The 115,343-nt window shown below is 72.6% G+C and carries 101 protein-coding genes and 5 pseudogenes (2 of these 106 cut by a window edge); 46 read left to right on the top strand and 60 right to left on the bottom strand.

What is annotated here, in order from left to right; all coding sequences use genetic code 11:
- The 3 genes and pseudogenes from CLV40_RS22725 to CLV40_RS40860 form a co-directional block, all read right to left on the bottom strand.
- Positions 1–1,138, bottom strand: partial view of a M48 family metalloprotease gene (locus CLV40_RS22725; RefSeq protein WP_104481004.1) — the 5' portion only. The gene continues 497 nt to the left of window position 1, outside the view; only the first 1,138 of its 1,635 coding nucleotides appear in the window; it begins with the start codon at positions 1,136–1,138; its stop codon lies off the left edge, out of view.
- Positions 1,125–1,469, bottom strand: a complete 345-nt coding sequence (locus CLV40_RS22730) for a hypothetical protein (RefSeq protein ID WP_104481005.1) — start codon at positions 1,467–1,469, stop codon at positions 1,125–1,127. The genes CLV40_RS22725 and CLV40_RS22730 overlap by 14 nt, the downstream gene beginning before the upstream one ends.
- A gap of 503 nt (positions 1,470–1,972) precedes the next feature.
- Positions 1,973–2,230 (bottom strand): annotated as a pseudogene (locus CLV40_RS40860) (winged helix-turn-helix domain-containing protein); the annotation flags it as partial.
- A gap of 20 nt (positions 2,231–2,250) precedes the next feature.
- On the opposite strand from CLV40_RS40860, the gene CLV40_RS22745 reads away from it, so the two are divergent.
- Positions 2,251–3,075, top strand: a complete 825-nt coding sequence (locus tag CLV40_RS22745) for a DUF72 domain-containing protein (protein WP_104481006.1) — start codon at positions 2,251–2,253, stop codon at positions 3,073–3,075.
- Between the two features lie 7 nt (positions 3,076–3,082).
- Here CLV40_RS22745 and CLV40_RS22750 read toward each other — a convergent pair whose 3' ends face one another.
- Entirely contained in the window at positions 3,083–3,670 is a 588-nt protein-coding gene (locus tag CLV40_RS22750) for a TetR/AcrR family transcriptional regulator (protein ID WP_219824069.1), read from the bottom strand.
- A gap of 68 nt (positions 3,671–3,738) precedes the next feature.
- Between CLV40_RS22750 and CLV40_RS22755 the strand changes: the two genes are divergently transcribed.
- The 3 genes from CLV40_RS22755 to CLV40_RS22765 all read left to right on the top strand — a co-directional run bounded on the left by CLV40_RS22755 (position 3,739) and on the right by CLV40_RS22765 (position 7,271).
- Complete coding sequence (locus tag CLV40_RS22755) at positions 3,739–4,314, top strand: DUF2867 domain-containing protein (RefSeq protein WP_104481113.1); 576 nt, start codon at positions 3,739–3,741, stop codon at positions 4,312–4,314.
- Entirely contained in the window at positions 4,299–4,721 is a 423-nt protein-coding gene (locus CLV40_RS22760; protein ID WP_219824070.1) for a DUF6463 family protein, read from the top strand. The genes CLV40_RS22755 and CLV40_RS22760 overlap by 16 nt, the downstream gene beginning before the upstream one ends.
- 486 nt (positions 4,722–5,207) lie before the next feature.
- Positions 5,208–7,271, top strand: coding sequence for an acyltransferase family protein (locus CLV40_RS22765; RefSeq protein ID WP_245931484.1), 2,064 nt, complete (start codon positions 5,208–5,210; stop codon positions 7,269–7,271).
- Positions 7,272–7,341: 70 nt separating this feature from the next.
- Here CLV40_RS22765 and CLV40_RS22770 read toward each other — a convergent pair whose 3' ends face one another.
- Entirely contained in the window at positions 7,342–9,426 is a 2,085-nt protein-coding gene (locus CLV40_RS22770; RefSeq protein ID WP_104481010.1) for an ATP-binding protein, read from the bottom strand.
- A gap of 235 nt (positions 9,427–9,661) precedes the next feature.
- On the opposite strand from CLV40_RS22770, the gene CLV40_RS22775 reads away from it, so the two are divergent.
- On the top strand, positions 9,662–10,315 hold the full coding sequence (locus CLV40_RS22775) for a hypothetical protein (protein ID WP_104481011.1): 654 nt from the start codon (positions 9,662–9,664) through the stop codon (positions 10,313–10,315).
- Here CLV40_RS22775 and CLV40_RS22780 read toward each other — a convergent pair whose 3' ends face one another.
- Positions 10,316–11,503: an SLC13 family permease gene (locus tag CLV40_RS22780; RefSeq protein WP_245931485.1), complete on the bottom strand. Its 1,188-nt coding sequence runs from the start codon at positions 11,501–11,503 to the stop codon at positions 10,316–10,318. It abuts the gene before it with no gap.
- A 173-nt stretch (positions 11,504–11,676) separates the two neighbouring features.
- On the opposite strand from CLV40_RS22780, the gene CLV40_RS22785 reads away from it, so the two are divergent.
- Together CLV40_RS22785 and CLV40_RS22790 are read left to right on the top strand one after the other, a co-directional pair.
- Positions 11,677–12,447: a hypothetical protein gene (locus tag CLV40_RS22785; RefSeq protein ID WP_104481013.1), complete on the top strand. Its 771-nt coding sequence runs from the start codon at positions 11,677–11,679 to the stop codon at positions 12,445–12,447.
- A gap of 56 nt (positions 12,448–12,503) precedes the next feature.
- Complete coding sequence (locus CLV40_RS22790) at positions 12,504–18,383, top strand: WD40 domain-containing protein (RefSeq protein ID WP_146108185.1); 5,880 nt, start codon at positions 12,504–12,506, stop codon at positions 18,381–18,383.
- A 14-nt stretch (positions 18,384–18,397) separates the two neighbouring features.
- Here the strand turns inward: CLV40_RS22790 and CLV40_RS22795 are convergent, their stop codons facing one another.
- Positions 18,398–19,096, bottom strand: coding sequence for a class I SAM-dependent methyltransferase (locus CLV40_RS22795; RefSeq protein ID WP_104481014.1), 699 nt, complete (start codon positions 19,094–19,096; stop codon positions 18,398–18,400).
- A 33-nt stretch (positions 19,097–19,129) separates the two neighbouring features.
- On the opposite strand from CLV40_RS22795, the gene CLV40_RS22800 reads away from it, so the two are divergent.
- Positions 19,130–19,783, top strand: a complete 654-nt coding sequence (locus tag CLV40_RS22800) for an HAD family hydrolase (protein ID WP_104481015.1) — start codon at positions 19,130–19,132, stop codon at positions 19,781–19,783.
- Positions 19,780–20,832: a hypothetical protein gene (locus CLV40_RS22805; RefSeq protein ID WP_104481016.1), complete on the top strand. Its 1,053-nt coding sequence runs from the start codon at positions 19,780–19,782 to the stop codon at positions 20,830–20,832. Before CLV40_RS22800 ends, CLV40_RS22805 begins: the two co-directional genes overlap by 4 nt.
- A gap of 111 nt (positions 20,833–20,943) precedes the next feature.
- Here the strand turns inward: CLV40_RS22805 and CLV40_RS22810 are convergent.
- Positions 20,944–21,458 (bottom strand): annotated as a pseudogene (locus CLV40_RS22810) (transposase); the annotation flags it as partial.
- Positions 21,459–21,510: 52 nt separating this feature from the next.
- Entirely contained in the window at positions 21,511–22,041 is a 531-nt protein-coding gene (locus CLV40_RS39015; protein ID WP_219824071.1) for a hypothetical protein, read from the bottom strand.
- 129 nt (positions 22,042–22,170) lie between these two features.
- On the opposite strand from CLV40_RS39015, the gene CLV40_RS39020 reads away from it, so the two are divergent.
- Complete coding sequence (locus CLV40_RS39020; RefSeq protein ID WP_219824072.1) at positions 22,171–22,986, top strand: class I SAM-dependent methyltransferase; 816 nt, start codon at positions 22,171–22,173, stop codon at positions 22,984–22,986.
- A 46-nt stretch (positions 22,987–23,032) separates the two neighbouring features.
- Here the strand turns inward: CLV40_RS39020 and CLV40_RS22820 are convergent, their stop codons facing one another.
- Positions 23,033–23,755 carry a helix-turn-helix domain-containing protein gene (locus CLV40_RS22820; RefSeq protein ID WP_104481018.1) on the bottom strand — a complete coding sequence of 241 codons (723 nt, stop codon included), beginning with the start codon at positions 23,753–23,755 and terminating at the stop codon, positions 23,033–23,035.
- A 559-nt stretch (positions 23,756–24,314) separates the two neighbouring features.
- Here CLV40_RS22820 and CLV40_RS22825 point away from each other — a divergent pair.
- Positions 24,315–26,234 carry an ABC transporter ATP-binding protein gene (locus CLV40_RS22825; RefSeq protein WP_104481019.1) on the top strand — a complete coding sequence of 640 codons (1,920 nt, stop codon included), beginning with the start codon at positions 24,315–24,317 and terminating at the stop codon, positions 26,232–26,234.
- Here the strand turns inward: CLV40_RS22825 and CLV40_RS22830 are convergent.
- The 5 genes and pseudogenes from CLV40_RS22830 to CLV40_RS40865 form a co-directional block, all read right to left on the bottom strand.
- Complete coding sequence (locus CLV40_RS22830; protein ID WP_104481020.1) at positions 26,213–27,469, bottom strand: MFS transporter; 1,257 nt, start codon at positions 27,467–27,469, stop codon at positions 26,213–26,215. The two genes, CLV40_RS22825 and CLV40_RS22830, sit on opposite strands and share 22 nt — an antisense overlap.
- Positions 27,462–27,923, bottom strand: a complete 462-nt coding sequence (locus tag CLV40_RS22835; RefSeq protein ID WP_104481021.1) for a (2Fe-2S)-binding protein — start codon at positions 27,921–27,923, stop codon at positions 27,462–27,464. Before CLV40_RS22835 ends, CLV40_RS22830 begins: the two co-directional genes overlap by 8 nt.
- Positions 27,920–28,711 (bottom strand): FAD binding domain-containing protein, encoded by a 792-nt coding sequence (locus tag CLV40_RS22840; protein ID WP_181043669.1) that lies wholly within the window; start codon positions 28,709–28,711, stop codon positions 27,920–27,922. Before CLV40_RS22840 ends, CLV40_RS22835 begins: the two co-directional genes overlap by 4 nt.
- Positions 28,705–29,763, bottom strand: a complete 1,059-nt coding sequence (locus tag CLV40_RS22845) for a xanthine dehydrogenase family protein molybdopterin-binding subunit (protein ID WP_374066551.1) — start codon at positions 29,761–29,763, stop codon at positions 28,705–28,707. Before CLV40_RS22845 ends, CLV40_RS22840 begins: the two co-directional genes overlap by 7 nt.
- An 85-nt stretch (positions 29,764–29,848) precedes the next feature.
- Positions 29,849–30,247 (bottom strand): annotated as a pseudogene (locus tag CLV40_RS40865) (molybdopterin cofactor-binding domain-containing protein); the annotation flags it as partial.
- Between the two features lie 35 nt (positions 30,248–30,282).
- On the opposite strand from CLV40_RS40865, the gene CLV40_RS22855 reads away from it, so the two are divergent.
- Positions 30,283–30,690, top strand: a complete 408-nt coding sequence (locus CLV40_RS22855; protein WP_104481024.1) for a hypothetical protein — start codon at positions 30,283–30,285, stop codon at positions 30,688–30,690.
- 652 nt (positions 30,691–31,342) lie between these two features.
- On the opposite strand, the gene CLV40_RS22860 is transcribed toward CLV40_RS22855, so the two are convergent.
- The 4 genes and pseudogenes from CLV40_RS22860 to CLV40_RS22875 form a co-directional block, all read right to left on the bottom strand.
- Positions 31,343–33,322: a methyl-accepting chemotaxis protein gene (locus CLV40_RS22860; RefSeq protein WP_104481025.1), complete on the bottom strand. Its 1,980-nt coding sequence runs from the start codon at positions 33,320–33,322 to the stop codon at positions 31,343–31,345.
- Positions 33,323–34,100: 778 nt separating this feature from the next.
- Positions 34,101–35,570, bottom strand: a complete 1,470-nt coding sequence (locus CLV40_RS22870) for an NACHT domain-containing protein (RefSeq protein WP_181043670.1) — start codon at positions 35,568–35,570, stop codon at positions 34,101–34,103.
- Positions 35,571–35,699: 129 nt separating this feature from the next.
- Positions 35,700–36,032, bottom strand: a pseudogene (locus CLV40_RS40870) (NACHT N-terminal Helical domain 1-containing protein); the annotation flags it as partial.
- A 13-nt stretch (positions 36,033–36,045) separates the two neighbouring features.
- A complete protein-coding gene (locus CLV40_RS22875) occupies positions 36,046–37,236 on the bottom strand; it encodes a cytochrome P450 (RefSeq protein ID WP_104481028.1) in 1,191 nt (396 codons plus the stop codon).
- A gap of 344 nt (positions 37,237–37,580) precedes the next feature.
- On the opposite strand from CLV40_RS22875, the gene CLV40_RS22885 reads away from it, so the two are divergent.
- Positions 37,581–38,318 carry a class I SAM-dependent methyltransferase gene (locus tag CLV40_RS22885; protein WP_104481030.1) on the top strand — a complete coding sequence of 246 codons (738 nt, stop codon included), beginning with the start codon at positions 37,581–37,583 and terminating at the stop codon, positions 38,316–38,318.
- Here CLV40_RS22885 and CLV40_RS22890 read toward each other — a convergent pair.
- The 3 genes from CLV40_RS22890 to CLV40_RS22900 are packed head-to-tail and all read right to left on the bottom strand — an operon-like array spanning position 38,315 to position 41,642.
- On the bottom strand, positions 38,315–39,523 hold the full coding sequence (locus CLV40_RS22890) for an ABC transporter substrate-binding protein (protein ID WP_104481031.1): 1,209 nt from the start codon (positions 39,521–39,523) through the stop codon (positions 38,315–38,317). The genes CLV40_RS22885 and CLV40_RS22890 overlap by 4 nt on opposite strands.
- Positions 39,520–40,572: an ABC transporter ATP-binding protein gene (locus CLV40_RS22895; protein ID WP_245931486.1), complete on the bottom strand. Its 1,053-nt coding sequence runs from the start codon at positions 40,570–40,572 to the stop codon at positions 39,520–39,522. Before CLV40_RS22895 ends, CLV40_RS22890 begins: the two co-directional genes overlap by 4 nt.
- On the bottom strand, positions 40,569–41,642 hold the full coding sequence (locus CLV40_RS22900) for a FecCD family ABC transporter permease (RefSeq protein WP_245931488.1): 1,074 nt from the start codon (positions 41,640–41,642) through the stop codon (positions 40,569–40,571). Before CLV40_RS22900 ends, CLV40_RS22895 begins: the two co-directional genes overlap by 4 nt.
- A 200-nt stretch (positions 41,643–41,842) precedes the next feature.
- Here CLV40_RS22900 and CLV40_RS22905 point away from each other — a divergent pair, with 200 nt between their 5' ends.
- Positions 41,843–42,595 (top strand): class I SAM-dependent DNA methyltransferase, encoded by a 753-nt coding sequence (locus CLV40_RS22905; protein WP_104481034.1) that lies wholly within the window; start codon positions 41,843–41,845, stop codon positions 42,593–42,595.
- Here CLV40_RS22905 and CLV40_RS22910 read toward each other — a convergent pair.
- A complete protein-coding gene (locus CLV40_RS22910) occupies positions 42,568–43,710 on the bottom strand; it encodes an MFS transporter (protein WP_104481035.1) in 1,143 nt (380 codons plus the stop codon). The two genes, CLV40_RS22905 and CLV40_RS22910, sit on opposite strands and share 28 nt — an antisense overlap.
- A gap of 153 nt (positions 43,711–43,863) precedes the next feature.
- On the opposite strand from CLV40_RS22910, the gene CLV40_RS22915 reads away from it, so the two are divergent.
- Together CLV40_RS22915 and CLV40_RS22920 are read left to right on the top strand one after the other, a co-directional pair.
- Positions 43,864–44,925: a pyridoxal-phosphate dependent enzyme gene (locus CLV40_RS22915; protein WP_374065078.1), complete on the top strand. Its 1,062-nt coding sequence runs from the start codon at positions 43,864–43,866 to the stop codon at positions 44,923–44,925.
- The gene (locus CLV40_RS22920) at positions 44,922–46,127 is read left to right on the top strand and encodes an ATP-grasp domain-containing protein (protein WP_104481036.1); all 1,206 of its coding nucleotides are present in this window, start codon (positions 44,922–44,924) and stop codon (positions 46,125–46,127) included. The genes CLV40_RS22915 and CLV40_RS22920 overlap by 4 nt, the downstream gene beginning before the upstream one ends.
- Before the next feature lie 7 nt (positions 46,128–46,134).
- Here the strand turns inward: CLV40_RS22920 and CLV40_RS22925 are convergent, their stop codons facing one another.
- Entirely contained in the window at positions 46,135–46,692 is a 558-nt protein-coding gene (locus tag CLV40_RS22925) for a sigma-70 family RNA polymerase sigma factor (protein ID WP_181043671.1), read from the bottom strand.
- Between the two features lie 64 nt (positions 46,693–46,756).
- Here CLV40_RS22925 and CLV40_RS22930 point away from each other — a divergent pair, with 64 nt between their 5' ends.
- Positions 46,757–47,473, top strand: coding sequence for a zf-HC2 domain-containing protein (locus CLV40_RS22930; protein WP_104481038.1), 717 nt, complete (start codon positions 46,757–46,759; stop codon positions 47,471–47,473).
- Between the two features lie 190 nt (positions 47,474–47,663).
- Positions 47,664–48,077 carry a hypothetical protein gene (locus tag CLV40_RS22935; protein WP_104481039.1) on the top strand — a complete coding sequence of 138 codons (414 nt, stop codon included), beginning with the start codon at positions 47,664–47,666 and terminating at the stop codon, positions 48,075–48,077.
- A 94-nt stretch (positions 48,078–48,171) separates the two neighbouring features.
- On the opposite strand, the gene CLV40_RS22940 is transcribed toward CLV40_RS22935, so the two are convergent.
- Positions 48,172–49,191 carry an AfsR/SARP family transcriptional regulator gene (locus tag CLV40_RS22940; RefSeq protein ID WP_181043672.1) on the bottom strand — a complete coding sequence of 340 codons (1,020 nt, stop codon included), beginning with the start codon at positions 49,189–49,191 and terminating at the stop codon, positions 48,172–48,174.
- A 517-nt stretch (positions 49,192–49,708) separates the two neighbouring features.
- On the opposite strand from CLV40_RS22940, the gene CLV40_RS22945 reads away from it, so the two are divergent.
- A complete protein-coding gene (locus tag CLV40_RS22945; protein WP_104481041.1) occupies positions 49,709–50,173 on the top strand; it encodes a hypothetical protein in 465 nt (154 codons plus the stop codon).
- 138 nt (positions 50,174–50,311) lie between these two features.
- Here CLV40_RS22945 and CLV40_RS22950 read toward each other — a convergent pair whose 3' ends face one another.
- Positions 50,312–50,758, bottom strand: coding sequence for an SMI1/KNR4 family protein (locus tag CLV40_RS22950; protein ID WP_104481042.1), 447 nt, complete (start codon positions 50,756–50,758; stop codon positions 50,312–50,314).
- Between the two features lie 197 nt (positions 50,759–50,955).
- Here CLV40_RS22950 and CLV40_RS22955 point away from each other — a divergent pair, with 197 nt between their 5' ends.
- Complete coding sequence (locus tag CLV40_RS22955) at positions 50,956–51,753, top strand: antibiotic biosynthesis monooxygenase (RefSeq protein ID WP_245931490.1); 798 nt, start codon at positions 50,956–50,958, stop codon at positions 51,751–51,753.
- Here CLV40_RS22955 and tyrS read toward each other — a convergent pair.
- Together tyrS and CLV40_RS22965 are read right to left on the bottom strand one after the other, a co-directional pair.
- A complete protein-coding gene (gene tyrS, locus CLV40_RS22960) occupies positions 51,713–53,107 on the bottom strand; it encodes a tyrosine--tRNA ligase (RefSeq protein ID WP_104481043.1) in 1,395 nt (464 codons plus the stop codon). The genes CLV40_RS22955 and tyrS overlap by 41 nt on opposite strands.
- Positions 53,108–53,185: 78 nt before the next feature.
- The gene (locus tag CLV40_RS22965; protein ID WP_104481044.1) at positions 53,186–53,764 is read right to left on the bottom strand and encodes a TetR/AcrR family transcriptional regulator; all 579 of its coding nucleotides are present in this window, start codon (positions 53,762–53,764) and stop codon (positions 53,186–53,188) included.
- 70 nt (positions 53,765–53,834) lie between these two features.
- On the opposite strand from CLV40_RS22965, the gene CLV40_RS22970 reads away from it, so the two are divergent.
- Positions 53,835–54,743: an NADP-dependent oxidoreductase gene (locus CLV40_RS22970; protein ID WP_104481045.1), complete on the top strand. Its 909-nt coding sequence runs from the start codon at positions 53,835–53,837 to the stop codon at positions 54,741–54,743.
- A 261-nt stretch (positions 54,744–55,004) separates the two neighbouring features.
- Here CLV40_RS22970 and CLV40_RS22975 read toward each other — a convergent pair whose 3' ends face one another.
- The 8 genes from CLV40_RS22975 to CLV40_RS23010 all read right to left on the bottom strand — a co-directional run bounded on the left by CLV40_RS22975 (position 55,005) and on the right by CLV40_RS23010 (position 60,160).
- On the bottom strand, positions 55,005–55,616 hold the full coding sequence (locus CLV40_RS22975; RefSeq protein ID WP_104481046.1) for a hypothetical protein: 612 nt from the start codon (positions 55,614–55,616) through the stop codon (positions 55,005–55,007).
- A gap of 240 nt (positions 55,617–55,856) precedes the next feature.
- Positions 55,857–56,231 carry a hypothetical protein gene (locus CLV40_RS22980; RefSeq protein WP_104481047.1) on the bottom strand — a complete coding sequence of 125 codons (375 nt, stop codon included), beginning with the start codon at positions 56,229–56,231 and terminating at the stop codon, positions 55,857–55,859.
- Positions 56,228–57,157 carry a metallophosphoesterase family protein gene (locus CLV40_RS22985; protein WP_245931492.1) on the bottom strand — a complete coding sequence of 310 codons (930 nt, stop codon included), beginning with the start codon at positions 57,155–57,157 and terminating at the stop codon, positions 56,228–56,230. Before CLV40_RS22985 ends, CLV40_RS22980 begins: the two co-directional genes overlap by 4 nt.
- Entirely contained in the window at positions 57,154–57,543 is a 390-nt protein-coding gene (locus tag CLV40_RS22990; protein ID WP_104481048.1) for a cupredoxin domain-containing protein, read from the bottom strand. The genes CLV40_RS22985 and CLV40_RS22990 overlap by 4 nt, the downstream gene beginning before the upstream one ends.
- A gap of 30 nt (positions 57,544–57,573) precedes the next feature.
- Positions 57,574–58,206 (bottom strand): QcrA and Rieske domain-containing protein, encoded by a 633-nt coding sequence (locus CLV40_RS22995; RefSeq protein WP_104481049.1) that lies wholly within the window; start codon positions 58,204–58,206, stop codon positions 57,574–57,576.
- On the bottom strand, positions 58,206–58,775 hold the full coding sequence (locus tag CLV40_RS23000; RefSeq protein ID WP_245931493.1) for an RNA polymerase sigma factor: 570 nt from the start codon (positions 58,773–58,775) through the stop codon (positions 58,206–58,208). Before CLV40_RS23000 ends, CLV40_RS22995 begins: the two co-directional genes overlap by 1 nt.
- A 106-nt stretch (positions 58,776–58,881) precedes the next feature.
- The gene (locus tag CLV40_RS23005; RefSeq protein WP_146108187.1) at positions 58,882–59,148 is read right to left on the bottom strand and encodes a DUF2283 domain-containing protein; all 267 of its coding nucleotides are present in this window, start codon (positions 59,146–59,148) and stop codon (positions 58,882–58,884) included.
- 82 nt (positions 59,149–59,230) lie between these two features.
- Complete coding sequence (locus CLV40_RS23010; RefSeq protein ID WP_245931503.1) at positions 59,231–60,160, bottom strand: NAD-dependent epimerase/dehydratase family protein; 930 nt, start codon at positions 60,158–60,160, stop codon at positions 59,231–59,233.
- Positions 60,161–60,493: 333 nt separating this feature from the next.
- Here CLV40_RS23010 and CLV40_RS23015 point away from each other — a divergent pair, with 333 nt between their 5' ends.
- The 3 genes from CLV40_RS23015 to CLV40_RS23025 are packed head-to-tail and all read left to right on the top strand — an operon-like array spanning position 60,494 to position 61,973.
- Positions 60,494–61,036 carry a sigma-70 family RNA polymerase sigma factor gene (locus CLV40_RS23015; protein WP_104481052.1) on the top strand — a complete coding sequence of 181 codons (543 nt, stop codon included), beginning with the start codon at positions 60,494–60,496 and terminating at the stop codon, positions 61,034–61,036.
- On the top strand, positions 61,033–61,587 hold the full coding sequence (locus tag CLV40_RS23020) for a hypothetical protein (RefSeq protein WP_146108189.1): 555 nt from the start codon (positions 61,033–61,035) through the stop codon (positions 61,585–61,587). The genes CLV40_RS23015 and CLV40_RS23020 overlap by 4 nt, the downstream gene beginning before the upstream one ends.
- Positions 61,588–61,616: 29 nt before the next feature.
- Entirely contained in the window at positions 61,617–61,973 is a 357-nt protein-coding gene (locus tag CLV40_RS23025; protein ID WP_104481054.1) for a hypothetical protein, read from the top strand.
- 175 nt (positions 61,974–62,148) lie between these two features.
- Here CLV40_RS23025 and CLV40_RS23030 read toward each other — a convergent pair whose 3' ends face one another.
- The 7 genes and pseudogenes from CLV40_RS23030 to CLV40_RS40875 form a co-directional block, all read right to left on the bottom strand.
- Positions 62,149–62,532 carry an Imm32 family immunity protein gene (locus tag CLV40_RS23030; RefSeq protein ID WP_104481055.1) on the bottom strand — a complete coding sequence of 128 codons (384 nt, stop codon included), beginning with the start codon at positions 62,530–62,532 and terminating at the stop codon, positions 62,149–62,151.
- Positions 62,533–62,599: 67 nt separating this feature from the next.
- Positions 62,600–63,730, bottom strand: a complete 1,131-nt coding sequence (locus CLV40_RS23035; protein WP_104481056.1) for an FAD-dependent oxidoreductase — start codon at positions 63,728–63,730, stop codon at positions 62,600–62,602.
- A 265-nt stretch (positions 63,731–63,995) separates the two neighbouring features.
- Positions 63,996–65,147: a glycosyltransferase 87 family protein gene (locus CLV40_RS23040; RefSeq protein ID WP_104481057.1), complete on the bottom strand. Its 1,152-nt coding sequence runs from the start codon at positions 65,145–65,147 to the stop codon at positions 63,996–63,998.
- A 92-nt stretch (positions 65,148–65,239) separates the two neighbouring features.
- A complete protein-coding gene (locus CLV40_RS23045) occupies positions 65,240–65,890 on the bottom strand; it encodes a response regulator (RefSeq protein ID WP_104481058.1) in 651 nt (216 codons plus the stop codon).
- On the bottom strand, positions 65,887–67,095 hold the full coding sequence (locus CLV40_RS23050; RefSeq protein ID WP_104481059.1) for a sensor histidine kinase: 1,209 nt from the start codon (positions 67,093–67,095) through the stop codon (positions 65,887–65,889). The genes CLV40_RS23045 and CLV40_RS23050 overlap by 4 nt, the downstream gene beginning before the upstream one ends.
- Before the next feature lie 155 nt (positions 67,096–67,250).
- The gene (locus CLV40_RS23055; protein ID WP_104481060.1) at positions 67,251–67,892 is read right to left on the bottom strand and encodes a response regulator; all 642 of its coding nucleotides are present in this window, start codon (positions 67,890–67,892) and stop codon (positions 67,251–67,253) included.
- A gap of 31 nt (positions 67,893–67,923) precedes the next feature.
- Positions 67,924–68,571 (bottom strand): annotated as a pseudogene (locus CLV40_RS40875) (sensor histidine kinase); the annotation flags it as partial.
- On the opposite strand from CLV40_RS40875, the gene CLV40_RS39030 reads away from it, so the two are divergent.
- Complete coding sequence (locus CLV40_RS39030) at positions 68,498–68,671, top strand: hypothetical protein (protein WP_219824073.1); 174 nt, start codon at positions 68,498–68,500, stop codon at positions 68,669–68,671. The pseudogene CLV40_RS40875 and the gene CLV40_RS39030 overlap by 74 nt on opposite strands.
- A gap of 289 nt (positions 68,672–68,960) precedes the next feature.
- Here CLV40_RS39030 and CLV40_RS39035 read toward each other — a convergent pair whose 3' ends face one another.
- The 8 genes from CLV40_RS39035 to CLV40_RS23100 form a co-directional block, all read right to left on the bottom strand.
- Positions 68,961–69,272, bottom strand: a complete 312-nt coding sequence (locus tag CLV40_RS39035; RefSeq protein ID WP_219824074.1) for a hypothetical protein — start codon at positions 69,270–69,272, stop codon at positions 68,961–68,963.
- 78 nt (positions 69,273–69,350) lie between these two features.
- A complete protein-coding gene (locus tag CLV40_RS39040) occupies positions 69,351–69,941 on the bottom strand; it encodes a hypothetical protein (RefSeq protein ID WP_219824075.1) in 591 nt (196 codons plus the stop codon).
- 37 nt (positions 69,942–69,978) lie between these two features.
- Positions 69,979–70,614 (bottom strand): response regulator, encoded by a 636-nt coding sequence (locus CLV40_RS23075; protein WP_104481061.1) that lies wholly within the window; start codon positions 70,612–70,614, stop codon positions 69,979–69,981.
- On the bottom strand, positions 70,611–71,885 hold the full coding sequence (locus tag CLV40_RS23080; RefSeq protein ID WP_104481119.1) for a sensor histidine kinase: 1,275 nt from the start codon (positions 71,883–71,885) through the stop codon (positions 70,611–70,613). Before CLV40_RS23080 ends, CLV40_RS23075 begins: the two co-directional genes overlap by 4 nt.
- A 31-nt stretch (positions 71,886–71,916) precedes the next feature.
- Positions 71,917–72,657 carry an ABC transporter permease gene (locus CLV40_RS23085; RefSeq protein WP_104481120.1) on the bottom strand — a complete coding sequence of 247 codons (741 nt, stop codon included), beginning with the start codon at positions 72,655–72,657 and terminating at the stop codon, positions 71,917–71,919.
- Between the two features lie 127 nt (positions 72,658–72,784).
- Complete coding sequence (locus tag CLV40_RS23090) at positions 72,785–73,693, bottom strand: ABC transporter ATP-binding protein (protein WP_104481062.1); 909 nt, start codon at positions 73,691–73,693, stop codon at positions 72,785–72,787.
- A gap of 176 nt (positions 73,694–73,869) precedes the next feature.
- The gene (locus CLV40_RS23095) at positions 73,870–74,484 is read right to left on the bottom strand and encodes a hypothetical protein (RefSeq protein WP_374065081.1); all 615 of its coding nucleotides are present in this window, start codon (positions 74,482–74,484) and stop codon (positions 73,870–73,872) included.
- Positions 74,485–74,751: 267 nt separating this feature from the next.
- On the bottom strand, positions 74,752–75,366 hold the full coding sequence (locus CLV40_RS23100; protein ID WP_104481063.1) for a VOC family protein: 615 nt from the start codon (positions 75,364–75,366) through the stop codon (positions 74,752–74,754).
- A gap of 110 nt (positions 75,367–75,476) precedes the next feature.
- On the opposite strand from CLV40_RS23100, the gene CLV40_RS23105 reads away from it, so the two are divergent.
- The 4 genes from CLV40_RS23105 to CLV40_RS23115 all read left to right on the top strand — a co-directional run bounded on the left by CLV40_RS23105 (position 75,477) and on the right by CLV40_RS23115 (position 80,946).
- Positions 75,477–76,313: an alpha/beta fold hydrolase gene (locus tag CLV40_RS23105; RefSeq protein ID WP_104481064.1), complete on the top strand. Its 837-nt coding sequence runs from the start codon at positions 75,477–75,479 to the stop codon at positions 76,311–76,313.
- Positions 76,314–76,799: 486 nt separating this feature from the next.
- On the top strand, positions 76,800–79,682 hold the full coding sequence (locus CLV40_RS23110; protein WP_146108190.1) for an alpha/beta fold hydrolase: 2,883 nt from the start codon (positions 76,800–76,802) through the stop codon (positions 79,680–79,682).
- A gap of 122 nt (positions 79,683–79,804) precedes the next feature.
- Positions 79,805–79,972 carry a hypothetical protein gene (locus tag CLV40_RS38230; RefSeq protein WP_181043675.1) on the top strand — a complete coding sequence of 56 codons (168 nt, stop codon included), beginning with the start codon at positions 79,805–79,807 and terminating at the stop codon, positions 79,970–79,972.
- Between the two features lie 167 nt (positions 79,973–80,139).
- Positions 80,140–80,946, top strand: a complete 807-nt coding sequence (locus CLV40_RS23115; protein WP_104481066.1) for a 2OG-Fe(II)-dependent halogenase WelO5 family protein — start codon at positions 80,140–80,142, stop codon at positions 80,944–80,946.
- A gap of 147 nt (positions 80,947–81,093) precedes the next feature.
- Here the strand turns inward: CLV40_RS23115 and pptA are convergent, their stop codons facing one another.
- The 8 genes from pptA to CLV40_RS23155 form a co-directional block, all read right to left on the bottom strand.
- Positions 81,094–81,318 (bottom strand): tautomerase PptA, encoded by a 225-nt coding sequence (gene pptA, locus CLV40_RS39045; protein WP_104481067.1) that lies wholly within the window; start codon positions 81,316–81,318, stop codon positions 81,094–81,096.
- A gap of 28 nt (positions 81,319–81,346) precedes the next feature.
- On the bottom strand, positions 81,347–85,210 hold the full coding sequence (locus CLV40_RS23125; RefSeq protein WP_219824076.1) for an amino acid adenylation domain-containing protein: 3,864 nt from the start codon (positions 85,208–85,210) through the stop codon (positions 81,347–81,349).
- Between the two features lie 173 nt (positions 85,211–85,383).
- Positions 85,384–86,697 carry an MFS transporter gene (locus CLV40_RS23130; RefSeq protein WP_104481069.1) on the bottom strand — a complete coding sequence of 438 codons (1,314 nt, stop codon included), beginning with the start codon at positions 86,695–86,697 and terminating at the stop codon, positions 85,384–85,386.
- Positions 86,694–87,962, bottom strand: a complete 1,269-nt coding sequence (locus CLV40_RS23135) for an ATP-grasp domain-containing protein (RefSeq protein ID WP_104481070.1) — start codon at positions 87,960–87,962, stop codon at positions 86,694–86,696. Before CLV40_RS23135 ends, CLV40_RS23130 begins: the two co-directional genes overlap by 4 nt.
- Complete coding sequence (locus CLV40_RS23140; protein ID WP_104481071.1) at positions 87,959–89,239, bottom strand: ATP-grasp domain-containing protein; 1,281 nt, start codon at positions 89,237–89,239, stop codon at positions 87,959–87,961. The genes CLV40_RS23135 and CLV40_RS23140 overlap by 4 nt, the downstream gene beginning before the upstream one ends.
- Positions 89,236–90,192: a PLP-dependent cysteine synthase family protein gene (locus tag CLV40_RS23145; RefSeq protein ID WP_104481072.1), complete on the bottom strand. Its 957-nt coding sequence runs from the start codon at positions 90,190–90,192 to the stop codon at positions 89,236–89,238. The genes CLV40_RS23140 and CLV40_RS23145 overlap by 4 nt, the downstream gene beginning before the upstream one ends.
- Positions 90,189–90,812, bottom strand: coding sequence for a serine O-acetyltransferase EpsC (gene epsC, locus CLV40_RS23150; RefSeq protein ID WP_104481073.1), 624 nt, complete (start codon positions 90,810–90,812; stop codon positions 90,189–90,191). The genes CLV40_RS23145 and epsC overlap by 4 nt, the downstream gene beginning before the upstream one ends.
- A gap of 208 nt (positions 90,813–91,020) precedes the next feature.
- Positions 91,021–92,235 (bottom strand): MFS transporter, encoded by a 1,215-nt coding sequence (locus CLV40_RS23155; RefSeq protein WP_104481074.1) that lies wholly within the window; start codon positions 92,233–92,235, stop codon positions 91,021–91,023.
- Positions 92,236–92,459: 224 nt separating this feature from the next.
- Here CLV40_RS23155 and CLV40_RS23160 point away from each other — a divergent pair, with 224 nt between their 5' ends.
- The gene (locus CLV40_RS23160; RefSeq protein ID WP_146108191.1) at positions 92,460–95,606 is read left to right on the top strand and encodes an AfsR/SARP family transcriptional regulator; all 3,147 of its coding nucleotides are present in this window, start codon (positions 92,460–92,462) and stop codon (positions 95,604–95,606) included.
- Positions 95,607–95,820: 214 nt separating this feature from the next.
- Here CLV40_RS23160 and CLV40_RS23165 read toward each other — a convergent pair whose 3' ends face one another.
- Entirely contained in the window at positions 95,821–96,024 is a 204-nt protein-coding gene (locus tag CLV40_RS23165; protein WP_104481076.1) for a hypothetical protein, read from the bottom strand.
- Positions 96,025–96,221: 197 nt separating this feature from the next.
- Here CLV40_RS23165 and CLV40_RS23170 point away from each other — a divergent pair, with 197 nt between their 5' ends.
- The 16 genes from CLV40_RS23170 to CLV40_RS37395 all read left to right on the top strand — a co-directional run.
- Positions 96,222–97,115: a hypothetical protein gene (locus CLV40_RS23170; RefSeq protein WP_104481077.1), complete on the top strand. Its 894-nt coding sequence runs from the start codon at positions 96,222–96,224 to the stop codon at positions 97,113–97,115.
- 83 nt (positions 97,116–97,198) lie between these two features.
- Positions 97,199–97,831 carry a hypothetical protein gene (locus CLV40_RS23175; RefSeq protein ID WP_104481078.1) on the top strand — a complete coding sequence of 211 codons (633 nt, stop codon included), beginning with the start codon at positions 97,199–97,201 and terminating at the stop codon, positions 97,829–97,831.
- On the top strand, positions 97,828–98,022 hold the full coding sequence (locus CLV40_RS23180; RefSeq protein ID WP_104481079.1) for a hypothetical protein: 195 nt from the start codon (positions 97,828–97,830) through the stop codon (positions 98,020–98,022). The genes CLV40_RS23175 and CLV40_RS23180 overlap by 4 nt, the downstream gene beginning before the upstream one ends.
- A gap of 270 nt (positions 98,023–98,292) precedes the next feature.
- A complete protein-coding gene (locus tag CLV40_RS23185; RefSeq protein WP_104481080.1) occupies positions 98,293–99,600 on the top strand; it encodes an ATP-grasp domain-containing protein in 1,308 nt (435 codons plus the stop codon).
- A 3-nt stretch (positions 99,601–99,603) separates the two neighbouring features.
- On the top strand, positions 99,604–100,863 hold the full coding sequence (locus CLV40_RS23190; RefSeq protein ID WP_245931494.1) for an ATP-grasp domain-containing protein: 1,260 nt from the start codon (positions 99,604–99,606) through the stop codon (positions 100,861–100,863).
- Positions 100,860–102,134, top strand: coding sequence for an MFS transporter (locus CLV40_RS23195; protein WP_245931495.1), 1,275 nt, complete (start codon positions 100,860–100,862; stop codon positions 102,132–102,134). The genes CLV40_RS23190 and CLV40_RS23195 overlap by 4 nt, the downstream gene beginning before the upstream one ends.
- 15 nt (positions 102,135–102,149) lie before the next feature.
- Positions 102,150–103,220, top strand: coding sequence for a histidinol-phosphate transaminase (locus tag CLV40_RS23200; RefSeq protein WP_104481081.1), 1,071 nt, complete (start codon positions 102,150–102,152; stop codon positions 103,218–103,220).
- Between the two features lie 18 nt (positions 103,221–103,238).
- Complete coding sequence (locus CLV40_RS23205; protein WP_104481082.1) at positions 103,239–104,480, top strand: aminotransferase-like domain-containing protein; 1,242 nt, start codon at positions 103,239–103,241, stop codon at positions 104,478–104,480.
- Positions 104,481–104,645: 165 nt separating this feature from the next.
- Entirely contained in the window at positions 104,646–105,269 is a 624-nt protein-coding gene (locus CLV40_RS23210; protein WP_104481083.1) for a DsbA family protein, read from the top strand.
- A 131-nt stretch (positions 105,270–105,400) separates the two neighbouring features.
- Positions 105,401–105,709 (top strand): chorismate mutase family protein, encoded by a 309-nt coding sequence (locus CLV40_RS23215; RefSeq protein ID WP_219824077.1) that lies wholly within the window; start codon positions 105,401–105,403, stop codon positions 105,707–105,709.
- A gap of 80 nt (positions 105,710–105,789) precedes the next feature.
- Complete coding sequence (gene pabB, locus CLV40_RS23220) at positions 105,790–107,856, top strand: aminodeoxychorismate synthase component I (protein WP_104481084.1); 2,067 nt, start codon at positions 105,790–105,792, stop codon at positions 107,854–107,856.
- Complete coding sequence (locus tag CLV40_RS23225; protein ID WP_219824078.1) at positions 107,853–108,755, top strand: prephenate dehydrogenase dimerization domain-containing protein; 903 nt, start codon at positions 107,853–107,855, stop codon at positions 108,753–108,755. Before pabB ends, CLV40_RS23225 begins: the two co-directional genes overlap by 4 nt.
- Positions 108,756–108,810: 55 nt before the next feature.
- Positions 108,811–110,487, top strand: coding sequence for a class I adenylate-forming enzyme family protein (locus tag CLV40_RS23230; RefSeq protein WP_104481085.1), 1,677 nt, complete (start codon positions 108,811–108,813; stop codon positions 110,485–110,487).
- A gap of 271 nt (positions 110,488–110,758) precedes the next feature.
- Positions 110,759–111,817, top strand: coding sequence for a 3-deoxy-7-phosphoheptulonate synthase (aroF, locus tag CLV40_RS23235; protein ID WP_104481086.1), 1,059 nt, complete (start codon positions 110,759–110,761; stop codon positions 111,815–111,817).
- 74 nt (positions 111,818–111,891) lie between these two features.
- A complete protein-coding gene (locus CLV40_RS23240; RefSeq protein WP_245931496.1) occupies positions 111,892–113,856 on the top strand; it encodes an FAD/NAD(P)-binding protein in 1,965 nt (654 codons plus the stop codon).
- Positions 113,857–115,188: 1,332 nt separating this feature from the next.
- Positions 115,189–115,343, top strand: partial view of a hypothetical protein gene (locus tag CLV40_RS37395; RefSeq protein ID WP_146108192.1) — the 5' end (the start) only. It continues 370 nt past the right edge of the window; only the first 155 of its 525 coding nucleotides appear in the window; it begins with the start codon at positions 115,189–115,191; its stop codon lies beyond the right edge, outside the window.

Raw genomic sequence — 115,343 nt, forward strand, 5'->3', positions numbered from 1 at the left:
CGTCCCGACTGGCGTACTGCGGGGTGAGGGTGAAGTACGGCGCCGCCAGCACATCCGCCATGAACACCTCGAACGGGTCGTCCGCACCGGACCGGGCGTCCCGGCACTCGGCCGCCGCGATGACCGGGATGACGAAGTTCGCCCGCCGAGGGTCGAAGTCCTGCGGATCGATCCCCAGGGTCCAGGCCGGGAGGTGGTCACCGAGGTGGGCCAGGCGTTCGACGGGCGTCGGGTGGCTGGCCGCCGGGACCACGAAAAAGGCGTCCTGGTAGAGGTCCAGCAGGAGCAGCTGGCAGTAGAGCACCTCGCCGAGCGCGTCGTCGACCGCCCGCCCGGTGCCCGCGAACCGGTCGGCCACCAGTCTCGCCAGCACCGTCACCCCGTAGACGTCGGCGGCGTATTCGAGGGTGTGGTCCAGGTCCACCAACGGCGCCTCGTGCCCGCCGACGTGGAGGCCGCGGGTGCTCGTCCGCAGGTGGCCCAGCGCGATGTGCCCGGCCTCGTGCGCCAGGACGGACGCCTGGATGAACTCGGTCAGCTGAGCCGCCGCCCTCGTCAGGTCCAGCGGGCAGCTCACGCGGACGGCGAGGGTGAACTCGCCGTTCCAGCGCAGGAGGCCGAGCATGAGCCGCAGGAGCCTGCCGATGACGTCGTACCGGGCGCCGGACGGCCCCCGCCGCCACGTGGGGTCGGCCACGCCGTCGGCGGGCCGCGGGTCGGAGCCGATCGCGGCGAGCTTCGCGAAGTTGTAGACGACGTCGTGGAACGTGCTGTTGACCACGATCAGGTGCTCGTCCCCGGCCGAGGTCGCGAACGCGTCGGCGGAGCGCAGGTCCAGCGTGCGGACGATGGTCCGCTCGGTGAGCGGCTCGACATCGGCCGCCTCGATGAACTCGAGGACACTGTCCCAGAGGCCCTGTTGCATCGACTGCGCGACCGGCTCCTCGAACGTGAAGGTGATGTCCCGCGCGCCCTCGGGCAGGCCCCACTCGGCCGACGACCAGACCTTGGACAGCAGATTCGCCTCGACCCGCCTGCCGAGTTCGCGCGCGGCCACCTCGTCGCCGCCGACGGTGCCCGGGGGTTCCAGACCCTCCTTGAGAGCCGAGTAGAGCTCCTCGGCCTCACTCATCGCCACCCGCGCACAGTCGGGTCAGCCCCACGCGCACCGACAGGGCGGCGATGGTGAAGACGACCGGACCGGAGAAGTGCGCGGCCAACAGGTCGGCGACCGCCCCGACCAACGCCGACTTGTCCCCGGCGTCGTCCAGCCCGGCGAGTTTGCTCTTGCCGTCCGCGCAGAGGACACCGCGGATCTGACGTTTGCGGTTCTCGAACCACACCTCGGCGAACTTGCGACGCCGTTCCGGCTCACCGGGGGTGACCTGCGGACTGACCTGGCTCGCCAACAGCTCCAAGAGACCGTCCGTGTCCATCTGGGCCAGGCGGCTGAGGTGCGAACTCTCCATGGCACCATCCTGCCAGAGCCGAGAACGTGCTTATGGCGTCGGTTTTCCGCGTCACGGCGACACCGCGGGCGGACGCGGCGCGTTCCGGTCGGGTCGATCGAGACCCGGCGGCGGTCGGGAGGCGGCACACCGGGCGGTCGCGGCGAAAGCGACCGCGCGGTCCGGCGAGCCGGGCGTACGTCATCCCTCGGGCAGCGTTCGCATGGTGCGAACGGGAGAAAGACGACCCAAGGGGCGCCGAGGGTGGCGATCCAGAGCGCGGGGCGGACGCCGGTGGCGGCGCCCGGGGTTCCGCCGATGAGGGCGCCGATTGGTCGGATGCCGTAGTTGACGGTGCGGGCGAGTGCGGTGGTTGCGGCGAGCATTGTCGTTGGGGTTGCGGCGATGTGGACTGAGCCCGCGGGGCCACGTCGTCGGAGTCGTCGTCCCAGGACGTGCTCCGCGCGGTGGCCCGCCAGGGCCGTTCCCGGGCGTCGGCCCCGGGGGCACGGTTCGGCGAAGCCGTACTTGGCGAGCTGCCGGAGGTGGAACGAGCAGTTGGGCACGGTGTCGCCGAGCCGGGCCGCGGCCTGGGTGGCGGTCATCGGCCCGTCGCCGCGCAGCGGCCCGATGAGCCGCGTGCGCAGCGGGTGCGCGTACGCCCGCGGGGTGCGCGGGTCGGTGAGCTTGATCGAACGCCCGGGTACCGGCCGGCGCGGGCGCGATGGGTTGATCAGGTTATCGTCACCCGCGATCGAGGGGAGTTGAGGACGGAGTGGCACGTCTGCACGTCGGGTGCGCGATGTGGACCCACAAGACGTGGCCGGGCCGGTTCCTGCCGCCGTCGTTGCCCGCCAAGGAGCGGCTGCGCGCCTATGCCGGTTGGTGCAACGCGGTCGAGGGCAACACGACCTTCTACGCGACGCCCGCGCGGGAGACCGTCGTGGCTTGGGCGCGGCAGACCGATCCCGGGTTTCGGTTCGTGGTCAAGCTGCCCAAGGTCGTCACGCACGAGCGCCGGTTGGTCGGGGTCGAGGTCGAGATGCGGGCGTTCCTGGACGCGATCGAACCCCTGGGCGAGCGGGCGGTGCTGTGGACCCAGTTGCCCGGGTCGTTCGGGCCCTCGGACGTCGACACCCTCGGCCGCTTCCTGCGCAGGCTCCCCGCCGCCCGCCGGCGGGCCGTGGAGGTCCGCCATCCCGGGTTCTTCACCGACGCGGGTTCGACGTCGACGCTGGAGGCCGCGCTCGCCCACGCGGACGCCGAGTGGGTTCCCTTCGACACCACGGTCTTCTTCCAACGGCCGCCGACCAGCGCGGCCGAAGAGGACGCCTGGGCCAAGAAACCCCGACTGCCGCGGCGGACGCGGGCGCTGACCGACCGGCCGGTCGTCCGGTACCTGGGCCGGGACTCGGTCGAGGAGACCGTCGAGGGGTGGCGGCCGTGGACCGAGGTGGTCGCCGAGTGGCTGCGCGAGGGCCGGTCGCCGACCGTCTTCCTGCACACCCCCGACAACGACGAGGCACCCGCCCTCGCCCGCCGGTTCCACGACGACGTGCGCGCGCTCGTGCCCGACCTCGACCCGTTGCCCGAGCCCGAGCCGCTGGAACCCGCGACCCTGTTCTGAGCGGTGTCTAGTCCGCGGGCGCGGTGATGCCCGCGGACCGCAGCAAAGCCGCGAACGTCGCGTAGGTGCGGTCGAGGTCCACGGCCCCGGGGGCGACGCGCCACTGCTGGTGGATGCCGATCACGGCACCCAGGAGCACGGTGCCCAGTTCCTCGGCGGCGACGCCTTCGGGGAGCGGGAGGCGGGCGACCCACGCGCGGACCTGGACGCGGAGCGCGTCGTGCAGGCCGGCGTACGTCTCGCGCAAGGGCGACTCCGGGTCGTCCGCCTCGACCATGAGCTTGGCGAACAGGCCGGTCGACGGTGCCCGGGTGAACGCCGTGAGGGTGTCCAGCACCTGGTCGACCGTGCCGGGGTCGAGGGATCCCGCCACGGCCGCGAGGTGCACGACGATGTCGTCCACCACCGCCGCCAAGAGGCCCTCCTTGCTGCCGAAGTGCCACGGGATCGACCCCCGGCTGACACCGGACCGCGCGGCGATGTCCTCGAAGGTCGTCCGCCGGTAGCCGCGCTCGGCGAACAGCGCGGTGGCGGCTTCGAGCAGCAGCCTGCGGCTCTCCCTGGTCGTCTCGGCGCGTCGGGTGCTTCGGGTCACAACGGCCATCCTACCGTTCGTCTGCTGGATAGCATCTTCTGTGTTGGTCAACATAGAAAGTGGGGGCGATGACCCGACTCGACACAGCCGACCACGTGGCGCAGCCGTGGCGGATCCACGAGATGACCGCCGACTTCCGCGTCGAGGACACCTGGGCGTTCCGCACGCCCGGCGCCGGTCCCGACGACTTCCCGACGATGCTGGCGGCGTTGCGCGCTCTGGATTTCGACGGACCGCCGCTGGTGCGGCTGCTGTTCAAGGCGCGCTGGAAGCTCGGGGCGGTGTTCGGCTGGGACCGGGAGTCGCACGGCGTCGGCGGCCGGGTCACCTCGCTGCGGGACCGGATGCCCGGCGACCTGCGGGACGCCCCGCGCGGGCAGGACCGCGCGTCGATGCCGCTGAAGGCGGTGTACGAGCTCGACAACGAGTGCGCGCGGGAACTGGCGAACAAGACCGTGCACACGGTGATGCACCTCGGCTGGGTCCGGCGGCCGGACGGCGAGTACGAGCTGCGGATGGCGGTGCTGGTCAAGCCCAACGGGTGGTGGGGCCGCGCCTACATGACCGCCATCGCGCCGTTCCGGTACCTCGTGGTGTACCCGGCGATGACCCGGCAGTGGGAGCGCGCGTGGCTGAGCAGGTGAAGGCGGGCCGGACCGCGGCCGGTCGGTACGCGGTCGCGGGCGGGATCCTCGTGGCGCTCGGGATCGGGCACGCGGCGCTGGTGCCGGTCCTGGCGTGGCCCAGCGTGCGCGGGTGGGTGCGGGACGGGCTGTGGTCGGTGGTGCCGTTCCCGGGCGGGGGCGGGGGCGGGGCGGAGACGGCGACCTTCTGGTCCGGACCGGGCGGGTTCGCGGTGCCGCTGGTCTTGCTCGGCGGACTGATCTGGCACCTGGGGCGGATCGGCGCGCGGGTGCCCGCGGTGGTCGGGTGGGTGTTGACCGGGTGGGGTCTGGTCGCGGGGATTCTGCTGGGACCGTCACCGTTCTTCGTCATCTCGGTGGCGGGTTTCCTGGTGACCCCCAAAGGTGGGCGGCCGCGTTCCCGGTGATCCCCAAAGGTCCGTGGTGCCGAGAATTGGGGCGTCGCCAGCGAAAATCGATGTGGCCGGTCGACCTCCCGATGACGGCGGTCGGGTGTTTGCGGGTGTGCCGATTCCGGTGCTCGACCGGTGTGGTCGGTCAATGATGTGACCTATCGGCGGCGCTGGGGTTCCGGCTCGACGTAACGGCTGGTCCGGGGCCGATGATGGGACGGCGAACTCTCACGATCGGGGCGCCGCAGCAGGCTTTCGTCACTTTGGGTGCCAGTCGATACACCCAACGCCAGGCGCCATTACTCTTCCGCGTGGTTGCGCTCCGTCATATGGGTGACCGATGATGGGTGGCTCGTCCTGTGATCATTTTGTTGGGCGGGTCGGAATTCCGTTCGCCGCGCGTTCCCTTAGGCTGTGCCCCCCACCGGCAAGACTTGACATGGGGAACCAATGGGAGCGGAGACACACCAGGGCCCGGAAGCCGCGGTCAGGTCCGCTGCGGTGGGTGTACCGAGGGAACGCGGTTTTCGGACCGACATCCAGGCGCTGCGGGCGGTCGCGGTCATGGTGGTGGTCGTCAACCACCTGCGGCCCTCTGCGTTGACCGGTGGGTACGTCGGCGTCGACGTGTTCTTCGTGATCTCCGGGTTCCTGATCACCTCCCACCTCGACCGGGAGATCCTGCGCACCGGGCGGGTTCGGCTGGGGCGCTTCTACGCCCGGCGCGTGCGTCGACTGCTGCCCGCCGCGCTCCTGGTGCTCGTGGTCAGCCTCATCGCGGCGTACTTCCTCCTGCCCTACCTGCGGTGGAAGACCAACGCGCACGAGGCGCTGGCCAGCGCCCTGTACGTGGAGAACTGGCTGCTGGCGGTCAACTCGGTCGACTACTCCGCGTTCACCGCCGTGGCCAGCCTGGCGCAGCACTACTGGTCGCTGTCGGTCGAGGAGCAGTTCTACCTGTGCTGGCCGCTGCTGCTCCTGCTGCTGTTCAAGGTCCGGCGGCGCCGGGCCCAGGTCGTCGGGATCACCGCGATCGGGTTGGCGTCGCTGGCCTTCTGCGTGTTCTTCACGGAGGTGTCGAAGAGCCAGGCGTACTTCGTCACGCCGACCCGGGTGTGGGAGTTCGCCCTCGGCGCGCTCATCGCGCTCGGCGGCACCCGGCTCGTCCTCCCCCGGGTCACGGCGGGCCTCGCCGCGTTCGCCGGACTGGCGATGATCTGCGGGGCGGCGGCGCTGTTCGACCACTCGACGCCGTTCCCCGGGTACGCGGCCCTGCTGCCGACCGTCGGGACGGGGCTGGTGATCCTCGCGGGCAACGGCGGCGAACGCCAGTGGCACACCGCGTTGAGCGCGTCCGCGCCGGTCCAGTTCCTCGGCGGCATCAGCTACTCGCTGTACCTGTGGCACTGGCCGCTCGTCGTCCTCGCGCCCTTCGCCCTGGCGGACACGCTGGACAAGGGCGCGCTGCGCGGCTTCCACCAGGTGGGGATCCTGGTGGTCGCGATCGTGCTGGCCTGGCTGTCCAAGGTCCTCGTCGAGGACCGGGGCATCGCGCTGGGCGCGAAACTGCGGACGGGGGCCAACTTCGCCGCCATGGTCGCCGGGATGGCCGCGGTCGCCCTGGTGGCTGGCCTGCTGGTGTGGACGTACGACCGGCACGTCACGCAGGCGTCCGAGGAGCGGCGGGTGGAGCCGACGCACTGCGCGGGCGCGGCGGCGATGGCGGCGGGGTGCGAGAACCCGTACGGCCCGGCCCGGCTGCCGATCGGTGTGGACGACGCCCCGTGGCGCGCGGGGCTGGGTGTCTGCGACTACAAGAGGATCCTCCCGACCGACGGGGAGACCGCGACCACCGCCGTGTGCGACTTCAGCGGCCCCACACCGGATCCGACCGTCGTGTGGCTGGTCGGCGACTCGCACGCCGAGCAGTGGCTGGGCGCCCTGCTGCCCATCGCCCGCGCGCAGAAGTGGAAGCTCATGCTGGGGCGGTTGGGCGGCTGCCCGTTCGCCAAGATCCCGTACGTCGGCTTCGAGGGCGGCGACGACCGTCGGTTCGCCGAGGGCTGCATGCAGTGGGTCGACGACATCAACGGGCTGATCCGCGCGGACCGGCCCGAGCGGGTGTTCGTGTCGTTCTACGCCCGCAGGCAACTGGCCCACGACAAGCGGAACCTCTCCCAGGTGGACTACTACCGCGAGGGCACGGCCCCCTTCTGGCGCGAGTGGACCGGCTTCGGCGCGAAGGTCCACGTGCTGGCGGACCCCCCGCTCAACGGCGCGGTCCGCGCGCCGGACTGCGTCGCCCTCAACCCGCGCGACCCGCTCACCTGCGCGGTCGACCGCGCCGACGCCCAACCCGCCGACCCCCTCACCGAGGTAGCCCGAACAACCCCCGACCCGGACGTCTCGCTCATCGACACGACCGACAGCTTCTGCGACCCCACCAAGTGCTACGCGGTCATCGGCGGCGTCCCCGTGTACTACGACGCGAACCACATCAGCCTGCCGTTCGGGCGGTCGCTCAGCCCGGTGGTCGCGGCGAGACTGGGCCTCTCGACCGACTAGCGCGTCGAGCTCGCACTCCCCCGCGTCCTGGACCACCGCCCGCGGGGTTCGCTGGGAGTGGGGCTCGGGCTCAGTCGTCGGGTTCGCGGGGTGGTGGCTCGTCGGGTGGCTGGTTCGTGATGGTGATGGACGCGATGGGGTGGCGGGCCACCAGTTCGGCGGCGATCGCCAGCCAGCGTTCGTTGTGCATGGCTTTGGCGACCGTTTCGAGTTGGCGGGTGGTGTCGGCCAGTTCCGGCCAGTGTCGGCGGCGGGCGTGGAACTCGCCGAGGTGGTGCAGGACCCAGGCTTGGCGGTTCAGGTCGCCCAGGGTTCGACCCAGCTCCAGCGAGCGGCGCAGCGCCGCCTCCGCTTCCGCCCAGCGTTCCACGTCGGCGAGGGCGTCGGCCAGGTAGACCAGGATCCAGCCGATCTCGCGGTCGCCGTGGTCGGCGCGGTCGTGGTCGAGGGCGCCTTGGAGCAGGGCCACCGCCTCGGTGGGGCGGCCCGCCGCGCGGTAGGCGTTGCCGAGGTGGGTCGAGGCCCAGGCCTCACCCGTCCCGTCCGCGCGGGATGTGGTGGCGGCCAACGCTTCCGAGATTCTGGTGATCGCCTCGTCCGGGTGGCCCATGCGGGTCAGGGCGATGCCGTAGTGGGTGAGGGTCCAGCACCGTTCGACGTCACTGCCGGGCAGGGCCAGGGCGCGTTCGTACAGGGCCGGGGTCTCCGCCGTCCGGCCGTCCTCGACCAGCACCATACCGAGGTATACCAGCGCGAAGCGCTCGTCATCGGGTTCGCCCGCTCCGCGTGCCGCGTCCGCCGCGCGGCCGAGCACGTGGGCGGCCTCCCGCAGGAGACCCCGGTAGCGGAGGAAGTCCTGCACCGCCATGGCGAGTCGGAACGCGGGAGTCCAGGCCTGGAGCCGGAAGGCCGATTCCAGGGCTTCCAGGACGTTCGCCGACTCGACGTCGAACCACCTCAGTCCCGCGGCGGTGGGGCACTCCTCGTTCAGCGCGTTGTCGCGGTGTTCTTGCGCGCGGGCCCGGCACCACTCGACGTGCCGGAGCGCTACCTCGTCCCATACCTCCGGGGGCTCGGACCGCTCGGCCTCCTCGCGCGCGTAGAGGCGGAGCAGGTCGTGGAACCGCAGTCGGTCGGGTGTCGTCCACTCCAGCAGTTGCTGTTCGGCCAGTTCCCGCACGGCCTCGGTCAACTCGGGGCCCGCCATGCCGAGCGCGGCCGCCGCCGCGTCCTCGGCGAAGTCGGCTCCCGGGATCAGGCTCAGCAGGCGGAAGCAGCGCTTCAGCGGTTCCGGCAGCGGGCCGTGGCTCACGGCTATGCTCGCTCTCACGCTCAGGTCACCCGCGCGCAGGACAGCGAGTCGTCTGCTCGCGTCGGCGAGGTCGCGGCGGACCGCGGTGGTCGATCCGAGCCTAAGCTTCACGCCGACGATCCGCAGGGCGAGCGGGAGGTGGCCGCACAGCCCGGCGAGGTCGTCGAGGGCGTCGGCGGTTCTGCTGGTGCGCCGCAACAGTTCCGTGGCGGAGGCCGGGTCGAACTCCTTGAGTTCCACGAACTCCGTGCCCGCGAGGCCCTGCATCGGTTGCCTGCTGGTGACCAGCACGCGTGCTGTGCCGGTTCCGGGCAGCAGTGGGCGGACCTGCCGCTCGGAATGCGCGTTGTCCAGGACTACGAGCGCCGGTTTGTCCCAGAGTGCCGCTCGGTACAGGTCTTCCCGCGCGCCGAGGTCGGACGGGATGTCGCGGGCCGAGACACCGAGCACCAGCAGGAACCGGCCTAGTACGGCCGCGGGGTCGACCGGGTGCGCGTCGGCGCCGCGGAGGTCGACGTAGAGCTGGGCGTACGGGAACCGCTCGCGCACCAGGTGCCCGATGCGCACGGCGAGGGTCGACTTCCCCGTTCCGCCGGTCCCCCACACGCAGACGACGTTGCTTCCGTTGTCCAGCAAGGCGGTCAACTCGGCGACTTCGCGCGTGCGGTCGGTGAAGTCGGGGATGTCGGAGCGCAGCTGGGAGCGGCTCGCCCGGACGTAGCCGTCCATGGCGTGGATGTGCACGTCGCCGTAGATGTCCCGGGCCTGGAAGACGACGTCGGCGGTACCGACGAAGCTGTTGGCCAAGCGCCCTGGTTCCTCGGCTCCCGGCTCGACGCTCATGCCTGGTGATCGCCCCGGCGGCTGATCGCGCTACACCCGTCCGTCGGGTAGGTGGTTTCGCGGTCGAGCCCGGTGTAGGCGGCGATGGTGAGGGCGGCGAGGGCCCGGACGAGGGCTTGGAGGGTCCAGAGGAGGTGCGGGACAGAAGGTGGACAACCCGGTCGGAACCTTTCCGACACCGGTGTGCCCATTGCTAGACTTCTTCGGCACTTGAGCCTAACTCCGGGGCGTGCCCATGGCGCTGTACAGCGAGTTGTCCGGGGCGATCGAGCGCGGTGAGGCCGAGCGGGTTGTCGGCTGGGCGCGTTCGGCGCTGGGTGGGGTCATCGCGGGTGATCTGGCGGTCGACGCGGTTCGGCACCCACTGGGGTTTCTGTGCTTGCCCGTCTACCGGCACGGGGACGCGGGGGTGTGCGTGCACCTCTGGCAGCCGGGGCGGGGGCACGAGCGGCCCACGACCTCCCCGACCCACTGCCACAGCTGGGAGTTGTCCAGCTGGGTGCTGGTCGGCGGCTTGCGCAACCAGACCCTGGTCCTCGACGACGCCGGGCCCGTCACGCACCGGGTGTTCCGGGTGCTCAGCGGCCGCGACGGCGACTCGATCGAGGCCACGGACCGGTTGGTGCGGGCCGAAGTCGTCACGGACACGACGCACCGGGCGGGTGAGCGGTACTCGTTGGCCGCCGGGGTGTTCCACGAGACCGTGGTCCCCGACTCCGCGAGCCTGGTGGCCACGGTGGCCCTCGGCCGGACCGCGCCCGGTGCCGCCGACCTCTCCCTCGGCGGGCTGCGGACCACCAGCCACCGGGTGCGCAGGCAGCTCTGCGGGCGCGCGGAGACCGTTTCGGCCGCCACCGCCGTGGTCACCTCGCTGGCGCACCGGGTGTGACTAGGTCACCAGGAGGGTGGCGACGGTCGCGGCCAGGGCGACGACGGCGAGGCACGCGCTCGTCCACACGAACCGGCCCATGGGGACCCGCACGCCCGCGGCGGTGCAGCGCTCGTACCACAGCAGCGTCGCGAGCGAGGCCCACGGCGTGATGATCGGCCCCACGTTGGTGCCGACCAGCAGGGCCAGCAGCTGGTTGTGGTTGTCCACCGGCACAACCGATTCCCCGGCGACGTACGCGGGCAGGTTGTTCACCAGGTTCGACAGCGCCGCCCCCGTCCCGGCGGCCCTCGCCGCGCCCTCCGCGCCGTCGGACGACCCGATGAGCGAGTGCACGATGTCGGACAGGCCGTGCCGGTTGACGGTCTCCACCACCAGGAACAGCCCGATCACGAACACCAGCAGCCGCCACGGCAGCAGGGCAGGCCGCAGCGCGGAGCGGCGGCGCGCGGCGAACGCGACCACCAGGATGCCCGCCGCCACCGACGACGCGATCCCGATCGGCACGCCGACCAGGATCCCGGCCACGAACAGCAGCACCGCGGCCCCGGCCACCCGGAACAGCACCGGGTCGGCGGGCACGTGCCGCGCGGGCACCCGGTAGCCGGGTTCGGCGCGCCGCCAGTAGCAGATCCAGAGGAACGCGGCCGTCACGACGATCGACGCCAGCTGCGGCAACCACATGCGGGCCGCGAACTCGGCGGGCGCGAGCGCGACCCGGTTGGCGGCCAGCAGGTTGGTCAGGTTCGACACCGGCAGCAGCAGGCTCGCCGTGTTCGCCAGCCACACCGTCGTCATGGCCAGCGGCAGCGGCGCCACCGCCAGCTTCCCGGCCAGCGCCAGCAGCACCGGGGTCAGCAGCACCGCCGTGGTGTCCAGGTTGAGGCCCATGGTGGTGCCCGCCGCGAGCGCGACGCACAGCAGGAACAGCAGCGGGTAGTGGCCCCGGGCGAGGATGGACAACCGGGTCGCGACGACGTCGAACACCTCGGCGGTCGCGGTCAGCTCGGCGAGGATGATCACGCTGCCGAGGAACAGCAGCAGCGGCACCAACCTGGTGACCGTGGCCGTCGCGTCGTCGTACGGCAGTGCCCCGGTGAGCACGCAGACCACACCCACCAGCAGCAACCCCAGTGCGATCCAGTCCAACACGTGGAGTCTGCGCAAACCGTTGGACATGCGCGTCATGCTGCCACACGGTGCGCGGTGTCACCGGAAAGGGCTATCCCTTTCCACGGATGTACCAATTTGTATCCCGCGTTAACACGAATGTGGCAACACGACCTCCCGGGAAGCGGTGCCCACCGGAGTTCCGGCCCACTACCCTGACCCGCGTTTCCCCTCCGGCGGAGAGAGAGCCCATGGAGACAGTGGATATCGTCGCGGTCCTGCCCCCCGAGCTCAACCGCGCCGCCATAGACCTCAGCGGCATGCTGACCGCGCGGATGCGCGAGCAGGGCCACCCGTCGTGGTTCCGGCTCGGCGACCCGCTCGACACCGGTGGTCCGTGCGAGCCGCACGTGTCGCTGTTCATGCTCGCCGTTGACCGCGCCGAGATCCCCGAGGTGGTGGCCGCCACGCAGTGCCTCGCGGCCGAGCTGCCGCTGCTCGCGGCCCAAGGCGAGTACTACCGGCACAACCCCGTGGGCGCGCCGGAGCTGTACTTCCGCAAGAGCCGCGAGTGGATCGACCTGCAGCGCGCGGTGGTCGCGCGCGTGGAGCCGTTGCGGCGCGGCAGGCTCCGGGAGACCGACCCGGCGGGCGAGCGGATCACCGGGTTGATCGCCGACCCCGGGCAGGACCGGGTGCGCCGCGACCAGCTCACCCGCTACGGCTACGACGAGATCACCGACGTGTGGGACGGCGGCGCGGCCGACCGGTTCAACCCGCACGTCACCCTCGCCTGGCCGATCGATCCCGATTTCCGCGTCGATCTCGCCGAACTCCCGCCGGCAGCGGAGTTCGCCGGTGTGTTGCCCGGTTTGGCGGTATACGGGATGAGTCCGCACGGGACGTGCACCGCTTTGTTCGGCACCGCCCCTTTCGGTGTTTCCCCGATCGGGGGATCTAGCGGCGGGAATACGACAGGTAGGCTCAACAGCCATTCTTCGCGCGCGAGCGGCGGAGAATAACCGGGCAGGGGCGGCGCGGCACCCCTGCCGCTGTCCGCCGACCTGTGGGAGGCCCGGTGCGCGAGGTCGAGTCGGAACCGGCGGCGCGGATCGGGCGGGCCCGCGAGCGTCGCGGGTGGACGGTCGCCGAGCTGGCCGCGGCGTGCGCGGGCCTCGGCTCCCCGCTGGACGCCGAAGCGCTGGCGGACCTGGAGTCGGGTGCCCGGGCGGCCACGCCGGACGACCTCACCGCGCTCGCCGCGGCGCTGGGTGTCCCGGTCGCGGAGCTGACCGGCACCGCCGTGCCCGCGCAGCGCGCGCCGGTGCGGGGGCCGCGCCCGCCGCGGTCGGGGCCGGTCGACTTCTTCATCAGCTACTCGCTGCTGGACGAGGAGTGGGCCACCTGGATCGCGCACGAGCTGGAGGCCGCCGGGTACGCCGTGATGATCCAGACCTGGGACTTCGTCCCGGGCACGCACTTCCTGGACTTCATCGACCGGGGCATCCGCGAGTCGTCCGCGGTGCTCGCCGTGCTGTCCCGCAACTACCTGGAGTCCCGCTACGGCCGGTTGGAGTGGATGGCGGCGCTGCAGGCCATGCACGACCGGCCGGAGACCAAGCTGCTGGTGCCCGTGCGGGTGGAGAACGTGTTCCCGCAGGGCCTGCTCGCCCCGATCACCTTCGTCGACCTGGTCGGCATCGACGACCCGGCGGCGGCCCGGGCCCGGCTGCTGCACCGGCTGGAGAACGCGCTCACCGGCCGCGCCAAGGCGGGCAGCCCGCGGTTCCCCGGCGCGCCGCCGTCGTCGGAGCGGATCCCCGAACCCCGTCGGGGGACCACGTTCCCGCCCGCCGCCGCGCAGGCCACGCGCCACGAGCTGTCGGTGTTGCAGGTGGCGGCGCCGAGGTTCGGGCTGGACGGCGGTGCCGACCCGGTGGCGCGCCTCGCCGCGCTCGACGCCGGTCTGGCCCGGCTCGGCGCGGCGGACCTGCCCGCGCCGGACCTGGTCGTGGTCAGCGGCAGCCTCACCGAGTCCGGGACGCGGGAGCAGTTCGAGCAGGCGTTGAGCTTCCTCACCGGGCTGCGGTCGCTGGTCGGCGTCGAGGCGAACCGGCTGGTCATCGTGCCCGGCGCGGGCGACATCACGGTGCCCGCGTGCGAGGCGTACTTCGCCGACTGCCGGGCCGACGGCCTGACCCCGGAACCGCCGTACTTCCGCAAGTGGCGGCACTACCAGCGGCTGCACGGCGAGCTGTACGCGGGCGTGGACGCCCCGGTGTTCGACGCGAGCCAGCCGTGGTCGCTGGTCGAACTGCCCGACCTGCGGGTCGTCGTCGCCGCGCTCACCTCGACCATCACCCACACCCACCTGACCCCGGGCGCGCCCGGTGAGGTCGGCGCCGAGCAGCTGGACTGGTTCGCGGGCGCGCTCGCCCCCTTCGTGGAATCCGGGTACCTGCGGATCGGGGTCGTCGCGCACGCGCCCGCCACCGAGCCCGCCGGGTGGGCGCTCGCCGACACCGCGGCGCTCGACTCGACCATCGGCGGACAGCTCAACCTGCTGCTGTCCGGCCGGGGCCCCACGAACCACGACAGCGCCCCGCTGCCGTCCGGTCTCACGGTCGTGTCCCCGGCGGAGGGCGCCTGCCTGGCGCGCCTGACCCGTACCGGCCTCGACAACTGGACCCTGCCCCGCGACGGCGGCCCCGAGCGCGTCGAGCGGATCGAGCGGACCTGGCACGCGGCGGACCGGACCTTCGCCGCCGACCAGGACTCGGGCCCGCGGCTGGGGCGCGAGCTCGTCGTGGAGGAACCGGCGGAGAGCCCGGCCGACCGGTTGTTGCGCCGCGTCGCCGAGGTCGTCGAGGTGCGCTACCCCGGCGCGCGCACCCGGCGGCTCCCCGGTCGACCGCCGGTGCTGCGCGTCAGCTACCGCGACGGCGACCTGGTGCCGCAGTTCCTGGTCGCCGTGCTGGTGGGGCAACCGACCGCCGACGACGTGGCCGAACTCGTGCGCGTCCGGCAGCGCAACAACGAGGAACTGACCTCCGAACTGGTCTACCAGGGCAGGCACCCCGGCGTGACGCTGCGCGCGGAGGCGGCGCGCGACGGCGTCCGGGTCCGCAGCTTCACCGAGTTCCAGGGCCTGCTCGACCTGCGCGACTACGTGGCCGCGCAGACCGAGCGCCTCCGGCAGGACCGGGTGTACCCGCCCGACCTGTACGTCCAGCAACGGTTCCGCGAGACCGCGGGCACCGCGGCCTCGGACGCCGCCGTGCGCGACAACGTGGTGGCCGAGCTGGTGGACCTGCTGGCGGGCGACGAGGGCCGGTTCGTGCTGCTGATGGGCGACTTCGGCCGGGGCAAGACGTTCGCCATGCGCAGGCTCGCGATGACGCTGCCCACCGCGCTGCCCGGCGTCACCCCGATCCTCATCGAGCTGCACGCGCTGGACAAGGCGCACAGCGTCGACGGGCTGGTGGCCGCGCACCTGGCCAACCACGGCGAGTCCCGGATCGACCTGCGCGCGTTCCGCTACCTGCTGCGCCAAGGCCGGATCGTGCTGCTGTTCGACGGGTTCGACGAGCTGGCCAGCCGGGTCAGCTACGACCGCGCCGCCGACCACCTGACCACGCTGCTCGCCGCCGCCGAGGACCGCGCCAAGATCGTGGTCACCAGCCGCACCCAGCACTTCCAGAACGACGCGCAGGTCCGGACCGCGCTGGGCGAGCGGGTCGGGGTGCTGGCCCAGCGGCGGATCCTGCTGCTGGAGGAGTTCACCCAGCGGCAGATCGGCGACTTCCTGCTCAACCGGTTCGACGGCGACGCCGACCGGGCGCGCGAGCGGGTCGACCTGATCGGCCGCGTCGACGACCTCGGTGGCCTGTCCCGCAACCCGCGGATGCTCAGCTTCGTCGCCGGGTTGGCGCCCGAGCGGTTGGCCGCCGTCGCCGCGCGCGACTCGATCAGCGCCGCCGGGCTCTACCAGGAGATCCTGACCTCGTGGCTGCGCTTCGAGCACGACCGCGCGCACGCGGAGGGCGCCCCGCCCTCGCTGTCGGTCGACGAGCTGTGGTCGGCGGTGACCACGCTGGCGCTGCGCGTCTGGGAGTCCCACGACGTGCTGCTGCGCCTCGACGACGTGGCCGAGGTCGCCGAGGCGCTGAGCGGGTTGGCCGACGCGCCGCTGACGCCACCGCAGGCCGCGCACGCCCTCGGCGCCGGGAGCCTGCTGGTCCGCACCGACGACGACATGTTCGGCTTCATCCACAGCTCGGTGATGGAGTGGCTGGTCGCCAAGGAGATCGCCCGCGTGCTGGCCGAGACCGGCCGCTGCGCGCTGCTGGGCAGGCGCAAGCTCTCCCAGCTGGTCGTCGACTTCCTCTGCGACCTCGGCGACGCCCGGTCGCTGGGCGCGTGGGCCGCGCGACCGGCGGGCGACCCGGTGTCGGAGGCCAACGCCCTGCGGATCGGCAACCGGCTGCGCATCCCGGCGAAGTCCGACATGCGCGGCGCCCCGCTGCGCGGCGAGGACCTGTCCCACCGCGACTTCAGCGGCGTCGACCTCACCGACGCCGACCTCACCGACGCGCTGCTGATCGGCACCAAGCTCAGCCGGGCCACGCTGCGCGGCGCCCGGCTGCGCGGCGCCCGGCTCGACCGGGCGGTGCTGCGGGACGCGGACCTGACCGGCGCCGACCTCACCGGCGCCCGGCTGCTGGAGACCGACCTGCGCGGCGTGGTGGTCACCGGTGGCCGGTGGGCCCGGGCCGCGCTGATCAACGTGGCCGCCGACCCGGGGCTGTTCGCCGCGCCGGAGCTGCGCGGGGCCGCGGCGGCGCCCGGTCGACCGGTGCTGACCGGGCTGCGGCCCGCGGGCGTCGGCGTGCAGTTCGGCTTCGAGGACGGCCGGTTGCCGCGCCCGCTGGCCTACCACCCGGACGGCTCGCTGCTCGCCGTGGGCAGCGGCGACGGCGGCGTGCTGGTGTGCGACCCGGAGAAGGGGCTGCCGCTGCGCACCCTGAAGGGGCACCTGGACCGGGTGTACGCGGTCGACTTCGGGGTGGCCGCGCTGGTCACCGGTTCCGCGGACGGGTCGGTCCGGTACTGGGACCCGGCCTCCGGCGCGCCCGGCGCGGTGCTCACCGACCACGCGGCGCCGGTCTGGCCGCTGCGGCTCTCGCCGGACGGCGCGCTGGTCGCGTACGGGGACGGCGCGGGCGTGGTCCACGTGCGGGACGTGCCCTCCGGGGAACCCCGCCACCGGCTCGCCGGGCACGGCGAGCGGGTCTGGACGCTCGCCTTCCACCCCGACGGCGGGCTGCTGGCGACCGGCGACGAGCACGGCGTCGTGCGCGTCTGGGACCTCGCCTCGGGTGCGCAGCGGTACCGGCTGGAGACGCCCGGCTCCGTCTACACGGTCGCGTTCAGCCCGGACGGTCGCCTGCTCGCCGCGGGCGGTCGCCCCACCGGGGTGTTGCTGTGGGACGTCGAGACCGGTGAGCGGGCGCACCGCCTCGAGGGTCACTCCGGGTCCGTCTACTCCGTCGCGTTCCACCCCGATGGCGAACTCCTCGCCAGCGGCGACACGGTCGGCTCCGTGCGGCTGTGGCGGCTGACCGGCGCGGGCGCCCCCACCTCCGAGGCGCTGCGGTACCGGCACGGGCCCGCCGTGTACCACCTGGCGTTCAGCCCGGACGGTCGGCTGGTGGCGGGTGGCGACAGCGACGGGACGCTGCGGGTCTGGGACACCGGGACCCGGCAGGAGCTGCACGAGGCGCACGCGCACCGCGGCGCCGTGTGGCCGTTGGCGTTCCGGGCGGACTCGACGCAGCTGGCGACCACGGGCCGCGACAGCGCCGTGCGCGTCTGGGACCCGGTGAGCGGCAGGCAGCGGTACGAGATCCACGGCCACGGTCGCCGGGTGACCCGGGTCGACTTCAACCCGGCGGGCGACCTGCTCGCCGCCGCGGGCAACGACGGCGTGGTCCGGCTGTGGGACCCGCGCACCGGCAGGCAGGTCAAGACGCTCACCGGTCTCGACGACCAGCTCACCGGTGCCGTGTTCAACCCCGTCAAACCGCTGCTGGCCACGGCGAGCAACGACGGCGGCGTGCACGTGTGGCAGCTGAACAGCTGGCGCGCCGACCAGGAGCTGGAGGTCGAGACCGACTACGTGTGGGCCAGCGCGTTCGCCCCCGACGGCGACGTCCTGGCCACCGCGAACGACGACGACACCGTGCGGCTGTGGTGGCAGGCCACCGGCCGCGAGGTGCTGTCGCTGGGGGAACACCGGGGCCGCGTGCGGGCCATCGCGTTCAGCCCGGACGGCACGAGGGTCGCCACCGGCTGCGACGACAGCAAGGTCCGCCTGTTCGAGCGCGCCACCGGCAGGCTCCGCACCGTCTTCGACGGCCACCACGACCGCGTCTACGACGTGCGGTTCAGCCCCGACGGCGAGATCCTCGCCAGCGTCAGCAACGACGGCAAAGCGGTGCTGTGGCGGGTGTCCGACGGCGCGCGGCTGCGCGGGTTCGCCGCGCAGCGCGGGCGGCTGTGGGCGGGCGCGTTCAGCCCGGACGGGCGGGTCCTCGCCGCCGCGGGCGACGACGCCGTCATCTACCTGTGGAGCGTCACCGGTGAGTCGCTGGGCACCCTGGCGGGCCACACCCGCCGGGTGCTGTCGCTGGCGTTCAGCCCCGACGGCGCGACCCTGGCCAGCGGCGCCGCCGACGGCACCACCCGGCTGTGGGACGTGCCCGCCGGAGCGCTGCGGCTGACCATGATCGGCCTGCCGGAGGCGTGGGCGGCGGTCACCCCGGACGGCCGGTACAAGGTCGAGGGCACCACCGGCGGCGAGTTCTGGCACGCCGTCGGCCTGTGCCGGTTCGAGGTCGGCGAACTCGACGCGGTGCTGCGCGACGTGCGGTCCGTACCGCTCGAGGAGCCGTTCTGAGCGGGCGGGACCGGTCAGGACGGCCGGACCGCCGCGACCACGAGGGACCCGCCCAGGGTTGGCAGCACCCGCGCCAGCCACGTCGACCGCGCCTCGCCGAACCGCGTCCGCCACACGACCTGGTTCGACCGCGGCGGGCCGGGGACCAGGCCGACCGACCGCATCCCGGTCGCCAGCAGCGGGTAGGTGAACGGGCGGATGTGCAGGCGCAGGTACTCGTGGAACGGGTCGACCTGGCGGGGCGCACGGCCGAGCAGGAACCGCAGCCGGTCCTGGGCGGGCGCCAGGTTCGGCGTCGTCACCACGAGCACGCCGCCGGGCCGCAGCACCCGGTGGCACTCCCCCAGCAGCAGCGCCGGGTCGTAGACGTGCTCGATGATCTCCCCGGCGAAGATCCCGGCCACGGCGCGGTCGCGGAACGGCAGCACCTCGCCGACGTCGAGGCGGACCGCCGGGAATCCACTGTGGAGCGCGGCGGGCACGGCGTCGCAGGCGACCGGTCGCAACCCGCGCCCGGCGAGCAGCGCGCAGACCTCGCCGCCGCCCGCGCCGAGGTCGAGCACGGTGGCGGCCGCGGGCAGGTGCTCGGTGAGCAGGTCGAGCGCGAGGGTGACGCGCAACCGGTGGTAGCGGTCGCGGAGGTAGCCCGCCACCTCGTCGCCCGCGTACCCGCGGGTGTTCGCGGCGGTCGCCCTGGCCTGGGGTCGGCGCACCCGGCCATGATCGCAGAAGGCTGAGGGGGACGGATGCGCGTCGACCACATCGTGTGGGACTGGAACGGGACGCTGCTCGACGACGGCGACGCCATGGTCCGCGCGACCATCGCCGCGTTCGCCCGCGCGGGGCTGCCCGCGATCACCCTGGCCGGGTACCAGGAGCACTTCACCCGGCCGATCCCGGACTTCTATGATCGACTGGCGGGGAAGGTGCTCACCGCACGGGAACAAGGAGACGTCGCCGCGCACTTCCACCACGCCTACGCCGACCTGCTCGACCGCGCCGCGCTGCACTCGCTGGCGGTGGCGGCGCTGACGGCGTGGCGGGACGCGGGGCGCACCCAGTCGCTGCTGTCGATGTTCCCGCACGACCGGCTGGTGGCCCTGCCGCAGTTCGCCGCGGTCGCCGGGTTCTTCGACAGAGTGGACGGTATGCGGTCGGACGAGTCGCCACGCAAGGAACCCCACCTGCGCGGGCACCTGCGGGAGCTGGGTGAGCGCTCGGTGCTCGTCGTCGGCGACAGCGTCGACGACGTGGCCGCCGCCGAGGCCTGCGGCGTGCCCGCGCTGCTCTACCACCCGGTCGACCAGCCGCTGGTGAGCCCGGCCCGGCTCGCCGACCTCGGCGCGCCCGTGGTGAACTCGCTGCCCGCCGCCGTCGACTGGGCGCTGGGGGCGCGGTGACCCACGACCGCCGGTCCGCGCGATCCCTGCGCCGCACCCTGGTGCGCTACTCGTTCATCACGGCGTGCCTGGTGGGCCTGCTGATCAGCGTCATACTCACCATGCAGGACAAGGGGCTCACCGCGGCCCAGATCTACTCGGCGGTCGGCCTCAACCTGTTCGCCAGCGTGGTGTTCGCGCTGATGTTCGCGGCGCTGACCAGCTGGACCCAGGACCGCAACACCCAGGAGACCATCGCGGAGGGCTTCGAGGAGCTCGGCCAGCGGGTCACCCAGAGCATGGTCCGCTCCAACCACCTCTTCCTGCCCAACCGCCAGTACGACGCCCTCAACCCCACCAACACCTTCGGCGACTCGTACAACGGGGACATGACGGTCGACCTGGAGGCGACCGGGTTCTTCGCCTTCTACGGCCCCAGCGCCCGCTACGTCGCCGCCCGGCTGCTCGCCGCCCGCCACCACCCCCAGCAGATCCGCGTCGCCATGATCAACCCGGCGAACCACCGCGCGATCAGCCGCCGCGCCGCCGACCGCGCCTCCTGGCTCAAACCCCAGGGCCAGCCCATCGACCGGATCGAACGGGACCTCGAGGAAGAGCTCCTGATGAACCTCGTGTCCCTGTTCGACTGCCGCAAGATCTGCCCCATCGAGATCCTCTACAACGACGACACAGCCGTGTACCGGTACGTCATGTTCGACCAGTCCGTGTACGTGTCCTGGTACCACAGCCCCCGCTCGGCCCAGATGGAACTCCCCGAGTCCTACCGGTTCGGCAAGGAGTCCTTCATCTACTCCACCCTGCGCATGGACCTCATGCGGAAGTTCGAGATCTCCGAGCACAAAACCGTGTTCGACGCCGCCCACACCGACGCCCACCTCATCGCCCACCTGACCGAACTCACCGGCCGCGCCACCACCCCCGCCGACCTCGCGCGCTGGCGCACCGCGCAGATCCACGACAGCGCCGAGTTCCGCGCCTACCTCACGTCCCTCCGCCGGGAACTCGACTACCGGCAGCCGCAACCGAAGTCGGACGACAACTCCGGTTGACATCGCCGCGACGGCCCGGAACCCGTGGGCTCGCGTCGCGATCTCCGCGACGGCGGTCTAAGGGATGTCTCCTAACTGATCTTGTGGGTTGTGCCCCTGGTTGGGCTTTGGTCAGTTGGTGATGGTGGGGTTGTGGAGGAAGGCGGTGCCTGCCGCGGTGGTGACCAGGGTGTGTCCGGCGCGGCGGTAGTCGCGGGGGATTTCCGGTTCTTCAGGCGGGCGAGAGTGTGTTCGACCCGGGCGCGGACGCCGCGGTGGATGGTGTCGAGGTCGTCCTTCCACCGCGGCAGCGCGGTGCCGTCGCGGGGCGCGCGGTAGGGCGTGATTACGCCCTTGTTGCCCTGGTAGCCGCCGTCGGCCATGACCGGTCCGCCGGCAAGGGTGTCGGCGATGCCGGACTCGCGGTAGACGGTGCAGTCGTTGCGGTTGCCCGGTTGCGGGTCGCCGGTGGCGATCACCAGACGCGTGTCGGCGTCGATGGCCACCCGCGGGTTCGTCGAGTAGCGGTAGTTCTTCGACCGCTCGGCGATCCGGTGGTCGCGGGTGGGCACCAGGGTGCCGTCGACGATGGCGACTTGGTCGACGCGGCGTTCGCGCACCGGTGCCAACGCCAACAACGGTACGAGACGACCCTTAGTGGCTGTGGTCGGCTTTTCAGAAGGGCGAAGGCGGGAGCGGTTACCGGGGTCGGTAGCCGATGCCGAGGTTGGTGACGCGCTCGTCCTGGGTGACGTTGGTGCGGGCGTGCACGACCGCGGCTGCCCAGAACAAGACCAGTTCGCCGGGGCGCTGGTGGATCCGCAGGGGGTCGTCCGGGCCGTGCGGGAACAGGACCAAAGTGGAGCGTTGCCACCGGGTGTGCCGGTGTTCCAGTGTCATGAGGACGTTGATCTGGAAGTCGTGGTCGTCGGTGTGGGGGTCGATACCCTGGCCTTCCGCCTCGTAGTACAGGTAGTTCGCGCGTCGCGCGGGGGTGACGGGGCAGGCGTCGCTCTCGATGAGGGCGTGGAGCTCAGGGGAGTCGGCGAGAGCCGAGGCGATCGGGCCGGTCGGGGTGTGGAACTGCCTGCGCAGCAGGACCGCTTTCGCGCGTTCGGCCGCGGCTTCGGCGCACAGGGCGGCGAGCAGGTCGTCGGTCAGCCACTGCGGCCTCCCGTAGTAGAAGTAGCCCGTCTCCGGGACGGCGACCGGATCCCCAGCGACAACCACGACATCACCTCGTCCTCGAACCGCGTGCGTTTCCCACACTGTCCCCGCGGTCGGATACCCGCGGCAACCGCCTGGCGACCACTCGCCAGACGGGGTCGACGGCGCTCTCGGCTCCCTAGCATCGGTGGGGTGACAACCGATACCGGCGAGATCGTGTCGTTCTACGAGCAGAACGCGGACGCGCAGTGGTCGCGGTTCGACCAGACGGCGCGGGTGGAGGAGTACGTGCTGCACCGGGTGCTGGACGACCACTTCCCGGCCGAGCCCGCGGTGGTCGCGGACATCGGTGGCGGGAACGGCAGGCAGGCGTTCCGGTTGGCCGAGTACGGGTACGAGGTGCACCTGTGCGACCTGACGCCCGCGCTGGTCGCCGACGCGCGCACGCGCGGGGCGCGGCGCCAGGTCGAGCTCGCCTCGGCGGTCGTCGCGGACGCCAGGAGCCTGCCGTGGCCCGATTCCCTCGCCGACGCCGCGCTGCTGCTCGGCCCGCTGTACTGCCTGACCGACGCGGCGGACCGCCTCGCGGTCCTGCGCGAGGCCCTGCGCGTGGTGCGACCGGGCGGTGTGGTCGTGTGCCAGTTCTTCACCCGGGTGGGCGGGTTGCGGTGGATCCTCGAGGCCGCGCCCGCGGTGGCGCGGAACTTCGACTGGCGGGGCTTCCTGCGCACCGGGGTCTTCGGCGACGCGCACATCCCCGACGGCATCCGCGCCCACTACTACTCGACCCCCGACGAGGCGGTGGCGCAGACGCGCGAAGCGGGGTGGGAAGTCGTGCGCCTGCAGGGCATGGACGCCCCCGCCCCCGGTACGGGGCAGTCGAACCTGGCGCGGGCGCCGCGGCGGATCGTCGCGCAGTGGGGCGAGGTCGCGCTCTGCCTCGGCGCGCTGCCCGCCAACCTCAGCGCGGGCACGCACCTGTTGCTGGTCGCCCGCAGGCCCGGGTAAGCCCGCGACCGGCGGCCGGTGGGGCCGCGCCCGCGGCCCCACCGGGTCAGACCCAGCGGCGGCGGGCGGCCTCCACACCCGCTTGGAACCTGCTGCGCGCGTCCAACATCGCCAGCAGCTCCGACGTGCGCCGGTTGAACGTCCGCGACGACATCGCCAGCTGCCGTTGCGCGGCCTGGTCCGTGGCCCCGTCGGCCAGCGACTCCAGCACCGGTCGCAGGTGCCGCGGCGGAACCCGCGTGTCCGCGTCGAATGCCACCCGCGGCAGCGCGGCCCAGAGGGCGTCGTGCAGCAGCGTCACCGTGTTGGTCAGTTCGCGGGCCCCGGTGACGACCCGGAACAGGCCCGCCGCCTCGTCGCGGACCACCATCAGGGAGTCCCGGACGGCCAACACCGACCAGGGGAACGCGTGGCCCACGACCCGTGTGGCATCCGGGAGGGCCGGGTCGACGCCGCTCGCAACGACCCCCGGGTTGCCGGTGAACACGATCCGCCGCCGCTGCACCCCGGCACCACGCGGCAGGTCGAGACCCCGGTCCCCGGCCCGCCGGGTGGGGACCAGCTCCCACGTCCGGGCCGGGTCACCGCCGGTTCCGAGGTGCCTGCCCACCACCTCGGCCACCTCGGCCCACCCGGCGCAGGTGTCCGGGACCGTCGTGGGCGGTCCACTGCGCGCGGTCGTGATCACCACGTTGCGCAGCGCCTCGATGACCGCCACCACCTGCGCACCACTGTCCCCCGCCGTGCCGCCCAGCCCCAACCCGAACAAGTCGTACCTCCATTCCGCTGGTGTCCGGGCGCGCCGAATCGGTCGCGCGGACCCGGATGCCGTCCAGCGAATCGGTCCTCCCGCGCGAGTGGATCGCGAGAAGCGCTATTTCCCCAGTTGTGAACACCTCGGCCCGCCGCGCGGTTCGCCAAGCGCATTCCGAGTTCAAGCTAGCTCATCAAACTCGTCGGTGACCACTACCAAATGCTCGCTTACCGACCGGCCGCGCCCCCGCGGCCCGCAACCCGGGTGCCAGTGGCACCCGCGGCTAGGGCGATGACCACCGGCCGACCCCCCGAAAGCGATTTCACCGCAGGTGGAGCGCCATGACCGGGGACTCGGGCCGACCACGCGCACCACGACCGGCCCCCAAGCCGCCCAGCCCACAAATCCGGACAAGCACCGGCCTCCCCCCGCGTTGATTAATAATTAATCGCCACGGCCATGACCAGCGCGGACACGAAGAACTGCGACGCGGATTTATTACATTCGACCCTTTCGCATTAGACTCGGGAACGGCCAGGGGGAACGTTCACTGACGCGGGGGCAACTGGTGGGAATGCCGGATGGCGAAGGGGGCAGCGAGCCCCTGCTCGCGGTGGAGCGCCTCAGCGTCCCGGAGTGGGCGCGGCTGGGCGAGGAGGTCGCCGCGACCGGGTTCTGGCGCTCGACGCGCGCCGTCCCCGCCGTGGTGGCCCGCGTCGCGGTGCTCGCCTGGCGCGCGTCTCGCGCCCTCACCGCCGCGGCGTTCGCGGCCCACGTGCTGGTGGGTTTCCTGGCCGCGTTCGGTCTCCTGGCGACCGCGGAGCTGTTCACCGCGCTGCTGGCGGCGGGCTCCACCGAGCACCGCCTGGCGGCGGCGTCGCCCGCGGTGGCCGCCGTCGTGGCGTGCTACGCGGGCAAGGCGCTGCTGGGCGCGGCGGCCTCGGCCGTCGAGGGGTCGCTCCGCCCGCTGGTCACCCGGGCGGCGGAGCGGGCGGTGGCGGAGAGCGCGGTCCACGCGCCGCTGGTCGCCGCGGAGGACGCCGACTTCCAGGAGTTGGCCCGGCGCGCGGGGACCGACGGCGTGGAGTCGGTGGACAACGGCGTCCGCCAGGTCACCGGCCTCGCCACCGGGCTGGTCTCGCTGGTCGCCGCCCTGGTCAGCACGGCGGTGCTGCACCCCCTGCTCGCCGCGGCGCTGCTGCTCGCGGCGGGCGCGGACGGCTGGGCCGCGCACCGGGTGGCCCGGCTCAACCGGCGGCACTTCCTCGACACCGTGACCCGGCAGCTGGTGAAGGGTGTGGTCCGGGAGGCGGCGACCGCCCGCCCGTTCGCCTTGGAGCGGCACGCGCTGGTGCTGCAGGACCGGCTCATGGCCGAGTACGACCGGGTCACCGGCGAACTCGTGGTGCTGGAGACCCGGCTCGCCCGCCGCAGCGCGCTCGTGCGCCTGGTCGGCAGGTGCGTCGCGGGCCTGGGCACGGCGGCGTCCTTCGGTGTGCTGGCGCTGCTGCTGTGGACCGGTGTGCTGCCGCTGGCCGTGGCGGGCACCGCGGTGATCGCCATGCGCTCGGCGTCGGCGGCACTCGCCGAGTCGCTGCGCGCGGTGAACCTGCTCCACGAGGACTCCCACCACCTGGACCTGTACCGGGGGTTCCTCGCCGAGGCCGCGGCGCGCCGGACGCGGGTGCGCCCGGCGCCCGCCCCGGCGGATCCCGGGGTCATCCGGCTCGCGGGCGTCTCGTTCACCTACCCCGGCCAGGACCGGCCCGCGGTGGCCGAGGTGGACCTGACCATCCGGCGCGGCGAGGTCGTGGCCCTGGTCGGCGAGAACGGCTCGGGCAAGACCACCCTGGGCAAGCTCATCACGGGCCTGTACCCGGTATCGGCGGGCTCGGTGACCTGGGACGGCGTCGACCTGGCGACGGCGGACCCGCGCAGCGTGCACGAGCGGGTCGCGGTGATCGCGCAGACGCCCGCGGAGTGGCCGGTCACCGCGGCGCTCGCCGTGCGCATGGGCCGGTTGGACCACGTGGACCGGGACGGCGCGCGGTGGCGGCGCGCGCTGCTGCTGTCCGGCGCCGACGAGGTGGTCGACGCCTTGCCGCACGGGGCGCGGACGCTGCTCTCCCGGCGGTTCCGCGAGGGCCGGGACCTCTCGGGTGGGCAGTGGCAGCGGCTGGGCATCGCCCGCGGCATCTACCGCGACGCGCCGGTGCTCGTGGCCGACGAGCCGACGGCCGCGTTGGACGCCAAGGCCGAGGCGCGGGTGTTCGAGGCGTTGCGCAACGCCTGCGCGGACGGAGCCGGGACGACCCGGACCACGATCCTGGTGACCCACCGGTTGGCCAACGTGCGCACCGCCGACCGCGTCGTGGTGCTCGCGGGCGGGCGGATCGTGGCGCAGGGCACCCACGACGAGCTGATCACGGCGGGCGGTCTGTACCGGGAGATGTACGAGACGCAGGCGTCTGCCTACCGGGACTCGGGCACCTGAGCGGGCGGCGCGGACGGGGCGGTGTCGCGCAGCGACCGCGACAGCAGGGGGAGCAGTCCCAGCGCGGCGTAGCCACCCGCCATGGCCAGGATGACCGGTCCGACGTCGGCGTGGGCGAACAGCCAGCCCGCGGTCAGGCTGCCGAGCGGGAACCCCACCGAGGTGACGGCCGTGCGGGCGCCCATGACCCGGCCCCGCACGCCGTCCGGGGTCAGCCGCTGGGCCAGCGACCGCTCGAAGACGTAGTACGGTCCCCAGAGGAAAGTCGCGAGTCCTATGAGGACAACCCCGGCCACCAGGCTGTCCACGAGGGCGAGGGCGGCGAACAGCGGCGCGCCAACGACCAGGACGGCGGACATCCGCAGGTGCGGGCGCAACTTCCCGTACACCGACGGTCCGAACAGCACCCCCAGCAGGGCGCCCGCGCCCGCCGCGCCGACCAGCACGCCGTAGCCCCCCGGCCCGGCGGTCAGGCCCGTGCGGCTGTAGACCGGGAAGAACACCTCCGACATGCCCTGCAGGAACAGGAACCCCACGGTCGACGCGGTCAGCACGAGCACGGCGGGGAGGCGGACCAGCGCGCCGACGCCGAGCCACTTGCCGAGCAGCCCCCGCGAGTCGCCGTCCGCCGCGTCCGCGCCCCGCGCGTTCTCCGGGAGACCGAAGCAGAGCGCGCTCATCAGGCCGAAGGACAACGCGTCGACGACCAGCGCGGTGGGCGCCCCGATCCAGGCCACCAGCAGCCCGGACAGCGGCGGACCGGCGATGTAGGCGATCTCCCAGTTCATCCCCAGCAGCGAGTTGGCCGCCTCCAGTTCGCCGTCGGCGACCAGCCTGGGCACCAACGCGCCCTCGGCCACCTCGGTCAACGCGGACAGCACCGCGGCGCAGGCCGCGATCACGCAGATGAACGGGACGCGCAGGACCCCCGTGGCGTGCAGCAACGGGACAAGTCCTATGAGGACACCGCGGAGCGCGTTGTCCCACCCCAGCAGCACCCGGGGTTGGGCGCGGTCGAGGAGCCTGCCCGCGATCGGGGCGCTGAGCACCCTCGGCAGGCCGAAGCAGAGCAGCACGACACCGAGGTCGGCCGGGCTCGCCACGGTGAGCACGAGCCAGGACAGGGCGACCGTGGTGAACGCGTCCCCGGTGCGGGAGATGAGCATGCCCAACCAGAACCGGCGGAACACCCGGTCCCGGCGGACGAGACCGAGGTTGTGCAGGGTTTCACGCACCGGAGCACTCCCTTCCCGCGGCGAGCACGGCCGCCACGATCGCGGTGTACCCGGTGCACCGGCAGACGTTCCCGGACAGCGCGCGGCGCGCGCCCGCCTCGTCCGGCGCGGCGCCGCCGCACTCGTCGAGGTATGCGCGCGCGGCGACGAGCATTCCCGCCGTGCAGTAACCGCATTGCGCGGCACCGTGTTCGACGAAGCTCCGCAACAACGGGTCCTGCCGTGCCGCCAGTCCCTCCACCGTGGTGATCCGACCGTCCTCGTGCACGACGGCCGGGGTACTGCACGACAGCACCGGTCGCCCGTCGAGCAGCACCGAGCAACCACCGCAATGCCCGCTGCCGCAGGGGATCTTGGTCCCGGTCAGGCCGAGGTCGTCGCGGATCCAGTCGGCCAGGCAGCGCCCGTCCTCCGGTAGGTCCCGTGGTCTGCCGTTGACCTCGGCCGTGGTCATCCGCCCTCCTCGATCGTGGTGATCAGCCGTCGCACCAGCGTTTCCACCGCGGCGCGCCGGTACCGCGCGGTCGCCGTCACGTCGTCGGCCACCAAGGCCCCGACGGCGGCGGCACGCGCGACATCGGCCGCCGAAGCGCCTTCGCCCCAATCGGATTCGGCCGCGGCGACGCGGTGCGGTCGAGTGCCCGGACCGCCGATCGCGATCGCCCGGGTGTCCGCGGTCCGTCCTATCGCGACACTGACCACGTTCGGCCCACCGGCCGATCTGACGGCCAGCTTGGCGAACGCGGATTCGGTGGTGGACTGCCAGTGCGTCGAAAGTAGCAGACGATCGGTCGAGTCAAATAAATCATCGAGGGAGAAAGTCGCGGATTCACCCGGCGCGCCGCGGTCGCGCCCCTCCCCCACCGCGCCCACGGCGAGCAGCGCGACGGCGACGCAGCCGGGTCGCACCGCGACGACGTTCCCGCCGACGGTCGCCATCGCCCGCACCGCGGGCCCGCCGACCGAGGCCGCGGCTTGGCGCAGCGCGGTGGGCACGCGCGCGTCGCGGGTCAGCTCGTCGAGCGTCACGAGCGCACCGCACTCGCGCGACCCGAGGCGGCGCGGTTCCACGACGGCCCCGAGGTGCACCGCGAACTCCGGCGCGCCGCGGCGGCGCCAGTCCGGCAGCGCCACGGTTCCCCCGCCCAGCACCTCGGCCGCCGGGAGGTCGGCCAGGACCGCCGCGGCCTCCTCGACGGACCTGGGGCGCAGGACCCGCCGCGGCGCGGCGCGGCTCAGCACCCCCGGGTCCCGGCCAGCGCGGACCACAGGACCTCGGGCCGCATCGGCATCGTGGTCGGGACGACACCGGTGGCGTCCGCGACCGCACCGGCGATGGCCGCCGGGACCGGGACGATGGGGAGCTCACCCAGCCCCAGCCCGCCGTAGGGCGCCCCGGGCGCGGGGTCCCCGACGAACAGCGCGCGAACCGACGGCACGTCCGTGGCCAGCGGAACCCCGTGTTCCTGGATGGTGGTGACGCCCGTCGAGGGGCAGCGGTCGATCAGCGCCAGGCCGATGCCCTGGACCACCCCGCCCTGCACCTGCCCGGCCGCGCCCAACGGGTTGAGCACCCGTCCGCAGTCGGTGACGACCAGGCACTCCTCGACCGCGACCACACCGAGTTCGACGTCCACGGCCACCGTGACGAAGCAGGCGCAGAAGCTGGCGGGTGCGCGACCGGCCCGGAACGTGACGCGCTCACCGGGCGCGCGCCGGGCGGCGCGTGCCGCGTCCCGCGCCGCCCCCGCGCCGAGGAGCACGCTGCGCTGCGCGGCGCTGCCCACGTCGGCGGGTGTGGTCGCGGTGTCGCCCTCCAGCACCCGGACGGACTCGACGGGCAGGCCCAACTCCTCGGCCACGACCTGGGCGAGCACCGTGGACGAGCCGGTGCCGCTGTCGCAGGTCCCGGTGAACAGGGTCGCGCGGTCGCCGTCGAGTTCGACCCAGGCGGTGCTGAACTCGGACTCCTCGCCGGTCACCGTCGCCTTGACCGCGGTGGCGACACCGTGCCCGACGCGCGTCTCGCCGCGCCGCTCGGCCCGCCGGGGCCACCCGAACTCCGCGCTCCCGACCCGCAAGCAGTGCGCGAGCCGCGCGGGCGCGTTGCGCAGGCGCACCAGGACGGGATCGAGGTCGAGCCGCGCCGCGGCGGCGGTCACGGCCGTCTCGATGGCGAAGTTGGCCTGGGCCACGCCGTAGCCGCGGTAGGCGCCGCCGGGCAGGGTGTTGGTGCGCTTGACCTCCCCGACGAACCGGTGGTGGGCGGCGGGGAGCATGGTCTTCGCGGTCAGGGCGACGGCGCCCGCGACGTACGGCGCGTGCGACGTACGGCGCGTGCGAGCCGTACGCGCCGGAGTCCAGCACCGCGCGCACGTCGACCGCGCGAACCAGACCGTCCGCGGCGACCCCGAGGCGGACCCGGGCTCGGAGCCCGTGCCTGCGCCTGGTGGCGGTGAACTCCTCGGTGCGGTCGTAGGTCAGGCGCACCGGTCGGGCCAAGGCGATGGCGGCCCAGGCCACCAGCGCTTCCTCGTACATGTCCTGCCTGCAGCCGAAACCGCCGCCCTCGTCGACCTTCCTGATCCGGACCTCGGCCTCGGGCAGGTCGAGCACCCCGGCCACCAGCACCCGCAGTTCGCCGGGCGACTGGGTGTTGGACCAGATGTCGATCCCCGCCCCCCGCGGTTCCGCCCGGCAGCAGTGGGTTTCCAGGCACACGTGCTGCGCGCCCGCGACCTCGAAGGTCTCGGCCACGACGAGGTCCGACCCGGCCACAGAACTTCGGCACCAAGGCGACCCTGTTCGCCGCCGTGGTCGGGCGCGCGGCCGACCGGGTGTGCGGGGTGCTCGACCGGTTGACGGCGAGCCCGGTGCCGGTCCCGACCCTGCTGCGCGACCTGCTGGCCCCGGACCACCTCGCCGACGTGCACGGCGCGGGCCGCGTCGGCGCCATCTTCGCCGACGCGGCGGGCATCGCCGACGAGCCGGTGATCGAGGCCGCCGCCCGCGACTCCACCCGGCGCTTCGCCACCGCCATCACCGCGCTCCTGCGCCGCGGCCAGGCCGACGGCCACCTGCGCGCCACCCTCGACACCGAGGCCGCCGCCTGGTGGCTGCTCTCGCTGCTGGCCTCCCAGCGATTCCGGCACGCCACGGCACCGGCGGCGGTCGAGGCCAAGGTCGCGGCCACCCTCCTGGACTTCCTGGTCCAGCCATGAGGGCAGGCACGCGACCGATCTCGCGCTCGGGTCGAGCGTTCTCGGTCAGCCGGTGACGGTGGGGTGCGCGGACGACGGGGGCGGGGGTGGTCGCGAGGGATCGCCCGGTTCTTCCTCCGGGTCGGGAGTGTTCGGCGCGGGCGAGGATCGACCGGTGACCGGTGTCGGGCCCGTCCTGCCGTTCGGCGGGCCTGCCGCCGCCGGCCATGTCGGTTCGGCCGTCGAGCGCGTCGGCGAGGCAGGCGGCGCGGTCGTCGCGGCTGCCCGGTTGTGACCACCGGTCGCGATCACCAGGTGGGTATCGGAGTCGACGGCGACCGACGGGGTGGTGGAGCGCCCGCGGTTCGTCGACCGCGTCGCGCGTCGGCGTGCGAGCCACCCGCCAGCGGCCCGAGCAGGCGCGTGGTGGGGTCGGCGCGCCGGTGGTCGGCCACCGGCGGAGCCCGGTCGGCCGGATCCGACTGCCACCGCCTGCCTGGGCGGCCGTCGGCGACGCCACCGCCACCAGCTCGCGAAGCCGCCCGGGCCGCGAGCCCGCGCGGGGGTCGGTCCACTCCGACCGGGCCCCGGGATCACCCGCACTCGATGACCGGGGCCGAGAACCACCCCGGCGACCGGTCATGGAGTCGCGCGCCGCCCTGGGCGGGTCCGGTCAGTTCGGCAGGCGGAAGCTCTTGCTGACCTGCTCCAACCGCTCGACGGCGTTGGCCAGGTCGTCGGCCAGGCCGAGGCTGGCCTGGACGTTGGTCTCCGTGCGGGCGGCGACGTTCGCGACGTGGCCGATGCTCTCCCGGACCGCGAGCGAGGCTGCCGACTGCTCCTCGACCGCGGCGACGATGGTGCCCTGCATCAGCGCCATGTCGCGGATCGACGTGCTGATCTGCTCGATCACCTGGACGGTGCCGTCCACGTCGGACTGGATCGCGGCGATGCGCTCGGTGACGCTCACCGTCGCGGTGGTGGTCGACTCGGCGAGGCCCTTGACCTCGGTGGCCACGACCGCGAAGCCGCGCCCGGCCTCGCCCGCCCTGGACGCCTCGATGGTGGCGTTGAGGGCGAGCAGGTGGGTCTGGGCGGCGATCCGGGTGATCACGTCGACCACGCCCGCGATGGCGGCCGAGGACCCGGCGAGGCTCTGCAACTGCCCGGCCATGACGGCGGCGGCCTGCTCGGCGTCGTCGGCGAGCGCCGACCCGCGGGTGACCGACGAGGCGATCTCCCCGACGCTGGCGCTGAACTCGGACGCGCCCATGCTGGCCGCCTCCGACTGGGTGTGCGTCACGGTCGCGCTGTCGCGCAGCTCGTCGGCCTGGTCGCGCAGCGCCTCGGCCGACCCGGAGAGGACCTCGGCGGTCTCCACCACGGCCCGCACCGACGCGGTCAGCCCGCGCTGCATCTCCACCAGCGCGGTGCCGAGCTCGTCGTCGGGACCGAGCGGCTCGACCGGGGCGGCCAGGTCCCCGTCGGCGATCCGGCGCAGGTGCCCGGCGGTGCCGCGCAGGGTCGTCACCATCTCGCCGAAGGCCCCCGACAGCTCACCCAGCTCGTCGCGCCCGGCGCGCGGCAGGGTGACGTCCAGGCGACCGCGGGCGATGTCGAGCGCGGCGGCGCGCAGCACGGGCATCCGGGCGGTCAGCCTGCGGGTGGTGAACCAGACGGTCGCGAGCAGCACGAGGGCGATGCCGAGCGCGAAGCCGATCAGCTTGGTCCGCAGCGCGCTCACCGGGGCGAGGACGTCGCTCATCGGGGTCACGGTGGCCAGCGTCCAGCCGGTGCCCTCGACGGGCGCCCAGGTCAGCACGGCGTCGTCGGCGTCGCCCCCGAACGGGTTCTTGCCGTCCATGGTGCCGCTGCCGCTCTTGGCCAACGCGCCCAGGAAGGACGTCGCCGTCGCGCGGGCGGGCTCGGACGCGGCCTGCTCCAGCGTCTTGGACCCCACGACCGAGGCGTCGGGGGCGGCGAGCAGGGTGCCCGCGCCGGAGAGCAGGATCGCGTAGCCGTGGTCGGACACCTTCGCGGCGCTGACCTTCTTGGACAGCTGGTCGAGGGTGACGTCGACGCCCGCGACCCCGATCGTCCGCCCGTCCCGCACCATCGGCGCCGTCACCGAGGTCATCAGCGCCTTGAGGTTCTCGTCGTAGTACGGCTCGACGACGCTCTCCTTGCCGGTCCGCTTCGGCTCGGTGTACCACGAGTAGGTGATGGCCTCGGCGTTCGCCGCGTCGTCCAGCTCCTGGCGGACGGGGTTGCCGTTGGTGTCCTTGATCCAGAGGTACTGGTAGACGCCCGCGAGCGGGTAGCGCGGGTCGCCGGGGGCGTCGAAACACAGGTACATGTCGTAGATCTCGGAGGTGGCGGCGAGCGTCCCCCGGATGACGTCGTCGAGCAGCGGGTGGTTCGCCGTCGGCAGGGCGCCACCGGTGGCGACGATCGCGCGCTCGGCGGTGCGCGCCGCCGCGATCTGGGTCTCGACCTGCCGGGCGAGGCTCTCGGCGACGTCGCGGCCGTGCCCCCGCTGGGCGTCCTCCTCCAGCGAGGTCGCGCTGAGGACGACGAAGGTGGACAGCACGGCCAGGCCGATGACCACGACCGGTACGAGCACGACGAGCAGACGGCCCCGGAAACTCGACATGCGCGTGCTCTCCCTCTAGGTGGACACCACCGGCGGTTCAGCCCTGGTATCGGCCGGACCGCGGCGGCCATGAGGTAGTCCCGCACGAGGGTGCTACCCGGTCAGCGCTCGCACGTGGCCCAGGTGTTCGGCGGCGAGCCGCTCCACCGTCGCCGCGTCGTGGGCGGACGGGGAGTACCCCCAGGTGACGAGCAGTTCGCCTGCGCACACGCCCGCCTCGACGTCGAGCGGGTGCGGTGAGCATCAGCGCGAGCGCGGCCAGCAGGACCTCTTGGACGCCGGACCGCACCAGGCCCTCGGTCAGCGCACCTCCACCGCGCGCGGTGACGGTGCGGACGCGGTGGGCACAGGGTGCTCCCCGATCAAGTCGCCTTGACGGTCGGTGCCGTACGTACTACTCGTAGGAACGCGGGCGCCACAGGGACAGCCGGTCCGGCAACACCGATCGCCACCGTCGCCAGAGGTCTTGATCGCACACCAGGATTTCGGCGCGTCCAACGGAAAGCGCTGACAAGTCACAAGTCGCGGGCGCGTTGCGTATGCGCAGGGTGTGCAAACCGCTCATCTCGGCCAGCGCGCCCAGGTCCGTTATCCCACCGCAGTCCAGACCGAGGACCCGCAGGTGGTTCAACGAGCGGATCGGTCGAGCGCCTGCGGGTTCCCCAGCAGCGCGACAGCCTCGATCATCGCGCTCGCCGCTTCGGCGGAGAAGGCGACGAGGTCGCGGGGCGCGTGCACCAGCAACGCCGGTCCCGCGGACGCGAGGGACCGGGCCTCCTCACCGCGCCGTGGCGGGATCAGGCGCCGGAGGCACGGCTCCACGCGAGCACGCAGGTCCGGGTCCAGCGGGCCCACGGTCTCCAGGCAGGCCGCGGCGAGCAGCCGCAGGGCTCGACCGTGCCGGGGCTCGGCGGACGCCCGGAGCAGCAGGCCGTCGAGCAGCGCGTGGCTCGTTGGCGTGCCCCGCCGCCATGATCACCGTCTCCCGCCAGTTGTCCCGGTGGGCGTGGTCGAGCAGCAACCCCACGTCGCCGTGTTCGGCGGCCTCGCGGGCCGTCAGGTACTCCTGGAACGTGCGGTGCACGAAGTCGATTCGCCCCCCGGCGGGCTCCCGGATCACACCGCTGCGCTGGAGCAGGTGGTCGAGCACGGCAGCCGCGTCGGCCGCGAGAAGCGGCATGCTGCCGAGTCGGTCACCGAGGCGGAGCACCGCGTCGTCACGCGCGAACTCGCTGCGACCGTTGATCGACAAACGCCAAGCCAGGTACTGGAGCAGGTACGTCTTGTCGCGCGCCGACAGGCTCTGCGAACCGTCGGCGGGGATCTGCCGCTCCACATCACGCCTCTCCAGGAGCATGTCCAGGGCGGCGGCGTAGATGCCCATGCGGTCCGGGGGCAACGTGCTGTGGCGGTCCAGGTTGATCGCGCACAGCACCGCGCACAACAGCGGGTTCGTGACCAACCCCTGCAGGTGCGGGCTCGAGTCCAGCTGGGCCAGCAGGGCCCGCTCGTACACCGGCACTTCCTCGACAGCGCAGGGCAAGTCGGGAACACCGCGGATCGCGTCGTGCCAGTGGGTGACCAGTTCCCGGATGTCGGCCACACTCACCCGTTGCAGGACGGCCGAGCCGAACTGCTCGGCGAGCAGCCACCGAGCCGTGGCGGCGTGTGGGCGCGCGGTGATCACCACGCGGTTGTCCGAGTCCACGCGGACCAGTTGTCGGACCCAGTCCCGAACCGACCGGCGGTCCTCCGCCGCGAGTTCGTCGACCCCGTCGACGAGCAGCAGGGCGCGCCCCGCCGCCAACTGGCGGTGCGCCCAGCCCGCGGGCATCAGCGCGACGAGCGGGTCGGCCACACCGTCCAGGAACTGCTCCGGGGCGGGCAGGCGGCGTCCGGCGTAGCTGCGGAGTTTGATGAAGAACGGCACGCGCTCGTTGCAGTCCGCCAGGTCGGATCCGAAAGCGCGCCGGGCCGTGGTCACCGCCAGCCAGTGCAGCAGCGTGGTCTTCCCGGAACCCGCCTCGCCGCGGAGCAGGAATCGCGAGGTGCCGTTGAGCGCTTGCTCGACCTGGACGTTCGCCGCGTCCGCGACCCCACCGGCCAGCGAGGCGAGCCTGCCCCACGGCGAGTTCCGCTCGAGCTGCGCCGGGTGAACCGAACGAGCCGGAGTCGCGTCGGGTGCGACCGTCAGGCTGATGCAGGCGACGCTGAGCGGAGTCGACGGGTGGTACGTCCGAACGTTCACCCCGAACAGCTCAACGGTATCCAGCGTTCTCCCCACGTGTTCGAGATACCGTCGTAGGAACTCCTCGTCGCGATCCGCCCCATCGGGCGCGTCCAGCGTGGCGACCGGCATCCGGTGCAGGATCTGTTCGACTGTCACGCCGAGTGAGGAGGTTCGATTGAGTAGTTCGACGATCCCCCGCGGCGCGAACGGCGCGGTCTGCACGGCCAGCTGGGTGAAGATCGAACAACACTCGTCCAGGAGCCTGTCGTAGAAGCGCGTCCCGCCTTCACCGAGGCCTGCCACGAGCGCGGCCCGCGGCCGCTGGGCTCTCAGGTACGCCGCCAACCGCCGCGGATCGGCGTCGACCCCGGAGAAGGCCGAGTCGGACAGGTCGGATCCGCCGCTGGTGTTCGCCGAGCAGGCGCCGGACGAGCGGATCCAAAACCGAGCAGGCCTCCGAGAGTGCCGCGCGCTCAGCAGAAGCCGTGCGGCCTCACCAGGTGACCGGTAGCCGGTGCAGGCCGCGGGCCATGCGGCCCGGGCGCCAGGTCAACGACTCCCGGTCCACCGCGAGGGTCAAGGTGGGGAGGCGGTCGAGGAGGGTGCCGATGCCGACGCGGAGTTCGGCCTTGGCCAGTTGGGCCGCGACGCAGTAGTGCGGGCCGAAGCCGAACGCCAGGTGGGGGTTGGGGGCGCGGGTCGGGTCGAGGTGGTCCGGGTCGGGGAAGACGCGGGGGTCGCGGTTGGCGACGTCGAGGTGGACCATGACCGCGTCGCCCGCTCGGATGGTCACGCCGCCGAGTTCCACGTCCGCCAGGGCGACGCGGGTGAAGCCCGCCGACGTGACCAGGGGGTTGAACCGGAGGAGTTCGTCCACCGCGCGGTCGAGGGTGGACGGGTCGGCGCGCAGGGCCGCCAACTGCTCGGGGTGGGTGAGCAGGGTGTGGATGCCGTTGCCGAGTTCGCTGGTGGTGGTCTCCAGTCCCGCGTAGAGCAGCGTCACGCCCAGGGCGACGAGTTCCTCCTCGCTGAGCCGGCCCCCGGTGTCGCGCGCCTCGACGAGCGCACCGAGCAAGTCATCGGTGGGAGTGCGGCGGCGATCGGCGACCAAAGCCGCGATGTAGTCGTTGAGCCGGGTGAAGGCGGCGTGGATCTCGTCGGCGGGGTAGGCGGTGGTGGCGAGGGCGACGTCGATCCACGCCGCGAACCGCTCGCGGTCGGCGACGGGGACGCCGAGCATCTGGCAGATGACGGCGACGGGGAGGGGCACCGCGAGGTCGGCGATGAGGTCGGCGGGTGGGCCTTGGGCCTCGACCCGGTCGAGCAGGCCGTCGGCGACGCGCTGGGCGTGGGTGGTCAGTTCGGCGACGCGCCGGGGGCTGAAGGCGGTGGCGACCAGGCGGCGGAGGCGGGTGTGTTCGGGTGGGTCGACGGTGTGCAGGGTGGGGTCGGTGAGGCGGCGCGGGGACGTGCGCGGGACGTCGCGGTCGAGGAGGGCGGCGCGGCTGAAGCGGGGGTCGCTCAGCACGGCGCGGACGTCGGCGTGCCGGACGGCGAGCCAGGCGTCGCCGCCGTGCGGCAGGGAGACGCGGCTGAGGGGCTCGTGGGCGAGCAGGTCGGTGTACTCGGGTTCCAGTTCCAGTGCGGACGGCTCGCGGAACGGGTACGGCCGGGCGGGTCGCATCGGTTTCCCCCAGTCAGGTTTCCGGGTCGGTGGAGTGGTCGTACGGGCACGCGGCGGGGTTCCGGATGAGCGGTGGATTCCGGGCGGGCGAGGGTGCCGGGCGGTCGGCGGACGCGAAACCGGCGGCGGTGCCGGGCAGGCAGGTCCGAACGGGCAGGGGTGCCTTGCGGGGCAACGGGTTCCGGCGGGCCGCGAGAGCACGGGACGGGGACCGGGAGTTCCGAAGTCGGACGGGGGTCGGTTTCGGGTGGCCGGCGGGTTCGCGGCTGGGGGTGAGGAGCACGGGAACCGGACGAACCTCGCCGACGACCACTGGGCGGAGGCGATCCACGAGGGAGCGGGCGATGAACTGGTACGAGGACGACGACCTGTGGGTGGGGTTCGCGGACGTGATGTTCCCGCCCCGCCGTGAGGCCGAGGCCGAGCGGTTGGTCGGTGAGTCTCCGTTGTTCGGGCTGGTGGCTGGGCAAAGGGTGCTGGATCTCGGGTGTGGGCCCGGGACGCACGTCGTGCCGTTGGCCCGGGCGGGCGCGGTGGTCACCGGGGTGGACCTGAGCGCGGCGATGCTCGCGCGCGCCCGGGAAGCCTGTTCGCGGGCCGGGGTCGAGGTCACGCTGGTGCGCGCGGACATGCGCGAACCCGTCGCGCCAGGCGGGTTCGACCTGGTGATCAGCATGTACACCTCGTTCGGCTACTTCACCGACCCCGGCGACAACCTGGCCGTGCTGCGCAACGCCCACGCGGCTCTCGCGCCGGGCGGGCGACTGCTGGTCGACCTGATGGGCAAGGAGGTGTTCGCGGGCTGGGTCGGCCGCCCCCAGGCCGTGGATGTCCAGGGCGGCACCGTGTTCATGCGCGACACCGTCCTGGACGGCTGGACCCGGTTGCGCAGCGACTGGACCTACGTGCGCGGTGCCGAGGTGCGGCACGCCTCCCTCCACTCCACCCTCTACAGCGCCGCCGAACTGCGGGCGTTGTTCGCCGAAGCCGGGTTCACCGACGTCGAGTGCTTCGGCGACTTCGACGGCTCGCCCTACGACAACCACGCGCGGAGGCTGATCGTGCGGGGAACGCGCGCCTAGGGGCGGACGAAGCACGTGGCCTTGGCGCCCGGGAAGAGGTCCGGGGCCAGGCCGATGGCGATGTCGCGGGTGAGCAGGTCCACGTCCAGGTAGGTCTTGGCCCGGCACTCCTGGAAGTTCGCGTCCGCGCCCACCAGGTACGCGCCGTCGCGGATGGGGCGGAAGCGGGTCATCCTGGGGTCCGCGTCGATGGTGGCGCGGGCCTGGGCGGCCGGGTCGTAGACGATGAAGAAGTCGGCGTCGGCGGCGGCGCCGATGGCCTGTTCGAAGTCGTAGTGCTTGCCGTTGGGGGCGTTGTTGTCGCGGGCGAAGACGTTGGTCACGCCGAAGCCGGACAGCAGGCGGCCGACCAGGGTCTGTTCGCCGTGGCCGTGCATGAAGTCGCAGCTCTTCTCCGGGCACACGCTGACGTACCCGACTCTGCGGTTGTTCACCTTGCCGGACACGGCGGCCACCACCTCGGTGAACCTGGACTTGATCGCCGCGAACTCGGTGTTGGCGGCGGCTTCCGCGTTGTAGAACGCGCCGACCATCTTGATCCATTCGGCGGACGCGAGGGCGGTGCGCTCCAGGCGGTTGGACACGCTGACGCCCGGTAAGCCCGCCGCGCGGGCGTTGCTGATGTCGTCGAAGCCCGGTCCGAAGCCGGACATGAGAATCACCTGGTTGCCCAGTCCCAGCACGGCTTCGCGGTTGAGGTCGGTGTACTCGCCGATCGAGAGGGGGTTGCCCGCCTGCTGGACGACGCCCGCGTACCACTTGTCCTTCTTCGCGTTGCCAAGGAGTTGCCCGCTGAGCCCCTTGACGCTGCCGTTCTTCCCCAGCCGATCCACCATCGCGAGCGCGTTGAACGACGTGACCGCCACAGTGGTCACCGGCACCTGCACGAACAGCGCGCCCGCGAGGTCACCGGCCGCCTCGGGACGCGGTGTGCCGCACTGGTAGAGCACGTACCGCAGCTCCCCACCCGCCGCGTTCTCCGTGTCCTTCAAGGTGATCGTCTTGTAGGACCCGTGGTACGCGATGTCCCACAGCTCCGACTCCTCGACGGCGCTCTTGTCCGGGAAGTAGTCCTTCCCCTGCGCGTACTCGGTGACGCAACCCGGCGCGCTCCCCCGCGCCCCCGCGGGAGCCGTGCCCCCGCAGCCCGCGAGGACCAACGCCAAGGCGGACAAGCCCGCGGCCAGTCGGATGACTCTGTTCACTGTGCTGCTCCTGCGTTTCCGTGGGGCTGGAGTGCGGCGGTCGCGGTCTGGTCGCGCAGATGTGTGACGAGGGAACCGAATCCGACCCCGTCGGCGCGCACCGGTCCCTCGGCGCGCCAACGACACGGCGTGCCGTCCTCGACGCGGAGCACGTGCTCGGCGGACGAACCGGGAGACCACCCCGCCCGCCGCACCGCGTGCTCGGCCCACTGCCGCGTCCGCCCGTCGGCGTCGACCCGCACGGTCGCGCCGGGCACGGTGTGATCAGCGACGACCACGGTGGCCGCGGCGTCGTCGAAGGACATGTTCTCCCCCGCGAAAACCCGGGCCACGGCGTGGCCGTGCGCGAGGTCCTCGGGGGCACCGGCGGTCACCGTCGCGTCGTCGCCGACGAGCCACACCTGGTCGGCGCGGCGCAGCGCGAAGCCGAGGTCGTGGGTGGACAGGATGATCGCGGCGCCGGTGGTCGCGGTCAGACGGGTCAGCATCGCCGCCAACTCGATGCGGCGGGCCACGTCGAGGAAGGCCGTCGGCTCGTCCAGCACCAGCACCGCGGGTTCCTGCGCCAGCGCGCGGGCCACCATGACGCGCTGGCGCTCGCCGTCGGACAGGTCGGTCAGCGGCCGGTTCCGCAGGTCCTCGACCCCGGCGTCGACCAGCGCCCGGTCCACCGCCGCGCGGTCCCGGTCGGCCGCGCGGCCGAGCCACGACCGGTACGGCAGCCTGCCGAGCGCGACGACCTCCTCGGCGCTCATCTGCCCCACGTCGACCGGCTCCGTCAGCGTGACCGCGAGCCGCCGGGCCCGTTGCCGGGGGGACAGCGACGCGAGGTCGTGCCCGTCCAGCAGGACATGGCCCGCCAGCGGGGGTTGCGCGCCGACGAGGGTGCGCAGCAGGGTCGACTTGCCCGCGCCGTTCGGGCCGATCAACGCGATCAGCTCGCCGGGCCGCGCGGCCAGGTGGACGTCGCGCAGCACCGTCGTCGTGGGGCGGCGGCGACGCCGGTAGCCCGCCGACAGCGCCACGGCCCGCAACGCGGGGGCGTTCACCGCGCGCTCCGCTTGGCCCGGCCGGAGAGCAGCACCCACAGGATGACCGGCGCGCCGACGAACGCGGTCACCGAGTTCAGCGGCAACGACGTCGCGGTCAGCCCGTTGCCGCCCGCGACGTACTCCGCGACCAGCACGATGATCGAGCCGATGAGCGCCGAGGCGGGCAGCACGAGCCGGTGGTCGGAGGTGCGCAGCAGCCCCCGGGCGAGGTGCGGCGCGGCCAAGCCGACGAACCCGATGGCACCGCAGTAGGCGGTGGTGATCCCGGACAGCACCGCGACGCTGGCCAGGCACAGGAAGTGCACCCGGCGGACGTTGACCCCGAGGCTGCCCGCGTAGCGCTCGCCGAGCAGCAGGGCGTTGAGCGGCTGGGCGAGGAAGACCGACAGGACGAGCACCACCCCGCAGGACGCGGCGATGACGCCCAACTCGTCCCAGGTCACGTTGCGCACCGAGCCCCGGGTGAACCCGGCGAGGGCCTGCAACCGGTCCGGGTCGGTGTAGTAGACGAGCATGTCGACCAGGGCACCGGCCAGGTAGCCGAGCATCACGCCGACGACCAGCACCACGACCGGGTCACCGACGCGCCGGGCGATGCCGAGCGCGATCAGCAGCACCCCGGCCGCGCCCGCGACGGCGGCCCCGGTGACCCCGAGCTGGCTGACCACGCCGAGACCGGCCAGCCACCCCACGCCGCTGGTGCCGAGGATGACGACCGCCGCGCCGAGCACCGCGCCGGAGCTGACGCCGAGCACGAACGGGTCGGCCAGCGGGTTGCGGAACAGGGTCTGCATCTGCGCCCCACCGACCGCGAGCGCCGCGCCCGCCAGCAGCCCGGTGACCACCTTGGGCAGCCGGGCGTCGAGCACGATCGTCCGGCTGAGGTCGGACTCCGTACCCTGGCCGGTCAGCGCGCGCAGCACCTCGCCGATCGGGATCGCGATCGACCCCTGGGCCAGCAGCACCACGGACGCGACCGCCACCAACGCCACCAACAGGGCGAACAGCCCGCTCACATACCCGGCTCTCCGGGTTCTCGGCGGCGCGGTCACCTGTTCGTCTGCCACGCCGCTACTCGTCACCGCGCACCCTGTTCCTCCCCGCCGCTTCCCCCACAGGGGTCGGACCGGTCCACCTTCCGGTTCCCATGATCGCGATCAGCACCGGATCGGGAACTCCACCGATCGGTCGACCGATACGCACCAGGTCGGGAACTCCACCGATCGGTCGACCGACCAGTGGGGCGGACCACCGCGGGGAGGACTTCATGGAGCACGGGCCGGGGACCTACGGCGACCTGAACGCCGACGTCTACGACGACTGGCACGCCGCGCACGACCCGGCGGACGCCGTGCGGGGCTTGGTGGAACTGGTCGGGGAAGCGCCGCCGGGGCCGGTGTTCGAACTGGCCGTCGGTACCGGACGGGTGACGATCCCGCTCGCCGCGCGGGGCGTCGACGTGCGCGGTGTGGACGCCTCCGAGGCGATGGTGGCGCGGATGCGGGCCAAGCCGGGCGGGGCGCGGATCCCGGTGGTCATCGGCGACATGGCCGATGTCGACCCGGGCACCGATGAGCGGTTCGCGGTGGTGTTCGTCGTGTTCTCCACGTTCTTCTTCCTGACGACGCAGGAGGAGCAGGTGCGCTGCTTCGCCAACGCCGCGCGGCGCCTGCTGCCCGGCGGCCTGTTCGTGCTGGAGACGCCCATGCCGGACGTGGCCCGCTACGTGCGCGACCAGACGCTGGAGACCCACCAGGTCGGGCTGGACCGGGTGCGGCTCGTCGCCGTGCGGCACGACCCGGTGGCCCAGCGGCTCGACGGGCACCACGTGCTGATCACCGGCGACGGCATCCGGCTGGCACCGGCGTTCATGCGCTACGCCTGGCCGACCGAACTGGACCTGATGGCCCGGCTCGCCGGTTTGGACCGCGCGTACCGCTGGGGTGGTTGGCAGCGCGAACCGTTCCGCGGCGAGGGCAACTACGTCACCGTCTACCGCAAGCCCACGGCGGACTCCTGACGGGCCCGGCGCGCGACCAGCGGCAACGGCAGCAGCACGCACTGAGCCGCCACGGCCAGCCAGAACCCCGGCAGCCACACGGTTTCGAACACCCCGTAGACGGCGCCCCCGACCACACCGCTGAGCAGCGCGCCGATCCCGGCCGCGAGCCGCTGCTGCCCGAAGGTCACCGTGGCCGACCGCGACGAGCCCTCAAGCGCCGCCAGGTCGTTCTTGAGGAACAGCACCGCCGTACCCGCGCTCATCGCCGCCGCGCCGAACGCGACACCGACCACGTGGCCGGTGGTGAAGGCCGACATACCCAAGGCCATGCAGGCGAAGCCGACCACCGCGACCACGGGGTAGCGCACGCCGCCGACCCATTTCGCCGCCATCGGCTGAACCGCGACCAGGCCGAGGGAGTAGCCCATCATGACCAGCCCGTAAGCCATCGCGGGCAGCCGGTCCTCGGTGAACGGCGCGAGGTAGTGGTAGAACTGCATGTACAGGTAGTGGGTCAGCACCGTGACCGCGAATGGCTTGACGGCCAAGCCACGCAGGACGCGGCGGAACGGCTCGACCCGCGTCTCGGCGGGGGTTTCCCGTTCCAGGAACAGGTGTCCGACCACCAACGCGCCGTAGAGCGCGGCGTTGAGCGTGAACAGCCGGGCCGGTTCGTGCAGGAGAACCGCGCCGAGAACGGGTCCCAGCGCGATGCCGAGGCTGCCCGCGGCGTTGCCCGCCGACAGGGCGCGCGGACGCTGCTCAGGGGTCGCCGAGTGCACGAGATAACCGCGGTAGGCAGGCGAATAGAGCGCACCCGCGCCGCACGCGGTGAACAGGGCGAGCACCGTCAGCACCGGGCTGCTCGCGCCGACCAGGTACAGCACGGCGGCGGCGCCGTAGAGCAGGGTCGCGGCGAGCAGACATCGCTTGAGCCCCACGCGTTCGGCGACGGCCGCGGTGAACGGCGCGCCCGCGAACTGGACCAGCGTGGCCGCGCCGAGCACGACGCCGACCTGGGCCATCCCGGCGCCCAACCGGTCGCTCAGCACCACGGCCAGGTACGGGTAGACCGCGAAGGTGCCGACGTTGACCAGGCACCCGTAGACCATCAGCGCGGTCCGCCCACCCATCCACAGCCTCCCGCTCCGCCAGTCCTCGTCCGGTCAGAGGTCGAGCCACGGTCGTGTGAAGTTCCCGCTGTGCGCGACCGGTTCGTCACTCCCGGGAACCCCAGGGGGTCGGTCGACGACCAGATAGGACTGATCCACTGGGAGGTGCGAACCGTGCGCGACCACATCACCGCTCCGGCCCCGCCGGTCCACGAACACGTCACGGACGCCATCAAAGCGCCCGCGCTCATCCGGCTCACGCCGAACACCGTGCTGGTCCGCTTCGAGACCCTGAAGGTGTACTCCGCGCTCGGCGCGGTGCGGCACCTGCTGGAGACCGGGGTGCTGCGCCGGGGGCAGACGGTGGTGGACAGCTCCAGCGGCATCTACGCGCTCGCCCTGGCGATGGCCTGCCACCGCTACGGGCTGCGCTGCCGCATCGTCGCGTCCACCACGGTCAGCGACGCCATGCGCGCCCAGCTGGAGATCCTCGGCGTGACGGTGGACCGGATGCCGCCGACCGACGACCTGCTGCTGGACCAGCACCGGCGCGTGCGGCTGGTCCAGGAGTTGCTGGCGCGCGACCCGGACCTGCACTGGATGCGCCAGTACCACGACCCGCTGCACCACCTGGGTTACGCCGACCTCGCCGACCTGCTGCGGCGCGCGCTGCCGGGGGAACCGCTGACGGTGGTGGGCAGCGTCGGCACCGGCGCGTCCACCGGCGGGCTGACCAGGTCGCTGCGCGCGCACGACCCGCGGGTGCGGCTGGTGGGCGTGCAGCCGTTCGGCAGCGTCAGCTTCGGCAGCGAGCGGTTCACCGACCCGGACGCGATCATCGCCGGGATCGGCAGCGCGATCCCGTTCGACAACGTGCACCACGAGCTGTACGACCGGATCCACTGGCTGGACTTCCAGCACGCCATGGCCGCCACGGTCGGCCTGATGCGGGAGCACGCCGTGTTCGCGGGCCTGTCGACCGGCGCGGCGCACCTGGTCGCCGCGTGGGAGGCCGGGCGGGAACCGGCGCGCACGCACGTGGTCATCGGCGCCGACACCGGGCACCGCTACACCGAGCGCGTCTTCACCCGCCACCGCGAGGCCCTCGACCCCGCGCGGCTCGCGCCCGCCGAGATCACGTCGCTGACCGACCTGGCCCCGCCGTGGGCCACCCTGGACTGGGCGCGCCGCCCGGCCGTCCCCGTGCCAGGCCCCCGGAAGGACCCCGTGCCGTGACCATCGCCCTGTTGGAAGCCCTCACCTTCGGCCTCGGTCGGCTCGCCGACGCCGCCGACTCCGCCGGGCACGACCTGGTGCTGCTGACCGGCGACCGGTCGGTGTACCGGCACGAGCTGGCGTCGGTGGGCGACCGGGTGCGGGTCGTGGACATCGACACGACCGACGTCGACGCGTGCGAACGCGCGCTGCGCGCCGAACCCGGTCTCGCCGGGCTGATCGGCTCCACCGACACGTGGGCGATCCCCGGGGCGGACCTCGCGCGCCGCCTCGGTCTGCCCGGCCCGGCGCCGGAAGCGGTGCGCGCGTTGCGGGACAAGGGGGTGGTGCGGGCGCGGCTGCGCGAGCACGGGCTCAGCCGCAGCGGCCCGCTCGACCCGGTGACCGCGTCGGTGTTCCCCTTGATCGTCAAGGACTCCGCGGGCACGTCGTCGCGGGCGGTGTGGCTGTGCCGTACTCCGGCGGAGCGCGACGCCGCGCTGCTGGCGGCCGTCGGGGTTCCGCTCAAGGGGCACCTGGTGGCCGAGCCGTACTTCGAGGGTCCGCTCTACAGCGCCGAGACGATCACCTGGGCGGGCCGGACGCGGCTGCTCGGGATGCTCAGCAGGCACCTGTCCCCCGAGCCCGTGCGGCGGGAGGAGGCGTCCGCGTTCCCGGTGGCGTTCCCGGCGGAGGAGGCGGCGGAGCTGGCGGCGTGGATCGGTCGGGTGCTGGCGGCGGCCGGGCACGAGCGGGGGTTCGCGCACACCGAGTTCGTGCTGACGGCGGGTGGTCCGGAGGTGGTGGAGGTCAACGCGCGGATCGGCGGGGCGCTCGTCGGCGAGGCGCTGTGCCGGGGGTTGGGCACGAACGTCTACGACGCGATGGCTCAGGTGGCGCTGGGCGTTCGGCCGGGGCTGCTGGACGACGCGGTGGGGCCGGGTGTCGCGTCGGCGTTCGTGGCGCTGTACCCGCGCGTGGCCGGGGTGCTGGAGGGCTGGACCGGGCTCGACCGACTCCCCCACCTGCCCGGCGCGCCGCGCTGGTACCCGACGGCGAGCCCGGGTGACGTGCTGGAGCACTTGGCCGACCAGCGCTCGTGCACCGGCCTGGTCTTCGCGGAGGGACCGACCGCCGAACTGGCCCTGCACCGCGCGTTCGCCGCGGCGGGCGGAGTGACCCCAGTGGTGATGGCCCGGGAACCCAGCGCGGCGGTGTCGTGACCGGGGGTCAGCCCGCCTCGCTGGCCGAGTCGGCGGCGACGGCGCGGACGAGGTCCTCGCGGGCGCGGGCGACCCGGGAGCGGATGGTGCCGACCGGGCAGCCCGCGACCTCGGCGGACTCGGCGTAGCTCAGGCCCAGGACCTGGGTGAGCACGATGGCCTCGCGGCGGTCGGGGTCGAGGGCGTCGAGGAGCAGGGTCAGCTCCACCGCGCCCTCGAAACCGGTCACCGCCGAGCGGCGGTCGACCTCCTGCTCCCACACCGCGCCCGCGGTCACCCGCGGCCGGGACCGCGCCATCCGGACCTGGTCGACGACCACGCGGCGGGCGATGGAGAGCAGCCAGGTCTTGGCCGACGCGCGGGCGGCGAACCCGCGCAGGCTGCCCAGCGCCCGGGCGTAGGTCTCCTGGGTGAGGTCGTCGGCGACGTCGGCGTCGGCGAGGAAGGCGACGAACCGCCACACGTCGCGCTGGGTGGCGCGCACGAAGCGCTCGAGCGCGGCGCGGTCTCCGGAGCGGGCGGCCAGCGCCCAGCGCGTCACCTCGTCGTCGGGGGAGATCGTCACAGGATCGGATCGTAACCGCACCTGATCGGGAACTACTACGGGGTGAGAGGCGACAATTCCTCATGTGGAATGCGATACCTGCCGTGAATCGCTCTCGGCGCGCCTCGACGGCGAGGTCGAGCCCCGGCCCGCCGAGGCCGTCGACGCGCACCTCGCGCAGTGCGCCGCCTGCGCGACCTGGCACGCCCAGGCCCAGGCGGTGACCAGGATGATCCGGGTCCGCCCCGCCGAACCGGTCCCCGATCTGGTGGCGTCGGTGCTGTCCCCGCCCCGCGCCCTCCCGGTCGCCCTCCCCCAGCGGCTGGCCCTGATGGTGGTCGCGCTGGTGCAGCTCGGCCTGGCCCTGTCCCAGCTGCTCACCGGCGCGTCCGGCGGCCACGCGGGCCACGACCTCGCCGGCCACCTGTTCAACGAGGGCGCCGCCTGGAACCTCGCCCTGGGCGTCGGCCTGCTGGTCGCGTCGCTGCGCGCCGACCGGGCCGCCGGGCTGCTGCCGACGCTGATCGGGTTCGTGGGCGTCCTGGTCGCGTTCTCGGTCCGGGACCTGGTCGCGGGCACCGCCACGGTCGAACGGGTGGCGTCGCACCTGCCGGTGGTCACGGGGCTGGTCCTGCTGTTCCTGGTGTCGCGCGCGGTCCGCGCCGAACCGACCCCGGGGGCGAGGGTGCCGGGGTCGGACGAGGGCGCGGCGGGCGAACCGGCCGCGGGCGAGCCGACCCGCCGAACCGGCCGCGACGGCAAACCCCGACACCTGCGCCCCACCGCCAAGCGAGCCGCCTGACAACAACCGGGCGGCCCCTGGCAAGGCCGCCGTGACATCGCCCAGGTCCAACGACCGGCTCGGCCGTGCCCGCGGCGGGCTCCGCACCGGACCGAGCACGCGGTGACGGCCGAGTCGACGCCGGACTTGGCCCGCGCGCTGTCAGGCCCGGCCGGGGACGCGCGCGCCTGCGTGCGCGCGCTGAAGGCGGATGCCCGGGAACGCGCTGGTTCGAGCCGCCCTCGACCTGCGCGCGGTCCTCGGCTCGCACGACGAGGACCGGCGCCGCGGTCTCGGTGTCGACCGCTCCACCGGCGCGGCCCTGGCCCGTGCCCTGCTCACCGCGGCGAAGCCCGACTACGGCCCCGAACCGGCACTCCTGCCCGGCGGCGAACGGCACCGCGGGTTCCCGGCGCCCCGGGAGCACCGGCCGGAGCCGTGGCTCCCGCGCTGCCCGCCGGACGCCACGAGCGCTGACCGCCCAGTCCGGTCGGGTGGGATCCGCCCGGTATCCCGAGGTTCGGGCGGTACCGGGGGCGGGAACGAAGCGGGAACGAACGGGGAGTGGGCGGCGGGAGAGTTGGTCTCAGCGACCACGCACGTCCCGCATCTGGAGTCCACCTGATGAACACTCCCCTGATCTCGCTCAGGACCGCCCTCGGACCGGCCATCGGCGGCACCCTCTTCTTCGTCGCGGCGCACTTCCTGCCGCCCACCCCCTACTGGGACGGGTTCTTCCGGGTGCTGCCCGCGGGCCTGCTCCTGCTGGCGATCAAGCCCGCCCTGCCCCGTGGGCGGTGGTGGTGGCGTTCGTTCGTGCTCGGCGCGCTCACCACGGGCCTGTTCACCGTCCTGCTGCTGATCTCCGCGCAGCGGCTGCCCGGCGGTGTCGCCAGGCCGTGGTCGTCGCACTGCTCGACGGCCGCGAGCAGCGCGGCCAGTTCCGCGTCGCGGCCCGCGCAGTCGGGGACGTCGTAGGGCAGCGTCTCCGGCCGCGCGGTCGCGGCGGGCTCCCGGCTCGCGGGCGCGGGCTCGACCCGCGGCGGGTCCAGTTCGGGGTCGTTGCGCAGGATCTGCTCGAACCGCTCGGCCATCATCGGACCGGGGTTGATGCCCAGCTCCTCCACCAGCAGCGACCGGCCGTCGGCGTAGACCCGCATCGCCTCGGCCTGGCGGCCGGACTGGTGGAGCGCGACCATCAGCCGCGCCCACAGCGCCTCCCGCAGCGGGTGCTCGGCGACCAGCGCGCGCAGCGGTCCGACCAGGTCGGCGGCCTCGCCCAGTTCCAGCCGCAGCTGCGCCAGGCGCTCGGTGGCGGCCAGCCCGCGCTCCTCCAGCTCCGCCGCGGTGGCCCGCAGCACGGGCACGTCCATTCCGCTCAGCGGCGCGCCCCGCCACAGCCGCAAGTCTAGCGCCTCGTCGGGGACGGTGAGCCGGTAGCCGGGGCCGTCGGTGCGGATCAGCCGGTCGCCGTCGGGCGGCCTGCGCCGCAGGTCGCCGACCGTCTCGCGGATCTGGTGCGCCGCCGTGGACGGCAGGTCCTCCCAGGCGGCGTCGACCAACCGGGACAACGGGATCACGCGCCCCGGCTCGACCAGCAGCGCGGCGAGCACCCGCTCCTGCCGGGGCCCGCCCAGGCCGAGTCTTCGGCCGTGGTGCCAGACCTCCAGGTTCCCCAATATCCGGAACGCGGGCTCCCCACCGGACCCGATCTCCGCCCCACCCAACTCGACCCCCACCGGACAGTCACCCCAGACGCGCGAATGGATCAAGGCAGCACAACCCGATTCCGCTCCCCCGGTCCCGACAACCCGTGACGGTTCCCGAGGGCCGGCCACCACTACCGTCGGGAAGACGGACCCCGTCCACTCCCCGGCAATGCGGGACACCCTGACGGTCGCGCGCATTCACCCGGTCGGCCCCGCATGCGCGCCGCCGCTTCGCGAGAGCGCGGAACCAGACCGCCGTTGTCCACAGTGGATAGTCGACACCCGGACCGACGAAGGCCTGATTGGCGGTCGGCGAACATTCGCGTTTCGGACTTCGCGGGCCATTGTTCGAACGCCGAAATACGGCCGGTTTCGATTCGCCTCGTCAACGCCCGGCACGACCGGTCCACAGTCGACAGACGCGCTATCGGCGAAAAGTGAGCACGATTCACGGCGGCGCGTTGTTCAGCGGCGAGTTTCACTCAATGGAGTGGCCAATCCCGCGCGGTATACCCGGGAACCGCGCCCCGTCCATACCCTGACCCGCATGACGCCCCACACCACCCGCGCCCTGGGCGCGACGGTGCTCGCCGCGGCCCTCCTGCTGGGCACCACCACCCCGGCCACGGCGACACCCAGGCCGGTCAAGGCATCCGTGCGGCTCAAGTGCGCCCCGGGCACCTGGCGGGTGGAGTACACGGCGAGCACCCGCGGCCACGCTCCCGCCACAACCATCACCACGCGCGTCGACATCGGCGTCGTCGACGAGTACGGCCCCGACAAGGTCACCGGAGAACCCCCGTACGGCCTCGGCGCGGCGGCCACGACGGGCGATATCCCACACACCGTCGACGCGAGAGGAAAGTGGACCACGCACGAGGTTCTCGGCACAGGCCCCCGCCCGTCGGGATTCCCGCGCGCCAGGAAACAAACCACCACCGTCACCCTGCACGTGGACGGCGGCACGGGCCTGACCACCGCCACGGACACCTGCACCCTGCGCGTCCGCTGATTTTCCCATTACCAAAAGGATTCCGGGCGGTCCGGGGGTCAGCGGTCGCGCCGCCAGGCGATCTCGACCGATCCTCCGGCGCAGGCGAGCCCGTGACCTCGTGCCCGCGTCAGCGGTCGCCCTCCGAGAGATCCGGTTCTACCCGGCCAGTTCGTCCAGCAGGAACTCGGTGAACGACGGCCACTCGCGCACGGCGTCTCTGCCTTCGACGTACAGGTGCACTCGAGGGTTGTCGGTGGGGTTCGGGTCGAACCAGTAGGCCATGTAGCCCTGGTGCAGCGCGAACACCACGGCGCCGTCGGGCAGCAGGTGGCTCTCGTCGTTCTCGGCCAGCAGCTCGCGGGCGCCTTCCGGCACTTCCAGGATCCTCGGGTGGAAGATGTCCGTCCCGACCAGGAACGCGCCCGCTTCTCGACCCATCCTCCGGAGGAACCCGATGTAGTACGCCGGCAGCGCGGACACGCCCTGGGCCGCCCGGACGGCCTCGATCTCCGCGTCGGTCAGCCCGGCGAACGCGCCGTCGGGCCGCCACTGCCGGATCTTGGCCTCGAACAGGTCGAAGAAGTCATCGACGTCGTCCCGCACGGTGGATCTCCCCTCCCGGTCTGTGCGGAGGATGGTGCCGGCACCGGACGGCGGACGTCCGCTCCTTTTACCGCCGCGTGGCGCTCTTCCTCGTGTGCGCACCGGAGACGGTGGCGCCGGGTTCTGGGCACGGCGGCGGAGAGATCCCCGTAAAGAACGTACCTGTCCCCGCGCACGCGCGGTGCTCGACTGTGGACGTGACGATTGAGTACATCCGCTACCGGGTGTCCGCCGACCGGGCGGCGGCGTTCGAGGACGCCTACCGCCGCGCCGTCGCCCACCTGGCCGCGGCACCCGAGTTCCGGGACGTCGAGCTGAGCCGCTGCGAGGAGGACCCGGAGAGCTACGTCATCCGGTTGACCTGGACGTCCACTCGCGACCACCTGGAGGGGTTCCGGAAAGGGCCGCACTTCCCGCCGTTCTTCGCGGAGGTCCGGGAGTTCGTCGACGACATCGAGGAGATGCGCCACTACGCGCCGGTGGACATCGCCGACCCCGTGCCGACGCTGTACGAGTGGGCGGGCAGCGCGGAGGCGTTGACCAAGCTGTTCGACGCGTTCTACCGGCGCGTCCCCGACGACGAGGTCCTGGCCCCCGTGTTCGCGGGCATGCACCCCCACCACGCCGAGCACGTCGCGGCGTGGCTCGGCGAGGTGTTCGGCGGTCCCCGCGCGTACTCCGAGCACCACGGCGCCACGCGCACATGGTGGCCAAGCACCTGGGCCGGGGCATCACCGAGCGGCAGCGCGGGCGGTGGGTCGAGCTCCTGCAGGACACCGCCGACGTCGTCGGCCTGCCGGACGACCCCGAGTTCCGCTCGGCGTTCGCCGGCTACCTGGAGTGGGGCACCCGGATGGCCGTCGTCCTCTCCGCGCCGGGCGCCGAGACCAACCTCGACGAACCCGTGCCGACCTGGGGCTGGGGCAACGTCCGCCCCTGGCCGGGCTGACCCGATCAGGCGTTGGGGATGCGGGCGAGCTTGCGGCCGACCTTGAGGTACAGGTCGCCGGTCCGGCCGTCGAGCTTGGCCTTGACCAGCGCGTCCAGCGGCTCGCGGGTGTCGTCCGCGTCCAGTGGCACCTGCTCCTGCTCGCCGTCGGTCTCGACCACGAGGCGCAGCCCGTTCTGCTGGGCCACGCGCCGCACGTCGCCGTTGCTCTTGGCGAAGCCGAGCGCCTTGACCACCTCGGTCACCGGCTGCCCCAGGTCCTCGACCGCGGGCAGGTCGTCGACCTCGCCGAAGGCGCGCTTGGAGAAGCGGGCCACGAACTCGTCGCGGGCCTTCATCGCGGCGTCGACGCCGTGGATGGCGGCGGTGACCTCGCCCGCGAGGATCTTCTTCAGGTCCATGGGGTGCAGCGTGCCCGCCGCCACCCGCTCCGCCGCGACCGCGAGCTCGGAGTCGAGCCACTCCGACAGCGCCCGGAAGTACGGCTCGACCAGCCGGTCGGGGACCGACATGAGCTTGCCGTAGATCTCCCCGGGCGGGGCGGTCAGCGGGACGTAGTTGCCCTTCGACTTGCTCATCTTGGCGCCGGTGCCGTCGGTGCCCTCGATCAGCGAGGTGGCGACCACGACCTCGGCCTGCTGCCCCTGGATGTCCATGACCTTGCGGCACATCTGCATGTTGAGGAACTGGTCGACACCGCCGACCTCGAGGTCGCACTCCGTCTCCACCGAGTCCAGGGCCATCACGACCGAGTACATCAGCTCGGCCAGCGACAGGCCCTGCCCCAGCTCCAGGCGCTTGCGGAAGTCCTCGCGCTGCAGCGGCATGGACACCGGGATCTGCGCGACGATCTCGATGATCTTCGGCAGGGTGATCGCGCCGAGCCACTCGCTGTTGCGCCGGAACTGGGCCCGCTCGAAGTCGAAGAACGGGGTGACCTGCTCGCGGTAGGTGGCGAGGTTGCGCGCGATGTCCTCGTCGGTCAGCGCGGGGCGGTCGTCGGAGCGGCCGGACGGGTCGCCGATCTTGGCGGTCATGTCGCCGACGATGAACACCACGTCGTGGCCCATCCGCTGGAAGCGGCTGAGGATGAGCATCGGCACCGAGTGGCCCAGGTGCACCTCGGCGCCGGTCGGGTCGATGCCGAACTTCGCCACGAACGGGCGGCCCTTGGCGGCGGCGTCGACGATCCGCGCGGCCAGCGAGTCGGTGGAGGGCTGCAACTCCTGCGACCGGGCGCCGATCAGCGCGGCCTGCTCGGCCGGGGACAGGTCCGACAGGTCCAGGCCGCGGCGCCCCGCGGTCTCCGCCAGCAGCGCGCGCACGGTGGCGTCCGCCGCGAGGTCGCCGTCGGTGAGCAGGGCGGTGGCGCGGTCGACGGACTGGCTCAGTCGGGTCATCAGAGGTCTCCAGGGCAGGGGGCTTGCCGCCCATCGTATCGACCGGCGGCACGCCGATTTCGCGGTGGCCGGGCGGGGTCACCCGGCGCGCGAGGCCGCCCAGGCCGCGTCGACCATCCGGAAGACCTCGTCCACGGCGGCGTCCGGGTCGGGCGCGGCGCGGGCCAGCGCGTGGGCGTCGACGACGAACCGCGCGATCGCCCTGGCCGCCGTCGGGGTGCGCGCCAGGGCGGTGTCGGCGGCGATGGCGGCGGCGAGGGACTCGGCGTGGCGCAGCCGCATCGCCCCCTCGTACTCCCGCAGGGCGGGCGAGGAGTCGATCAGGCGCCAGACCGGGGCCGCGCCGGGGGCGGCGCAGTGCCGGACCAGGTCCCGGATCGTCAAGCGCAGGGCGGGGATGAGCGGTTCGTCCGGCGCGCGGTCGGTGACCGCGCGGACGAGGCGCTGTTCGAAGTCCTCGTCGCGCTCGAAGACCAGGGCCTCCTTCGAGGCGAAGTGCGCGAAGAGCGTGGTGACGGCGACGTCGGCCTCGGCGGCCACGTCGCGGATGCCCACGGCGTCGTAGCCGCGCGCCAGGAAGAGCCGCAGGGCGGTGTCGGCGATCTTCTGGCGGGTCGCGGCCTTCTTGCGCTCGCGACGCCCGGGCGGCGAGGTCACGGCAGGATGCTATCAGCTCCAAAAACGGAACGGGTACAAAACCCTAACCGTTAGTGTTACGGTCGGCGGTATGCGGAAAGTGAGCTTCGCCGAGTTCGGCGGTCCGGACGTCCTGCGGCTGGTGGACGCCGAGGAGCCCCACGCGGGGCCCGGTCAGGTGCGTGTCGCGGTGCGGGCGGCGGGGGTGAATCCCGCCGACTGGCGGGTCCGGGAGGGGCAGGTGCTCAAGGCCCACCCGACCGTCCTGCCCGCCGGGGTCGGGCAGGACGCCGCCGGGGTGGTCGACGAGGTCGGGGCGGGCACCGAGGGGGTGGCGGTCGGCGACCGGGTGTTCGGCCGGGGTTCGAGCACCTACGCCGAGTTCGCGGTGCTGTCGGCCTGGGCGCGGATTCCCGACGGGCTGTCGTTCGAGGAGGCGGCCGGGTACCCGTCCGTGGTGGAGACCGCGCTGCGGATCATCCGGGAGGTGGGGGTGCGGCCGGAGCAGACGCTGCTGGTCAGCGGAGCGTCGGGGGGTGTCGGGTCGGCGGTGCTGCAGATCGCGCGTGACCGCGGCATCGCGGTGATCGGCACGGCCGGGGCGGCGAACCAGGACTACCTGCGCGGTCTGGGTGCCGTGGCCACGACGTACGGGGCGGGCTGGGTCGAGCGGGTGCGGGCCCTGGGGCGGGTCGACGCGGCGCTCGACCTGGCGGGGTCGGGGGTGATCCGGGAGTTGGTCGAGCTGACCGGGGACCCGCGCGCGGTCGTGTCGATCGCCGACCTCGGCGCGCCGGGGCACGGTGTCCGGTTCTCCGGCACGACCGGGGACGTGCCCGCCGCGCTCGTCGAAGCCGTCGACCTCATCACCCGGGGGCGGCTCCACATCCCGGTCGAAAAGACGTATCCGCTGGCCGAGGCCGCGGCGGCACACGTCGACAGCCAGGCGGGCCACACCCGCGGCCGCCGGGTGGTGGTCGTCGGACCGGACCAGGACTAGCGCCTCACCTGGACACCGACCACGTCCCTGGCCGCGTCACCGAATCGCTCCCGCCGCCCAGGCGCCTCGCCTGCCACGCCGAAGCGCGACTGCCCCCGGGGCGAGCGAAGGCCAAGCGCTGGCCGGCACGTCCGGCAGACGCTATCCGCGCCCGCGCGATCCCCGACCGCACGAGCGGAAAGCACAAGGAAACCCGGTACGCGCGGCTCCCCACCAACCCGCCCGGAGACCGGGCGGATCACGAATCCCGCCGGACCGCGGCTAGGTCGCCTTGATCCGGACCGCGTCGCCCCAGCCGCTGTAGGCGCAGGAGACCTCGAGGAGTCCGGCCGCGTTGCGGATGCGGGCGTTGTAGTAGGTGAGCCGGTCGCTCTGGTCGATCCAGGCGTCCAGCTCGGCCTTGTCGATCGGGTAGGCCGTCGGGCGGGTGTCGGCGGCGGGCGCGCCGAGCACCTGGCCGCTCAGGCGGGAGAGGTCGAGGTCGACCGAGTACTGCTCCTCACCGGCGGGGCGGGGCTTGCGGCTGTGGTCGCCGAGCTTGCCCGCCTCGGCGATCCGGGCGACGACCCGGCGGGGGTCGACCTCGCTGAGCCCGCCGAGCATCTGGGCGAGCAGGGACACCGACTCGTCGGTGTCCGCCGGGTCCAGCCTGATCCAGTCTTCCTCGCCGGCGCCGTGGGCCAGGACGCGGCCGTCGAGCACGACCAGGTCCCAGGTCTCGTTGGGCATCTTGACCGTGCCGCGCAGGTCCTCGGTGCCGAGGTTCACGGTCCCCTCGGCGGTGTAGCCCCAGCTCCGGCCACGCACGTCGGCGCTGAACCTGACCGACCCGCCCGCGTTGCCCGCGTCCAGCGCGCGTATGAGGGCGGTCATGTCGGCGTACCGCTTCGGTGGTGCGGTTGTGGTTGCCGTGGTCGGCGTTGTCGATGTGGTGGTGGTCGCCGCCGGAGGCCGTGACGACACCGGCGCGGATCGCGGCGGCGGCGCCGTCGAGCACCCGACCACCAAGCCCACCACGGCGGCACCCGCGATCAACAGTCCACTTCGCACTGTCCACTCTCCCCAGTCCTGCGGCGCCGGACCATACCAGGGAAGTCGCGCGCGAACCCGGGCCTAGCGGTTCAAGCGCTTGCGGTACAGGACATCGGCGGTGAGGAGCGCCAGGACGGCGAACTCGGCGATGACACTCAGCAACGCCTCGGGCGCGGGTTGTAGACCGCTCTCGGTGAAGCCGAACAGACCCACGGTCCGCGACAGCACGAACCCCACGAGGGCCCCGCCCGCCGCGCCCGCGGCGGCGAGGCGCAGCAGCAGGAGGTCCGTGCAGGGGAGCAGAACGGCCAGCGCGAGGGACGCGGCGGCCTGGAGGAGGAAGGCGGGGCCGATCACGGCCAGCGCCCGGTAGCCGTGGAGGTAGAGGTCGGCGTGGACGAGTCCGGCGCCGAGCAGGGCGACCGCGGCGGCGACGCGCAGGATGAAGGAGGTCATGCGAGCCTCACGTCCTTGACCGCGAGCGGCTGCGGGCCCTGCCGGTAGGTGACCTCGCGGATGCCGAGCGCGTCGGCGAGTTGGCCCGCGGGCAGGGTCACCGGCGCGGGCGCGGGCGCGGTGCCGGGTTTGGGCAGCGGGTAGGCGGTGGTGGTGGCGCTGTGGAAGGTCACGTTGCCCTCGGTCTTGGTGAACAGCTGGTGCACGTGCCCGTTGAGGCAGGTGACCGACGCGAACCGGCGCAGCAGGTTCAGCACCTGACCGGCGTCGTCGGTGCCCCAGCCCCACTGCGGGTACATCGCGAACAGCGGGATGTGGCTGAACACGACGATCGGGGTGTCCGACGACAGGCCCGCGACGTCCTTGCGGACGAACTCGACCTGGTCGACGCCGAGGTGCCCGAGCTTCTCCAGGTTCAGCGTGTTGACCAGGGCGATGAAGTGCGCGCCCTTCAGGTCGAAGCTGTACCAGCCGTCGCCGGTCGAGCCCTTCCCGAAGGCCGCGCGGTACTTCTGGCCCGCGTCGTCGACGGAGTCGTGCTCGCCGGGGACGGTGAACAGCCCGCCCGCGCGGATGCCGCCCATCATCTGCCGCACCTGGTCGAACTGGGCGGGCGTGGACAGGTGGGTCAGGTCCCCGGTGTGGATGACGAAGTCCGGCCGGTACGGCAGCGCGTTGACCTGGTCGACGGCGCGGTGGAACGAGTCGGTCACCGCGGTGTTGGCCGCGCCGGTGAAGCCGATGTGGCTGTCGCTGACCTGGACGAACCGCAGCGCGTTCGGGTCGTCGGGGACGGGCGCGTCGGGGGTGTGGATGTGGCTGATCACCTCACCGGCCGCGACGGTGAGCACGACCGCGGCGCCGAACCACGCGGTGTGCCGCAGGAGTTGCCGCCGGGTCATGCCGTCCGGGTCCGGCTCGTTCACGGCGTCACCTCGACGGTGCCGGTCATGAACGGGTGGATCGTGCACAGGTAGTCGAAGTGGCCCGGGGTGGTGAAGGTGTAGCGGAAGGTGTCGCCGCTGTTCATGGTCGGCGACTTGAGCGGCCCGCCGCCGTTGCTGGTGACGGTGTGCGGCTCGGTGTCGCCGTTGGTCCAGGTGACGGTGGTACCCGCCTTGACCGTCACCAGCGGGGGCGCGAACGCGAAGTCCTTGATGGACACCGTGTTCGTGGCGACCGGGGCCGCGGGTGCCGCCGGCGTGCTCGGCATGTCCATTCCGGACGGTTGGGCCGGTGTCCCGCAGGCGGTCAGGGCCAGCGCGGCGCAGGCCATCAGCGAGAGGCGTTGCGCGGCAACCAATGTCTTCATGCCAAGGGGTACGGGAGCGGGTTACACGGGTCAGGCGGGCGTCGTCGGGATGAAGACCTCGACCTGACCGCCGGACTCGCGCACCAGCAGCTTGGGCAGCGGCCGCGGCTGGGCGGGGAGTTGGTGGCGCAGCACCACGCCGTCGACGGCGAACGACGTGCGGTGGCACGGGCAGTCCAGTTCCCGGGTCGCCGCGGCGAGCTTGAGCTTGCAGCCCAGGTGCGTGCACACCCCGGACACGCCGCGCACCTGTCCGCCCACGCGCTCGACGAAACCCGACAGCACGCCGACGTCGAACGGGCGCACCCCGCCCTCGGGCAGGTCGCGGCCCGCGACGACCGCGCGCCACTCCCCCGTCTCCGGCACGACAGTCGCGGGGGTCTCGGCGGTGGGGGCGGTGTCGACGACCAGCCGGTCGACCGCGACCCCGACCGCGGCCGACGCCGCGGCGACGGAGGTGAACTGGACGAACCGCCGCCGCCCCCGGTCGGCCTCGGGTTCGAGCTCCCGACCCAGCCGAGCGCGCAACGCCTCGACGAACTTCTCGTCGGGCGGGCCTTGGTCGACGCCCGCGGCGCGCAACAGCACCTCGGCGCGCTTGTCCGCCGCCTCCTGGTCGCCCACGGGCCCGCGGCGGCGACCGCGGGCGAATCGACCGGACATCACGTCTCCACTCCGCCCGCGACCTCGCCCGCTCGCCGGACCGCCCGGTGCTGCAACACCTTCGCGTTCGCCACCGTCACACCCAACCGCGCCGCGACCTCCTTGAGCGAGCAGCCTTGCAGGAACCGCAGCCGCAGCACCAGCGCGTACCGCTCGGGGAGCGCGGCGAGGATGCGCTCGGCCCGCTCGCCCGCGCGGGCGTCGACCAGGTCGGGCACCGCCTCGGCCACGTCCCGCTCGTCGTCGAAGGTGGTGATCTCCCGGCCCAGCGTCCGGCGCCAGTGCTCGGCCAGCACCGTCCGCGACGTGGCCACCAGGTACGTCCGCACCTCGCCGACACTGGCCGACAACCGCAACGGCCGCAACGCGCGCAGGAACACCTCCCCGGTCAGGTCCTCCGCGTCGGCCCGGTTGCCGACCCGGGAGAAGATCAGCCGGAACACCCGGTCGACGTTGTCCCGGTACACCGACTCCCAGTCCGGGTACGGCTCGGCGGACACCACCCGCAGCCGCGCCCGACCCCCGTCCGAACCGCCTGGCCCCCGCCGGGCGGGCAAGCGCCGCCCCATCCCGCTCCCCTCTCCCCGGTGGACTCCCTCCGGCAAGGGATAGGGGCAAGGGTTACACCGGCGGGTCGAGACCAGGCGGGCAAGGCGGATACCCGCGCGACGAGCCCTATTCCGAGGGCTCGTCCGCGGACAGCAGCGCCGCGCTGAGGCCCGCGCTCGCGCCGATCACCTCGATCCCGGCGATCCTGCCGTCCGCGTCGAGGTCGAAGACGACGTCGAACGCCCCAGGCGGGTTCTGGACCAAGACCTGGCGGAGGTACGGTCCCTCGCCACCGGAACCGGACAGATCGAGATAGCTCGCGTCGGCCACCGGGTCGTAGGTGAACGGGACGAGCTTCGCCACCATCCCGTCGTCAGGCACCGCGTCCGCCACGGATCAACCCCCTCGATCTCGACTCGCGGCGAAGGCTAGTGCCGCGAAGCTCCGCCACGAACCGAATTCCCGAGCGCGGGCGTCACATCCCCGATCCGGGGCGCGCGGCGGCGATCGTGTCGCGGAAGGCGCGGTCGAGGTCGCCGCCCGGGACGCCCAGGGCTCGGCACGGTGACTCGTCCAGGTACAGCTCCGACATCAGCAGATCGGGCACCCAGGTCGCGCCAAGGCCGGGTTCGCGGCCCGCCAGGCGGTAGCGCAGGCCGGTGGCGCGCAGTACCGCGCGCAGCACGGCGGGTGGGAGGCGGCGCACGGTCGGCGATCCGCGCCTGCCCGCCGCGACGGCGAGGCGGGCGACCAGGTCCCGCCACGTGAGGTTCGCGTCCACCACCGGGTACGGGCCCTCCGCCGCGCGCTCGAGGGCGGCGACGGCGGCTCGACCGACGGTCGTCGCCGAGACGACGGCCGTGCCCCCGGGGTGGGCCACCAGCGGCAACCGGGACCGCAGCCACGGGACGGCGGGCGCCCACATCGAGCGGCGGCCGTCGGCCGAACCGAACACCAGCGGGATCTCCAGCACCGCGCCCGAGTACCGCGCCGCGAGGTCGATCTGGCCCAACCGGCTGCGGACGTACGGGTGGTGCTCGGCGAGCCGCCAGTCCGGGTGGGCGCGGTGCAGTGCCGTGAAGTAGGAACCGCAGATGACCACCCGGCGGCACTCGGCCACCCGCGCCGCCACCAGGAAGCGGCGCAGGGGCTCGACGTTGGCGTCGTGGTAGAAGCGGTCGGCCGGGGCTCGGGGGATCTCGCGGTCGTCGGCGCCGGTGGCCCAGACCACCCCGTCGACCCCGTCGAGCCTCGGGGCCCACTCGCTCACGGACAGTCGCCGGACGTCACCGGGAACCGACGCATTCCCGCGCGCCAGGGTGTCCGCCTCGTGACCGCGCCTCCCCAACTCCGCGACGACGTGCTGCCCGAGCAAACCGGTGCCACCCACAACGAGTACGCGCATCGTCACCCGCCCACTCTCACAGCGGTTCGCGGCGCGGGCAATCCGCCGGACGATGATGTCGAACCGGACTATGTGGACATCGACCCCGGGTGTGAACGGGCAGTCGAGATGCCCGAAGAGGCACACTTCGGTCGCGGGAATATCCGCCATTCAACGATCTGCCGAAGTGAACCCGTTGTCCCACAACAGATCCAGCACCTCATACGACCGAATGGCGCCCGAGGTTGCCCGGTGTGGGCTGATCGACGACAGCCATCCACAGTGAACCCGAGGCGTCTTATATCCGTGTCAGCAGTGAGGTTGACGCAACGGTGACGGACTGGGGAGTCGGAGATGGTGCGGCTGTTCGCCTCCGCCAGGACCGCGAGAGCGGACGAGGCGCTGGTCCGCGCGCTGCACGGGGAACACGGCCCGTCACTGCTCGCCTACGCCACGCGGCTCACCGGTGACCGCGCGGCGGCGGAGGACGTGGTCCAGGAGGCCTTCGTGCGGGCGTGGCGCAACGCGGGCGCCCTGGCCGCGGCGCCGGACACGGTGCGTGCCTGGCTGTTCACCGTGGCCCGCAACCTCGTCGTCGACCGGGCCCGCGCGCTCGCCGCCCGACCCGCCGAGGTGACCGAACTCGCCCCCGCCGACCCGGTCCTGCACGACCACGCCCAGCGCGTGGTCGACTCGATGAGCGTGCTCGCGGCCATCGACCGGCTCTCGGCGGACCACCGCCGCGTGCTGGTCGAGATCTACTTCCACGACCGCAGCGTCGCCGACGCCGCGCGGGCACTGGGGGTCGCGCCGGGCACCGTCAAGTCACGCTCGCACTACGCGGTCCGGGCGTTGCGCGCGGTGCTGGCGGGCCAACCCGAGTGGGCGGCGACGTGAGCGCGCCGCGCGACGGCGAGGAGCCGCGCGCCGACGACCTCCTCTGGCAGCGGACGCTGCGGCAGATCCGCGCGGAGGCCGCCGCCCGTCGCACCCGGAACCTGGCGGTGGCCGCCGCGGTCGTGGTGCTGGCGGGTGTCGCCGTGCTCGTGAGCCGGGTGGGCGGCGCGCCCGTCGAGGCGCGGCGGACACCGGTTCCCGAGTACGCGACCTCCGCCCCGGCGGTCGGGGACCTCGCGGTCCGCTCGACCACGTGGACGATCGTCCCGTCGAGAACTCCGGGCGCCACCACGAAGCCCGTCACCACCGCGCAGGCACCCACCGGGAGACCGGTGTCGGAGGTACGCGCGGAAGCCACCGCCACTCCCGTTCAGGGCGATTCGGGAGTGGGGGTGCGCGTGTCCGGGGTGGTGCCCGGCACGCCAAGCCGGTTGTCCGTCGTCGGACCCGACGACAACCGGTCCGAGGCCGCGCGGTGGGTGTCTTCCACGGCCACCGCGCGGCCCTCGGGTCCCGCCTGCCCCGCATCGTCCACTTCGGAGGGACCGTGACGGCACCCGCCCACCGACCGAGGAGAACCGTGAGCACCCCGGAACATCCCGACAGCCCGCTGGCGCGGGCCCCCGGCGACGGCACGGCGATGCGCGCGGCGATCACCGGCGTCGTCAAGCTGATCGACCACGTCCGCGCCGACCGGACCGCCATCGACCCGGGGTCCGGCGCCCGGCTGCTGGTCGCGCTGCGCGAACTGCGGGACGAGGCCGTCGGCTGGCAGACCCGCGCCGTCCCGGTGGGCGCCGACGACGCGGGTCGCCGCGCGGAGAACGACGACCTGACCTTCGCGGTCGTGCTCGACGGTTACGTCGACGCGCTGGGCACCGCGATCGACACGGTGTCCGCGGCGATGGCCGCCCACCGGAGCGCGGGCCCGCGCTGAGCGCCCCGCACCCCGACCACGGGGCGACGCCCTCGCCGCCCCCTCCCCGCCGAACCGGGGGAGGACGACGAAGTCGCCCCCCGGCAAGGCTCCGGGACGGATAGCCCCATCCGTCCCGGTCGGCGCGGCCGTCGCGGCACTCCCCCCTTCCGCGGCGGCCGCGCCCCTTTCGACGTCAGGGGAACTCGATGACGAACGGGATCGAGTCGGGCCCGCACAACGGGTGGTCGATCGGGAGGTGTTCGACGTGCTGGTGGTGGTTGTCGAGCGCCTCCTGGGCGACGTGCTCGAACGTGGCCGCGATGGTGTCGAACGCCCACGGCCCACCGGTGAAGCGGACGACCCGGCGGTCGGCGGACTCGCTCACCACCAGGGGCCCGTCGGTGACGGCGTGTTCGAGGCGGTCCACGACGTAGTCGTACGGATCCGGGTCTCCCGACGCGAGATCGAGGCTTCCGCTCGCGGTCCGCAGGTGCCCACCGAGCCACTCCAGCGCCGCTCGGGAACCCGAGATCGACAGGAACGGTGCCGACGCCTCCCCGACAACCCGAATCTCCACCGGACCCCCTCGCAAAACCGGGCGATTCCCCCGTAAAACAGTCAGTACAGGACCGGACGTCGACAGCTCACCGCGACCGCACGTAGTCGTTGAACATGTCGATCATGGCCTGGGGCACGTCGTCGCCGAACAGGCTCGCCAGGATGACGGCGTCCTCGACGGGCGTCGCGAGGCGGGTGAACATGGCCCGCTCGTGCTCGGTGATGGCGGCCTCGACGTCGCCGGGGTGGGCGGCCACGGCCGCGCCGAGTTCCGCGCCGTCGAGCATGGCCAGGTTGGCGCCCTCGCCGTCCGGGACCGCGAGGTGGGCGGCGTCACCGACGAGGGTCACCCCCGGCACCCGGTTCCACCGGTGGCGGGCGGGCAACGCGTAGCTCGGCCGCCACAGCGGCGCCGTGTCGGCGTCGGTGATCAGCGCGGTCAGCTCCGGCGCCCACCCGTCGAACTCCCCCGCCACGCGCGCGGCGGCCTCGGCGGGGTCGGTGAAGTCGATGGCCTCGAACCACTCCAGCGGGCGGTCGAGCGAGATGTAGGCGTGCAGGGTGTCGCCGCGTTCGCGGTGGACGTGGATCCCCTTGTCCGGCGCGGGAACCATCAGCGACCCACCCCCGACCACCTTCGCGGCCAGGGGATGCCGCGTGTCGGCGGCGAAGAGGTACGTCTCGACGAACGAGGTACCGGAGTACTCGGGCGCAGCGGGCGAGAGCAGGGGGCGGACCCGCGACCAGGCGCCGTCCGCGCCGACGAGCAGGTTCGTGGTGGCGGTGGTGCCGTCGGCGAAGGTCACCTCGTGGCGACCGCCGCCCAGCGGGTTCGCGCCGGTGACTTTGCGCCCCCAGCGGACCGTGCCGTCGGGGAGGGAGTCGAGCAGCATCCGCCGCAGTTCACCGCGCTGCACCTCGGGACGCCCACCGGTGCCGTCGTCGGCCTTGTCGAGCAGCAAGGTCCCGTCCTGCTGAAGAACCCGCATGGCTTGGCGGCCATCGAGGATGAGGCCACGGAACTCGTCCATCAATCCGGCCGCGGCCACGGCGAGTTGACCGTTGTAGTCGTGGATGTCGAGCATCCCACCCTGCGCACGCGCGGACGGGGACTCCTCGGCCTCGTACACCGCGGCCGGGATGCCGTGCACGCACAGCACTCGGGCCAGCGTGAGGCCGCCGAGCCCAGCGCCGATGATCGTAACGGGTTCGCGCATGTCGCCACTCCAGGTTTGGTCGAAGTCGTGAACTCCACCAACCTTGACGCCCACCGCCGGCACCCCGCGCACACGACGCCGGCAGGGCTCTGACAGCCCCTGTCCGCCACTGTCAGAGCCGCGCCTTACGCACATTTCCGTCCATCAAAGACAAGCTCGGCTCCCGATTCCCCGGCGACGACCGGACAACCGCGGCCAAGCGCCGCGGCGTGAGCCGCCACCAAGTCGCCTCCCGACTCAACACCGCCACCCGCCACCTCGTCGACTACCTGGTGGACGACTCCCTACGGCAAGCGGCCTGACCGGTAGGGCGCCTGGCCTTGCCGCTGCTCACAGCGATCAGGGCGCAGGCGGCGGTGAGGAGTGCGAGCAGGTAGGCGTTGCCGAAGACGGCCCGCGGGAGGTCCCAGGCCCGCTCGTCGCCCGCCGGGACCGCGTTGATCGTCCATCCGGTGAAGAGGAAGGCCGTGGCCAAGGCCAGGGTGTGTTTTCGCCGCTGCCAGAGGAGGCCGATGGCGGGGACGACCCAGACCCAGTGGTGGGTCCAGGAAATCGGGCTGATCAGGAGCGAGCACCCCGCGGTGGCCAGGAGGGCGACGCGGTCGTCGGGCAGGCGTCGCACCAGCCAGGCGGTTGTGAGGACGAAGGCGGCAGTGGCGCCGATGACCAGGAAGGTCGCTTGTGGACCGTCGGGGAAGGTGCGCGCGACGAAGGCCTGCCAGGATTGGTTCCCCACCCAGCCCTTCGCGTCGGCGAAGTGGCGGTTGAACATCGCGGTCGTCATGTAGTGGATCGAGTCCGCGGGTAAGACGAGGAAGCCGAGACCCGTGGCGACGACGAACGCGGCCAGGGCACGAGCAGCGTCGGCGACACGCCTGGTCAACAGCAGGTGGGCGATGAAGATGAGCGGGATCAGCTTGATGGCGGCCACGATACCGATCGCGACACCGCAGTAGCGCGAGCCTCCGAGGAGGAGTACATCGGCCACCACGGCGGCCATCAAGATGAGGTTCACCTGTCCCAATCCGATGCTCTGCCACACCGGTTGCAGCGCGAACGCGGCGATGAGCGGGAGAGGGCTGGTGGTGAAGGGGCGGAGCGAGACGTGGAGGGCGGGTGCGGCGGCCAGCGAGAGGACACCCCAGCACAGTTGCGGGGGCAGAGCGGAGAACGGGGCGAAAACCATTGCCGCGAAAGGCGTATAGGTGAAGGGAAGATCCGGCGACCAAGCGGGAATCGCGGATAGGTGGGCGTAGAGGGATTGCCCGTGGAGTACGGCATAACCACCCGCGCGGTACACCGCCGAGTCGATGCCCAGCGGGGTGTCGGCAAGCCAGCAGAAGACGGCGAGCGCGGTCGTGACGGCGCCGACGGTGATCGTCGTGGCGTGGACGCGCAGGGCGGTAGACCAGTCCATGCGGCCACAATGCTCGGCGCGCCTCAGGAAAACATCGCGCGGTGGTGCGCATTCGGCGGGACTACCCCGGTACGCCCACCCCTACCCCGGTACTAGTCGACACCGGGCACCACCAGACCCGCCTCGTACGCGACCACCACGGCCTGCGCGCGGTCCCGGACGCCGAGCTTGGTGAAGATCCGGCTGACGTGGGACTTCACGGTCTGCTCGGCGATCACCAGGGACGCGGCGATCTCGCCGTTGGACAGGCCGCGGGCCACGAGGCGCAGGACGTCGGTCTCGCGGGCGGTCAGGTCGGCCAGCCGGGCGGCACTGACCGGGGTCGACGCGCGGGCGAACTCGCCGATGAGGCGGCGGGTGATGGTCGGGGCGAAGAGGGCGTTGCCCGCGGCGACCATCCGGACGGCGGTGACCAGGTCGTCGAGGGGCGCGTCCTTGAGCAGGAACCCGCTGGCGCCCGCGCGCAGCCCGCCGAAGACGTACTCGTCGATGTCGAAGGTGGTGAGCATCAGGACCCTGGTGTCGTGGTCGGCGACCACCCGTCGGGTCGCCTCCAGGCCGTCGAGCACGGGCATCCGCACGTCCATCAGGACCACGTCCGGCGCGAGGTCCGCGCACAGCGCGACGGCGACGGCCCCGTCCGGCGCCTCGCCGACGACCCGCATGTCGGGTTGGGCGTCGAGCACGGCGCGGAAGCTCTGCCGGACCATGGTCTGGTCGTCGGCGATGACCACCGAGATCACTGCTCGTCCTCCAGTGGCACGGTCAGGGCGACCCGGAAACCGCCGTCCGGCCGGGGCCGCGCCTCGAGGTCCGCGGCGAGCACAGCGGCCCGTTCGCGCATGCCGACCAGGCCGTGACCGGCGCCGTCCTGGCGCGGACCCGACCCGTCACCGGGACCGTTGTCGACGACCAAGCGGACCGCACCGGGTTCGGTGACCAGCTCGACGGTCACCGGCGCGCCGGGCGCGTGCCGGATCGCGTTGCTCAGCGCCTCTTGGGCTATCCGGCACACCGACAGCGCGACCCCGGTCGGCACGGCCGCCAAGTCTCCGCGAACGTCGAGGTCACAAGAAGTACCCGCGGTCCGGACGCGGTCGACCAGGTCGCCGATCGCGGTCAATCCCGGCTGCGGGACCAGGAGGGTGTCGTGGTCGTCGGAGCGCAGGACGCCGAGGAGCCTGCGCAGTTCGGTGAGGCCCTCGCGGGCCGTGCCCGCCAGGTCGGCGAACTCGCGGCGCGCGTCGTCGTCGAGGCCGGGGAACCGGTACCGGGCCGAGTCCGCGCGGACGGCGAGGACGGACATGTGGTGGGCGACGACGTCGTGCAGCTCGCGGGCGATGCCGGTCCGCGCCGCCACCAGCGCGGCCCGCGCCTCCTCGGCGAGCCCGCGCTCCCGGTCCGCCGCCCTGGCCCGCTCGGCCACCCGGCGCTGGCGGACGGCGTTGCCGAGGAAGAACGGGATCGCGCCGAGCACCACGGCGAACGCGGCGTCGCGCCAGTCGGTCGGGAACGGGATGACGGCGGCGGCGGAGAAGAGACCCGCGCAAGCCACCGCGAGCTGGTCGTTGTTGGCGCCGACGAGCGCGAAGACGAGCGCGGCGACCATGGCCAGCCCCGGAGGCCACGGCCAACCCCAGAAGCCGACCAGGGTGGACGGGAGCAGCGGCGTCACGACGATGCCCACGACCAGAGCGCGCCAAGCCCACAGCGACGAGCGCGTGGCGAGCAGGCACGGGACCAGGGTGAGGAGGCCGTTGACGACGAGGGTGCCGCGCGGCGCGGACCCGGCGGCCATCGACACGAAAGCCGCCCAGAGTCCGTAGCCGAGGACGGCGAGCACGCGCAGCCGGTGCAACGCGGTGGATCGGCTCGTGGCGCGACCGGTTCCGGTGAGGACGGTGTGCCGCAACACACCCAACCACACCCGTGCGCGCTGCTCGATCATCCGACCACCCCTCCCCCACCATACGGTTCGCGGACGAGACGGCTCAGGCGCGCCGGTCGAGTCGAAGCCGGAACGCGCGCACACCGGCGGACGAGGGCGGTCGAGAACCTGGTCGACTCACGGATCCGCATGCGAGCGGGGCCGACCCGGTCACCTCACCGGTCGGGTGGGCGGGGCGTGCGGATCCCGCGTTCGTAGGCGGTCGCCACGGCGGCGGCGCGGTCGGTGACCTCCAGTTTCGCGTAGAGGTGGGTCAGGTGCGTCTTGACCGTGGCCTCACTGATGAACAGGGTCCTGGCGATCTCCCGGTTCGTCGTTCCCCGCGCCACCAGCGCCGGCACGTCGAGTTCGCGCGCGCTCAGGGGGCGGTGCCCGACCGGGGCGCGGATCCCCTCGACCAGGCGCGCGGCGATGGCCGGGGAGAGCACGGTCCGGTTCTCCGCCGCGGCCCGGACGGCCTCGAACAGCTCGTCGCGGTGGGCGGCTTCGCGCAGGTAGCCGGTGGCGCCCGCCTTGATCGCCGGGATCACGTCGGCATCGGTGTCGTAGGTGGTCAGGACCAGGCCCCGGCACCGGAGGCCGCGCGCGGTCAGCTCGCGGATCGCCGCCACCCCACCGCCTTCCGGCATCCGCGGGTCCATCAGCACGACGTCCGGGTCGAGCCGCTGGGCCATGGCCACCGCCTCCGCGCCGCCCGCGGCCGCCCCGAGCACCTCGAAGTCCGGGGCGGCGGCGAACATGCCGTGCGGGCCGTTGCGGACGACGGGGTGGTCGTCGACCAGCAGCAGGGTGATCATCGGCGGACCGCGGGGACCCGGCCGAGACCGCGGTGCCCGCGCCCGGTTCGGACTCGATGTCGACCACACCGCCGACCCGGGAGGCGCGCAGCCGCATGCCTGCCAGGCCGAAGCCGCCGCCGTCGCCGGGGTGGGGCGGGGTGGTCGGGTCGAACCCGCTGCCGTTGTCGCGGACGTCCAGGGTGACCTCGTCGTCGCCGTAGGAGAGGGTGACGCCGACGCGTTCGGCCCGCGCGTGCTCGGCGACGTTGTTCAGGGCTTCCTCCGTGATCCGCAACAGGGTCGACTCGATCTCCTCGTGCAGGGGCTCCCCGGTGCCCACGACCGTGAGGTCCAGGCGGGCCGCGGCGGTGGTGGACCAGCGGTCGACCGTTTCCCGCAGCGCCTCGGGCAGGGTGCGGTTCTCCAGCGCGCCCGGGGTGAGGTCGTGCACCGACCGGCGGGCCTCGCCGAGGCTGTGGACGGCCAGGCCGAGCGCCCTCTCCGTGTGCGCGCGCGAGGTGGGGCCGTCGGTGTCGAGGGCGGCTTGGAGCTGGGTGACGACACCGACCACGCCCTGGACCATGGTGTCGTGCAGGTCGGCCGCCAGACGGCGGCGCTCCGCGGTGACACCGGCTTCGCGCGCCCGCGCGACGAGCCTGGCCTGGAGCGCGGAGTTCTCGTCGAGGGCCCGCGCCAGGGCGAACGCGAGCGCGGTCCGCACCGCGAAGTACACGACCGGCCCGGGCCGCGCCAGCTGCCAGCACACCGCCGCCGCGACCAGCGCCGCGGCGACGTAGACCTCCGTCGGGGACATCAGCGTGCGCGCCGTCGCGCCGTCGCGGCGGCGGCGACGGCGCTCAGGGCGAGCAGCGCGTACGGCCCCCACCGGAGGAACCGGGTCCACCCCGCCTCGGCTGTCACGCGTCCACCATGCCCGATCACTCCCAGCGGAACCAGCGGATCGCGGCGGCGAGCAGCACGACTGTCCACAGTGTCAGGACGACCAACGGCGACCACGGCCGGTCGCCGAGCGCGGTGTCGGTCAGGGCCTGCGCGGCGGCGCCGAACGGGGTCAGGGCGACGACGTCAGGGAGGTGGTGGACCCGGAACGTAGACGCCCGCAGTGAACTGCGTAGGGTGGCGGGCCGGGCCGGGGTCATCCGCAGCCCGCGCAGGACGCCGCGTTCGCGGTAGCCGGTCAGGGGTGCTCGGGAGGGTCAGCAGGCCCGCCGCGCCGAGGGCCACGAGGACGATTCCGGGCATGGCGAACCCGATCGCCTCCCGATAGCCCGGGATCAGGCCGAACCCGAGGAGCAGCAGCGATGGGAAGGCGAGCACCCAGAACAACGCCCCGGGCTCGCGCAGGAACAGCCTGGCCTCGACCTTGAACACGGACACCACGACATCGTGGCGCCCCGCGCGGACCGGGACCATCGTCAGACGCGCTCAACCCGCCATCGGCCAGTCGGATGATGGTCAGTACGGGCGGCCGCGGTAGAAGGACTCCCTGCGAGGGCGGGGGTGGACGTCGTGCGCGTGCGCGGCGGCGGAGCGATCCGCGGGCATCGACCTGTCCGCCAACTCCTGGAGCTTCGCCAAACCCGCGAGAACCTCATCGCGGTGGGCGGCGACCTTCATCCACCGCGGCAGGCGGGCGAACAGGGACATGGTCGGGCGGAGCGCGCCGCGTTCCCGGTGCCGGGCGGCGAGGTACTCGGCGAGTTCGGTGACGTGCTCGGCGTTGTACGCCCACAGGATCCGGCCCGCGCAGCGGACCTGGAGCCACAGCGGCTGCCCGAAGAACGGGTCCTCCGTGCCGCCGAGCGTCGCGCCGTACAGCGCGCCACCCCTGAACTCGGCCTCCCACTCGGCGACGACACCGCAGCCCGCGCAGACCAGGCGGCGCGGGCGGTACTGGTATTCGGTGTAGTAGCGGAGTTCCGGCAGCCCGGGCCGGGTCACCGCCGACGCGCGGCCACCGCAGCGCGGGCAGACGACCAGGATGGTGCCCGCGAACCGGGACAGCCGCCAGCCGCGGTCGCGGTGACGGGCCGGGTCATCGTGCACAGTGGACACTGTGCCACCCCGGACCGGTCGCGGAAAGTCAGTTCTCGACCGAAGGCGAGATGTAACCGCGCGCGATGGCCGTGGTCACGGCCGAAGTGCGGTCGTTGACGCCCAGTTTCGAGTAGACGTGCAGCAGGTGGGTCTTGACGGTGGCCTCGCTGATGAACAGCTGCCTGGCGGCCTCGCGGTTCGTCGAGCCGCGGGCGATGAGTTCGAGCACCTCGAGTTCGCGCTGGGAGAGCGGTTCCGCGGCCGGGCGGCGGATCTGCCCCATGAGGCGGGTGGCCACGGTGGGCGCGAGGATCGCCTCACCCCGGGCGGCGGCCTCCACGGCGCGGAAGAGCTCTTCGCGGGGCGCGTCCTTGAGCAGGTAGCCGGTGGCGCCCGCCTCGATGGCGGCGAGGACGTCGGCGTCGGTGTCGTAGGTGGTCAGGACCAGGACCCGCGCCGGGACGCCGCGCTCGGTCAGCTCCTTGATGGCGGTGACGCCGTCGGTGTTGGGCATGCGCAGGTCCATGAGGATCACGTCCGGCCGCAGCGCCGCGCCCGCGGCGATGGCCTCGGCGCCGTCGGCCGCCTCGCCCAGGACGGTGAAGCGGGGGTCGGCGCTGAACATGCCGCGCAGGCCGTCGCGCACGACGGGGTGGTCGTCGACGATCAACAGCGAGATCACCGCGCGCCCTCCACCCCGATGGCGGGCACGGTCGCCGACACGGCGGTACCGCCGCCCGGCTCGGACTCGATGTCCAGCCTGCCCGCGAGCCGCTGGACGCGGTGGCGCATCCCGGCGATGCCGAACCCGCCGTCGGTGGAACCGTTGGCGCGCCTGGTGTTCGGCTCGAAACCCACTCCGTCGTCGCGCACGTCGAGCGTCACCAGGTCCTCCATGTAGGACAGGGTGAGCCCGACCCGGCCCGCCTTGGCGTGCTTGGCGACGTTCGCCAGGGCTTCCTGCGCGGTCCGCAGCAGCGCCACCTCGATGTCGGCGCGCAGCGGGCGGGCGTGGCCGGTGGTGGTCAGCACCGCGGCGACGTGGTTGACCTCCGCCCAGCGCTTGGTCACCTCGCTGATCGCGTCGGGCAACCGGGCCTCGGCGAGCACCGAGGGCTCGACCGCGTGCACGGTGCGGCGGGCCTCGGTGAGGCTCTCGCGGGCCAGGTTCGTCGCGGCCGTGAGGTGCCTGCGCGAGGTCGGCCGGTCGCCCAGGGTCTGCTCGGCGGCCTGGAGCTGGGTGAGGACGCCCGCCAGGCCCTGGGCCAGGGTGTCGTGGATCTCCCTGGCCATCCGCTGCCGCTCGTCGAGCACCCCGGCCTCGCGGGCCTGGACCAGCAGCTGGGCGTGCAGGGCCGCGTTCTCCGCGAGCGCGGCCTCCAGCTTGGCGTTGGCCACGTGCAGCTCGGCCAGCGCCCGCTTCTGCCGGACGTTGCGCACCAGCGCCATCTCGGTGAAGTGCGCGAACACCCCGGCCAGCACCATGGTGATCAGGCCGAGGACCAGCCACGCCCACCAGTCGTCCGGGCCGACCCGGCCACCGAGGTACGACGCCGCCGCGATCAGCGCCGTGCCCGCGACCCCGGCGTAGCGCCAGTGGCCCACCAGGTACCGGAAGGCGTGGGCGTAGCCGATGAGGTTGAAGAAGGCGTACCAGGGCGCGATCACGACCAGGTTCGCCGACAGCACCAGCAGGCCGACGTAGTAGACGACCATGAGCGGGCGGTTGTCGTGCCACCGCGGGTTCAGGGTGTGGAACCACAGCAGCCAGAGCGCGGCCGCCGCGCTGAGCGCGAGCACGGGCACGACCGGCACCGGCACCCGCCAGACCTGCTGGACCAGCGTGATCAGGGCGCTGACGGCCAGCAGGAAGTACGGCAGGACGCCGTAGACCCTGGCCTGGTCCCGTTCCCAGCGGTCGTACTCCGCCCGCAACTCGGCCTCGATGCTCACCATCCCACCCTCCCCGTCCTGACCGACGCCATCATTCCCAGCGGAAGTACCGCCCGGCCAACCCACCCGCCACGATCGTCCACCCCAGCATGACCGCCAGGTGCAGCGGCTGCGGCCAGTGACCGAGCGCGGCGTCGCGCAGCGCCTGCACGCCCGCGCCGAGCGGGGTCAGGTCGCTGATCCGGCGCAGCACCGCCCCCATCGCCTCGCGCGGCACCCACAGGCCCGCGAAGAACAGGATGGGGAAGAACAGCACGGTGCCGATGGCGCCCGCGCTCTTGCCCGTCGGCGCCAGCGCGGCCACGAGCAGGCCGATGGCGAACATCGCGAGCGCGGCCAGCGCGTACCCGACGAGGTAGCCGAGCGGCTGCTGGGGCAGCCGGACGTCGAACGCCAGCCTGCCGACGGCCAGCACGACGGCCGTGGTGGCGGCGGACAGGATCGTGGCCATGAGCAGCTGCGCGCCGAGCAGGACGACCGGTTTGACCGGTGTGGTCCGCATGCGCCGCAGCGCGCCCTTCTCTCGGTAGGTGGTGAACTGCTGGGGCAGGCCGCTGATCGCGAACATGGTGATGGCCATGGCGATGAGGATCGGCGCGTAGAGGTCGATGCCCCGCGCGCCGCCGAGCGCCGGGTCGGCCTGGCGCATCGACGGGATGGACCCGAGGATCACCAGCAGCACGGGCGGGAAGGCCAGCGCGAAGAACACGGCCATGGGTTCGCGGAAGAACAGCTTGGTCTCGGTGGCGGTCAGCCGGACGAGCGCGGACAAGGTCATCTCCTCGAAATCGGGTCGGACGCGGTGGCAGCCCGATCGGGCGTGGTGCCTCGCGAGCCCGCGACAACGCGCGCCCGCTCCCCCTTCAGGGCACCGCGCCCGATCGGGCGGGCAAGGGGTGTCAGGGTTCGATGGGACGGCCGGTGAGGGCCACGAAGGCGTCGTCGAGAGTGGTCTGTTCCACCCGCAGGTCGGCGGCGATGACGTGCTCGCGCGCCAGGACGGTGGTGATCGCCAGCAGCAGGTTCCCGGTGCCGGTGACGACGAGTTGGCTGCCCGCGCGTTCGACGGCGGTGACCTCGGGCAGGGCCGTCAGCACCGCGTGGTCCAGCGGGCCGGAGGGGCGGAAGCGGATCCGCTGCCGGTCGTCGACCTTGGCGACCAGGCCCGCCGGGGTGTCGATGGCGACGAGACGGCCCGCGTCGATCACGGCGAGCCGGTCGCAGAGCCGCTCCGCCTCCTCCATGAAGTGCGTGACCAGCAGGATCGTGACGCCGCGCGCCCGGACGCGCTCGATCAGGTCCCACACGTCGCGGCGGGCCTGGGGGTCGAGTCCGGTGGTCAGCTCGTCGAGCACCGCGACCCGGGGGTCGCCGACCAGGGCCAGGGCGATGGACAGGCGCTGCTTCTGGCCGCCGGAGAGCTGCTTGAAGCGGGTGCCGAGCTTGTCGGTGAGGTTGAGGGTGTCCGCCAGTTCGCGCCAGTCGACGGGGGCGCGGTAGAAGGAGCTGTAGAGCTCCAGCGCCTCGTCGACGCGGAGCTTGTCCGGCAGCTCGCTCTCCTGCAGCTGCGCGCCGAGCACCTGCCGCAGGTCGGCCTCGTCGCGGCGCGGGTCCAGGCCGCACACCCGGATGACGCCGTCGTCGGGGGTGCGCAGCCCCTCGACGCACTCGACGGTCGTGGTCTTGCCCGCGCCGTTGGGGCCGAGGATGCCGAAGATCTCGCCCTCGTCGACGGTGAAGCCGACACCGTCCACGGCCGTGTGGTCGCCGTAGCGCTTGACGAGGTTGTCGACCTGGATGATTGCCATGCCACCAGCGTGGCGCGCGGCACGGGGTCGGCGGATCGACCGCGGAGCGGTGCTTCCGAGATCATCGGGTGGAGGCGCGCATCAACCGATCGGTTGATGCGCGCCTCCACCCCGCCGACGCGGAACCGCCCGCCCACCGTCCTCAGTGGACGACGAGCGGGCGGTTCGGTGGGCACTCAGGGGCAGGGCGGCTGGTAGCCGTCGATGCTCAGACCGCGGAAGGAGATCTTGTTCGCGGTCTTGCCGACGAACACGAAACCGCGCGCCTCGCTCAGCGCCGAGGCGAACGAGTAGGACGGCTGGCCGAGCTCCGGCAGCCAGGTCCAGTTGTCGGCGGCGAAGCTGAAGAACTTCTGCACGACCTGGCCGCCCGTCGAGGGCAGCTTGGTCAGCCACTTGTCGCCGCCGCTCCAGTGCGAGGCGGGGCGCAACTGGACGTACAGGTCGTCGGTGGCGCTGTAGGTCAGCCAGAAGCCGGACGAGCGGGAGAGGTTCGCCTGCGCGTCGAACTTGTTGCCCAGCCAGAGAACGGCGACGTGCCACTCGGCGCCGACGAAGGTCACCTTCGCCGCGTAGCCGCGGCCCTCGCGCACCAGCAGGCTGCCGGTGGCCGGGATCGTCTGGCCCTCACCGGAGGCGATCCACTGCTGGTAGCGGTCGATCGAGGGACCCGTGCACGCACAGATCCGCTTGGCCTCCTGGGACACGTCCGCGTGGGCGACCGCGCCGGACCCCACCAGGGCCACCACGGAAGCCAACGCCGCGAACGTCTTGGCTAATGCGACGGTCACACGACCGCGTGTCGAAGATGCGCGCATTCTCAGGAAGGTAGCACGGACTTCGCGGGAAACGCTGTGCTGCCAACGTTCTCTCGATTGCCATGCGATTCACCGATAGCCGCCGGAGCCCCGGTCGTTCGTCCCTTTCGCGTCATACGGGCGAAGTAGCCGCGGCGGACGTAGTGCGCGGATCTTCGGCGGGCGCCCCCTCGTCGCACTCGGCGTCCTCGGGCGCGGCGTCGACGGGCGGCACCCGGACGCCGGGCGGGTACACGCACATCAGGACGCCGCCGCGACGGTCGTGCCCCAGGTGAAACCGTCCGGGTCGGTGAAGGCGTCGGTGCCGCCGAGGGCGATGCGGTGGGAGCCGGTGCCCTCGGGCGCCACACCGGCGTCCTTGGCGAGGGCCTTGCGGCGGTACAGGGCGAGCTTGACCGGAGCGGTGTCGAACTCGACGTACATCCGGGCGAAGCTCTTGCCCGCGGTCAACCCGTGGTCGAGGTAGAGCTTCTTGCTGGCGACCACATCGGCCACACCGAGCAGCAGCACGACGCTGTCGATCTCGCCGGTGGCCGGGCCGTTCTCCTTCTTCGCCGACGTCGCGACCTTCCAGATGGTGCCGTCCGGGGCCCGCACCACGCCGCCGTGGCCCCACATGGACCTGGTGACGGGCTTGACGACCGTGGCGCCCGCCGCGGCGGCGGCGTCGACCAAGGCGCGGACGTCGGCGGGCCGCGACACCACCAGGGAGAGGGTGAAGCCGCGGAAGCCGGCGGTCGGCGCGTCCGAGGCCCGCAGGCGGAGGCGGTCGCCGAGCCCGAAGGCGGCGTAGAAGCGCTCCGCGGCGGTGACGTCGGTGACTTCCAGGGTGATGTGCTCGAGTGCGTTCGTCATGCCCCAAACGCTAGGCGCGGGCCGGTGACCTGCGCTTCTCCATTCCTGACCGTCTTATCGTTACCTAAACACCCCCAAACAGGGTTGCATGAGGTTGTTAAGGTACTTATATGACCATCTACAAGTCGGAGGCGGGGCAGCGGGAGATCCTGCGCCGCTACGAGCAGACCCTCGCCCACTGGCCGGTCCCGGCGTCCCGAGTCCGGGTACCGACCCGGGAGGGCGAGACGTTCGTGCTGGTGAGCGGCCCGGAGGACGCGCCGCCACTCCTACTCCTGCACGGCTCGGGCTCGAACGCGGCGATGTGGAGGGGCGACGTGGCAGCGTGGTCGGCGCACTTCCGCGTGCACGCCGTCGACATGATCGGTGAACCCGGCCTCTCCTCCCCCGCCCGCCCCCCACTGGACTCGCCCGCCCACGCCCTGTGGCTCGACAACGTCCTCGACCACCTGGGCCTCGACCGGACCGCCATCACCGGCACCTCCCTAGGCGGCTGGCTGGCCCTGGACTACGCGACCCGACGACCGGAGCGGGTGGACCGCCTCGCCCTGCTGTGCCCGGGCGGCCTGGGGCGGCAGAAGGTGGGCTTCCTGTTCAAAGCGTTGCTGTACAAGCCTTTCGGCCGGTGGGGCATGAACCGGTCGTTGAAGGCGGTGGCGGGTGTGGACGTCCGGGAGACACCGGAGGTGGCGGACTACCTGGCCCTGATCTTCACCCACTTCCAGCCGCGCCGGGACCGCCTCCCGGTATTCCCGGACGAGTCCCTGCGCCGACTGACCATGCCGGTACTGGTGATCGTCGGCGCCCACGACGCCATGTTCGACTCCCACGACACCGCACGCCGGACCCGCGGCGCGGTACCGCACGCGGAGGTCCGGATCCTGCCGGACGTCGCGCACTCGATCATCGGCCAGACCGAACCGATCCTGGAGTTCCTGCGCTCCTGAAGGTCCGCGTCCCAGGTGGACCCTCATGGAACCGACCGTCGAACCGCGGCGCCTGTCCGGCAACCTGTCGCCACCACGAACGGGCGGACGTGCACGCGGGTCCGGCCGACGACCCCCTCACCTGGCGCGCCGCGCGTTGCGCCACTTCGGCGTCGAATACGAGCATGTGGTCTACCAGGGGGAAGTCCACCGCCTCAAGGAACACGAGCACCACTCGACCCGCACGACCGAACCAGGACCTGGCTCGACCACCTACTCGGATAAGCCTGCCGGGAATCGCGTGTCCGATATTTGTCCTCGTTGTGCCAAATGCGCAGCACTGCGGATTCCCGACCCTCGGGTTAGGCCCGATGGGTGAAGTGGTTGCTGCCCGTCCCACCACCCGCGAACACAACCGTAACGTGACCGCGCAGACGTACGACATCCCGCGCGACGCGCTATCGGTCCGGTGGCGGCGCGCACCGGGACCAGGAGGTGAACCCCGCGATGACCGCACCCGTCCACATCGTGTTCGTACACGGCTTGTTCTCCTCCCCGGCGGTCTGGAACCGGTTCACCGAGCTTCTCGAGACGGACGAGGAGTTACGCGGGAAAGTCCGGGTCTCCACCTTCGAATACGTGTCGAAGAAATACTCGTTCCGGCCGAGCAGACGAATCCCCAACCTCGACGACGTCGCCGACAAGCTACGCACCACCTACACGACGAAACTCGCCGATGCCGAACGTGTTGTCATCGTCGGCCACAGCCAGGGCGGCTTGGTGGTTCAGCGGTTCGTCACCCGCACACTCAACGACCGACAGGGAACCCAACTCGCCCGGATAAAACACATCGTGTTGTACGCGTGCCCCAACAACGGCTCCCAGTTCATGCTCACGATCCGCAAACTGCTGCTTTTCCGCAACAGCCAGGAACGCGCCCTGCGCCCCTACGCGGACGCGATCGCCGAGACCCAACGCACCGTGGTCCACGCGGTGATCAACGCGACCCGGGTCGGGGACTCCGAGTGCCCCATCCCATTCACCGCGTGCGCGGGCGAGACCGACAACGTGGTGTCGCCCGCGTCCGCCCGCGCGGTCTTCCCGCACACCGAACGGGTCGAGGGCGACCACCGGACGATCATCCAGCCCGATGACCACGACATGCTGGCCTACCGGGTGCTCAGCCAGGTGCTCGCCACCGTCGTCCCGCGACCACACCCCGATCAGCAGATCGCCGAACAGCCCGATCCCGGCCCCGCAGACCGGCCTCGGGCTGCGGCGGAGATCGATCCGCACGCCGCGGGAACCGTGACGCCGCCGTTCGGGCGCCTGCCCAGGCACCTCTACGGGCGCGACAAGGTCGTTGCCGAAGTCCTCACCGATCCGCGCGCCGTGTGGGTGCTCAGCGGCATGGGCGGGTGCGGCAAGAGCAGCGTGGCCCTGGAGATCACCCACCGGGCCCGGCGCGACGGCAGACGAGTCTGGTGGGTCGACGAGACCAGGCTGGCTTCCGGGATGCGCCTGGTGGCCCTCGACCTCGGCGGATCGGAATCGGAGACCGCTCGGGCTTGGCGCCGGGGTACCGGACCGGACCTGGTGTGGCGGCTGTTGGAGGCGTACCCGCACCCCTGGCTGCTGGTGTTCGACAACGTCGACAACACCGAGCGCATGGGCGCGGGAGCGCCGGTGGCCGATGGGACCGGGTGGCTGCGCCCACTGATGAGCGAGCTCGGAGCGGTCCTGGTCACCAGCCGGATCCAGGAGCGGCGGACCTGGGGCCAGTGGTGTGAGCTGCGGGTTCTGCGTGGGCTGGAGCCCGTCGACGGTGCGGCGGTGCTCATGGACCACGTCCCGGAAGCCGGGACGAACGAACAGGCCCGGCTGCTCTCCGCGGACCTGGGCGGGCTTCCGCTGGCGCTGCGGGCGGCGGGCGACTACCTCGACTCCGTGCGGGAGGGCATGCTCCCACCCACCGACGGCATCACGGATTTCGCTACCTACCGCGCGGCGATGCGGGACCGGTTCCAGGCACCCGCGGGTTCTCGGGAATGGGGCGACGAGCCACTCGGGCTGGACCCGGTCCGCGAGGTGTTCCAGCTATCCCTCAACCTGCTCACGGCGAGTGGCGTGCCGCAAGCGCCCGTGCTGCTGAAACTGCTGGGGTGCCTGAGCGTCATGCCGATCCCACACCACTTGCTGCTCGACACCGAGGCCGCGACGGGATCCGCGCTGCTGGGCCGGTTCACCCCGGATGAACGCCGACGCGCGCTCGTAGGGCTGAAACAGCTCGGCTTGGTCTCCCCGCAACCGTTCGAACGGGTGGACGACCCCCGGCTCACCGCCGCGATCTCGCTGCACCCGGTCGTGCACGGGTTGCTGCGCGAGGACCCGCAAGTGCGGGCCCGGCGCGGCGAGTTCTACGGCCTGAACGTGCGGATGATGATCGAGGCCACGGCCGCGCACGAACCCGACCACGCGGAGAACTGGGCGGTGTGGGACATCATCGCCCCACACGCTTTCGAGGTTTGCCGCGCCGTCCTGGTGCGCGGCACGCCGCCCACCGACCGAAAGGTCGTGGCGGATGCCCTCGAGCTGACCCGGCTGACCGTGCGGTACCTCATCGCGATCGGCCTGCTCACCCCGGCGCGCGAACTCCTCGACGGCGTGCTCGGCAGGCTCGACACCATCGGCTTCGACCGCGACGACCGCGAGGTGCTGGGGCCGCGCCACGAGCACGGCCGCATCGAACTGGAGGCGGAGCGCCCGGGCATCGCCGAGCGGGAGTTCCGGGAGGTGGTCGATGCGCGGTCCAAGGTACTCGGCGAGGACCACGCCGACACGCTCGCCAGCAGGCACAAGCTGGCCAAGGCGCTGCTCGAGCAGGCGCGATGGGAAGAGGTCGAGCCACTGCTGCGCTCGATCGTGCGGGCGGAGTACTTCGTGCGCGGCCCGGAGCACCCCGACACGCTGGCCGTGCGGCACAGCCTGGCCCGCACGGTCTACCACCTCGGCGGCCTGACCGAGGCGGAGGCGATGATCCGGGACGTCCTCGAGGTCCGCGAACGGCTCTGGTCGAGGGGCGGCCCGGAAACCCTGGCGGTGTACCGGACGCTGGGGGTGATCCTGCTGAAGTCGGGGCGGGCGCCGGAGGCGGAGCGGGCCTTCAAGACCGCCTTGGCCGCGGTGCGCAAACGCGATTCGCCCATCGCGATGAACCTGCGGTACAGCCTCGCCATGGCGCACCTCGACCTCGGCCGGACCGAAGAGGTGGTGGAGGACCTGGTCGACCTGCTGGCGCACCAGGCGAAAGTGCTGGGACCGGAGCACCAAGCCACGGGCCGGACACGCGAACTTCTGGAGAGGACCAAAGATATGATGACTGACTCTTAGTGGAGTTTTAATCCACTCTTCACTCGATCGAGTACCCTGACGGTGTGGTGTACGGTTGTATCGCGACACGAAAGCGTAGACACGAGGACAGACACAAGGACGCATCAGACAGGAGAACCGATATGGTTGCAGGAAAGCCAGAAGATATGATTATCGGCGCCCGGGAAATCGCGGGCCATGACGAGACATCCGCCTCTCGGCTGGAAATGGCGCAGCGGCTGGTCCGCGAAACACTCGACGCCGACCACGGCGCCATGGAGCTCGACCTGCGGATGTACCGGGGGTGCTGAGCACGACCACGCGTGCGGTTGTTGACAAAAAATGGACCCGCCACGCCGGTTACATTGCTCTATCAGTGGCATTGGCGCAGCTGGGCGTGGAGCCGGGTCGCGCTCCGTGTTACCTTCGCCGCACCGATCGGACGATCGGAAAAGAGTGCGAGGATGTGGAGCGGCCCATGATCTCCGCGGCAACCCATGACCCTTTCTTCACCACCGTCACCTCGTCCGCGTTCCACCGGGACGCCATCGCCGATCTCGCGGCGGGCCGCACCGCCGCGATCCGGGTCCCGGACCTGCTCCCCGCCCACGAGTGCGCCGAGATCATGCGGGCGCTGTCCGAACGGGCGTTCGACACCTACGACACCGACCGGATCCAGCCCGCGGTCATGCGCTGCGGGGTGGGGGTGAGCGACCACCGCGCGGACGGCCGGATCGCGCCGAGCTACTGGACCGCTTTGCTGGCGAGCAGACGAATGTGGCAGGACCTGGACCTGCCGTTCGACCCGTTCGAGCGGTGCCGCACGGCGTTGGGGGCGCACTGGCCGCACCCGGTGCTGGTGGGCCGCTCCGGCGGACGCGAGATGGGCCCCGGCGTGGCCCGCGAACCGAACGGCGGCTTCCAGATCCACTTCGATGACGCGATCCGGGAGTTCACCGGGAACCTGCTGGACGCCAACCTGATCGCGCAGTTCGCGTTCAACCTCTACCTCAGCGTCCCTGACCGGGGCGGCGAGACCGTGATCTGGCGCCACCGCTGGCACCCCGACGACGAACGGCTCCGGCTCCCGCACGCCTCCTACGGCTACGCCGAGTCCGTCGTCGGCGACGCCGAGGCACTGCTGATCCGCCCGGTCGTCGGCGAGGCCCTGCTGCTGGACCCCCGCAACTTCCACGCCGTACGACCGGGCCAGGGCGCGCGCCGGGTCGCCTTGGGGTTCTCCGTGGGCATGGCGGACTCGGGAGAACTCCTGGTGTGGGGATGACCTGCGGCCCCGCCCGCGCACACCCGATGCGCCACCGCCGGTCGATGAGTGACCATAGTGGAGTGAACGAGCGCGGTTCGGTGGACACCACGCCGGTGGGCGGTGTGGTCCTGCCACCGGAGGGGGCCGGTGGCAGGACCACACTGGTCAGTAGCCGGGCTTGCGGATCAGCAGTTCCGCCCGGTCGGTGATCTCCGGACCGTAGACCCGCTCCGTCCAGACCTCCGGCCCCACCGGTTCCAGCGCGATCGACACCGCCTTCTCCTGGCAGCCGAAGGCCTCCATGATGACCGCGGTCAGCGCGGTCGACAGCCGCTCCGTCTGGGCCTCGGTCAGCTCGGCCGGGAAGTGCTTGACATTCACGTGCGGCATGGCTCCTCCTCCTGCGGTCAGGCCGGGGTCAGGACTGGGTCAGGCGCAGTCTGATCCGGCGGACCAGCTCATCGATCAACGGCTCGCGCAGCATCCCGTAGTGGTCCGCGTCGACGTCCACCACCCTGAGGTCCGGCACGTCCAACGCGCTCCGGTCCACGAAGGACGGCAGGTCCCCCCGCGCCCGGAACACCGTCACCGGCGCCGCCACCCGGCGTCGCGCCAGTTCCTCGTCGGTGTAGTCGAAGCGGTACGTGCGGTGCACCACGCGGGCGATGCGGCGGATCAGGTCGAGGCCCAGGTGGTCGAAGTGGGCCGCGATGAACTCGACGAACGTGGTCTCGTCGCGGGTGCGGCGCAGGCACTCCTCCAGCAGCGGACCCGAGACGGCGCCCGCGAAGACGGAGAACAGGATCGTCACGTACGTCCGGTTCCGCCACCCCGTGGCCCGGTCGAGGGAATCCCCGACCCTGGGCGAGCCCGGGGCCAGCAGGAACAGGTTCTCCACCCGCTCCCCCGCCAGCTCCAACTGGTGCGCCGCCTCGAACGCCACCCGGGCGCCGAAGGAGTAGCCCCACAGCGTGTACGGCCCGCGCGGCTGGTTGCGGCGGATCAGCTCCAGGTCCCGCGCCGCCATCTCGCCGATGTCCGGGTACGCGGTCTCGCCCTCGTTGATCCCGAACGCCTGCACCCCGTAGAACGGCCGCCCGATGCCCGCCCGCGCCGCCAGCAGCCGCAGGTTCATCGTGTACCCGCCGAGACCGGGCCAGCAGTGCACCGCCTCCAGCGAACCCGCCGCGGACAGCCGGACGACCCGGGAAGTCTCCTCCGCGCGCCCACCGTCGACCACCGCCGAGAGCGCCTCCACCGTCGGCGCGTCGAAGACCACCTGGAGCGGCAGGGAGGTCCCGAACTCCTTGTTGACCCGGTTGACGATCCCGACCGCCAGCAGCGAGTTGCCGCCCGCCTCGAAGAAGTCGTGCTGCACCGACACGACCTCCACCTTCATCAGCGCCTTCCAGATCTCCCCGATCCGGCGCTCGGTGTCGGTGCGCGGGGCGACCACGGGGCGGTCGACCTCGTCGGCCTCGGCCAGGTCCGACTCGGCCAGCACCCGGGTGTCGATCTTGCCGTTGGCCGTGCACGGCAGCCGGTCCAGCACGACGACCTTGTTCGGCATCATGTAGTCCGGCAGGAAGGACCGCAGGTCGTCGCGGATGATCTCGGTGGGGCCGCGCATGTGCACGGCGTCCTCCTTCATGCCCCGGTGCCGGACCTGCTCATCGCTGATCTTGCCACCGATGAAGAAGTACGACGGCCCCACCGGCAGCCCGCGCGCCTCCAGCAGCGCCACCAGCCTGCGGTGCGCGGGCAGGTCGTTGCCGGACTTGGAGCTGTACCCCGACGACATCAGCCCCAGCCCGGACCGCAGCCCCTGCAACCGGTGCAGCACCCGCCCCAGCTCGAGGTAGGCGCGCCACTCCTGCGCGGTCCGGCTCACCAGCGCGATGCCGAAGCTGGCCCGCTGGTAGGACTGCTGGTTGATCGCGATCACGTGCTTGCGCTCGATGACCCCGCCGCCCTCCGGCACCAGGTCGCCCCCGGCCAGCCGGTACAGCCCGGCGGGCAGGTCGGCGATCTTGTCCGGGTGCGCCTGCACGTACACGTCCACCGGCTCGGCCACCGGCGCCGGGTGGCTCGGCACGATCCCGAACGCGCCGAGGTAGTAGTCCTCGTCGGCGACCTCCAGGTGGTCCTTGACCGCCGGGTCGTACGGCGCGGCGCGCACGGTCAGGCCGTGCGCGGGCAGGATCTGCTCCCACAGCCCGACCATGTGGCCCGCCTCGATCTCCAGCACCTCCTGGATGTTGAGCTTGTACACCGGTTCGATGGCCCGCCGCTTGCCGACGAAGTGCAGCCGGGCGCGCGGCTTGCCGAACGACGTGGTCGCCTTGGGGCGCACCAGGTACAGCCGGTGCTCGACCGGGTGGTGGTAGTAGAACCCGGACGCCAGCCCGAACAGCCCGTCGACCTCCAGGTAGGTCTGGGCCGCGTAGAGCGACCCCGGCGAGGCGTAGCCGTACTTGGGCAGCAGCCGCTTGGTGCTGTGGAACTGGCCGAACATGCGCAGCAGCGTCCCCAGCTCGGCCAGGTCGACCTCGGCCGGGTCGCGCGGGGCGGCGGCGCGCGGCGGCGGGGCCAGCAGCAGGTCGAGGATGTCCTGCCGGGACACCGAACCGCCGTTGTAGAAGCGGTACGACTTGCGGGCGAACACGGCCCGGCGTTGCAGCGGCGTCGCTTCCGCGCCCGGTAAGTCCACTGCGGACTTCCGGCGCAGCTCCGACGGCTCCCGCACGCCCGGGTTGGACAGCTGCGCGCGGATCTGCAGCCTGCTGGCCTTGGACTGGTGGTGCGAGCCGTGCGCGCCCTGGTCCATCAGCGCGGCTTCGCGCGGGTTCAGCTCCACGAAGGCGACCAGGTTCTGGAACCCGGTGCGCGGGTCGTCGCGCACCACCACGGCCGCGTGCTTGATCCACTCGTGGGTCTCCAGCGCCAGCCGCACCTCGTCGAGCTCGATGCGGAACCCGCGCAGCTTCACCTGGTTGTCGGTGCGGCCGACGAACACCGCGGTGCCGTCGGGGTTCCAGTACGCCAGGTCCCCGGTGCGGTACAGCCGCGGTGAGCCGAAGTCGGCGGCGAACGGGTTGTGCACGAACCGCTCGGCGGTCAGGTCCGGCTTGCCCAGGTAGCCCCGGGCCAGCTGGGCGCCGCCGATGTACAGCTCGCCGATCTCCCCCACCGCCACGGGATTCCGGTCCCCGTCGAGGATGTGGTACTGGGTGTTGTGCACGGGCGTGCCGATGGGCACCGTGGGTGGGCCGTCGGCGACCGTGGCCGGGTCGACCCGGTGCGACGACGAGTTGATGGTGCACTCGGTCGGCCCGTACAGGTTGACCAGGTCGCGGCCGGGGAATTCGGCGAAGAACCGCTGCGCCAAGGTCCGCGACAGCGCCTCGCCGCCGCAGAACACCTGGGCGAGCGTGGCGCACTCGGCCATCCGCTCGGTGTCGAGCATGGCCTGCAGCAGCGTCGGCACGCACTGCAGCGTGGTCACGCCGTGCGCCTTGATGGTGTCCACCAACGCCTCCGGGTCCCGGTGCACACCGGGTTCCCCGACGACGACCGTGGCGCCGCAGGCCGCCCCGAGCAGCTCCCACTGCGCGGCGTCGAAGCTCACCGGGGTCTTCTGCACCAGCACGCGGCGCTCGTCGATGCCGTGCTCGTCGCGGATCCACGCCAGCTGCGCGGCGATGGCCCGGTGCTCGATCATCGCGCCCTTGGGCTTGCCGGTGCTGCCGGAGGTGTAGATGACGTACGCCAGGTCGCCCGGCCGCGGCTCCTCCTCGGCCGTCAGCGGCTCGGCGGTGCTCGCCAGGGCCTGCTCCACGGTGACGACCCGGGTGTGCGGGGGCACCAGCGCGGACAGCCGCTCGACCAGCGCGTCCTGGGTGAGGACCAGGCCGCCGCCGAAGTCCTCGATCATGTAGCGCAGCCGGTCCTGGGGGTAGTCGGGGGCCAGCGGCAGGTACGCGCCGCCCGCGTGCAGCACCCCCCACGCGCCGACGACCAGGTCCACCGACGGCTCGACGAACAGGCCGACGGACTCGTCGCGCCGCACGCCCAGCGAGCGCAGGTGCGCGCCGAGGCGGCGGGCCCGCTCGGACAGCTCCCGGAAGGTCACCCGCTGGTCGCCCCGCAGGACGGCGGGGTCGGCGCCGCGCAACCGGACCTGTTCGTCGAGCAGGTGCACCAGCGTCCGCTCCGGACGGTCCCGCCGCGTCCGGTTGAACCCCGCGGTGACGGCGTCGACCTGCGGCAAGGTGTGTTTCACGTGCGACCCCCTTCGTGGACAACGGCTACACGCCAAGGTTGGGGATCGACGCTGTCCGTCCGCCATCGACCGCCTATCGGTCACGGTAGAGGACAAACACCAAACGCCGGGTGCGTGAACCCGTTAACTGGTAACGGATTCACGCACCCGGCGTATAGTCCATAAAGGACTCGTCAACGCACGGAGACCGACCGGGCCGACACGATGGTTTCAACCGCAACAGGTCCACCGACGACAGGTTCGCCCATCACGGTTTCCACCGGACGCGGCACGGCGGCGGTGACCACCGCCTTCGGCCGCACCGCGTCCGCGGGCAAGCGCGGCTCAAGCCGCACCATGGCGGCGGCCGAGCCGACCACACCGGCGGCCAGGACCAGCCACATGCCGATCGCCGACGCGGACAGCAGCGCGGTCAGCACCGCCGGGGCCAGCGCCGTGGGAATGGCCCACGAGAACTGGTAAACCGACAGGTGCCGCCCGCGCGTCTCGACCGGCGCGGCCGAGGACACCAGCGCCGACGCGGTGGCGCCGTGCATCAGCTCGCCCGCGGTGAACAGCGCCGTGGCCACGAACGAGCCGACCAGCAGCACCGCCGTCGCCGAGGACACCGCGCCGAGCAAGGCGAACAGCACGAACGACGCGCCGATCACCAGCGCGCCCAGCGCGGTGGCCCGGGTGCGGCGGTAGCGCACCAGCATCCGGGTGACCGGGATCTGCAGCACCGCGATGCCGATGGTGTTCACCGCGTAGAGCGCGCCGACCAGACCGGTCGCGGCGTGCAGCTGCTGGGTGATGTACACCGGCAGCGCCACCGCCAGCACCATGTACCCGAACGCGATCGGCACGTTGACCAGCGCCAGGGCGAGGAACGGCTTGTTCGCGAACACCTCGCGGTAGCCGCCCTTGATCGCGGCCCGACCGCGCCGACCGCGCGCGGGCAGCGGGATGGTGCCGATGATCACCGCGGCGGCCAGGTACGCGACCCCGGTGGCCAGCACGATCCCCGTGTAGGCCGCGTCGCTGCCGATGGTCAGCGCGCCGCCCGCGGCGAGGCCGCCGAGGCCCAAGCCCGCGTTGCGCATGCTGCGCTGCGCGGCCAGCAGCTTGTCCCGCGCCGTGCCCTCGGCGATCTCGGCGACCAGCGCCTGGATCGACGGTGGGAACGAGCCGTCGCCGACCGCCACCAGGGCGACCGCCAGGAACATCGTGGTCGCCGAGTCGACCAGCGGGTAGGCGGCGAACCCGACGGCCCGCAGCACGTACCCGCCGACCACCACCGACCGCGCGCCCAGCCGGTCCACCAGCGTGCCCGCGATCGGGTTGCCGACCAGCGCGAACAGCGCCCCGGCCGTCATGACCACCCCGACCTGGGCGATGGGCATGCCGGTGACGTGGTGGAAGTACAGCAGCGACAGCGGCAGGTACAGCCCCGCCCCGGTCGCGTCCACCGCCATCCCGACCAGGTACCGCGTCCTCGACCCGCTCATGACCGCGCCCCTTCCCCGAATTCCCCGACCGCCTCGATCACCGTCTCCGCCTCGAACCGCGCCCCCAGGGCGCGCAGCCGCGACTCGGCCTCCGCCCGGTCCGCGCCGGTGGCCACGGCCGCGAGCAGGAAGTCCGCCGAGCCGGCCGCCGGTGGGATGACCCCACCGGGCTCGGCGTAGCGCCAGAACCTCGACACCCACGGCTCGGTCGGCGGCTCCGGCACCGACCGCACCGCGCCGGGGCGCTTCATCATCAGCACCTGCCCGCTCATCCGGGCGGGGCGTGGCGGCGGGCCACCGGCCAGGGTGTCGGCCAGCAGCGGCAGGTCGAGCCCGACCTGCGCGCGGGTGACGTACTCGCCCAGGTTGACCCCGAAGATCGCGGCCGCCACCTCGCGGATCTTCGCCCCGCCCGGCCGGGACCCGATCTCGCAGACCACGAGCCGGTCGTCCGGGGTGTGGAAGACCTCGGCGTGGAAGGCGTGCTCGGTGAGCCTGCCGTTGGTCAGGCGCAGCGCCGCGATCGTCCGCTCGGCCAGGGCCAGCAGCCGCGCCGAGAGCGGGTCGTCGACGTCGAGGGTCAGGTCGATCCGGGCGCCCGGGTCGGTGCCGAAGGACGACAGCTCGTACTGGTACTGCGACGCCCACGCCAGCACGATCCGGCCGCCGACCACCAGACCGTCCACATGGCACATACGCCCCGGGACGAACGCCTCCACCAGAACGGGTTCGGGGAAGGGCACCAGGTCTGCGCGTTCGGGCAAGATCCGCAAACCGATCGCGTTGTACCCCGCCACGTCCTTGACCACGACCGGGTAGCCGTGCTCGTCGGCGAACTCCCAGACCTCCTCGGGCGCGCGCACGACCGCGTGCTCGGCCACCTCGATGCCCGCGGCGACGAGCATCCGCTTCATCAGCGCCTTGTCCCGGTACGGCAGCACGTCGGCGGGCCACGCCCCGGCCAGCCCCAGGTGCTCGCGCACCCTGGCGGCGACCAGCACGTCCCCCTCGTGGTGCGCGACGACCGCGCTGACCTCGAACTTCTCGGCCAACGCGAGCGCGATTCGGAACAGTTCCTCCTCGTCGGAGAAATCGGGCAGGAGTTCCAGGCGCGTCACGCCGGGGTGGTCGGCGGGAATCGCCTCCCCCGCCGCGAGGATCCGATCCCGGGCGGCCAGCACAATGACCTCCCCCGGGTAATCCGCCAGCCAGGACCCGTACGGGAAGGGCTCGAACGGGTTGCGGTGCACGACCAGGACGCTCACACCGACACCGCCTCGGCGATCCCGGCGACCCGCGCCCGACGCGCCCCGGCGGGGGTCTGCACCCGGATGTCGAGCACCTCGTCGACCAGCCGCGCGGCCGCCTCGAGAGCCGCGTCGGTGTCCTCGGCGGCGACCGCGACCAGGCCCAACCGGTCCCAGTTGTCACGCAATGCGCGCACCTCGTCCCCGGGCTTGGCGGAGATCCGGACGACCAGCACGCCGTCCTGCACGGTGGCCGCGGTCACCCCGTCGACGGAGGTCACCACGCCCGGCTCGCCGACCACGGCCCGGGTGCTCGCCCCGGCGTACGCGACCGGCCGGTCCGGCAGCTGCGGCACCAGCCCGAACGGCCAGCCGACGGAGTAGGACACCAGGTCGACCCCGTACGCGGCCTGCACCAGCTCCGGGATGGCGTCACCCGCCACCCGGTTGTGGCTCTCGATCACCGCGACCCCGCGCGAGCCGACCCGCACCTCGGTGTGCGCCACGCCGTCGCGCAGGCCCATCTCGGTGAGGAACCGCGGCACCTCGGCGCGGATCCGGTCCTCGTCGTCGGCGCTGATCCGGGCGGGCACGGCGTGGCCCAGCTCGGCGTAGCAGTCCGGGTCGCTGAACTTCTCGGTCACCGCGACGACCACGTGCCGACCGGCGAAGGAGAACGTCTCCACGCTGTACTCGGGCCCGTCGAGGTACTGCTCCATGAGGAACTCGCCGAGCACGAACAGCGTGGACACCCGGTCGGTGCGGGTGCCGCGCAGCCGGGCGACCAGCGCCCAGGCCCGGTCCAGGTCGGCCGGGCCGTCCACGCGCAGCACGCCGATGCCCGCGGTGGCGTCGGTCGGCTTGACGATGAACGGGTAGCCGTAGCGGGCGGCGAACGCGTCCAGGTCGGTGCGCTGCTCCAGCGGCTCCGCGCCGACCGCGTCCGGGTCGTGCCGGGCCAGGTGCGCGCGCATGGCGAGCTTGTCCCGGAACCGGCGGGTGACGTCGAGGCCGGTGCCGCCGAGGCCGTAGCGGTCGTTGATCCGGCCCGCGTTGTCCAGGCCGGGCTCGGTCAGCGACACCACGGCGTCGAACCCGTGGATGTCCCACAGCTCCTCGACGACCGGCTCGACCGCGGCCCACCTGGTGAAGTCGACGACGCGCAGCACGTCGGCGGCGGCCTCCTGCACGGGCGTGACCTTGGTCGGGTGTTGCAGGAGCAGCACGGCGAGGCCCAGGTCCTTCGCCTTGACGACGGTCTCGTCGGTGCCCCCCACCAGCAGCAGCGTGCTCATCGGTCGGTTCCCTTCGGTGCGGTGGCCGACCCGGGGAAGCTGAGGTAGCGCTCGCCGGTGTCGGGCAGGATGGTGACGACGGTCTTGTCCGCGTTCTCGGGGCGGGCGGCGACCCGCAGCGCGGCGTGGGTGGCGGCGCCGGAGGAGATCCCGGCCAGCACCCCGACCCGGCGGGCGAGCCACCGGGCGGTGTCGGCGGCCTCGGCGTCCGCCACGGTGAGCACCTCGTCGATCAGCGCGACGTCGGTGGTGTCGGCGACGAAGCCGCCGTTGAGACCGGGGATCGCGTGGCTGCCGCCGATCCCCCGCGACAGCACCGGCGAGCCCTCCGGCTCGACGGCGATGGCGCGGACCAGCGGGTTCCGCTCCTTGAGGTAGCGCGCGGTGCCGCAGAGCGTGCCGCCGGTGCCGACCCCGCAGACCAGGATGTCGACGCTGCCCGCGCTGTCCTCCCAGATCTCCGGTCCGGTGGACTCGTAGTGCGCGGCGAGGTTGTCCGGGTTGGCGTGCTGCCGCGGGAACCACGACCCGGGGGTGGCGTCGTGCAGCTCCTGGGCGCGGTCGATGCAGCCCTGGTAGCGCAGCTCGGCGGGGGTCTGCACGACCTCGGCGCCCAGCGCCCGCAGCAGCCCGATCCGCTCGGCGGTGGCGTTGTCCGGCAGCACGATGACGCACCGGTAGCCGCGCGCCGCGCTCAGCGCCGCCAGCGCGATGCCGGTGTTGCCCGAGGTGGCCTCGATGACCACACCGGACCCGGGGGTCAGGTGCCCGTCGCGCTCGGCGCCGCGCAGCATCCACAGCGCGGCCCGGTCCTTGACGCTGGCGGCCGGGTTGGCCGACTCCAGCTTGGCCAGCACCCGGGCACCGGTCGACGGCAACCGCAGCAGCGGGGTGCCCCCGACCAGCTCGTCGATGCGCTCGGCGACCCGCTGTCGGGCCAGTAAGGCGGTCATGACGCTTTCCTCCGGGGGGTGCGGTGCGACTGGCGGGGCGTGATGGTGGCGACGGGGGCCAGCGCGGTGGCGCCGTCGGGCACGTCGGCGACGATGAGCGCCTGGGCGCCGATGACCGCGCCGTGGCCGATGCGGACCGGGCCGAGCACGGTGGCGTTGGCGCCGAGGATGACCCCGTCGCCGACCTCGGGGTGGCGGCGCTCGCCGTCGGGGCGGCGGTTGTCCCGCCACCAGCCGACGGCGCCGAGGGTGACCTGGTGGTAGATGGTCACGTCGTCGCCGACCACGGCGGTCTCGCCGATGACGACGGCGGAGCCGTGGTCGATCAGCACCCGCCTGCCGACCCGGGCGCCCGGGTGGATCTCGACGCCGGTGACGGCGCGGACCAGCAGCATCAGGGTCCGGGCGGGCAGCCGCAGGCCGACGCCGTGCAGCCGGTGCGCGATCCGGTGCGCCCACAGCGCGGTCAGCGCCGGGTGCAGCAGGCCCTCGGCTCGGCTGCGGATCGACGGGTCGCGCCCGACCACGGTGTCCCAGTCCTCGGCGCACAGCCGCAGCAGGCCGGGCCCCGGCTCCCGCGCGATGCCCACTACCGGTGCGGCCCTGGTGACCCGGTCCATTGGCGTTCCTCCCGTCCAGCCGTGCGCCGAACCCCTCGGCCCGCTCAGCGTGCGCGCGGGTGCTTTGGGTCGGCTTTTCGCCGGGAGGCGGCCATCAATAGCGAACCGATAGCGGTCTTTCCCGCAGGTCAGAGCACTGAAAGCGCAGAAGAGGCCGATGTCCGCGCCACCTGGGTGGCGCGGACATCGGCCTCGTCGTACTACGCGGTCAGACGGTCGCGGGTCGGGTGCGGCGGGCCCAGGCCACAGCCGGGGCGGTGGCCAGCGAGGCCAGCAGGAACAGCCCGCCGAGCACCAGCCAGCCGACGGCGCCGCCCCCGATCACCAGCGCGGTCAGCAGCAGCGGCCCGACGGTCCTGGCCACCGAGATGCCGCTGCCGAAGAAGCCCTGGTACTGCCCGTGCCTGCCCTCGGGGGCCAGCCCGAAGCTGACCTCCCAGAAGCCGGAGGCGAGCATCATCTCGCCGACGGCCTGCAAGAGCGCGCCCGCGAGCAGCACCGCGACCGCCGCCCACGCCGCCAGTCCCCCGGCGGACAGGGCGAACACCGCGCACGCCGCGAGCAGCAGCACACCCGACACGCGCACCATCCGCACGGCGCTGTCCAGGTCGGTCACCCGGTTGGCCACCGAGACCTGGAACAGCACCACGGTGACGGTGTTGACGACCATGAGCCCGGCGACCATCCAGCGCGGCGCGGCGGTGTGCTCGACCACCCACAGCGGCAGCACGACGCTGAGCAGCGGCATGTACAGCATCATCACCGAGTTCAGCACGGTGATGACCGCGTACGGTCGGTCGCGCAACACGCCCAGCGCCGGTTCACCATCGCCTGCCCGTTCCACCCCGGGCACCAGCGGCAGCCGCCGCAGCACCAGCGCGGCACCCAGGAAGGTCAGCGCGTCGAGGGCGAAGGCCGACAGGTAGGCCGCCTCGGTGTCGAATTGCAGCGCGACGCCGCCGACCGCCGCGCCGATCGCGATCCCCGCGTTGGCGGTGGATTGCAGGTACGCCCGGGCCTTGGTCCGGCCCGCCGCGTCCACCACCCCCGCCAGCAGGGCCTGCCGGGACGCCACGAGCCCGCACTGGCACACCGTGTAGACGCAGGCCGCCACCAGGAAAGCCGGGAACGAGCGGGCCAGCGCGAAGCCCGCCACGGCCACCGCGGTGGCCACCGCGAGCAGCACCGCGACACCGCGCGGCCCCCGCCGGTCGGCGAGGTGCCCGAGCGGCACCCCCGCCAGCGTGCCCAGTGCCCAGCCCAGGGTCAGACCGAACCCGACCTGGGTTGGGGACAATCCCACAATACGGGTGAAATAGAGCGTCGAGCAGACATAATAGGCACCGTCCCCGATGGAATTGGTCAGTTGGGCTAGGGCGAGTCCCCTGGATGGTCCAGCAGGCGGAACGAATCTCCGGAACACTTCTCTCCTTCCCCACGCCGCGTGCGATAATCATGGACGCGAACCAGGACCGGCCACAGTGGAGTGGTACCAAGTGACCTTTCGCTGGATGAGTGTGAAAATTTCCACCCCCGACACCCGGTTTGGTCGGGGTGTACGACCGAGCCAAACGGCCCACGACACCGCGCCGCCCGCCACGCGCGACTGACACGGACCTTGTGGACACACGGAGGGACGAGCACGTGGTGCTGAGGCTTCTCGGGCCCATCGAGATGGTCGTCGACCAGCGCACCCTCGACCTCGGCGGACCGCGGCAGCGGATCGTGCTGGCCGTGCTCGGCCTCAACGCCAACCGGGTGGTCCCGGTCGAGCAGCTCATCGACGCGGTGTGGGACGCCTCCCCGCCGTCGACCGCGCGCGGGCAGATCCAGATCTGCATCTCCGCGCTGCGCAAGCTCTTCGGCGACGCGGGCCGCGCGGACGCCATCCGCACCCGACCGCCCGGCTACCTGCTGGAACTGGCCGACGACGACGTCGACAGCCTGCGGTTCAACGCCATGGTCACCCGCGCGCGGGCCGAGGCCGACGCGGGCGGGGTCGAGGACGCGGCGGCCACGCTGCGCGCGGCCCTGGCGCTGTGGCGCGGTTCCGCGCTCTCCGGCGTGGCCAGCGACCTGGTGCGGCGCGCGGCCGTACCGCTCGACGACCGGCGGGTCGCGGTGATCGAGGAGCGCATCCGGCTCGACCTGCAACTGGGCAGGCACGAGGAGATCAGCGGCGAACTGCGCGCGCTGGTGCACGCGCACCCGCTGCGGGAGCGGTTGCACGGCTTCCTGATGCTGGCCCTGTACCGGGCGGGCAGGCAGGCCGAGGCGCTGGAGGTGGGCCGCGCCGCGCGCGCCGCGCTGATCGAGGAGATCGGCATCGAACCCGGTCAGGAACTGCAGGACCTCGAACGCGCGATCCTCAACCGCGACCCCGCGCTGAGCGCGCCGCCGCCCAGACCGGGCACAACCCGTGGCGCGGCGACCGAAGGCGACCGGCCGGGCGACCGGTCCCCCGCCGCGGGCGCCCCCGCGCAGGCCGAGGCGCCGCTGACGATCCCACGGCAGCTCCCGGCCAGCATCACCGATTTCACCGGCCGCGACGACCTCGTGGAGAGCATCCGCGCGGGTTTGGAAGCCGATCCGGAAGAGGTCCGCTACGCGGTGCCGATCGTCGCCATATCGGGAAAGGGCGGCGTGGGCAAGTCCAGCGTCGCGGTGCGCGCCGCGCACGAGGTGGCCGACCACTTCCCCGACGGGCAGCTCTACGCGGACATGCGGGCACACGACGGCGACGACCGCACCGCGAAGCTGCTCGCCCGCTTCTTGCGCGCGCTCGGCGTGCCCGGTACCGCGGTGCCCGACGACCTCGACGAGCGCGTGGAGCTCTACCGCAGCCGGGTTTCCGGCAAGCGGCTGCTGCTCGTCCTCGACGACGTCACCGACGAGGCCCAGGTGCTGCCGCTGCTGCCGGGCAGCGCCACCTGCGCGGTGATCACCACCAGCCGGGTGCGGCTGTCCGGCCTGCCCGGCGCGCGCTGGGTGGACGTGGACGTGTTCGACGTCGACCAGTCCGTGGAGCTGCTGACCAGGATCATCGGCACCACGCGGGTGGAGGCCGAGCCGGAGGCCGCGGTCGAGCTGATCACCTTCTGCGGCGGGCTGCCGCTGGCGCTGCGCATCGCGGGCGCCCGCCTGGCCTCCCGCACGCACTGGCGCATCGACGGCCTGGTGCGCAGGCTGCGCGACGAGGCCCGCAGGCTCGACGAGTTCGCCCACCACGGCCTGGAGCTGCGCTCCAACATCGGGCTCACCTACCGCGACCTGCCCCCGCAGGCGCAGCGGCTGTTCCAGCTGTTCGCGCTGATCCGCGCGCCGGAGTTCCCGGCGTGGACCGCGGCGGCCCTGCTGGACACCGACATGTTCGACGCCGAGGACATCCTGGAGAGCCTGGTCGACGCGCAGCTGCTCGACACCGTCGAGTACGCCGACGCGAGCGCCCCGCGCTACCGCTTCCACGACCTGATCCGGGTCTACGCCTGGGAGAAGCTGTGGGAGTCGACCGGCCAGACCGAGCGCACCGAGACGCTGGCCCGGCTGCTGGGCGCCTGGCTGGGCCTGGCCGAGGAGGCGCACCGGCGGGAATACGGTGGTGACTACACGATCCTGCACGGTGTCGCGGCCCGCTGGGCACCCGCCACCTGGGACGAGATCGGCCTCACCGCGAACCCGATCGACTGGCTCGACGGCGAACGCCGGTCCCTGGTGACCGCGGTGCGCCAGGCCGCGCAGGCCGGGCTCGACGAGCTGTGCTGGGACCTGGCGCTCACCTCCGTGACGCTGTTCGAGTCCAAGGGCTACTTCGACGACTGGCAGGAGTGCGCCCGGATCGCGCTGGACGCCGCGGAACGCGCGGGCAACCTGCTCGGCGTGGCGGCCACCCGGTACTCCGTGGGCACGCTGCACATGATGCAGACCCGGCTCGCCGAGGCGGGCGAGTGCTTCACCGAGGCGCTGGCCGAGTTCAGCCGCGCGGGCCAGGAGCACGGCCGCGCGCTGGTGCTGCGCAACCACGCGCACGTCGACGGGCTGCGCGGCGACGTCGGGGCGATGCTGGCCAAGTACACCGAGGCGCTGGCCACCATGCGCGCCGTCGGCGACCGCATCGGCGAGGCGCACATCCTGCGCAGCCTGGCCAAGCACCACCTGGAGGAGGGCGAGACCGCGGTCGCGCGGGCCCTGCTCGACGACGCGGTGCGCATCTGCCGCGAGGTGCGCTGCCTGCGCGCCGAGGCGCAGGTGGAGCACCGGGTGGCGGAGCTGCACGTGGCGACCGGGCAGATCGACCTGGCCCGCAAGTCGCTGCACCGGGTGCTGCAGATCGTCCGCGACACCGGCGACCGCATCGGCGAGACGTACGCGCTCTACGGGCTGGGTGTGGTGCGGCACAAGGAAGGCAGGCTCGACAACGCCGAGACCACCCTGGTGCACGCGCTGGACCTCTCGCGCCGGGTGGGCGAGCGGCTGATCGAGGCGAAGGCCCTGTACGCGCTGGGCCGGATCGCGCTGGCCCGCGGCGGCGGTGGCGCGGGCACCCCGCACCTGGAGCAGGCGCGAGCCCTGTTCGACGAGCTGGGATCGGCGCTGTGGCAGGCGAAAGCCCTGCTGGCGCTGTCGGAGGCGCACGAGACGGGGGCGGCGGCGCTGGCCGCGGTGGACCGCGCCGCCGAGCTGCTGGCCGATCTCGGGTCGAAGGAGGCCGGGCAACTGCTGGCCGAGGTCGAGGTGACCCGGTCGGCGCTCGCGTCCACCAGCCTGCCGGACGGGTACGCGGACCGCGGTCTCTGAACGGGGCACCGCCGAGCGCGCGGTGGCGGGATGGGCTTCCCCGGTACGGGCTTCCCCAGAGAGGGCTTCCCCGGTACGGGCGGCCCTCGGGTGGGTGGTCGACGAGCGGTCTGTCGCTGAGAGCGCTGTCGCTGCGAGAGTGTGGGTCATCGGGACCGTCGGGATCGGTGACGGGTGGTCGGTGGCGTGCGGTGTTCCCCCAGCGGGACGCGGCTCACCAGTGGGTGTCTTCGACGCAGGCCAGGGTCTCGGTGCTCCAGTGGGTGTCCTTCGGGCAGACCGGGCCGTCGCCCTGGGTGGTGGTGATCCCCCAGTGGGTGTCCTCCGCGGCGGCGGTGCCCTGGTTGGCGAGGGAGAAGCCGATGGTGGCGGCGAAGGTGATCAGGACCGAGGCGGTGACCTTGCGGGTGGCGGACATCGGGACCTCCGTGGTGTTCCGGGGGGCTGTTCCCCTGGGCTGACACCAGTTCAGGGCTCGTCGCCATCCGTCCTCGTTCCGTGCGCCATCGGTGCGCGCATGGCGCGCCGATAGCGGCCGGAAAGCCGTTCGAAGGTCGGGCCGACCAACGTTCGCGGCATCGGAAACGACGCAAGCGAACAACGGGAGGGATCGCGATGCAGACCCCGACGATCCGGCTCGGCGACGACGAGCTGCGCCGCGCGGTGGAGCACGTCGACGCGGTGGAGTCGGTCGCGGAGGCACTCGTCGCCCGGTCCACCGGCCGCACCGGCTGGACCGCCACCGCGGGCAGCCTCACCTTCGGGCCCGGCGGCGCCGGTGCCGACGGTGAGGTCGCCGAGTTCGCGTCCGCCGAGCGCGGGCAGCGCTGCGCGCTGCCCGCGGCCGGTCTGCGCGAGTACCGGCGCGCGGTGCTCACCGCGCTGGCCACCCGGCACCTGCTGGCCCCGGGGGTGGTGACCGCCTCGGTCATCGGCTCGGGACCGGCGCTGGACATCCAGCTGACGGTGCTGCGCAGGCACGTGCCCGACATCAGCCACGTCGCCGTGGCCACCGTCGGGTGCCCGCCCCCCGGGCGGGACGTGCTGGACCGGCTGGAGAGCGCCGGTATCGGGCTGTCGCTGGTCGACAGCCCGGCCGACGCGGTGTTCGGGGCCAACCTGGTGGTGCTGGCCGGGTGCGCCCGGCTGGACGCGCCGCGGCTGGCCAAGGGCGCCCTGCTGGTCAACACGACCGGTGTCGACCTGCCCGCCGCGCTGCTCGACGGCGTGCACGAGATCTACACCGACGACCGGGTCGCGTTCGGCCGGTCGGAGAACCTGCTGACCGCGACCCCGGCCCGGGGCGGGCGGACCAGGGGCCACCGCGGCCCGCACCTGGCCGCCGACCTCGGGCAGGTGCTGGCCGGGGAGCACCCCGGCCGCACCGAGCACGACCACGTCCTGCTCGTCGAGCTGCTCGGCGACGGGGCGGAGTTCGAGGCCCTGCTCGCGGGCCACGTCCTACGGGCCGTCGTGGCGGACGGCCCCGGGGTCCCCACCCGCGGGTAGCCACCGGCGGGACAGCGTTTCGACAGCTGAGTCACACCCAGGCAGTCCACCCGGCGAACCGCCGAACCCACGAGGAGATCACCATGTCCGTGTCCCCCTGCGAGTTGCGCGTCACCCCTTCCTGCACCGGATCCGCGCTGACCGGCCTGCGCGGCTGCGACCGGTGCCGCCAGGCCCTGCGCGACGAGCTGCGGGCACTGCCCGGGCTGCACGAGTCCTGCGCGCAGTCGCTGACACCGGGCAGGCGGCCGGAGGTCGTCCGGGTCAAGGGCGGCGGGATCCCGGGCGGGATCTCGCTCAACCCGACCGCGGTGTCGGTGCGCGCCAGCGTGCTCGGCGTGCTGTCGTCGTGGACGGCGCTGATCGTCGACGAGCTCGGCGTCGAGCGCCCGCCGTCGCGCCGGGTGCACGTGCTGTCCACCTTCCTGTACCGCAACCTGGACTGGCTGCTGGCCCACGAGGCGGCGGCGGACCTGGCCGAGGAGATCACCGACCTGGCCGACGCGGCCCGCGCGGTGCTCGACCCGAGCACCAGCGAGCGCGTCGACCTGGGTTCCTGCGGCACCCCGGGCTGCGGCATGACGGTCTACGCGACCATCGGCGCGGGCTCGGACGCGGTGGCGCACGGCGCGTCCTGCGCGGCGGGCCACCACGTGGCGGCGAGCCAGTGGCTGCTGCTGGAGGAGCCCGACGAGGTCGCGGAGGGCGTGGCGTGAGGCAGCGCACGCGGGGCCGGACCGTGCCCACCGAGCTCGCGGCGCTGGCCGCGGGCGTGTCCGAGGCGACCATCCGCAAGTGGGCGAGCCGGGGCAGGCTCACCCGGTACGGCCGACCGGGGAAGGCGGAGTACAGCCTCGACGAATTACGCGAGATCCTGCGCGGACAACAGGAGAAAATAGCGAGCTGACGCGGCCTGAATAGGGTCCTCCGATTCGGAGGACCCTATTCGCATGCCCGGAATCAGGTGCTCGAAAAATGAGGAAAATTCCCGTCGAAAACGGTTGACCACCGCACCCCGGGATGTCACGCTTTTCTCGGGGCGCAGCTTTGCCCGCACGGCAGGCGGACAGGCGTATCGGCCCCGGATCCCATTTCACCTACGGCCAGTTCAATCGCCGTGAACACCCCTGCGCACGCGGTGTGAGTCTGACTGTTTCATTCGCATTGGAGCACCACCATGCCGGACCCCTCGTTACCCAGGGCCTTCATCCTCGCCGGGTCGCTGCTGGCTGTGTGCCGGGCGCCGCGCTACCTCGCCGAGCTGCGCGCCCGCGGCCTGCGGGCACTGCTGATCACCTCCGCCGACTGGCGGGCCGAGGCGGACCGGGCCACGGGGGACCCGGACCACCCGCTCGCCGACGTCGAGGACATCGCCTTCGTCGCGGGCGGCGTGCGCCGCGAGGGGTCGCTGCTGTCGGGTCCGGTCGCCGCGGCGATGACCTGGCGGGAGCGCTACGACATCGTCGGCGCGTACGCGGTCGGCGAGACCATGGTCGAGCCGACCGGGTTGATCGCCGACGCGCTCGGCGTCCCCGGACCGGGGCTGCGCGCGAGCCGCGCGTGCCGCAGCAAGTACCTGCAGCGCTGGTACCTCCCCGAATTCAGCCCACGGGTGGTGATCGGTGGGGAGGACGTCTCCGGAGTGCGATTCCCGGCCGTGGTGAAGCCGTCGGGAAGGCACTCCAGCTCCGGTGTCGTCACCGTGGACGACGAACGCGCGTTGGCCGCCGAACTCGCCCGCTACGGGGAGTTCGAAACGGTCCTGGTCGAGGAGAAGATCATCGGACCGGAGTACTCGGTGGAGAGCCTGGTGCAACACGGGAAAGCGATCTTCGCCTCGGTGACGCGCAAGGACACCAACGATTCCGGTGGCCGCTTCTTCGTCGAACTCGCGCACACCGTGCCCAGCGACCACCCGCACGTGCAGGAGCTGCTGCTCGACGCCAACCAGCGGGTGCTCGACGCGCTCGACGTGCGCGACGGCATCACGCACGCGGAGTGGCGGGTGACCGCCGAGGGGCGCCCGGTGCTGATGGAGATCGCGGCCCGCCCGCCGGGCGACGGGTTGTGCTCGCTCTACGAGCTGGCCACCGGCAAGCCGCTGGAACCGGAGGTGCTGCGGATCGCGCTGGGCGAGCACGCGGACTACCCGTCGCCGCGCCGGTACACGCGGCAGGTCTACCTCGAGCACCCCGCGGGCGTGCTCGAGGACGTCGTCGTCGACTGGCCCGGCGTCACCGCCGAGTGGGTCGGCGAGGCGGGCGTGTGGCACCAGCCCGCGCCGCTGCCCGGCGACGCCCCGGCGGCGCTGCGCGCGGTGCACGTGCACCAGGACCGCGGCGCGGTGCTGCGCCCCCTGACCAGTTCCGACGACCGCTCGGTGACCTTCTTCATCGACGCGCCGTCGGTCGACGAGCTCAACGCCGTCGAGGCCCGCGTCCGCGCGGCGATCACCATCCGCACCAAGTCCGCAGTGGAGGGCTGAGCTGTGACGAACCCCAGGGTGACCAACCTGCTGATGGTCATGCCCTACCAGGCGTACCTGGCCAAAGCGAAGGCCGAGGGCTTCCGGCTGGGCGCGGTCTGGGACAGCCGGGCCGCGTACCGGATCTTCGGTGGGCTGGCCGACCGGTACCTCGAGACGGTCGAGGCGCAGGTCGACGGCTTCTGGCTGACCGACTTCGACGACCCGGTGGCCTACGAGCGCGCCCTGCGCGAGGCGGCCGAGGAGTTCGGCGCAGACCTGCTCTACCACGTGGGGCAGGAGGAGAGCATGGGCCTGGCCACCCGGGTGGCCGAGGAGCTGGGCATCGGCGTCAACTCCGCCGAGGCCACGCACCTGCTCAACGACAAGCTGGCGCTGCGGCACCTGCTGGCCGAGCGCGGCCTCTCCCCCGTGCGCTACGCGGACGCGGCGGACTGGCGCGCGGCGGCGGACCTGCTCGACGGGTTCGACCTGCCGGTGGTGGCCAAGCCGACCCGGCTCTCCGGCAGCCGCGGCGTCGAGCTGATCGGGGACCGGGCCGCGTTCGCGGCCTGGGGCGCCGGGCTCGACGCGGTCGGCTACACCGGGCCGGTGCTGGTCGAGGAGTACCTGACCGGGCCGGAGTTCAGCGTCGAGACGATCAGCGTCGACGGCGCGCACCACGTCATCGGGGTGACCGCGAAGCGGCTGGGGCCGCCGCCGCTGTTCGTCGAGGCCGGGCACCGGCACCCGGCGCCGCCGTCGGCCGACACCGACGCGATCGGCGCGCTGGTGGTGGCCATGCTGGCCGCCGCCGGGTACCGGTCCGGGCCCGCGCACACCGAGGTCAAGCTGACCCCGGCGGGCCCCCGGTTGATCGAGTCGCAGGCCCGGCTGGGCGGCGACCGCATCCCGCGCCTGGTCGAGCTGGCCACCGGGATCGACATCGAGCGGGCGGTCTTCGCCGCGCTCGCGGGCCGCGCGCCCGCCGCGCGCACCCGGGACCACGAGGCGCGGATCCACTACTTCGCGCTGCCGCTCGGGGTGGTGCGGTCGGTCGGCGACCTGTCGGCGATCCGGGCCCTGCCGTTCGTCGACGAGCTGTCCTTCCCGTTCTCCCCCGGCGACACCGTGCCGGAGACGGTGGATTGGCGGAGCAGGCACGGCTACGCGGTCGTGTCCGCCGAGACCGCCGAACTGGCCGCGCGCTACGTGTCCGAAGTGGACGCGAAGGTGCTGGCCGCGGTCGAGATCGACGTCGGCGGGGTGGGGGTGGCGGCGTGAACCTCAAGGACCTGCACCCGAGTCTGCGGATCCGGGTCGGCGTCGGGTTCGTCAACCGGCTGGTCGACTCGATGATCACCTCGTTCATGGCCATCCACCTGGCGCTGACCTTCGGCGTCGCCGCCGCGGGCGGGCTGCTGATCGCGGTCATCGCGCTCGGCGTGGTCGGCATGCTCGTCGGCGGGCACGTGGCCGACCTGCACGGGCGGCGGCGCACGCTGCTGGTCGCCGAAGCCGCCGCCGCCGTGACGTTCGCGCTGATGGCGGTGGCAGAGGGTGCTGGGGATGGCGCCGTGGACAGCTCCCTACTCGTCTACCTGGGGTACCTGGCGAACAAGTTCGCGGCCAGCGTGGCGCTGCCCGCCAACGACGCGATGATCGTCGACCTGAGCACGCCGGAGATCCGCAAGGGCGTGTACACGGTCAACTTCTGGGCCACGAACCTGGCGCTGGCCATCGGCGCGCTGCTCGGCGCGGCGCTGTACAGCGCGCACTTCGCCCTGGTGCTCGGGCTCGCCGCGGCGGCCACGGCCGGGGTGCTGGCGACGACGTACTTCCTGATCGCCGAGACGAAACCGGACACCGACACCGACCGGGTCCGCCCGCCCGGGGTCGCCGCGGCGTTGCGCGAGTTCGGCGCGGGCTACCGGTTGGTGTTGCGGGACAAGGTGTTCCTCAAGCTGATGATCGCCGGAACGCTCACCCTCGCGGTGGAGTTCCAACTGGTCAACCACATCGCGGTGCGCCTGGCGGCGGGTTTCCCCAGCCAGGCGCTGCTGCCGGTCGGCTGGTCCCCGGTGGTCGACGGGGTGGGCATGCTCGGGGTGCTGCGCGCCGAGAACACCATCCTCGTGGTCGTGCTGGCGCTGTTCTCCACGACGCTGTTGCGGCGGGTGTCCGACCGCACCGGCCTGTACCTGGGCACGGCGCTGTTCGTCGGCGGCTACGCGGTGCTCGCGGTCAGCGGCACCGGGTGGCTGCTCATGGTGGCGGGCCTGGTGTTCACCATCGGCGAGCTGATGAGCGTGCCGGTGAAGCAGGCGCTGCTGGCCAACCTGGTGCCCGACCACAGCCGCACCCGCTATATGGCCGTCTACAACCTCAACATCCGCGTCGCCCAGGGCCTGGCGGCGGCCTGCGTCACCCTCGGCGCGGTCGTCCCCGCCTGGGGCATGGCCGCGCTCTACCTGGCTCTCGGCGCGGTGATCATCGCGCAGTACCGGTCCGTCCTGGCGGCCCAGTCCGCCCCCGCACCGCTCGCGCGGGCCTGAGAAGGGAACACCGAGATGACCGTCCACCCCAGACTCCGACCGGTCGTGGAGTCGATGCCGACCTACCGACCCGGCCCCAAGGTCGCCGCGCCGTCCGGCGAGATGTTCCTCCTGGGCGCCAACGAGTCGCCGGATGGGCCGCTGCCCCCGGTCGCCGCGGCCATCGCCGCCGCGGCGGCCGGGGCGAACCGCTACCCCGACTACGCCTCGACCGAACTGGTCAACACCCTGGCGGACACGCTCGGCGTGCCCGCCGCGCAGGTGGCCGTCGGCTGCGGTTCCGTCGGTGTGGTGGGCAACCTGCTCTCCGCAGCGGCCGAGCCGGGCGGGCAGGTGGTGTACGCGTGGCGGTCGTTCGAGGCGTACCCGACGCTGACGCGGCTCGCGGGCATGTCCCCGGTTCCCGTGCCGCTGCGGGACGACCGGCACGACCTCACCGCGATGGCCGCCGCCGTGACCGACCAGACCCGCGCGGTGCTGGTGTGCAACCCCAACAACCCCACGGGCACCGTGGTCCACCGGCGCGAGTTGGAGTCCTTCCTGGACGACCTGCCGCCGGAGGTGCTGGTGCTGCTCGACGAGGCGTATGTCGAGTACGTGCGCGACCGCGAGTCCCCCGACGGGCTCGACCTGCTGGCCGGGCGCCCGTCGCTGGCCGTGGTGCGCACCTTCTCCAAGGCGTACGGCCTGGCCGGGTTGCGGGTGGGCTACGCGGTGGCGGACGAGCGGGTGGCGCGCGCCGCCCGCACCACCGGGCTCTCCTTCGCGGTCAACCGGATCGCGCAGGCCGCCGCCGTGGCGTCCCTGCGCGCGGGCGACGAGCTCACCGCGCGGGTGGAGACCACCGTCAAGGAGGTGGGCCGGGTCCGGTCCGCCCTGCTGGACCTCGGCCTGCCGGTCCCGGCCTCCGAGGGCAACTTCGTCTGGCTCGGGCTGGGCGCGGACACCGCCGCGTTCACCTCGGCCTGCGCGGCGGCCGGTGTGGCCGTGCGCGCGTTCCCCGGCGAGGGTGTCCGGGTGTCCATAGGGGACACCCGGGCCAACAACGCCTTCCTGGCCGCGGCGTGGGAGTACACGCACAGCTGATAAACCAAGGAGAACCCCATGGCCCCCACGGACCAACCCGCGTTAGACCCCCGGTTCGCGCGCCGCAGCGCGGGCCTGCTGGCCTCGGAGATCCGCGCGCTGTTCGCGGTCGCGTCGCGCCCGGGGGTGGTGTCGCTCGCCGGTGGCATGCCCGCCGCGGACGCGCTGCCCACCCAGGTGCTCGCCCGGATCCTGGGCGAGGTGGCGACCGACCCCACCGCCCTGCAGTACGCCTCCGGGCAGGGCGATCCCGCGCTGCGCGAACAGATCTGCGCGGTGATGGCCGCCGAGGACGTGCGCGCCGACCCGCGCGACGTCGTGGTGACCACCGGCGCGCAGCAGGCGCTGGACCTGGTGACCGGGGTGCTCGCCGACCCCGGTGACGTGGTGCTGGTGGAGTCACCGGCCTACGTCGGCGCGCTGGCGACCTTCGCCGCGCACGGGGTTCGCGTGCGGCACGTGCCCGACGACGGCGCGGGGCTCTCGGGCCCGGCCGTCGCCGAGGCGGCGGAGCGGGCGCGGCGGGCGGGGCACCGGGTGGCTTTCCTCTACACCGTGCCCAACTTCGCCAACCCGTCCGGCGTCACGCTGAGCGCGGACCGCCGCGCGCAGGTGCTGACGGCGAGCGCGCGGGCCGGGGTCCAGGTGGTGGAGGACAACCCGTACGGGTTGCTGCGCCTGGAAGGCGAGCCGTTGCGCGCGCTCCGGGCGATGGCGCCGGACGTGGTGTACCTGGGGTCGTTCTCGAAGATCCTGGCGCCGGGGCTGCGCGTCGGCTGGGCGCTGGCCCCGGCCGCGGTGACGGCGAAGCTGGTGCTGGCGGCCGAGGCGGCCGTGCTGTGCCACTCCAGCCTCGCCCAGGCGGCCGTGGCCAGGTACCTGTCCACCGAGCCCTGGGGCGACCACGTCAAGGGCCTGCGGGAGCTGTACTGGGAGCGGCGGGCCGCCATGCTGTCCGCGCTGACCGCGCACATGCCGCCCGGGACCCGTTGGCGGGTACCGGAAGGCGGGTTCTTCCTGTGGCTGGGGCTGCCCGCGGGGGTGCGGGCCAAAGCGTTGCTGCCGCGCGCCGTCGAGGCAGGCGTGGCGTACGTGCCGGGTACCGGTTTCTTCGCCGACGGCAGTGGCGACGACCACCTCCGCGTGTCCTATTCCTTTCCCGAGCCCGCGGTGATAGAAATCGGGGTCCGCCGGTTGGCCGAAGTCGTGAAGTCGGCCGCCGACGAATACGAAACCGGATTTGACGGCAGTAGGGGTTGACGGCCCACCTCCGGGCGTGTCACGCTTTTCCCGAGCCACTTCCGTGTGCCCGGACGCCGATCAGGCGAACTTCCGCGGGACACACGGCCATCACGGCGCGAATCCTTTCCGCAAAGCACTATGGTCAGCCGCACACCGAACGGCTGCGACCAAGGAGACCTCCCCATGACGGCCCAAGACACGGCCGGGCGCCCGCGCGTCGACTTCTACTTCGACCCGGCCTGCCCGTTCGCCTGGATCACCTCCCGCTGGATCCTCGAGGTCGAGCAGCACCGCGACATCGACCTGTCGTTCCGGGTGATGAGCCTGTCGGTGCTCAACGAGCACAAGGAGATCCCGGCCTGGTACCGGGAGTTCTGCGACCGGGCCTGGGGCCCGGTGCGGGTGGCCATCGCCGCCGCCGAGAAGTACGGCGACCCGGTGCTGCGCGACCTGTACACCGAGCTGGGCACCCGGATCCACAACGGCGGCGACAAGGACTACGCCGCGGTCGTGGCCGAGGCGCTGGCCGCGCTCGACCTGGACCCGTCGCTCGCGGCGGCGGCCGACACCGACGCCAACGACGCGGCCCTGCGGGCCAGCCACCACGCGGGCATGGACCCGGTCGGCGAGGAGGTCGGCACGCCGACCATCCACATCGACGGCGTCGCCTTCTTCGGCCCGGTGTTGATGAAGATCCCGCGCGGCGAACAGGCCGCCCGGCTTTTCGACGCGGCCCGCGAACTGGCGAGCTACCCGCAGTTCTTCGAGCTGAAGCGCACCCGGACGGGCGATTTCGACTTCAGCTGACCCCGGAATGCCCGCGGTCACCACCGCGGACCACCCGGAAAAGCACAACCGAATACCACACAAAGAGCCGACGAGGCCCCCGGACTTCCGTGCCGGGGGCCTCGTCGCGCACCCACACCGGAGGGCCCGTCGTGACCGCCCAGCACACCGTCCCCACCACCGAGGTCCTGGAGGCGCTGCGCGCCCGCCTGGACGCCATCGACTTCGACCTGCTGGACGTCCTGCGCAGGCGCATCGGCGTGTGCGTGGAGATCGCCGAGCACAAGCGCGCGCACGACGTGCCCATGATGCAGCCGCACCGGATCGGCGTCGTGCAGCGCCGGGCCGCGGCCTACGGCGCCGAGCACGGCATCGACCTGGACTTCCTGCGCGGCCTCTACGACCTCGTCATCGCCGAGACCTGCCGGGTCGAGGACGAGGTCATCGGCGCGCTGTCCTAAGTCGACCATCCGCGCTCCACCGAGAGACTCCCCACGAACCCCCGAGCGACCCGCCCCACCCGCGGCGAAAGGCGGCCACCGTGCGCACCTTGCTGATCGACAACTACGACTCCTTCACCTACAACCTGTACCAGCTGCTCGGCGAGGTCAACGGCGTGGCACCCACCGTGGTCCGCAACGACGTGGACTTCGACGCCATCCCGCTGGACGAGTTCGACGCCGTGGTCGTCTCCCCCGGTCCCGGCCGCCCCGCGGTCGAGGCCGACTTCGGGGTCAGCGCCCGCGCCATCCTGGAGAGCGGCCTGCCCGTGCTCGGGGTCTGCCTGGGCCACCAGGGCATCTGCCACCTGTTCGGCGGGTCGGTCGACCTGGCGCCGGAACCGGTGCACGGCCGGGTGTTCCCGGTGGAGCACACCGGGGTGGACGTGTTCGCGGGGCTGCCGTCGCCGTTCAAGGTGGTCCGCTACCACTCGCTGGTCGCCGACTCGCTGCCCGCGGACCTGGAGCCGATCGCCTGGACCGACGGGCTGGTCATGGGGGTGCGGCACCGGAGCAAGCCGATCTGGGGCGTGCAGTTCCACCCCGAGTCGATCAGCAGCGAGTTCGGCCGGGAGCTGCTCGCCAACTTCCGCGACCTGGCCCTGGCGCACAACGCCCGCAGTGGCTACCAGGTGCACGTGCGCAAGGTTTCCGCGCTGCCGGACACCGAGGCGCTGTTCCGCGACCTGTACGCGAGCGGCAAGCACCCGTTCTGGCTGGACAGCAGCTCGGTGATCGGCGGCCTGTCCCGGTTCTCCTTCCTCGGCGACGGTTCCGGTCCGCTGGCGGAGTACCTGAGCTACCGGCTCGCCACCGGCACCGTGACCGTCGAGTCCGCGACCGGTACGTCCACTGTGGAGTCCCCGTTCTTCGAGTACCTGGACTCCCAACTCACCCAGCGCGCGGTGCCGACGCCCGAGGGCGTGCCCTTCGACTTCAACCTCGGCTACATCGGCTACCTGGGCTACGAGCTCAAAGCCGAGTCCGGGGCGCAGGCGGTCTACCAGGCCGAGGAGCCGGACGCGGCCATGCTGTTCGCCGACCGGCTGATCGCCGTCGACCACGTCGCGGGCGAGACCTACCTGCTGGCGCTGAGCCTCGACGGGAACGACGCGGACGCGCTGGCCTGGCTGGCGGTCACGGGCAACCGGGTCGCGGGCGCGCCGCGCGCCGCCGGGGAGACCGGCAAGTCGAGCCGGTGGCTGGACATGACCTCCCCGGAGGTGCGCCGCGTCGCCGCCGCCCGGCACGACCACGACGGCTACCTCAAGCGCATCAAGGAGTGCTTCCACGAGATCGACCACGGCGAGAGCTACGAGGTCTGCCTCACCAACGAGATCAGCCTCGACGTGCGCATCGACCCGCTGAGCACGTACACGCACCTGCGCCGGATCAGCCCGGTGCCCTACGGCGCGTTCCTGGACTTCCCGGGCGTGTCGGTGCTGTGCGCGTCGCCGGAGCGGTTCCTGTCGATCGGCGTGGACCGGGTCGCCGAGGCCAAGCCGATCAAGGGCACCCGGCCGCGCGGCGCCACCCCGGTGGAGGACGCCGCGCTGCGCGCCGACCTGCTGTCCAACGAGAAGGACCAGGCGGAGAACCTGATGATCGTCGACCTGATCCGCAACGACCTCAACGTGGTCTCCGAGATCGGGTCGGTGCACGTGCCGAAGCTCTTCGACGTCGAGACCTACGCGCCGGTGCACCAGCTGGTGTCCACCATCCGCGGCACGCTGCGGCCGGAGCAGAGCCCGGTGGCCTGCGTGCGGGCGGCGTTCCCGGGCGGCTCGATGACCGGCGCGCCGAAGCTGCGCACCATGGAGATCATCGACCGGCTGGAGGACGGGCCGCGCGGGGTCTACTCCGGGGCCATCGGCTGGTTCGGGCTCAGCGGCGCGGTCGACCTCAACATCGTCATCCGCACCCTGGTCGCCACCGCCTCCGGGGTCCGCTTCGGGGTCGGCGGCGCGATCATCGCGCTGTCGGACGCCGAGGAGGAGTTCGCCGAGACGGCGGTCAAGTCGCGGGCGATGGTCACCGCGGTCATCGACACCGCGCTGAGCAGCACCGGGCCGTCGCGGACGCTGCTCGACGCGCAGGACGCGGCGTGACACCGCTCAACGGGCTCGCCGCCGCGGTCGCGGACTGGCGGTGCCTGGTGGTCGGCGGGGCGGGCGCGGTCGGCGGGCTGTTCGTCGACCTGCTGGCGGGCACCGGGGCGCGCGTCGTCCGGGTGGACACCGCGCCCGGCCCCGACCGGATCACCGGCGACATCACCGCGCCGGACGACGCGCTCGCGGCCGAGGTGGCCGCGGCGGACGCGGTGCTGCTCGCGGTGCCCGAGCCGGTCGCCCTGGCCGCGCTGGAGTGGGTCGCCGCGGCGCTGTCGCCCGGCGCGCTGCTGGTCGACACGCTGTCGGTGAAGTCCGGGTACGCCGCCGCGACCGCCGACCTCCGGTCCGATGTGGAGCTCCTGGGGCTGAACCCGATGTTCGCCCCGGCACTGGGTTTCGCCGGTCGACCGGTGGCCGCGGTGGCCCCGCGCGGCGGCCCGCGCGGGGCCGCGCTGCTGGGGCTGGTCGAGGCGGCGGGCGCGCGGGTGGTCCCGGTGACCGCCGAGCGGCACGACCGGCTCGCCGCCGCGAGCCAGGCGCTGACCCACGCGGCGGTGCTGTCCTTCGGCGCGGCCCTGGCCGAACTGGGGGTCACCGCCGACGAGTTGGCGACCATCGCCCCGCCGCCGCACGCGACCCTGCTGGCACTGCTGGCCCGGATCGCGGGAGGCACCCCCGAGGTCTACTGGGACGTCCAGGCCGCGAACCCGCACGCCGCCGCCGCGCGCACGGCACTGGCGGCGGGCGCGCGGGCGGTGGACACCGCGGTGGCCAAGGGCGAGGACGCCTTCACCGACCTGCTGGCGGACGCGCGCGCGGTGCTGGGGTCGCGGCTGCCCGAGTACGGCGCGCACTGCGCGCGGCTGTTCGACCTGCCCCGGCCGAGCGGCCCCTGAGCCATTCCCCTGCCGACCGCAGGGTCTCCCCCATCCCCAACGGAAAGGACACCCCATGACCACTTTCGCCCCGACCGTTCTCACCGCCGAGCAGCGCGCCGCCGTGGCCGCCGACGCCACCATCGGTGGCGGCAACCTGCTCCCCTCCGCCATCGCCGCGAGCCCGGCCCCGGACCAGCCGTTCCTGCGAACACTCCGGCCGGTCATCAACACCGCGGGCGAGCCCCAGGAGGAGTTCAGCCTGCTGGAGCTCGACGAGCTCGTGCAGAGCTGGTCGGTGTGGTACCTCGGGCAGGGCGTCGGCCCGCGCGACCGGGTCGCGATCTGGATCGAGGACTCCTTCGCCTACTCGGTGCACCTGTACGCCCTCGCGCAGATCGGCGCCATCGCGGTGCTGATCAACACGAAGGCGTCGCGGGAGATCGCCGAGTCGCTGATCAAGCAGACCACCCCGATGGGCATCTACGCGAACCGGCCCAGGATGGACGTCCTGGCCGACCTCACCGCGAACCTGCCCGGTCTGGCGTGGACGGTGCTCGTCGAGGACGTGCCCGCGCCGCCGAAGGCGGAACTGCCCGCCGACCAGCGGTTCCGGCACAACGACGAGGACCCGATCACGATCCTGCACTCCTCGGGCACCACCGGGCTGCCGAAGCCGACCATCCACACCCACGGCTCGCTCGTGGCGGGGCCGAAGTTCCGGCTGGTCGACCACAAGGAACTGCCCGGCGCGATGACCATGACCAGCCTCCCGCAGTCGCACCTGGGCTGCATCGCCTACTCCGTGTACGCGGTGCTGGCGGGGGCGCGCACCACGGCCGGGTTCGACCGGCCCGGTGCGGAACTGGTCGAGGCGGTGGCCACCCACAAGCCGACCGCGGTCATGTCCTTCGCGCACGCGTACTCCGAGATCCCGTCGCTCGACATGGAGCCGGGCGCGATCGACTCGGTGAACGTGTGGGTGTCCATCGGGGACGCCGTGCACGAGGCGCACATCAAGGACATCCTGCGCAAGCGCGGCGCGGACAAGCCGCAGGCGGCGTTCTTCGACCGCCTCGGCACGACCGAGCTGGGCTGGGGTGTGCTGCTCAAGATCCGCACGGTGGACACCGAGCGCAACGACCGCTGCGCGGGCAAGCCGGTCGGTGTCGCCGAGGTGACGATCCTGCGCGCGGACGGCACCTACGCCGACGACAACGAGGTCGGCCTGCTGGCCGCCCGGGGCCCGGCGATCACCCCCGGGTACTGGGACAACCACGACCTCAACTACCGCAGCCGCCTGTCGGGCTACTGGCTGACCGGCGACAACGGCTACCGCGACGGCAACGGCGACCACTTCCTGGTCGACCGCACGGTGGACGCGCTGGTCACCCCCGAGCGCACCGGCTACTCGGTGTTCATGGAGGAGGTCCTGCTCGCCGACGTGCCCGACGTGGTCGACACCGCGGTGGTGGCGGGCAGGCGCGACGGCGTGGTCGTGCCGGTGGCCGTGGTGGTGCCCGCGCCGGGCACCGACCCCGACCCGGTGAAGCTGCTGACGCTGGCCAACGAGGAACTGGCCCGCGCCGGTCACCTCACGCTGGGCGCGCTGGACCTGGCCCGCACCGACGAGGACTTCCCCGTCGGCGTCACCGGCAAGGTCCTCAAGCGCAACCTGCGGGACAAGTACGCCGACCTGGCCGCCTACGGTGCGACCGCCGACCCGAAGTCCTTCGCCGCGCTCGAATCCTGAGCACGGCACGACCACAACCGAAAACACACAACAGAACCCCACAAGAGAACCACCACAACCGAATCCCGACAACAGAATCAGGCCAGGTGAACCCGACAACCGAACAACGCACCCCGCGACGCGGACGCGCCGCGGGATCGCACGACCCCTGACCGCGCGAGGCTCCCGGCCGCGCGCGGAGGTCCACACCGGACGGTGGCCCGCCTGACGCGCGGGCCACCGTCCGGACCCACACCCGCGCCGCCGCGCGCACTCCCACGGAGGTCCCGTCATGTCCGGTCTGTCCCTGTACAGCTTCGCCGTCGACACCCCCGCCACCGCCACCCAGCAGTGGTTGGACCACTTCGACACCACCGGCACCACCGCCACGCTCCAGCACCTCGGTTCGACGCCCGTGATCGTCGCCCACGGTCCCGGCACGGAGACACCGGCCCCCGACAACCTCGTCGCGCCCGTCGCCGTCGTCGCCGCGGGCGGGGACTTCCGGCTCGGCAGGCGCGAGCTGCGCCCCGAGGGCACCGTGGTGCGCGTCGGCGGCGCGACCGTCGGCGACGGCTCGCTCAACGTGTTCGCCGGTCCGTGCGCGGTGGAGAACCGCCAGCAGCTGCTGGACTGCGCCGACGTCGCCGAGCACTACGGCGCGGTCGGCCTGCGCGGCGGCGCCTTCAAGCCGCGCACCTCGCCGTACTCCTTCCAGGGCCTCAAGTGGGCCGGACTGGAGCTGCTGGCCGAGGCGCGCGCGCACACCGGCCTGCCGATCCTCACCGAGGTGCTCGACCCCCGGCACGTGGAGCGGGTCGCGGCCACCGCCGACGGGCTGCAGATCGGCGCCCGGAACATGCAGAACTTCGAGCTGCTCAGCGAGGCGGGCAAGTCCGGTCGCCCGGTCGTGCTCAAGCGCGGCTTCGGCTGCACCGTCGACGAGACCTTGGCCGCCGCCGAGTACATCCTGGCGCAGGGCAACGACCAGGTCATCCTGTGCGAGCGCGGCATCCGCACCTTCGAGCACGCCACCCGCTTCACCCTCGACATCTCCGCGGTCGCGCTGATGAAGCAGCGCTCGCACCTGCCGGTGATGGTCGACCCCAGCCACTCCGTCGGCATCCCCGCCCTGGTCGAGCCGGTCTCCCTGGCCGCGGCGGCGGCGGGCGCGGACGCGTTGCTCATCGACGTGCACGTGGCGCCCGAGCAGGCGCTGTGCGACGGCAAGCAGGCGCTGCTGCCCGACGACTTCGGCGTGCTGATGGGCAAGCTGGAGCTGCTGTCGATGGGCCTGAGCCGCAAGCTGGCCGGTGTCGTCGGCGCCCACGCCGTCCTCGCCGAGCGCTGACCACCCCCGCCAACCCGCCGTCGCCCCGCACCCCGCGCGCCCGGGGTAGGCGGGCGCACCACCTGGAGGACACCGTGACCCACATCTGCATCATCGGCGCGGGACCGCGCGGGCTGTCGGTGCTGGAACGACTGCACGCGAGCGCGGCGGGCCAGTCGCGCGAGATCACCGTCCACGTCGTGGACCCCAACCTGCACAACGGGAGCGCGGTGTGGCGCACCGACCAGTCCCGCGAGCTGCTGATGAACACCGTCGCCGCGCAGATCACCATGTTCGCCGACGAGACCGTCAGCTGCGCGGGCCCGATCGTGCCCGGCCCCAGCCTGCACGAGTGGGCCCGCTTCGTCGAGCACCTCGGCCCGGAGGACCGGCTGCCCGACTGGGCCCGCGCGGAGTGCCGCGAGCTGGGCCCCGACTCGTACCCCACCCGCGCGCTCTACGGCCACTACCTGCGCTGGGTTTTACGGCACCTGCTGCGCACCACCCCGGACAACCTGACGATCGCGTTGCACGCCAACACCGCCACCAGCCTCGTCGACGCCGACGACGGCAGCCAGGTGGTGGAGCTGGACGACGGCACCGTGCTCGACGGGCTGGACTCGGTCGTGCTCACCCAGGGGCACGTGCCCAGCATGCTGTCGGAGGCGGAGACCGCGCTGGCCGAGTACGCGGCCCGGCACCACCTGGCGTACGTGCCGCCGGGCAACCCCGCGGGCGTCGACCTGTCGTTCCTCAAGCCCGGGCAGGAGGTGGCGCTGCGCGGGATGGGCCTGAACTTCTTCGACTACATGGCCCTGCTCACCACCGGCCGCGGCGGCCGCTTCTCCCGCGGCGACACGGGATCGCTGACCTACCACCCCTCCGGCGCGGAGCCGGTGCTGATCGCGGGCTCCCGCCGCGGCGTCCCCTACACCGCCCGCGGCGAGAACCAGAAGGGCGCCTTCGGCAGGCACGAGCCGCTCTTCCTGACCCCGTGGGTGATCCGCACCCTGCGCAGGCGCGCGGAACGCGGCCGCCCGGCCGACTTCCGCACCGAGGTCTGGCCGCTGATCGACCGCGAGGTCCGGTCGGTGTACTACACCGCGCTGGTCACCGAACGGTCCTGCGTCTGCGAGGCCGAGGTCTTCTCCCGCCGCTACCGGGCGGTCTGCGAGGAGGAGTTCGCCGCCACCCCGGTCGGCGAGCCCTTCGACCAGCCCCGCTCGGAAGCCGAGTCGGTCCTCCTGGACCGCTTCGGCATCGCCGAGGCCGACCGCTGGGACTGGAACGCGATCGCCAAGCCGTACGGCGACCGCGAGTTCGCCGACGCGGACGACTACCGCAAGTGGCTCACCGGCTACCTCCGCGAGGACATCCGGGAGGCGTTGCGCGGCAACGTCCGCAGCCCCCTCAAGTCCGCCCTCGACGCCATGCGGGACCTCCGCAACGAAATCCGCCTGGTGGTGGACCACGGCGGCCTCAGCGGCGATTCCTACCGAGACGACCTCCAACGCTGGTACACCCCCTTCAACGCGTTCGTCTCGATCGGCCCGCCGGTCAGCCGCATCGAGGAGATGACCGCCCTGATCGAGGCAGGCGTCCTGCGCGTGGTCGGCCCCGGCATGGTCGTCGAACCGGCGGAGGACGACTCGGAGTTCCTGGTCTCCTCGACGAAGGTCCCGGGCCCCCCGGTCCGCGTGACGGCGCTGATCGAGGCCAGGCTCCCCGAGCCCGACATCCGCACCACCACCGACCCGCTGCTGGGAGGCCTGCTGGCACGAGGTGAATGCGTCCTCCACCAGATCCCCATCGCGGGCGGCGGCCACTACGAAACCGGCGGCCTGGCCGTATCCCCCCGCCCCTACAACGTCCTGGGCAAGGGCAGAGTCCCCCACCCCCGCCGCTTCGCCTACGGCGTACCGACGGAAACCGTCCACTGGGTCACCGCGGCGGGCATCCGCCCGGGCGTGAACTCCGTGATCCTCGCCGACGCCGACGCGGTCGCCCAGGCGACCCTGGCCATCTCGGTCCCCCGCACGGAACTCATCGCGGGCTTCTAGTCCCCACGGGGCGGCGGCCGTATCCCCCGGCGGCCGCCGCCCCAACCCTCCCCATTTCCCTTCCATACCTCACTCACCCCAACACCTTCCCCGCCCATCCTCGCCATACCCCATCCACCCCAGCACATTCCCCCATCACCAGTTTTCCCTCCCTCCCTCTCACCTCACTTCCCCACTTCTCTCCTCACCTCGCACTCCCTGCCATTTCGCCTCGCTCTGCTTCCTCACCTCACCCTCCCACTTCACCTGGCCCTCCCTGCCTCGCCCCTCGCGCCTTCCCCTTCTCCGCAACACACCCAGACTCACCTCCCCCAACGCACCCCGCTCTACCCTGCCTCCCCGCTCTCCCTCCTCACTTCGCCTCTCCCCCAAGCACTTCCCTCCCTGCCCCGCCACTCCCACCCCACCTCTCCACCGCTTCGCGGCGCCCCCGCTCCGCCTTCCCGACATCGCCGCCATGGCCCACCCGCTTTGCTCCCCCAGAACACACCTGCTCCGCCTCGTCCCTGGCAGCCCTCCGACACTCGCCCTCCTCTCCTGGCCGCCTCCCAACACTCCCCTTCCCTTCCGCTTCCCAGCGCACGCCCCCTCCGCCTTTGGCACCTCGCTCCCCCCGAATACTTCCTCCCCCCAGCGCACCCCACTCTGTCCACTTAGTCCAACCGGCCTACCCGTCTCCCAACACAATCACCAAGATCTGCCACACGCCGTCGACATCCCCTCCCGCGAATGCCTCCTCCTGGCCACCCCGCTGCCGCCCGCCCCACTCATCCCCCTGCCTGCTCCACCACCGTCCTCCGCACCGCGCTTCCTCCGCCCACCTCGTCCGGTCCCCCAAGCGGGGCGCCACCTGTCTCCAGCAGGTGGCGCCCCGCTTTTCGTCGTTCACACGCCTTGCCCCGGACAGCGACCGACCTGCCATCTCCCCGTCAAGTCCGTGGGTGTGTGTCGCACACCCACCCGCACAGGCACACACCCCAACATCCGACGAAAGCCGACAAATCGTCCACCGATCGAGCCGCTCGACCCCGGCTCCAGACGACTTCCCCCGTTTCGCCTATTCACTATTCGACACCCCGAGCACCAAATACAAACTTGGCGGATCCCTTTTCGCGACAGAGAACGCAAATTCCTCCCGCTACCCGATTGGCGGAGTCCAGCCCTCCGGGGCACCACTAGGCTTCTGCGAAGTAGGAGAAAAACCTACAGGACCGGAGAGCGGCGACCTTTCCATTCAGCCACAGGCAGGCGTCGCCGTATTCGCATCGATAACTGGGGAAAGAAACACGAAGATTTCAGCGAGTGTTGGCGGCATGCCTCGGTGCGTCCGCGGTGGCAGTCGCCTCGGACGCGCTGCGCGGTCGCTTAGCGGTCCAAGCGCGGAAGTTGGACGAAGTCCGGGCATTCACGCTGACCACGACGTCGCGCGGGTACACCAAGTCCGACGTCGAGGTCACCATCGACGCCGTGGAGACCGAACGGTCGGC

The sequence above is a fragment of the Actinokineospora auranticolor genome, assembly GCF_002934265.1.
In the GTDB taxonomy this organism is placed as follows: Bacteria; Actinomycetota; Actinomycetes; order Mycobacteriales; family Pseudonocardiaceae; genus Actinokineospora; species Actinokineospora auranticolor.

Excerpts from the sequence above, each read along its gene's own strand:
- CLV40_RS22730 (WP_104481005.1), bottom strand. The coding sequence starts at position 1,469 with ATGGAGAGTTCGCACCTCAGCCGCCTGGCCCAGATGGACACGGACGGT.
- CLV40_RS22745 (WP_104481006.1), top strand. The coding sequence starts at position 2,251 with ATGTGGACCCACAAGACGTGGCCGGGCCGGTTCCTGCCGCCGTCGTTG.
- CLV40_RS22755 (WP_104481113.1), top strand. The coding sequence starts at position 3,739 with ATGACCCGACTCGACACAGCCGACCACGTGGCGCAGCCGTGGCGGATC.
- CLV40_RS22770 (WP_104481010.1), bottom strand. The coding sequence starts at position 9,426 with ATGAGCGTCGAGCCGGGAGCCGAGGAACCAGGGCGCTTGGCCAACAGC.
- CLV40_RS22775 (WP_104481011.1), top strand. The coding sequence starts at position 9,662 with ATGGCGCTGTACAGCGAGTTGTCCGGGGCGATCGAGCGCGGTGAGGCC.
- CLV40_RS22780 (WP_245931485.1), bottom strand. The coding sequence starts at position 11,503 with ATGACGCGCATGTCCAACGGTTTGCGCAGACTCCACGTGTTGGACTGG.
- CLV40_RS22785 (WP_104481013.1), top strand. The coding sequence starts at position 11,677 with ATGGAGACAGTGGATATCGTCGCGGTCCTGCCCCCCGAGCTCAACCGC.
- CLV40_RS22800 (WP_104481015.1), top strand. The coding sequence starts at position 19,130 with ATGCGCGTCGACCACATCGTGTGGGACTGGAACGGGACGCTGCTCGAC.
- CLV40_RS22825 (WP_104481019.1), top strand. The coding sequence starts at position 24,315 with ATGCCGGATGGCGAAGGGGGCAGCGAGCCCCTGCTCGCGGTGGAGCGC.
- CLV40_RS22835 (WP_104481021.1), bottom strand. The coding sequence starts at position 27,923 with ATGACCACGGCCGAGGTCAACGGCAGACCACGGGACCTACCGGAGGAC.
- CLV40_RS22860 (WP_104481025.1), bottom strand. The coding sequence starts at position 33,322 with ATGTCGAGTTTCCGGGGCCGTCTGCTCGTCGTGCTCGTACCGGTCGTG.
- CLV40_RS22875 (WP_104481028.1), bottom strand. The coding sequence starts at position 37,236 with ATGCGACCCGCCCGGCCGTACCCGTTCCGCGAGCCGTCCGCACTGGAA.
- CLV40_RS22885 (WP_104481030.1), top strand. The coding sequence starts at position 37,581 with ATGAACTGGTACGAGGACGACGACCTGTGGGTGGGGTTCGCGGACGTG.
- CLV40_RS22905 (WP_104481034.1), top strand. The coding sequence starts at position 41,843 with ATGGAGCACGGGCCGGGGACCTACGGCGACCTGAACGCCGACGTCTAC.
- CLV40_RS22910 (WP_104481035.1), bottom strand. The coding sequence starts at position 43,710 with ATGGGTGGGCGGACCGCGCTGATGGTCTACGGGTGCCTGGTCAACGTC.
- CLV40_RS22935 (WP_104481039.1), top strand. The coding sequence starts at position 47,664 with ATGCCCGGGAACGCGCTGGTTCGAGCCGCCCTCGACCTGCGCGCGGTC.
- CLV40_RS22945 (WP_104481041.1), top strand. The coding sequence starts at position 49,709 with ATGACGCCCCACACCACCCGCGCCCTGGGCGCGACGGTGCTCGCCGCG.
- tyrS (WP_104481043.1), bottom strand. The coding sequence starts at position 53,107 with ATGACCCGACTGAGCCAGTCCGTCGACCGCGCCACCGCCCTGCTCACC.
- CLV40_RS22970 (WP_104481045.1), top strand. The coding sequence starts at position 53,835 with ATGCGGAAAGTGAGCTTCGCCGAGTTCGGCGGTCCGGACGTCCTGCGG.
- CLV40_RS22975 (WP_104481046.1), bottom strand. The coding sequence starts at position 55,616 with ATGACCGCCCTCATACGCGCGCTGGACGCGGGCAACGCGGGCGGGTCG.
- CLV40_RS22980 (WP_104481047.1), bottom strand. The coding sequence starts at position 56,231 with ATGACCTCCTTCATCCTGCGCGTCGCCGCCGCGGTCGCCCTGCTCGGC.
- CLV40_RS22990 (WP_104481048.1), bottom strand. The coding sequence starts at position 57,543 with ATGAAGACATTGGTTGCCGCGCAACGCCTCTCGCTGATGGCCTGCGCC.
- CLV40_RS22995 (WP_104481049.1), bottom strand. The coding sequence starts at position 58,206 with ATGTCCGGTCGATTCGCCCGCGGTCGCCGCCGCGGGCCCGTGGGCGAC.
- CLV40_RS23000 (WP_245931493.1), bottom strand. The coding sequence starts at position 58,775 with ATGGGGCGGCGCTTGCCCGCCCGGCGGGGGCCAGGCGGTTCGGACGGG.
- CLV40_RS23010 (WP_245931503.1), bottom strand. The coding sequence starts at position 60,160 with ATGCGCGTACTCGTTGTGGGTGGCACCGGTTTGCTCGGGCAGCACGTC.
- CLV40_RS23015 (WP_104481052.1), top strand. The coding sequence starts at position 60,494 with ATGGTGCGGCTGTTCGCCTCCGCCAGGACCGCGAGAGCGGACGAGGCG.
- CLV40_RS23035 (WP_104481056.1), bottom strand. The coding sequence starts at position 63,730 with ATGCGCGAACCCGTTACGATCATCGGCGCTGGGCTCGGCGGCCTCACG.
- CLV40_RS23040 (WP_104481057.1), bottom strand. The coding sequence starts at position 65,147 with ATGGACTGGTCTACCGCCCTGCGCGTCCACGCCACGACGATCACCGTC.
- CLV40_RS23050 (WP_104481059.1), bottom strand. The coding sequence starts at position 67,095 with ATGATCGAGCAGCGCGCACGGGTGTGGTTGGGTGTGTTGCGGCACACC.
- CLV40_RS23055 (WP_104481060.1), bottom strand. The coding sequence starts at position 67,892 with ATGATCACCCTGCTGCTGGTCGACGACCACCCCGTCGTCCGCAACGGC.
- CLV40_RS23090 (WP_104481062.1), bottom strand. The coding sequence starts at position 73,693 with ATGGCAATCATCCAGGTCGACAACCTCGTCAAGCGCTACGGCGACCAC.
- CLV40_RS23100 (WP_104481063.1), bottom strand. The coding sequence starts at position 75,366 with ATGACGAACGCACTCGAGCACATCACCCTGGAAGTCACCGACGTCACC.
- CLV40_RS23105 (WP_104481064.1), top strand. The coding sequence starts at position 75,477 with ATGACCATCTACAAGTCGGAGGCGGGGCAGCGGGAGATCCTGCGCCGC.
- CLV40_RS23110 (WP_146108190.1), top strand. The coding sequence starts at position 76,800 with ATGACCGCACCCGTCCACATCGTGTTCGTACACGGCTTGTTCTCCTCC.
- CLV40_RS38230 (WP_181043675.1), top strand. The coding sequence starts at position 79,805 with ATGGTTGCAGGAAAGCCAGAAGATATGATTATCGGCGCCCGGGAAATC.
- CLV40_RS23115 (WP_104481066.1), top strand. The coding sequence starts at position 80,140 with ATGATCTCCGCGGCAACCCATGACCCTTTCTTCACCACCGTCACCTCG.
- pptA (WP_104481067.1), bottom strand. The coding sequence starts at position 81,318 with ATGCCGCACGTGAATGTCAAGCACTTCCCGGCCGAGCTGACCGAGGCC.
- CLV40_RS23130 (WP_104481069.1), bottom strand. The coding sequence starts at position 86,697 with ATGAGCGGGTCGAGGACGCGGTACCTGGTCGGGATGGCGGTGGACGCG.
- CLV40_RS23140 (WP_104481071.1), bottom strand. The coding sequence starts at position 89,239 with ATGAGCACGCTGCTGCTGGTGGGGGGCACCGACGAGACCGTCGTCAAG.
- CLV40_RS23145 (WP_104481072.1), bottom strand. The coding sequence starts at position 90,192 with ATGACCGCCTTACTGGCCCGACAGCGGGTCGCCGAGCGCATCGACGAG.
- epsC (WP_104481073.1), bottom strand. The coding sequence starts at position 90,812 with ATGGACCGGGTCACCAGGGCCGCACCGGTAGTGGGCATCGCGCGGGAG.
- CLV40_RS23165 (WP_104481076.1), bottom strand. The coding sequence starts at position 96,024 with ATGTCCGCCACCCGCAAGGTCACCGCCTCGGTCCTGATCACCTTCGCC.
- CLV40_RS23170 (WP_104481077.1), top strand. The coding sequence starts at position 96,222 with ATGCAGACCCCGACGATCCGGCTCGGCGACGACGAGCTGCGCCGCGCG.
- CLV40_RS23175 (WP_104481078.1), top strand. The coding sequence starts at position 97,199 with ATGTCCGTGTCCCCCTGCGAGTTGCGCGTCACCCCTTCCTGCACCGGA.
- CLV40_RS23185 (WP_104481080.1), top strand. The coding sequence starts at position 98,293 with ATGCCGGACCCCTCGTTACCCAGGGCCTTCATCCTCGCCGGGTCGCTG.
- CLV40_RS23200 (WP_104481081.1), top strand. The coding sequence starts at position 102,150 with ATGACCGTCCACCCCAGACTCCGACCGGTCGTGGAGTCGATGCCGACC.
- CLV40_RS23205 (WP_104481082.1), top strand. The coding sequence starts at position 103,239 with ATGGCCCCCACGGACCAACCCGCGTTAGACCCCCGGTTCGCGCGCCGC.
- CLV40_RS23210 (WP_104481083.1), top strand. The coding sequence starts at position 104,646 with ATGACGGCCCAAGACACGGCCGGGCGCCCGCGCGTCGACTTCTACTTC.
- CLV40_RS23230 (WP_104481085.1), top strand. The coding sequence starts at position 108,811 with ATGACCACTTTCGCCCCGACCGTTCTCACCGCCGAGCAGCGCGCCGCC.
- aroF (WP_104481086.1), top strand. The coding sequence starts at position 110,759 with ATGTCCGGTCTGTCCCTGTACAGCTTCGCCGTCGACACCCCCGCCACC.